At 63.8% G+C, this 81821-nt stretch carries 74 protein-coding genes (1 of these 74 cut by a window edge); 41 read left to right on the forward strand and 33 right to left on the reverse strand.

Translation table 11 applies throughout. The features are described from left to right. Both rlmN and KZX42_RS11245 read right to left on the reverse strand, forming a co-directional pair. On the reverse strand, positions 1–1108 hold the 5' portion of the coding sequence (rlmN, locus tag KZX42_RS11240; RefSeq protein WP_248119430.1) for a 23S rRNA (adenine(2503)-C(2))-methyltransferase RlmN. It extends 65 nt beyond the left edge of the window; only the first 1108 of its 1173 coding nucleotides appear in the window; its start codon is at positions 1106–1108; its stop codon lies beyond the left edge, outside the window. 81 nt (positions 1109–1189) lie between these two features. Continuing rightward, positions 1190–1489, reverse strand: coding sequence for a DUF6356 family protein (locus KZX42_RS11245; RefSeq protein WP_248119431.1), 300 nt, complete (start codon positions 1487–1489; stop codon positions 1190–1192). Positions 1490–1624: 135 nt separating this feature from the next. Between KZX42_RS11245 and KZX42_RS11250 the strand changes: the two genes are divergently transcribed. Together KZX42_RS11250 and KZX42_RS11255 are read left to right on the forward strand one after the other, a co-directional pair. Beyond that, positions 1625–2980 carry a trypsin-like peptidase domain-containing protein gene (locus KZX42_RS11250; protein WP_248119432.1) on the forward strand — a complete coding sequence of 452 codons (1356 nt, stop codon included), beginning with the start codon at positions 1625–1627 and terminating at the stop codon, positions 2978–2980. A gap of 329 nt (positions 2981–3309) precedes the next feature. After that, positions 3310–3645 carry a DUF2794 domain-containing protein gene (locus tag KZX42_RS11255; protein ID WP_248119433.1) on the forward strand — a complete coding sequence of 112 codons (336 nt, stop codon included), beginning with the start codon at positions 3310–3312 and terminating at the stop codon, positions 3643–3645. A 1-nt stretch (position 3646) separates the two neighbouring features. Here the strand turns inward: KZX42_RS11255 and KZX42_RS11260 are convergent, their stop codons facing one another. Continuing rightward, positions 3647–4450, reverse strand: coding sequence for a hypothetical protein (locus tag KZX42_RS11260; protein WP_248119434.1), 804 nt, complete (start codon positions 4448–4450; stop codon positions 3647–3649). A gap of 118 nt (positions 4451–4568) precedes the next feature. Further along, entirely contained in the window at positions 4569–5318 is a 750-nt protein-coding gene (locus KZX42_RS11265) for a Bax inhibitor-1/YccA family protein (RefSeq protein ID WP_248119435.1), read from the reverse strand. 130 nt (positions 5319–5448) lie between these two features. Between KZX42_RS11265 and thpR the strand changes: the two genes are divergently transcribed. From thpR to mmcB, 4 genes are read left to right on the forward strand one after another with little or no spacing between them, the layout of a single operon-like run. Next, entirely contained in the window at positions 5449–5988 is a 540-nt protein-coding gene (gene thpR / locus KZX42_RS11270) for an RNA 2',3'-cyclic phosphodiesterase (RefSeq protein WP_248119436.1), read from the forward strand. Then, on the forward strand, positions 5985–6566 hold the full coding sequence (locus tag KZX42_RS11275) for a GNAT family N-acetyltransferase (protein WP_248119437.1): 582 nt from the start codon (positions 5985–5987) through the stop codon (positions 6564–6566). Before thpR ends, KZX42_RS11275 begins: the two co-directional genes overlap by 4 nt. Positions 6567–6619: 53 nt before the next feature. Beyond that, positions 6620–7144 (forward strand): lipocalin family protein, encoded by a 525-nt coding sequence (locus KZX42_RS11280; RefSeq protein WP_248119438.1) that lies wholly within the window; start codon positions 6620–6622, stop codon positions 7142–7144. A gap of 46 nt (positions 7145–7190) precedes the next feature. Then, positions 7191–7634 carry an MmcB family DNA repair protein gene (mmcB, locus tag KZX42_RS11285; protein ID WP_248119439.1) on the forward strand — a complete coding sequence of 148 codons (444 nt, stop codon included), beginning with the start codon at positions 7191–7193 and terminating at the stop codon, positions 7632–7634. Here mmcB and KZX42_RS11290 read toward each other — a convergent pair. Continuing rightward, complete coding sequence (locus KZX42_RS11290; RefSeq protein ID WP_248119440.1) at positions 7631–8416, reverse strand: NlpC/P60 family protein; 786 nt, start codon at positions 8414–8416, stop codon at positions 7631–7633. The two genes, mmcB and KZX42_RS11290, sit on opposite strands and share 4 nt — an antisense overlap. Before the next feature lie 179 nt (positions 8417–8595). Between KZX42_RS11290 and KZX42_RS11295 the strand changes: the two genes are divergently transcribed. Continuing rightward, the gene (locus KZX42_RS11295) at positions 8596–9069 is read left to right on the forward strand and encodes a hypothetical protein (protein ID WP_248119441.1); all 474 of its coding nucleotides are present in this window, start codon (positions 8596–8598) and stop codon (positions 9067–9069) included. Between the two features lie 110 nt (positions 9070–9179). Here KZX42_RS11295 and KZX42_RS11300 read toward each other — a convergent pair whose 3' ends face one another. Further along, on the reverse strand, positions 9180–10574 hold the full coding sequence (locus KZX42_RS11300; protein ID WP_248119442.1) for a leucyl aminopeptidase family protein: 1395 nt from the start codon (positions 10572–10574) through the stop codon (positions 9180–9182). A gap of 90 nt (positions 10575–10664) precedes the next feature. On the opposite strand from KZX42_RS11300, the gene KZX42_RS11305 reads away from it, so the two are divergent. The 6 genes from KZX42_RS11305 to KZX42_RS11330 all read left to right on the forward strand — a co-directional run bounded on the left by KZX42_RS11305 (position 10665) and on the right by KZX42_RS11330 (position 16477). Further along, positions 10665–11519 (forward strand): tetratricopeptide repeat protein, encoded by an 855-nt coding sequence (locus KZX42_RS11305; protein WP_248119443.1) that lies wholly within the window; start codon positions 10665–10667, stop codon positions 11517–11519. A gap of 42 nt (positions 11520–11561) precedes the next feature. Then, positions 11562–12221 (forward strand): HAD-IA family hydrolase, encoded by a 660-nt coding sequence (locus tag KZX42_RS11310; RefSeq protein WP_248119444.1) that lies wholly within the window; start codon positions 11562–11564, stop codon positions 12219–12221. 72 nt (positions 12222–12293) lie between these two features. Next, positions 12294–12749, forward strand: a complete 456-nt coding sequence (locus tag KZX42_RS11315; RefSeq protein ID WP_248119445.1) for an iron-sulfur cluster assembly scaffold protein — start codon at positions 12294–12296, stop codon at positions 12747–12749. 79 nt (positions 12750–12828) lie between these two features. Beyond that, positions 12829–13059 (forward strand): membrane protein insertion efficiency factor YidD, encoded by a 231-nt coding sequence (gene yidD, locus KZX42_RS11320; protein ID WP_248119446.1) that lies wholly within the window; start codon positions 12829–12831, stop codon positions 13057–13059. 3 nt (positions 13060–13062) lie between these two features. Beyond that, positions 13063–14991, forward strand: coding sequence for a threonine--tRNA ligase (thrS, locus tag KZX42_RS11325; RefSeq protein ID WP_248119447.1), 1929 nt, complete (start codon positions 13063–13065; stop codon positions 14989–14991). A 148-nt stretch (positions 14992–15139) separates the two neighbouring features. Then, positions 15140–16477 (forward strand): ATP-binding protein, encoded by a 1338-nt coding sequence (locus KZX42_RS11330; protein ID WP_248119448.1) that lies wholly within the window; start codon positions 15140–15142, stop codon positions 16475–16477. Positions 16478–16539: 62 nt separating this feature from the next. On the opposite strand, the gene dapD is transcribed toward KZX42_RS11330, so the two are convergent. From dapD to argB, 3 genes are read right to left on the reverse strand one after another with little or no spacing between them, the layout of a single operon-like run. Further along, entirely contained in the window at positions 16540–17409 is an 870-nt protein-coding gene (gene dapD / locus KZX42_RS11335) for a 2,3,4,5-tetrahydropyridine-2,6-dicarboxylate N-succinyltransferase (protein WP_248119449.1), read from the reverse strand. After that, positions 17406–18080: a pyrimidine 5'-nucleotidase gene (locus KZX42_RS11340; protein ID WP_248119450.1), complete on the reverse strand. Its 675-nt coding sequence runs from the start codon at positions 18078–18080 to the stop codon at positions 17406–17408. Before KZX42_RS11340 ends, dapD begins: the two co-directional genes overlap by 4 nt. Then, the gene (gene argB / locus KZX42_RS11345) at positions 18077–19006 is read right to left on the reverse strand and encodes an acetylglutamate kinase (RefSeq protein ID WP_045810017.1); all 930 of its coding nucleotides are present in this window, start codon (positions 19004–19006) and stop codon (positions 18077–18079) included. The genes KZX42_RS11340 and argB overlap by 4 nt, the downstream gene beginning before the upstream one ends. A gap of 142 nt (positions 19007–19148) precedes the next feature. Between argB and KZX42_RS11350 the strand changes: the two genes are divergently transcribed. From KZX42_RS11350 to KZX42_RS11370, 5 genes are all read left to right on the forward strand, one after another. After that, positions 19149–20441 carry a glycosyltransferase family 1 protein gene (locus tag KZX42_RS11350; protein WP_248119451.1) on the forward strand — a complete coding sequence of 431 codons (1293 nt, stop codon included), beginning with the start codon at positions 19149–19151 and terminating at the stop codon, positions 20439–20441. Between the two features lie 105 nt (positions 20442–20546). Further along, positions 20547–21398 carry an FkbM family methyltransferase gene (locus KZX42_RS11355; protein WP_197070979.1) on the forward strand — a complete coding sequence of 284 codons (852 nt, stop codon included), beginning with the start codon at positions 20547–20549 and terminating at the stop codon, positions 21396–21398. Between the two features lie 137 nt (positions 21399–21535). Then, positions 21536–22618: a hypothetical protein gene (locus tag KZX42_RS11360; RefSeq protein WP_248119452.1), complete on the forward strand. Its 1083-nt coding sequence runs from the start codon at positions 21536–21538 to the stop codon at positions 22616–22618. Continuing rightward, on the forward strand, positions 22618–24156 hold the full coding sequence (locus KZX42_RS11365; RefSeq protein ID WP_248119453.1) for a glycosyltransferase: 1539 nt from the start codon (positions 22618–22620) through the stop codon (positions 24154–24156). Before KZX42_RS11360 ends, KZX42_RS11365 begins: the two co-directional genes overlap by 1 nt. Beyond that, the gene (locus tag KZX42_RS11370; RefSeq protein ID WP_248119454.1) at positions 24153–26057 is read left to right on the forward strand and encodes a tetratricopeptide repeat protein; all 1905 of its coding nucleotides are present in this window, start codon (positions 24153–24155) and stop codon (positions 26055–26057) included. Before KZX42_RS11365 ends, KZX42_RS11370 begins: the two co-directional genes overlap by 4 nt. Positions 26058–26083: 26 nt before the next feature. On the opposite strand, the gene KZX42_RS11375 is transcribed toward KZX42_RS11370, so the two are convergent. From KZX42_RS11375 to KZX42_RS11390, 4 genes are read right to left on the reverse strand one after another with little or no spacing between them, the layout of a single operon-like run. After that, the gene (locus tag KZX42_RS11375; protein ID WP_248119455.1) at positions 26084–26899 is read right to left on the reverse strand and encodes a hypothetical protein; all 816 of its coding nucleotides are present in this window, start codon (positions 26897–26899) and stop codon (positions 26084–26086) included. A 6-nt stretch (positions 26900–26905) separates the two neighbouring features. Beyond that, positions 26906–27583 (reverse strand): ABC transporter ATP-binding protein, encoded by a 678-nt coding sequence (locus tag KZX42_RS11380; protein ID WP_082064354.1) that lies wholly within the window; start codon positions 27581–27583, stop codon positions 26906–26908. After that, positions 27583–28746, reverse strand: coding sequence for a chain-length determining protein (locus tag KZX42_RS11385; RefSeq protein WP_248119456.1), 1164 nt, complete (start codon positions 28744–28746; stop codon positions 27583–27585). Before KZX42_RS11385 ends, KZX42_RS11380 begins: the two co-directional genes overlap by 1 nt. Positions 28747–28769: 23 nt before the next feature. Beyond that, positions 28770–29612: an ABC transporter permease gene (locus tag KZX42_RS11390; protein ID WP_197070980.1), complete on the reverse strand. Its 843-nt coding sequence runs from the start codon at positions 29610–29612 to the stop codon at positions 28770–28772. Positions 29613–29762: 150 nt separating this feature from the next. Between KZX42_RS11390 and gmd the strand changes: the two genes are divergently transcribed. The 4 genes from gmd (at position 29763) to KZX42_RS11410 (ending at position 34150) form a co-directional block, all read left to right on the forward strand. Then, complete coding sequence (gene gmd, locus KZX42_RS11395; RefSeq protein WP_045810050.1) at positions 29763–30836, forward strand: GDP-mannose 4,6-dehydratase; 1074 nt, start codon at positions 29763–29765, stop codon at positions 30834–30836. Continuing rightward, the gene (locus tag KZX42_RS11400) at positions 30826–31776 is read left to right on the forward strand and encodes a GDP-L-fucose synthase (RefSeq protein WP_082064355.1); all 951 of its coding nucleotides are present in this window, start codon (positions 30826–30828) and stop codon (positions 31774–31776) included. Before gmd ends, KZX42_RS11400 begins: the two co-directional genes overlap by 11 nt. A 99-nt stretch (positions 31777–31875) precedes the next feature. Next, complete coding sequence (locus KZX42_RS11405; protein ID WP_248119457.1) at positions 31876–33414, forward strand: hypothetical protein; 1539 nt, start codon at positions 31876–31878, stop codon at positions 33412–33414. Position 33415: 1 nt separating this feature from the next. Beyond that, positions 33416–34150 (forward strand): hypothetical protein, encoded by a 735-nt coding sequence (locus KZX42_RS11410; protein WP_248119458.1) that lies wholly within the window; start codon positions 33416–33418, stop codon positions 34148–34150. Here KZX42_RS11410 and putA read toward each other — a convergent pair. Continuing rightward, positions 34147–37278, reverse strand: coding sequence for a bifunctional proline dehydrogenase/L-glutamate gamma-semialdehyde dehydrogenase PutA (putA, locus tag KZX42_RS11415; RefSeq protein ID WP_045810021.1), 3132 nt, complete (start codon positions 37276–37278; stop codon positions 34147–34149). The two genes, KZX42_RS11410 and putA, sit on opposite strands and share 4 nt — an antisense overlap. Positions 37279–37387: 109 nt before the next feature. On the opposite strand from putA, the gene KZX42_RS11420 reads away from it, so the two are divergent. Beyond that, positions 37388–37849, forward strand: coding sequence for an Lrp/AsnC ligand binding domain-containing protein (locus tag KZX42_RS11420; protein ID WP_045810022.1), 462 nt, complete (start codon positions 37388–37390; stop codon positions 37847–37849). 155 nt (positions 37850–38004) lie between these two features. Further along, a complete protein-coding gene (locus KZX42_RS11425; protein ID WP_248119497.1) occupies positions 38005–40197 on the forward strand; it encodes an AGE family epimerase/isomerase in 2193 nt (730 codons plus the stop codon). Between the two features lie 489 nt (positions 40198–40686). Here KZX42_RS11425 and KZX42_RS11430 read toward each other — a convergent pair whose 3' ends face one another. Continuing rightward, a complete protein-coding gene (locus KZX42_RS11430; protein ID WP_248119459.1) occupies positions 40687–41550 on the reverse strand; it encodes an FkbM family methyltransferase in 864 nt (287 codons plus the stop codon). 175 nt (positions 41551–41725) lie between these two features. On the opposite strand from KZX42_RS11430, the gene KZX42_RS11435 reads away from it, so the two are divergent. The 5 genes from KZX42_RS11435 (at position 41726) to KZX42_RS11455 (ending at position 46170) form a co-directional block, all read left to right on the forward strand. Further along, a complete protein-coding gene (locus tag KZX42_RS11435; RefSeq protein ID WP_045810024.1) occupies positions 41726–42811 on the forward strand; it encodes a glycosyltransferase family 1 protein in 1086 nt (361 codons plus the stop codon). Positions 42812–42876: 65 nt separating this feature from the next. Beyond that, entirely contained in the window at positions 42877–44376 is a 1500-nt protein-coding gene (locus KZX42_RS11440; protein ID WP_045810025.1) for a phosphomannomutase/phosphoglucomutase, read from the forward strand. Between the two features lie 69 nt (positions 44377–44445). Then, entirely contained in the window at positions 44446–44706 is a 261-nt protein-coding gene (locus KZX42_RS11445) for a hypothetical protein (RefSeq protein ID WP_161639777.1), read from the forward strand. Continuing rightward, a complete protein-coding gene (locus KZX42_RS11450) occupies positions 44706–45449 on the forward strand; it encodes a Crp/Fnr family transcriptional regulator (protein WP_248119460.1) in 744 nt (247 codons plus the stop codon). The genes KZX42_RS11445 and KZX42_RS11450 overlap by 1 nt, the downstream gene beginning before the upstream one ends. 52 nt (positions 45450–45501) lie before the next feature. Next, positions 45502–46170 carry a helix-turn-helix domain-containing protein gene (locus KZX42_RS11455; protein WP_082064358.1) on the forward strand — a complete coding sequence of 223 codons (669 nt, stop codon included), beginning with the start codon at positions 45502–45504 and terminating at the stop codon, positions 46168–46170. On the opposite strand, the gene glmS is transcribed toward KZX42_RS11455, so the two are convergent. Next, positions 46131–47945, reverse strand: coding sequence for a glutamine--fructose-6-phosphate transaminase (isomerizing) (gene glmS / locus KZX42_RS11460; RefSeq protein WP_248119461.1), 1815 nt, complete (start codon positions 47943–47945; stop codon positions 46131–46133). The genes KZX42_RS11455 and glmS overlap by 40 nt on opposite strands. A 161-nt stretch (positions 47946–48106) precedes the next feature. Between glmS and glmM the strand changes: the two genes are divergently transcribed. Next, a complete protein-coding gene (gene glmM / locus KZX42_RS11465; RefSeq protein WP_248119462.1) occupies positions 48107–49453 on the forward strand; it encodes a phosphoglucosamine mutase in 1347 nt (448 codons plus the stop codon). Here the strand turns inward: glmM and KZX42_RS11470 are convergent. Together KZX42_RS11470 and rph are read right to left on the reverse strand one after the other, a co-directional pair. After that, entirely contained in the window at positions 49450–49911 is a 462-nt protein-coding gene (locus tag KZX42_RS11470; RefSeq protein ID WP_248119463.1) for a hypothetical protein, read from the reverse strand. The genes glmM and KZX42_RS11470 overlap by 4 nt on opposite strands. Positions 49912–49975: 64 nt before the next feature. After that, positions 49976–50701: a ribonuclease PH gene (gene rph / locus KZX42_RS11475; protein WP_248119464.1), complete on the reverse strand. Its 726-nt coding sequence runs from the start codon at positions 50699–50701 to the stop codon at positions 49976–49978. A 67-nt stretch (positions 50702–50768) separates the two neighbouring features. On the opposite strand from rph, the gene hrcA reads away from it, so the two are divergent. Next, positions 50769–51863, forward strand: coding sequence for a heat-inducible transcriptional repressor HrcA (hrcA, locus tag KZX42_RS11480; RefSeq protein WP_248119498.1), 1095 nt, complete (start codon positions 50769–50771; stop codon positions 51861–51863). Then, on the forward strand, positions 51860–52495 hold the full coding sequence (gene grpE / locus KZX42_RS11485; protein ID WP_248119465.1) for a nucleotide exchange factor GrpE: 636 nt from the start codon (positions 51860–51862) through the stop codon (positions 52493–52495). The genes hrcA and grpE overlap by 4 nt, the downstream gene beginning before the upstream one ends. Positions 52496–52519: 24 nt before the next feature. On the opposite strand, the gene KZX42_RS11490 is transcribed toward grpE, so the two are convergent. From KZX42_RS11490 to KZX42_RS11530, 9 genes are all read right to left on the reverse strand, one after another. After that, positions 52520–53026, reverse strand: coding sequence for a hypothetical protein (locus KZX42_RS11490; protein WP_248119466.1), 507 nt, complete (start codon positions 53024–53026; stop codon positions 52520–52522). Positions 53027–53086: 60 nt separating this feature from the next. Continuing rightward, the gene (locus tag KZX42_RS11495) at positions 53087–54601 is read right to left on the reverse strand and encodes a S8 family peptidase (RefSeq protein WP_248119467.1); all 1515 of its coding nucleotides are present in this window, start codon (positions 54599–54601) and stop codon (positions 53087–53089) included. Positions 54602–54829: 228 nt separating this feature from the next. Beyond that, complete coding sequence (locus KZX42_RS11500; RefSeq protein ID WP_248119468.1) at positions 54830–55729, reverse strand: dienelactone hydrolase family protein; 900 nt, start codon at positions 55727–55729, stop codon at positions 54830–54832. A 134-nt stretch (positions 55730–55863) separates the two neighbouring features. Beyond that, positions 55864–57468 carry a bifunctional phosphoribosylaminoimidazolecarboxamide formyltransferase/IMP cyclohydrolase gene (gene purH, locus KZX42_RS11505; protein WP_248119469.1) on the reverse strand — a complete coding sequence of 535 codons (1605 nt, stop codon included), beginning with the start codon at positions 57466–57468 and terminating at the stop codon, positions 55864–55866. Positions 57469–57548: 80 nt separating this feature from the next. Further along, positions 57549–57827 (reverse strand): hypothetical protein, encoded by a 279-nt coding sequence (locus tag KZX42_RS11510; RefSeq protein ID WP_248119470.1) that lies wholly within the window; start codon positions 57825–57827, stop codon positions 57549–57551. Between the two features lie 44 nt (positions 57828–57871). Next, positions 57872–59689, reverse strand: a complete 1818-nt coding sequence (locus tag KZX42_RS11515; RefSeq protein ID WP_248119471.1) for a heparinase II/III family protein — start codon at positions 59687–59689, stop codon at positions 57872–57874. Further along, positions 59686–60351, reverse strand: coding sequence for a ribulose-phosphate 3-epimerase (gene rpe, locus KZX42_RS11520; protein ID WP_248119472.1), 666 nt, complete (start codon positions 60349–60351; stop codon positions 59686–59688). The genes KZX42_RS11515 and rpe overlap by 4 nt, the downstream gene beginning before the upstream one ends. Before the next feature lie 47 nt (positions 60352–60398). After that, positions 60399–61736, reverse strand: coding sequence for an RsmB/NOP family class I SAM-dependent RNA methyltransferase (locus KZX42_RS11525; protein ID WP_248119473.1), 1338 nt, complete (start codon positions 61734–61736; stop codon positions 60399–60401). 35 nt (positions 61737–61771) lie between these two features. Then, on the reverse strand, positions 61772–63748 hold the full coding sequence (locus tag KZX42_RS11530) for a potassium transporter Kup (protein WP_248119474.1): 1977 nt from the start codon (positions 63746–63748) through the stop codon (positions 61772–61774). Between the two features lie 167 nt (positions 63749–63915). On the opposite strand from KZX42_RS11530, the gene KZX42_RS11535 reads away from it, so the two are divergent. Continuing rightward, positions 63916–64386: an Rrf2 family transcriptional regulator gene (locus KZX42_RS11535; RefSeq protein WP_248119475.1), complete on the forward strand. Its 471-nt coding sequence runs from the start codon at positions 63916–63918 to the stop codon at positions 64384–64386. Between the two features lie 7 nt (positions 64387–64393). Further along, positions 64394–65191 (forward strand): SDR family oxidoreductase, encoded by a 798-nt coding sequence (locus KZX42_RS11540; protein WP_248119476.1) that lies wholly within the window; start codon positions 64394–64396, stop codon positions 65189–65191. Here the strand turns inward: KZX42_RS11540 and lpdA are convergent, their stop codons facing one another. The 4 genes from lpdA to KZX42_RS11560 all read right to left on the reverse strand — a co-directional run bounded on the left by lpdA (position 65192) and on the right by KZX42_RS11560 (position 71100). Then, complete coding sequence (gene lpdA / locus KZX42_RS11545) at positions 65192–66589, reverse strand: dihydrolipoyl dehydrogenase (RefSeq protein ID WP_248119477.1); 1398 nt, start codon at positions 66587–66589, stop codon at positions 65192–65194. It lies immediately after the preceding gene. 467 nt (positions 66590–67056) lie between these two features. Further along, positions 67057–68724 (reverse strand): 2-oxo acid dehydrogenase subunit E2, encoded by a 1668-nt coding sequence (locus tag KZX42_RS11550; protein WP_248119478.1) that lies wholly within the window; start codon positions 68722–68724, stop codon positions 67057–67059. A 1-nt stretch (position 68725) separates the two neighbouring features. Next, positions 68726–69793: an alpha-ketoacid dehydrogenase subunit beta gene (locus KZX42_RS11555; protein ID WP_348983628.1), complete on the reverse strand. Its 1068-nt coding sequence runs from the start codon at positions 69791–69793 to the stop codon at positions 68726–68728. A 59-nt stretch (positions 69794–69852) separates the two neighbouring features. Continuing rightward, positions 69853–71100 (reverse strand): 3-methyl-2-oxobutanoate dehydrogenase (2-methylpropanoyl-transferring) subunit alpha, encoded by a 1248-nt coding sequence (locus KZX42_RS11560; protein ID WP_248119480.1) that lies wholly within the window; start codon positions 71098–71100, stop codon positions 69853–69855. 149 nt (positions 71101–71249) lie between these two features. On the opposite strand from KZX42_RS11560, the gene KZX42_RS11565 reads away from it, so the two are divergent. The 6 genes from KZX42_RS11565 to KZX42_RS11590 all read left to right on the forward strand — a co-directional run bounded on the left by KZX42_RS11565 (position 71250) and on the right by KZX42_RS11590 (position 78484). Continuing rightward, complete coding sequence (locus tag KZX42_RS11565) at positions 71250–71738, forward strand: Lrp/AsnC family transcriptional regulator (protein ID WP_248119481.1); 489 nt, start codon at positions 71250–71252, stop codon at positions 71736–71738. 39 nt (positions 71739–71777) lie between these two features. Beyond that, entirely contained in the window at positions 71778–72716 is a 939-nt protein-coding gene (locus tag KZX42_RS11570) for a pirin family protein (RefSeq protein WP_248119482.1), read from the forward strand. Between the two features lie 90 nt (positions 72717–72806). Further along, positions 72807–73772, forward strand: coding sequence for a WD40 repeat domain-containing protein (locus tag KZX42_RS11575; RefSeq protein ID WP_248119483.1), 966 nt, complete (start codon positions 72807–72809; stop codon positions 73770–73772). Continuing rightward, the gene (mtgA, locus tag KZX42_RS11580) at positions 73772–74470 is read left to right on the forward strand and encodes a monofunctional biosynthetic peptidoglycan transglycosylase (protein WP_248119484.1); all 699 of its coding nucleotides are present in this window, start codon (positions 73772–73774) and stop codon (positions 74468–74470) included. Before KZX42_RS11575 ends, mtgA begins: the two co-directional genes overlap by 1 nt. A 64-nt stretch (positions 74471–74534) precedes the next feature. Continuing rightward, positions 74535–76433: a M2 family metallopeptidase gene (locus KZX42_RS11585; RefSeq protein WP_248119485.1), complete on the forward strand. Its 1899-nt coding sequence runs from the start codon at positions 74535–74537 to the stop codon at positions 76431–76433. 107 nt (positions 76434–76540) lie between these two features. Beyond that, positions 76541–78484: a TadE/TadG family type IV pilus assembly protein gene (locus KZX42_RS11590; protein WP_248119486.1), complete on the forward strand. Its 1944-nt coding sequence runs from the start codon at positions 76541–76543 to the stop codon at positions 78482–78484. 4 nt (positions 78485–78488) lie between these two features. Here the strand turns inward: KZX42_RS11590 and KZX42_RS11595 are convergent, their stop codons facing one another. Then, on the reverse strand, positions 78489–79400 hold the full coding sequence (locus KZX42_RS11595) for a 2-oxoglutarate and iron-dependent oxygenase domain-containing protein (protein WP_248119499.1): 912 nt from the start codon (positions 79398–79400) through the stop codon (positions 78489–78491). Between the two features lie 224 nt (positions 79401–79624). On the opposite strand from KZX42_RS11595, the gene KZX42_RS11600 reads away from it, so the two are divergent. Next, positions 79625–80299: an OmpA family protein gene (locus tag KZX42_RS11600; RefSeq protein ID WP_248119487.1), complete on the forward strand. Its 675-nt coding sequence runs from the start codon at positions 79625–79627 to the stop codon at positions 80297–80299. 418 nt (positions 80300–80717) lie between these two features. On the opposite strand, the gene KZX42_RS11605 is transcribed toward KZX42_RS11600, so the two are convergent. Next, positions 80718–81821 (reverse strand): OmpA family protein (locus KZX42_RS11605; RefSeq protein WP_248119488.1); only part of this gene is annotated, 1104 nt, incomplete at its 5' end.

Raw genomic sequence — 81821 nt, forward strand, 5'->3', positions numbered from 1 at the left:
TTTCGGACTTCAGCTGGCCGCAGGCGGCCAGGATGTCGCGGCCGCGGGGGGTGCGGATAGGGCTGGCGTAGCCGGCCTTGTTCAGGATGGCGGCGAAGCGCTCGATGGTCTTCCAGTCCGAGCATTCGTATTCAACGCCGGGCCAAGGGTTGAACGGGATCAGATTGATCTTGGCCGGGATGCCCTCGATCAGCTTCAACAGGGCGCGCGCCTCCTCGGGGCTGTCGTTGACGCCCTTCAGCATGACGTATTCGAACGTCACCCGCCGCGCATTGGACAGGCCCGGATAGGCCCGGATCGCCGCCATCAACTGTTCCAGCGGATATTTCTTGTTCAGCGGCACCAGCACGTCGCGCAACGGGTCGTTGGTCGCGTGCAGGCTGATGGCCAGCATGGCCGCCGTGCGGTCGCCCAGCGCCTGCAGCTGCGGCACCACCCCCGAGGTCGAGACCGTGATCCGGCGGCGCGACAGGGCGATGCCCTCATTGTCCGAGATGATGTCGATCGCGTCGGAAACGTTGTCCAGATTGTAGAGCGGCTCGCCCATGCCCATGAAGACGATGTTCGACAGCCGGCGGTCTTCCTTGGGCGACGGCCATTCGCCCAGGTCGTCGCGCGCCACCTGAACCTGGGCCACGATCTCGGCGGCGGTCAGATTGCGAACCAGCTTCTGGGTGCCGGTGTGGCAGAAGGTGCAGTTCAGGGTGCAGCCCACCTGGCTGGACACGCACAGGGCGCCGGCGCGGCCCACGTCGGGGATATAGACCGTCTCGATCTCGATGCCCGGAGCGGTGCGGATCAGCCATTTGCGCGTGCCGTCCTTGGACACCTGGCGCTCGACCACCTCGGGGCGGGCCAGGGTGAAATGCTCGGCCAGCTTGGCCTGCATGTCCTTGGCGACGTTCGACATGGCGGCGAAGTCGATCACGCCATAGTGGTGTATCCAGCTCCAGACCTGGCTGGCCCGCATCTTGGCCTTTTCGGGCGGGCAGACGCCGGCGTCGATCAGGGCCTGGCGCAGGCCCGCGCGCGTCAGGCCGCTGAGGTTGACGGGCGCCTTGACGGCGGGCGCGGTAGAGACGCGCGAAAGATCGAGCGTGATGCTCAAGGCGGCGATCCTGCGTGAGGTTGAGCCGGCCTATATAGCACGGATCCCGGCGATTGCATGGCCGGGGCGGATTCGGCCGCCCTAGAGGCCCACGTCCCAGACGCCGGCGTCGCGCATCCGGGTCTCCTTCGCCTCTTCGGCCCGGCCGCCCATGTCGCGCGCCATGCCGCGAATGGCGGTCGAGACGGTGGCCTTGTGCACCCCTGGAACCACGGCGTGGATGAAGGCGGCGCCGGCCAGGCCCATCAGTTTGAAACCGAAGCGGGCGGAGGCGGCCATATGCTCGAAATAGGTTTCGCCCACCTCGCGCGGATGGTCGCGGAACAGCCGGGCGAACGGGGTCGCGGCGGGTCGGCTGCGGTCCATCGTCGTCTGGCTCATGGGGGGTTCCTGGTTCGGCGTCGGCCGCATGGTCACGCCGGACGGCTGCAAAAGCAAGTCCCGCCCACCCCCAACGAACCCATCGTCAGGGGCGAAAACTCCGTCTAGGGTCGGGGTTCGATCAAGGGAATGCTCATGCCGATCCGCTCCAAGGCCGTCTCCTCCGTCGCCCTCGCCCTGGCCCTGGCGGCCGCCGCGACGCCCGTCCTGGCGCGGCCCGTGGCTCAGGCCGACACGCGCGCGGCCGCCGCCGGCCTGCCCTATGACGCGCGGCGCGGGGTGTTCAGCTTCTCCTCGGGGCTGGAGGGCTCGCTTCCGGCGGTGGTGCAGGTCACCACGCTGGGCCAGTCGCGCGGCCCCAGCTCGGATTCGACCGACCCCAAACCCTACGCCTCCGGCTCGGGCGTCATCGTCGATGCGGCCGAGGGGCTGGTCATCACCAACAACCATGTGGTCGAGGGCGGTCGAAAGTTCACCGTGGACCTGACCGACGGCCGCCTGTTCGACGCGGTTCTGGTCGGGGCGGACAAGGCCACCGACATCGCCGTGCTGCGCATCACTCCCGACGGCCGTCCGCTGAACCTGAAACAGGTCCAGACGGTGGATTCCGACACCCTGCGCACCGGCGACCTGGCCTTCGCGGTCGGCTATCCGTTGGGTCTGGACCAGACCCTGACCATGGGCGTCATCTCGGGCCTGAACCGCTCGGGCCTGGGCGACGCGGTCGAGGACTATATCCAGACGGACGCGGCCGTGAACTCGGGCAATTCGGGCGGACCGCTGCTGGACAGCCGGGGCCGGTTGATCGGCATCAACACCTCGATCCTGTCAGGCGGCCTGGGCGGCGGCAACGACGGCATCGCCTTCGCCGTGCCGACGCGCATCATGCTGTATGTCGCCGACCAGCTGAAGAAGAACGGCGAGGTCAAGCGCGGGCAGACCGGCGCCATCTTCGGCTCCTTGAACGCCGAACGGGCGCGCGAACTGCATCTGGGCATCGTGCGCGGCGCGGTCGTCGCCGATGTGGGCCCCGGTTCCCCGGCCGAGCGCGCGGGCCTGCGCCACAACGACGTCATCACCCGCCTGCAGGGCCGGCCGGTCGCCAACGCCGGATCGGTCAACGCCACCGTGGGCATCGCCGCGCCCGGCTCGGACCTCAGCGTCTCCTATCTGCGCGACGGCCGCGACGCCACGACCTCGCTCAGGGTCGAGACCCCGTCCGACCAGGCGGTGACGATCGGCGCCCGGTCGGTCCTGGCCTATGGGGCGACCTTGCGAAATCAGGACGGCGGGGCCCAGGTCGTCAGCGTCCAGGCCGGCTCTGCGACAGCTCAGGCCGATCTGACGGCCGGCGACCTCATCACCGCCGTAAACGGCGCCCCGGTCGCCGACGCCCGCGCCGTCGCCACGGCTCTGCAGTCCGCAAGCGGCGCTGCAGTCTTGACGGTGTCGCGAGGGGGAGAGACCCAGACCGTAACGCTGAACCCGTAAGGGTCGACGTTCCGTCGGGCTCCAGACAGCGAAACGCCCGCCTTGCCAGGGAGGGGGAGGGGAAAGGCAGGGCGGGCGCTCGCTTGGAGGAAGCATCGGCCGCCGGAGCCCGTAAACTGGAAACATCCAGGGGGGCTGGGGGGGCTGTTCAGGATCCGGGACGCTTCCGAACTCCGACGAGCCGATGATCGATATTTCGTCGGCCATACAGGCGGGCGAAGGACCGAAACGGGGCCATTTCGTGTCTGCACCGGTTTTCTTCAGAGCGCGGTCCGACCGCGGCCTCCCAGGCTCTGGCGTCGCCCACGGCGCGGCCTAAGTTGAAGGACATGAGCATGACCCCTCTCGACGCGACGCCCGCCGCCGGCCCCGTCTTCTTCGACCGTCGCGAACTGGACCCGATCCTGCGGGTCTATGGCCGGATGGTCGCCCAGGGCGAATGGCGCGACTACGCCATGGTCGGCCACAAGGACTTCGCCGAGTTCGCCGTCTTCCGCCGCACCGGCGACGCCCCCGCCTACCGCATCGAGAAACGCCCCGCCCTCCAGACCCGCCAGGGCCAGTGGGCCGTCATCGGCGAAGGCGGCCAGATCCTGCGCCGCGGTCGCGACCTGGCCCAGGTGCTGCGGGTGTTCGATGGACGTAAATTTCAGGTAGTGGACTAGGTCAACGTCGCGCGGGCGGCGTCACGTCGCGGATCCGCGCGCCCTGCACCTCCCACAGTTTGTCACCCGCCATGGTGTAGATCGGCAGTTGGTTAAGCAGCGACAGGAAGACGTGGACCTCCAGCGGCTGAGACGCGACCACGACACTCGTCACAAGGCCCACCGTCTGCCCGCCCCGCTGAGCCTGACTGCGATCCATGTCGAGGCAGCCGCCGGACAGTTGCTCGCGCTTCTCGACCGTTTGGCCGTCCGCGCTGATGTGAAATCGGTAGTGGCCGCCCATCGGAACGACATTCGGCTGCGTGGTCGACGCCAACAACCACACCAGCCATCCCGGCCGTTCGGGATCCTTCAGCATCACCGCATTGTAGCGCGCCGAGCAGCGCAGCGGACCGATGGCCTGGGCGGCGGTATTACGCGCCGCGAACTGCGCGACGTCATCCGCTGACAGCACAGGGTTTGCGGCGTCGATGACAGGACCCGCCTTTAGCTGGGAATCGACCACCACGTCCTTGAAAGCCTGTGGCGCTGCGGGTTCGCCCGACAGGAATCTGACGCGCTGACCACTGCCGTCTGGCGTCACGATCCAACCGATCACGCCCTGCGGCGGCTGGCCGCCCGACGCCGCAAGAAGAGCGTCCGTCGCGCGGGCGGCGGCTACGTCCTGACGCCATATGGCCGTGCCAAGACGCCCCGTTTCTGAGATCGAGAAAGCTTCCACCGGTACGGGACGGTCCTGCGCCAGAACCGGCGCGGCGCAAAAGGCCGACACGGCGAACAACAAGCCGAATGCGCGATGCATCATTCCGCAACCCCCTCCCATCCTTTCGCGAGAATTGCACACAACCCTCGCGCCGCATAACCCTAAGCCAAAAAAAAGGGCCCCGCGAGGGGCCCTTTCCGCATCGGTCTTTCCAAGACGCCTAGTTCCGGTTGCCGCCCATGAAGCGCAGCAGGAAGAGGAACAGGTTCACGAAGTTGATGAACAGGCTCAGCGCGCCGTAGCTGGTGGCGACGCCAAGGGCGTTCCGGTCGCCTTCGATCGCATAGTAGCTCATCTTCAGGCGCTGGGTGTCGAAGGCGATCAGACCCGAGAACAGCAGCACGCCGGCGGCGCTGATGATCCAGTAGAGGACGCCGTTCGGCCAGAACATGTTGACCAAAGAGGCGATGATCAGGCCGATCACGCCCATGATCAGGAAGGTGCCCATCGGCGAGAGATCGCGCTTGGTGGTGTAGCCGTACAGGCTGAGACCGCCGAAGGCCGCCGCCGTGACCAGGAAGGTCGAGGCCACGCTGGCGCCGGTGTAGATCAGGAAGACCCAGCCCAGCGAAGCGCCCATGGTGGCGACGACCAGCCAGTACAGCACATTGGTCGCGCCGGCCGTCGGATTCTTCATGAAGAACATCGAGCCGAAGATCAGCACCAGCGGGGCGAATTGGATCGCCATGCCCAGGATCGTCATGCCCATCCGCCCGTCGGGGCCGACGGTGTAGAGCAGTTGTTGAACGGCGGGCACGTTGCCAGTCGTGTAGGCCAGCGCCGCGGCGACCACCAGGCCCAGCGCCAGCTTGTTATAGACGCCCAGCATGAAGCTGCGCAGGCCGGCGTCGACCGACATGTCAGCCGTTTGCGGCATGGGACGGGCGTAGCCGTTGTTGAAATCGCTCATGGCGACGAACTTTCTCCGATTGGCCGGAGAGGCGTCTCCGGTCACAAGCCTCGAATATCGTGAGCCGAGGCCTTCACTGCAAGGAAAACCAGGCTTGGAGGCTTGTGTTCCCGCCGCTACCTTCCGTCGCATGGTTCGTCTGTTCGCCGCCCTGACCCTGCCGCCCGATGTCGCCGACACGCTGACGCGCCGCCAGTCGGGCCTGCCCGGCGCGCGGTGGCGGCCGCTGGAGGCGCTGCACGTGACCCTGGCGTTCTATGGAGAGATGGACGAACGGCGCGCCGACGACCTGACCTCGGAACTGGCGCGCGTGGCCGGCGCCCCCTTCGAGATCGCATTGAAAGGCGTCGGCGCCTTTGGCGACGACCACCGCAGCCACACCCTGTGGGCCGGGGTGGAGACGCCCAATGAACGGCTGTCGGTCTTAGCCGGGCGCTGCAAGGCGGCGGGCCAGCGCGCGGGCGTGGCGATGGAGGCGCGCGACTATCGTCCCCATGTCACCCTGGCCTATCTGAAGCCCCAGACCAATCCCGACCGCATCGGCGCCTGGATGGCCGGGCACAATCTGCTGCATTCGCCGCCGATCCGCATCGACCGCTTCGGCCTGTATTCCAGCGTCCTGACCGAAGGCGCCAGCCATTACGAACTGGAACGGGAGTATCCCTTGTGAACGACGCCTACGCCGTTCCACCCCATGTGATCCTGGGCCCCACGCTGGAAACCGAGCGGCTGATCCTGCGTCCGCCAGGGATTGAGGACTTTCCGCGCTGGGCCGACTTCATGGCCGACGCCGAAACCACCCGCTTCATCGGCGGCGTCCAGCCCGCGCCGCAGGTCTGGCGTCTGATTTGCACCGTCGCCGGCATGTGGGCCCTGACCGGCGAGGCGATGTTCTCCATCCTGGAGAAGTCGACCGGCCGATGGATCGGCCGGATCGGCCCGCTGCACCCCTATGGCTGGCCCGGCCGCGAGGTGGGCTGGAGCCTGCACCGCGACGCCACGGGCAAGGGTTATGCGGTCGAAGCCGCCGCCGCGACCCTGGACTACGCCTTCGACGTGCTGGGCTGGGAGGATGTGATCCATTGCGTCGCGCCCGACAACGCGGCCTCGGCGGCGGTCGCCGCGCGGTTGGGATCGCGCAATCGCGGCCCCGGCGTCCTGCCCGAGCCGCTGCAGGACGACGTCGTGGACCTGTGGGGCCAGACGCGCGCGGAATGGGCGATCAACCGACAGGCTTTGGGGCGCTGACAACCGATCACGGCTGCAATCCGTATTCCCTTCATACCGAACGAGGATCGCCCGTGTTCCGCGCCAGCCTGATCGCCGCCTCCGCCGCCCTCGCCTTCCTGCCCGCGACGACCTTGGCCCAGGCGTCCAGCGTCGATCTGGATCGGTTCGACGGCCGCTGGTTCGAGATCGAACGCAATCACAACACCATCCAGAAAGACTGCAGCCGCGCGCAGATCGACTTCGCCCCGCTGGGCGCCGCCGACCGCTACGCCATCGCAGTGGCCTGCACCCGTCTCGCCGACGGCAGGGTGGAGGTGTTGCGCGCCAACGCCCGCGTCACCGACACCACGACCAACGCTAAGTTCCGGTTCAGCCTGACCGGCCTGCTCAGTTTCGGCGGCTTGGCGGGTCAGAACTACTGGGTCTACGACCATGCGCCGGACTACAGCTGGGCCATCATGGGCCTGCCGGACAAGTCGAACTGGTGGATCTGGCACCGCAATCAGAACGCTTCCCAGGTCGAGCGCGACCGCATCCTGGTCCGCGTCCGCGCCCTGGGCTTTCCCACTGGGCGACTGGTCCACACCGGTCTGTAAAGGCGACGCTTGCGATGGGAACGTAGGCGGAACATAAGCTTGCGGCATGTCCGCCGCCGTCCATCTCGAACTTGTCTTCAGCCGCCCGGAGACGACCCTGTCGGTGACGCGGGGCGCTGCGCGTCTACTGATGGACATGGGCTATGCGCCGCTGTTGGAGGTGTGCCTGCCCAACGGCCGGCGGGCCGACGTTATGGGGATCGGGCGCAAGGGCGACATCGCGATCTGCGAGGTCAAGTCCGGCGTCGACGACTATCGCGTCGATCGCAAATGGCAGGAGTACGGCCCCTTCTGCGACGCCTTCTACTTCGCCGTGGCGCCCGAGTTTCCGCAGACCATCCTGCCGGGCGAACCGGGTCTGATCGTCGCCGACGGCTTCGGCGGGGCGGTGGTGCGCCCGGCGGGCGTCACGCCGCTGGCGCCGGCGCGCCGCAAGGCCCTGACCCTGGCCTTCGCCCGGCTGGGCGCCATGCGGACGATGCGGGACTAAAGCCGGCGGAACAGGGCGGTTTCGAATCCTTCGGCGATCAGCCGCGCCTCGACCTCGGCGAGTGGTTCGATGACCACTCCCTTGCCGCCCGTGGCGTGGATGATCCGCTCGCCGTCCAGCATCAAGGCCGAATGACCGGTCCAGTCTTGATCGCCTTTAGGCGCCCGCCAGACGACGATGTCGTTGCGCCGGGCGTCGCCGGCGGCGATCGCCCGTCCGAGCAGCGCCTGGGCGTCCGACCGGCGCGGGCCGGCCAGGCCGCAGGCCAGCAGCGCCTGCTGCACCAGGCCCGAACAGTCGGTGGAGATCGAGGATCGCGCGCCCAGGACATGCGGTCTCCCCAGCAGTCGCTCGGCCACCGCGACCAGATCGGTCTCGAAGAGGCCGACAGGGCTGAGATCGCCCGCATCCAGCCCCTCGCGCCCCTCGATCACCAAGGCGTTCAGCGGCAGGGCCGCGTCCACGGCCGCCACCCGATGCGTCGCCAGAGGCGCACCGGCCGACAGACTGTCGGCCACCACCCAACCGACCACGCCATCGCGCCGCGCCCGGCCCCAGGCCCGGCCGTTCGACCGTTCCAGAACGTCGAAAATTTCGCCATGCAGCAGCTGATCGATCCGCACTTCGGCGTCCGACAGCACGTCCGCCACCGCCACGCGGCAATGCATCGCCTCGGTCGCGCGATAGGCCTCGGCGCGCACCAGACCCTCCAACGCCTGTTCGGCGAGGTCGGGACGGGCGAGGCGGTCGCCGGGCGGAACAAGATCGAGGACGTCGGTCAACGTGAACTCGCGTGATTGAGCCCACAGCCTTATCCCCCGATGGCTTAGGGGCCGTTAACGCGCATCGCTTTTTCGAAGGAAATCAACAGAACTGCGTTCTTCGGCTGCCCGCCCATCTTGAAGCGTCGCCGCAAGCGCCCACGTCGGAAAGCATTGCGAATGCGGGGGTGGAGCGTATCGTGCTGGTGTTTCTCTTGTTGTCGATCCTGTTCGGGCTGACCGCCTTTGATCGCAGCGCGGCGGGCGAGGCGCTGCGTCGCGCCCTGGTCCAGGCGCCCGCGCGTATGCTGGGGCGGGTGGCGCGCGGCCAGATCATCGGCCTTTTGCTGGTCGCCGTAATGATAGTTGTCGCGACCCTTGTGTTCGAGGCCGAGGGATTGAAGCTGGCGGCGATGGCGGCGCCCGACCTGATCGGCTGGGTGTTGATGTTCGACGTTACGGTCCTGTTCGACCTGATTATGTCGGCCATCAGCCTGAAAGCCTTGGCCGGCTGGCGCGGCCTGTCCCATGTCGCGACCGCCCTGCGAAGAAGAACCCTGCAAAGGATTGAGCGTCTGGGCGCTCGCCAAGTCCGACGCCCTCGCAAGCCACGCCGCTCGCGTCCGCCACGCCCCGGATCGGATGAGGCCGAACCGGGTCTGGTCTTCGCCTAGGACCAATCGACATTCAGTCGGTCGAAATCTTAGATCGTCATTCCGGGGCGGAGCGAAGCGAAGAACCCGGAATGACAGTATCGGGGCTGAATGTGGATCAAGCCTAGCGCTTACCCCGGATAGCGCTGCTTCAGCATGGCGTAGCACGCGCGCAAGGCCTGGGCCTCGCCGCCTTCGGGCCAGCCGGGCCGCGCGCGCGGGTTCCAGGCGAAGATGTCCATGTGCGCCCAGGCGCCGGTCGCCGGGGCGAACTTCTGCAGGAACAGGGCGGCCGTGACCGATCCGGCCTGGGCCCAGCCGGCCGGGTCGTTCCTGAGGTCCGCGATCTCCGCGTCCAGCGCCGCGCGATAGCCGGACCACAGGGGCATTCGCCACAGCGGATCGCGCACCTCGGCCGCCGCCGCCAGCAACTGACCGGCCAGCGTCTCGTCATCAGTATAGAGCGGCGGCAGCTCCGGCCCCAGGGCGATCCGCGCCGCGCCGGTCAGGGTGGCGAAGTCCAGCGTCAGGTCCGGCTCGTGCTCGCCCGCCCGCGTCAGGGCGTCGGCCAGAATCAGCCGGCCCTCGGCGTCCGTATTGCCGACTTCGATGGTCAGCCCTTTTCGGCTGTTCAGGATGTCGCCGGGGCGGAAGGCGTCGCCGGACACCGAATTCTCCACCGCCGCCACGATCACCACCAGACGCACCGGCAGGTCCGCCTGCATCAGCAGTCGCCCCAGAGCCAGGGCATGGGCTGACCCGCCCATATCCTTCTTCATGTTGCGCATGCCGGCGGCGGGCTTCAGATCCAGCCCGCCGGTGTCGAACACCACCCCCTTGCCCACCAGGGCCACCAGCGGCAGGTCGGTCCGGTCCAGCTTCCAGCCGATCTCGATCAGCCGCGGCGCGCGGTGCGGGGCGGCGGCGCGGCCGACGGCATGGATAGCCGGGTAGTTTTCGTCCAGCAGGGCGTCGCCCTTCGTCACCGCGATGTTCGCCCCGGCGCTCTCTGCGATCTCACGCGCGATGGTCTCGATCTGCAGCGGTCCCATGTCGGCGGCGGGGGTATCGACCATCTCGCGCGCCAGGGCGCAGGCGGCGGCGATGCGCGAGGCCTCGGCCGCGTCCAGCCCTTCGGGCGCGACCAGCCTGACCGGCGCCCGATCCGGCCGCGCCTTGTAGCGGTCGAACACATAGGTCCCGAGCAGGAAGGCCAGGGTTGCCTGATGGGCCGCGTCCGCCGCCTCGATCTCCAGCCGATACAGGCCGCCCGGCAGGCGCGCCGACAGGCCCCGCGCCGTCATCGGATCGAACACTTGGCCCGCGCCCATCAGCACCTCGGCCGGCGCGCCGTCGGCGCCGGCGACGACCAGCAGCTGTCCCGCCTTGCCCTCGAACCCGTTCAGCGCCGCCCAGCGGCCCGCAGCGCCGTCCAGGGCCTGACCTGCCGATACGATGCGGATCGGCACGGCGTCCGCGCCGTCGGCGGCGGCGGCGGCGACCAGAAGGGGATGCAGGGCGGACATGGGCGGCCTCGAAACGCGGTTAACCATTGGTTGACGCAGAGCGGCGACCCTGAGCGCGCTAAAGACCCAAGGACCGTTCGGACCTTTCCCATGTCGCCCATGCCTGTCCTGATCGCAACCGTCGCCCTGACGGGTCTGACGACGACCCTGACCGTCGCGCCCGCCATGGCCGCCGATCCCGCGCCGGTCGCGGCCCAGCAGCAGCGCGCGTCCTCGTCGGCCGAGGTGCGGGCCACCTATGATCGGATGGATGCGTTGTCGCGTTCGGTCTTCTGGGCTTCGGAGCAGCAGGCCGATCCAACCAATGCGGTCGCGGGCGTCAAACTGGCTCAGGCCCTGCGCGAACTGGGCCGCTACGACCAGGCTGCCGAGGCGGCCCAAGCCACGCTGAACATGAAGCCGACCGACCTGGACGCCCTGCTGGAGCTGGGTCGCGCCCATATTGCGCGCGGCCAGGCGTTTTACGGCGTCGCCCCGCTGGAGAAGGCGCGCGACCTGGCGCCGCGCGACTGGCGGGCCTATTCGCTGCTGGGCGTGGCCTATGAGCAGGTGCGGCGCTTCGACGACGCGCGCGCCGCCTGGAACCAGGCGCTGGTCCTGTCGCCCAACAACCCCGACGTCCTGGCCAACGCCGCCACCGCCGCCCTGACGCAAGGGGATGCGCCGGGCGCCGAGACCCTGCTGCGTCGCGCCGCCGCCCAGCCGACCGCCTCGGCCAAGGTGCGCCAGAACCTGGCCCTGGCGCTGGGTCTGCAGGGCAAGATGGGCGAGGCGGAGCAGATCCTGCGCCGCGAACTGCCGCCGGAACAGGCCGAACAGAACCTGCGCTGGCTGCGCGCCCGCGCCGCGCCGGGCGCGACGCCGACCACCGCGTCGGCTCAGGCCCCCGCCCCGACTGCGACGACCGACACGGCCCGGACTTGGAATTCGCTGCAAGGCGGGTGATCCGACCGTTGCGGCGGCCGCCCGCGCATGGTGGATGAGGCCATGACTTTCCTCCCCGCGTCCCGCGCCTATCAGGCCTTCCTGTTCGACATGGACGGCACGTTGATCACCTCGACCGCCGCCGCCGAAAGGGTCTGGACCCGCTGGGCGGAGCGGCACGGTCTGGACGCGGCGGCTTTGCTGTCCGTCATGCACGGCGTGCGGGCCGTCGACACCATCCGGCGCCAGAACCTGCCCGACATCGACCTGAACGCCGAGGTCGCCTGGGTGGAGCGCGGCGAGATCGAGGATGTCGAGGGCGTGGCGCCCATTCCCGGCGCCATCGATTTCATCGCACGCCTGCCGCCCGACCGCTGGGCCGTGGTGACATCCGCCTCGGTCCCGCTCGCCCGCGCCCGGCTGAAGGCCGCCGGCGTCACGCCGCCCGCCGTCCTGATCACCGCCGAGGACGTCGAACGCGGCAAGCCCGACCCCGCCGGCTATCTGAAGGCCGCCGTCACCCTGGGCTTCGACATCGCCGACTGCCTGGTGTTCGAGGACGCCGAGGCGGGCGTCCAGGCCGGCGAAGCGGCTGGCGCCGACGTGGTCGTCGTCACCGCCGCCTGGACCCACCCGCTGGAGACGGATCACCCGAAGCTGGTCGACTATGCGGACGTGACGCTCGAGGTCGGCGCGGACGGCGCCCTGACTGTAAAAATCTAGGCGGCCATTCTCTCTCCATGCATCCGGGAGGGAGAGGTTTCGCAGCGGCGGCGAACAGCCTATCTTCGCCCCATGATCGACGATCTCTACAGCGCCCGTATCCTGACGTTGGCGGCGAACCTGCCGCACGCCGGCCGGCTGCCTCAGCCGGACGGCACCGGTGAACGGACAGCCAAGCTGTGCGGGTCGCGGGCGACGGTGGATGTGACGCTGGACGATCAGGCCCGCGTCGCCGGCTTCGCCCAGGACGTGAAGGCCTGCGCCCTGGGTCAGGCCGCCGCCGGGGTGCTGGGCCAGCACGTCATGGGCGCAGCCGTCCAAGACATCCGGGATGCGCGCGACGCCATGGTCGCCATGCTGAAGTCTGGCGGCGACGGCCCCGTCGGTCGGTTCGAGGATCTGCGCCTGCTGAAACAGGTCGCCGACTATCCCGCCCGCCACGCCTCGACCCTGGTGTCGCTGGAGGCGACGCTGGAGGCCATGAACGCGGCGCTGGCCGCCCGAACTCGCCTCGCCGGCGCGGCCTGACGGGCACGACCGGTTGATCCCCCTTCTGTGACAGGGGATAAGCGCGGTGAACCCTCATCAGCCCCCGGCGAAGGGACGAATGTCTCTCTATGAACGCGGCGTGCGCGCGGCCCATCGGGGCTACAAGCTGACGCTGTCCCCCCTGATCGGCCAGCAGTGCCGGTTTCTGCCGACCTGTTCGGACTATGGGCGCGACGCCCTTATCCGGCATGGACCGGTGCGGGGGGGATGGCTCACCGTGCGCCGCCTCTGTAAATGCCATCCCTTCGGGGGATCGGGATACGACCCGGTCCCGCCAGTTAAAGACTGACACATGATCGACCTGAAATTCCCCGACGGCGCGGTGCGCCAATACCCGGCCGGCTCCACGGCGCGCGACGTCGCGACCTCCATCTCTCCGTCGCTGGCCAAGAAGGCCGTGCTGGCAGAGCTAAACGGCGAACAGCGCGACATCTGCCGGGTGCTGGAGACGGGCGGCGACTTCCGCCTGATCATGCGCGACGACCCCGCCGCGCTTTACACCATCCGGCATGATGCGGCCCACGTCCTGGCCGAAGCGGTCCAGACCCTGTTCCCCGGAACTCAGGTCACGATCGGCCCGGCGATCGAGGACGGCTTCTACTACGACTTCTACCGCGAAGAGCCCTTCTCGACCGACGACTTCGCCGCCATCGAAAAGCAAATGGCGAAGATTGTCGACCGCGACGCCCAGTTCGAGCGCGAAGTCTGGGAGCGCGACGAGGCCATCAAATTCTTCGAGGCGCGCGGCGAGAAGTTCAAGGCCGAGCTGATCCGCGACCTGCCGGGAACCGAGACCATCACCCTGTACAAACAGGGCGACTGGATCGACCTGTGCCGGGGTCCGCACTTCCCGTCGACGCGCCACGTCGGCAAGGCGTTCAAGCTGACCAAGCTGGCCGGCGCCTATTGGCGCGGCGATTCGAAGCGCGAGCAGCTTCAGCGCATCTACGGCACCGCCTGGGCGACCAAGGAGGATCTGGACGCCCACCTGCAGCGGCTGGAAGAGGCCGAAAAGCGCGACCACCGCAAGGTCGGCAAGGCGATGGAGCTCTTCCATATGCAGGAAGAGGGCCGAGGCATGGTCTTCTGGCACCCCAAGGGCTGGGTCCTGTGGCGCGTGCTGGAAGCCTATATGCGCCGCCGCCTGGACGCCGCCGGCTATGTCGAGGTCAAGACGCCCCAAGTGCTGGATCGCAAGTTCTGGGAACAGAGCGGCCACTGGGACAAGTATCGTCCGAACATGTTCGTCTGCGAGACGGTCGAGGGCGAGGAGCTGTCGCTCAAGCCGATGAACTGCCCAGGCCACGTCCAGATCTTCGATCAGGGCCAGCGGTCTTACCGCGAACTGCCGCTGCGCATGGCCGAGTTCGGCGCCTGCCACCGCTATGAACCGTCGGGATCGCTGCACGGCCTGATGCGCGTGCGCGGCTTCACCCAGGACGACGCCCACATCTTCTGCCGCGAGGACCAGATCGTCGAAGAGACGGCCGAGTTCATCAAGCTGGCCCGCAGCGTCCACGCCGACCTGGGCATGGAGACCGCCTACATCAGCCTGGGCACCCGCCCCGAAAACCGCGCCGGCACGGACGAGTTCTGGGACAAGGCCGAGACCCTGATGGCCGAGGCCGCCCGCGCCGCCGGCACCGAGCCGGTCGTCACCGAGGGCGACGGCGCCTTCTACGCGCCCAAGCTGGACTTCATCGTCAAGGACGCCATCGGCCGCGAGTGGACCTGCGGCACGATCCAGCTGGACTACGTCCTGCCCGAACGCCTGAACGCCACCTACATCGCCGAGGACGGTCAGAAGCACCGGCCAGTCATGCTGCACCGGGCGATCCTGGGCTCGTTCGAGCGGTTCATCGGCATCATGATCGAGAACTACGCCGGCGCCTTCCCGCTGTGGCTCGCGCCCGTGCAGGCCGTGGTGGCCACCATCACCTCGGACGCCGACGATTACGCCCGCGACGTGATGGCCCGCTTCAAGGCCGCCGGCCTGCGCACCGAGATCGACCTGCGCAACGAAAAGGTCGGCTATAAGGTCCGCGAACACTCGGTCGGCAAGGTGCCGGTCATCGCCGTCGTCGGCCGCAAGGAGGCGGAAGACGGCATGGTCGCCATCCGCCGCCTGGGATCCCAGGCTCAGACCCTGGTCTCGGTCGAAGAGGCCATTCGCATCCTGACCGACGAAGCGACCCCGCCCGATCTGAAGCGCGCCGGTTGATGAGTTGAAGGCGGCTGACGGCCGCCTCCAACACCCCGGACACGGACCTTGTGTTCGACACCGAACACATCGATGAAGAAAATCCAACGTTCATCGTATCTTAGCTGAGACGGTGCAAGGCTGCGTCCTAGCCTTGCGAGATCCGACGATGACGACGCACCAGACGCACCCTGGCCGCTCATTGCTGCAGCATCTGATCGCACACGGTCATATGCGGTATCTGATCATCGCCAGTTGGGCGATCGCCTTGTTCACCGTCACTAACCTGGCGACCGCAGTGTTGTGGTTTGCAATCGCGACCGCCTCGGGCCTGCTGCGAACCTTCACCGAACGGGTGTTGGTGATGCGGGATCAGGGGCTGCATGGCCGCATCAAGCTGACGGCTGCCACCATTTCCTGCATCGCCTGGTCGGCGGCCCCTCTGCTCGCCTTCCTCTACGGCGGGGCCTATGGCGTGCCGCTGGGCGTCGCCCTTCTCATGGCGGGCTATGTTCTGGTCTTCACCCAGATGCGCGCCGCGCCGCGCGAGGCCCTGATCGCATCGGCCCCTTATTCGCTGGTCGTGGTGCTGCTGCTTGCGAGACTTTGTGGCACGCCAGGCTTCTGGGTGGTGCTCAGCATGATCCCGGTTCTGGCGCTGGCCTTGGTGATCAAGGTGGCGATCACCCAGATGAAGGACAGCGATCTGGAGGCCGTAAACCGGCGCCAGGCCGAGTTGATCGCCGAACTCGAAATCGCCCGCGACAATGCGACCGCCGCCAGCGCCGCCAAGTCCAACTTCTTGGGCGTCATCTCGCATGAACTGCGCACGCCGATGAACGGGGTGCTGGGCGCCGCGCAACTGTTGCAGATGTCCGAGCTCAGCGACCGCCAGAAAGAATTCGTCGGGGTCATCCGCGACTCCGGCGAAGGGCTTATGGTGCTGCTGAACGACATCCTCGACATCACCAAGATCGAGTCCGGCAAGATGGAACTGGACTTCATCGATGTCGAAGCCGAGACCCTCGCCGCCCGGCTGACGGGTCCGTTCAAGGCCCAGGCCGAAGCGCGCGGCCTGACCTTCACGACCGAACTCCGCGGTACGCTGCCGCCGCTGCTGCGAATGGATCCCCTGCGTCTGGCCCAGGTGACGCACAATCTGCTGGCCAACGCCATCAAGTTCACGCCGCAGGGCGAGGTTCGCCTGACGATCGACTGCGAGCCTGCAGGCGAGGGCCGCACGACCTTGCGGCTTGGTGTGGCCGACTCGGGCATCGGCATCGCCGCCGACGATCTGACGCGCCTGTTCCAGCCCTTCTCTCAGGTGGATGGGTCGTCCACCCGCAAGTTCGGCGGCACCGGCCTGGGTCTCAGCATCTGCCAGCGTCTGGCCGCCCTGATGGACGGCGAGATCACGGTGACGTCGACCCCCGGCGAAGGATCGACCTTCACCCTTCACGCGACCTTCGACACGCCCCGGGTTGAGGCGGTGCGCGTCGCAGCCTGACTGGAGCCTGATTCACGGCCTCAGCGGAATCGCGCAGCGTTTCCTCCTCAACCGATCAAGGCCTAGTCGCGCAGCAGTTCGTTGACGCCCGTCTTGACCCGCGTCTGGGCGTCCACCCGCTTGACGATGACGGCGCAGTACAACGACGGGCCGCCGTTCGCATCCGGCAGCGAACCCGGCACCACGACCGAATAGGCCGGCACTTCGCCGCGGAAGACTTCGCCCGTGGCGCGGTCAACAATCTTGGTCGAGCCGGACAGATAGACGCCCATGGCCAGGACCGCGCCTTCGCGCACGATCACGCCCTCGGCGACCTCGGCGCGGGCGCCGATGAAACAGCCATCCTCGATGATGGTCGGATTGGCCTGCAACGGCTCAAGCACGCCGCCGATGCCGGCGCCGCCCGACAGGTGCACATTCTTGCCGATCTGGGCGCAGGAGCCGACCGTGGCCCAGGCATCCACCATTGAGCCCTCGTCGACAAAGGCGCCGATGTTCACGAACGACGGCATCAGCACCACGTTCCTGGCGATATGCGCCCCGTGCCGGACGATGGCGCCGGGCACCGAGCGGAAGCCGGCCGACTGATAATCCGATGCGGTCCAGTCGCCGAACTTGTTGGGCACCTTGTCCCAGAAGGGACCGACGGCGACGGGATGATCCACCGACAGCGGCATGACGGATGGCGCGCCCGCCCGCATGATCTGGTTGTCGTTCAGGCGGAAGGACAGCAGCACCGCTTTCTTCAACCATTGATGCGTGGTCCAGACGCCGTCCTCGCCGCGCGAGGCGACGCGGGCCTGGCCGGAGTCCAACAGGGCCAGGGCGGTTTCCACCGCGTCGCGCACCTCTCCGTGCGTGGCGGCGGACACCTCGGCGCGCTGTTCCCAGGCGGCCTCGACGACGGATTCGAGATGCGACAGGTCGGTCATGCGGCGTCCTTGAAAGTCAGGTCGGAGAAGAAGTCGAGAAGGTCGGGCGCCACATGGTCGATATGCGGCCCGATCGGTTTGCCATGACCGTCCCCGATCAGGACCGTCGCCATGCCCATCGCCTTGGCCGGCTCCAGGTTCTTTGGCGTGTCCTCAAAGAAGGCGGACCGGTGCGGGTCGATGCTGAACCGTTCCAGCATCCGCCGGAAGGTCGCGGGATTGGGCTTGGGCGTCAGGTCGCCGTCCTCGATGGCGAAGACGCCGGCGAAACAGTCGGAGATCCCGATCCGGTCCAGCACCCGGTGCGCATAATCGCGTGCGCCGTTGGTGAAAACGAAACACTGACCCGGCAGAGCCCGCAACCGTTCGGCCAGGCGCGGGTTCGGCTCCACCGAATCCAGCGGCACATCATGCACCTCGCGCAGGAAGCGGTCGGTATCCACCGCATAGTTGGTCATCAGTCCGGCCAAGGTCGTGCCGTGTTCGTCCAGAAACTGGCGCTGCATCACCGCCGCCTCGTCCGGGGCCAGCCCGACCGCCTCGACCACGAAGGCGTTGATCCGCGCCTGCACCAACCGCATCAGCCCCTGCTCGCGCGGATACAGGGTGTCGTCCATGTCGAACACCCAGGCGCGCACATGCCCAAGGGATGTGGAATGGGGGTCGATCAAGACGCCTTCACCAGGGTGCCCGCGCCGAACTCGGTGAACAACTCCACCAGCATGGCGTGCGGGCGACGGCCGTCCAGAATGACCACCGCCTCGACGCCGGCGCGAACGGCGGCCATGGCGGTCTCCAGCTTGGGGATCATGCCGCCGGTGGCGACGCCCGTGTCGATCAGGTTTTGCGCTTCTTCCAGCGTCATCTGACGGATGATGTCGCCGTCCGCGCCCTTGACCCCCGGCACGTCCGTCAGCAGCAGCATCCGCTTGGCGTTCAGCGAGCCCGCCACGGCGCCCGCCACCGTGTCGGCGTTGACGTTGTAGGTTTGTCCGTCCTCGGCCACGCCGATCGGGGCGATAACCGGCACCCAGTCTTCGGTCTCTGACGCGATGAGGCCGGCGATCAGCTTGGGATCCACCTTGGTCGGCTCGCCGACATAGCCCAGGTCGACCTCGTGCTCGATCATGCTGTCGGGGTCGCGCTTGGTGCGGCGCGTCTTCTCGACGGTCAGCAAACCGGCGTCCTTGCCCGACAAGCCGACGCCGCGCACGTCCGCCTCCTTGCCGGCCATGGTGATCCAGTGCGCGATCTCCTTGTTCACTGCGCCCGACAGCACCATCTCGGCGACTTCCATCGTCGCCGGATCGGTAACCCGCAGCCCATCGACGAAGCTGGACTTCACCCCGGCCTTGTCCAGCATGGCGCTGATCTGCGGCCCGCCCCCGTGGACCACGACCGGGTTGACCCCCATCAGCTTCAGCAGCACGACGTCGGCCGCGAACTGACGCGCCACGGCACTCTCGCCCATAGCGTGGCCGCCATACTTGATGACCACGGTCTCGCGGTCATACACCTGAATATACGGCAAGGCCTCGGCGAGCGTCTTCGCCGTCTCCCAGCTGCGTTCTTCCGACTGGCGCTCTGTTTCGTTCATCACGCGCGCGAGATAGCGGGGGATGGGGGCGGTGTCACGCCATCATTGCCAATCTCTCTTGGCATCTGCTTCCTCAATTCCGACTGTAGAATTATGTGACACTCCATTCTAATGGGTTTCGAAAGGCGCTAGGTCATTCGACATGAGAACAGTTTGCATCGACGGCCATAACTTAGCCCTGCCCAATGGCACAGGTATCGCCACATATGGCAGGAATCTCCTGACATCATTGAGTTCGCTCGGAATCAACGGACAAGTCCTGTATGGACCGCCAAATACCATCAGCACAGACAACGTGCTTAACGAAGTCGTGCTTGCAGATTCGTTGAATACATCTGCGAAAGTTCGCAAAAGTCGCCGATACATCGATACGATCTCGACGCGGTTCGGACGCAAAGCAATCCCTGTCTTGCCAAGCGGAGAGGTCATTTGGCCCAGCCGATCAGGCGGTCGCCCAGATGCCAAAACTTTCTGGGCGGCTCAAAACTTGTTCCATTATGCTCAGCGTGGTTTACAAGTCTACGGCACCGCAACGCCCGTCACGTTTGACGGCGCACCCAAACCAGACATCATGCATTGGACGGCCACCTTGCCACTCCACGCCACCAATGCTCTGAACGTTTACACAATACACGACCTGATACCACTACGGTTACCCCACAGCACGACCGAGAACAAGTCCGTCTACCGCAGGCTTTGCAACTATATAGCCAAGAAGGCAGATCATATCGTTGTTGTTTCCGAGACTACGCGTCAAGATGTCATCCGGTTGTTAGGTGTGCCAGAAGAAAGGGTGACCAACACCTATCAGGCAGTGACTATTCCTCTAGCGCTGCGCAGTCGTGCTGAAACGGAGGTAGCACTGGAGCTTGAAGGAGTATTCGGCCTTGGATGGAAAGATTATTTCCTCTATTTTGGCGCCATTGAGCCAAAGAAAAACGTCGGGCGTATCATTGAAGCCTATCTTTCTTCTGGTGTTAAAAAGCCACTCATTATAGTTGGCGGTCGCGCTTGGCTAGCGGAGGGCGAGACCGCCCTACTAGAACAAGTTAAACGAGACGGTGGACCAAGCGCTGATCGTATTCGACGTTATGAATACATGTCATACTCAATGCTTTTAAGTTTGATACGCGGAGCACGCGCCACTATATTTCCGTCCCTTTATGAGGGATTCGGACTACCTGTTCTTGAATCAATGCTCTTGAATACAGCCGTGCTGACATCGACGGCCGGGTCACTTCCTGAAATTGCCGGCGGAGCAGCGCTGACCGTCGATCCATACGACGTGGGCGCCATAACCAAGGGTATTCAGTCATTAGATATCGACGACGGTCTAGCTGAAAGCTTGGTAGCTAGGGGCAAAATTCAAGCCGGCAAATTCTCGGCTGAAGAATACGAAGAACGACTTCGCCTATTATATGATAATCTACAATAATATTGGATTTGTAACTGTATAGCACTTGTTGTCGTACATTATTGAGGCCTAGCACCACCTCAATTACAGAATATGATCAACTTAACATTTATGTGTGATGTTCCCATGCGCCTACACCCTTGCGGCAATTTCTTTCTATCTTTTCCTGACGATCATAAACTCCCTGAAATACACAGAAGCCATGCACTGTACGATCGATCATATTCGTGGATAATAAAATCACTATCTGATTGGAAACCTAACGCAGCAATTATAGATATTGGAGCCAACGTAGGGGACACAGCAGCGTACATTCGGACACACGCAGCAAATCCTATTGTCTGTGTAGAAGGTGGACAAAATTTCCTAGATCATCTTCACCACAACGCAAAAATTATTGATAGCGATCATATTCATATTGTAGACAGATTTGTTTCCCCCAATAATAGTACTTCGCTTTCAGCGTCATTTATCGAAGACCGGGGCACAGGACGCTTAGTTTTTGACGATGGGCAGGAGCTTCAATCAATAACCACCTCAAATCTTCTGCGCTACGCAAGGAATATAGGTGATGGCGATATCGCGCTTGTAAAGACAGATACGGACGGGATGGACGCGCTGATTGTGCGCGATCTTTTGGACAGCGGCCCTGATTTCGCTATTCACTTCGAATGCGACTATATTTTGACCCGGTCCCTAGGAAGGCCGGACTTGTGGACGTCTATATTGCAAGATCTGAAGGATCGCGACTGGTCCTCCATTGTATTTGATAACTATGGACTACCAATGATGTTTATGGACAAAACGCAGCCGGAAATTCTCGAAAACGTTCAAGCTTGGATCCACTTGCAGCATCAGGTCGGCATGGTGCGAACCCACTACGTGGATATATTCTCGTTTCCGCCAGACGCTTCTCACGTTTACAATCAAGCAAAGAACTCGATAAGTAGCACCCTGCTCTTCCCCTACAGATACTAGAGGCAAAAATGGCAAGAAAACGCCCCCCTCCCCAAAGCCGGCGTCCTAGAGTCTTTGTTTGCGACCCGATGTGCGTACTGCCCTTCGGCCACAACGTGCCAGCAATGGGATATTTTCGCGATTTTTTCAGATCGGATATGTCTGATGTTGTCGCCCTATGCTGCAGGGAGCTTCCTAGCAAAATCGCAGAGGCGAATGAGTTTACGCCTTTTTTCCATTTTTACTACGAAGATTATTTTCCCCGCATACGCAACAGTAGTAACGAGCCAGCTTCTCACGCAGGTTGGTTTATTGACGACGCAGAGAGATTAGCGACAATCGATGCTAGCGCCTTGCTCAATGAATTCGCTATCGGGCCCCGCGATACAATTTTCCACCCGCATCTCGACTTTTACGGGTGCATCGGCCTTCTGAATGCATTGAGGGCATGGCCTAAAGAGCGTCGTCCACGCCTTCTATTGCGGTTCATTGGCGTCATGGAAAACGCTTCTCACTCATACAGAGACCCATTGGAGGAGCTGGTTGGCCGTCTTCGCCTTGCGATCAACGACGGCGTTGAAATGTCTTTCAGCGCCGAGACCCCGCTCTACGCTGACAGACTGGCCGAGAAGCTAGGGTCAATCGTAACCGTCACAGCTTACCCTGAAATGTCAAAGCCCATCCCAATGCGTGAGGACGGCCCGTTTACCTTCTACTGCGCCGGCTCAGCACGTCATGACAAGGGCTTCATGCACTTGCCAGAGATTTTCTCTGCCGTCCGGCGGCGCGATCCGGAGATGACAATCCGTTTCATCACTCAAATTTTGCCTGCGGCAGACCTTAAGCACCACATGACCGCAGCGCGATCGCTTTACGCTTTGCCTGGTGTTGAAGTGCAAGCATCCTCCATTTCATCTTACGAAATGCTTCGAACGTATGAACGCAGTCATGCAGTTCTGCTGCCTTATGATGCGGTCACGTACCGCTACCGCGGCTCTGCCGTCTTGATGGAATCAGTTTTCCACGGACGACCAGCTATCACCTTGGAAGGTACGGCATTTGCTGGAATCGCGCGTCACTATAACCTAGGCATTGTTGTGGATAACATTCCCGCCATGGTGGATGCCATATTTGAGATGGCGTCCACCAAACGTTCCGTGCTTGCCGGTCGCGCAGCGCAGGCTCGACATCGATTTCACCTGGATAACAGCGCGGCATTTCAGAGCTGGTTGAGAATTTGATGAAAACCTTACTGTTCGTGGACCATGCGTTCCATACTTCGACGGCATCTAGTCAATTTTTTATTGATTTGTTGAAGCGACGTTTTGATGTAACAATAGTACATATAAACCCTCCATCTAACATAGCCGAAGAAACGATTCTACGCGCTAGAAGCGCAGACGTCGTTGTGATTTGGCAGATGGACTATATTGCGCCAGTATTCTTAGCAATAGGCGTTCCGACAATAGTAATTCCGATGTATGACGGATCTGCGGCAATGCCAGATCTACATTGGATTTGGTCCTCCAAGGCGCATTATGTGAACTTCAGTTTCACGTTGCATCACCGAATCGCAGGATTGGGGAATCAGTCATTTCTTGCGCGTTACTTCACACCTGTCGTTGCACAAAACGAACGCGCGACTTTCGAATCCGGACTTAAAGCATTTCTTTGGCAGCGGCGACCTGAACACGGCATCAACGCGCCTGCCGTCATGAAACTGTTAGACGGACAGATAAAATCTCTCCATGTTCATAACGCGCCCGATGATCCTGACCTAGATACAAGACCGTACAAGGTGCCTTCCAACTCGTCTTGTGCTGTCACCCAGACAAGCTGGTTCCCGAAGGCAGCAGATTATCACGCTGCCTTATCGCAGGCGAACGTCTTCATCGCACCACGTCGCGCGGAAGGCATAGGTATGGCCTTGCTAGAGGCTATGAGCCGCGGGATGCTAGTCGTGGCGTGTGATGAACCAACGCACAATGAGTATATTGCAAATTGGCAAAATGGTATTCTCTATAATCCGGATAGCTCTCAATCTGTCAACGTCTCACTCGACGAAGCACGATCTCTCGGTCGATTAGCATACGAGACAGCGGTGATTGGCAGGCAAAATTGGGAACTGCAAGCTCTCGAAATCCTTGAGATTGTAGACAATTGTGAAGCGCCAGAAGAAGTCAATCTGCCAAGTATATCTGACTTTTCGCGCGCACTTTCGACATCTTATTACAGCGGCATTACAGCATATACAGCGTTTATGCTGAACCACGCCGACCTCATCGCCACTATGTCGGGACATAGGATAAAAGATTACCTTCCTTTTGGAAGTAGCCACGCAACGGCTCACGAGATAGCAGGTCAGGAGCTGCATGATGCCCCTTGGCTTGAAACCTCGCGAGTACCGGTTGCAGGTGGGCGCATCAAGCCATATGTGGCCACTGGCCGACTAGAGTATGCCGGAGGAACCGCATGGATAACGGGGCATAGCTGTGAGCTTCGGTTTCGGACGGACCCTCTTGCGAACTCGATCAGCAGCCTGAAGCTTGGTGTTGTAGTTCCGGCCGAAATCAATAATCAGTCGCTTATCGTGACACTGAACGGCTGGACCCTGGGTATTAAGGATATACCGTCAGGATCTTCGGAGGTCTGGTTTGACCTACCACTGCATGTTCAACGAGGCTCCAACCTACTTCGGCTTCAGGCGACGATAGTCTGTCAAGGCGTCGCCGACGACCATTTGGTTTCTTTGGGGCTCGACGAGATTTTGCTTTCATGAAACGACTTATTGCTAGACTTTATCGACGCGCTCAGAAAGCTCTTCTTCCTTCAGTCGTTACGCCTCGCGAACATGCACGTCGCGGCGATCTAGCACGTGACCAGGGGGACTGGGCACGAGCGCGTGAGCACTACCTGACGGCCGTGGCCCTTGATCCATCTTTGGCGGCGATTTGGGTTCAGTTGGGTCACGCTCACAAGATCGAATTGCGAACAATCGAAGCCGAGAGCGCTTATAGACAGGCACTTTTATTGGATGATTCGAACGCTGATACTTGGCTTCAATTGGGTCACATTCTAAAGATTCAAGGCAGATTTGACGAGGCGCGGGAGAGTTACGAACATTCGGCTGCCCTTTCCCCAAACAGCTCCTACGCCTTTGATGAAGCCGTAAGTTTGGGTTCGAGCGTCACGGCGTTGGAGCAAGCTAGACGCGAGTTTGCGCGTGCGCGAAAAATGCCCCGCTATAAAGATCGAGCCATAGGGCCCGGAAAGCTTCTGCTAGATTTGACTGGCGCTCTCGATTACGGTCAAGAAGTCGCGCTGGCCATCACGGCTTCGTTAAAGTCGCAACATGAACTCGTCGATGTCGTTCTCTGGCGCGATGGCCTCTGGTACGACCTTAGTGGTCTCGCATTTGAATTCCCGGAAAGCTACGGTGCCATAATCGTAGCAGGCCCCGGGTCCTTTCATCGACCGGATCATATGGAAGCCGCGCTTCATGAAGCAAGGTCGAGAGACATTCCGATCCTCGCTGGTTTAGTGGATTTGCCGCATACCGCTACTAAGAACAGTCGATCCGCCGGGGCTGACGACGCATCGGCGCACTACTTCTACTTTATGAACGAAGTGGCGTCCGGTGCGATCACATTTCTAGGTTTGGCGGATTATGACGCTCGGGACACCATGCGATCAATTCCAGATCAAGTCGTTTCCATTCCTATGGCTCCGTTTAGCCAAAGGTCTGTCGATTCGGATGGGCCGATACTAGTTTTCGGGCCTGCAGATTCGCAAGCGATGACAAACGTGAACGCGGCTCTCGCATTGTTGAGCCCGGAAATGAGGTCACTATTTGCTTTCTCGACGACGCTCACCGATTTAGGCGAAGAGCTTCGAGTGGCTGGCGTATTGCTGACCGGATCAGATCCTGAAACAAGGCTATGTGGCTTACTCGTTGCGAGCCAAGGGTTGCCACTCGCATTGTCCGCCCGACAGGGTTTAGGGGGAATAGCATTCCGTGCCGACATGCGATTGGCGACGAACGACATACCAGAAATCGCCCGTCAACTTAGTAGGTTTGCCGCTCTCTGTGAGAGTCGCAAGTTTAAGCGTAGTTCTGTACCGATCGTCAATCGCAACGGTAGTATCGATATTTTGCAGAAGTGGAAGGTGCGAACCCATGATGGGACAGCCGAACACCGCTTATGTCTATTTGAAGGACATGATTTCCGCTTCATCCATGACATCGACGCCAGGATATCTATAGATCCCAGAAGCCTAGGATTTTTGAAGAAGGACGGTCTGTCACTGACGAATACACCTATTAAATTAGGCATTATCTCAGGACAAGAAGACATCATCGCGAGGTTGCTAATTGTCGCACCGTGTGCAACGGACAAAGTCTTCGTCCGTGTGGGTAGTAATCCCACATTAGTTGAGCGATCTTTGCGAAATGGTAGCTTGAGCTGGCTGCAGGTAAATATAGTCAGGGGGCAGCGCTCTCAGCAGATTACTGTTTGTGGCGAGCAAGAAACAGAAGAAAAGGCATCTAAACTCTTAGCAATCTATCTACATCCAGCAAGCCGTGCAGATGAGTGGAATTACTTCTTGGATCAAATCTCAAGAGGACAACACCCAAAAATTAGGTCCGTTGCACGGCAACTCGCTGAGCTAACAGCCTGACGATTCACCTTCAATTCACCAAACGATTACGCCGATCTTTGGAGTATGATGTCAAAAACCTCCATTTCACCACCGAGGCTGCTGTTCGCCAGAATAAACCTCAGCTCAATTTGCGCGGCAACTGCTAGAGTCGCATTGATCGAGATGCTGTATTTTCCTTCGCCTGAAAGGCAGAAGCTGTGGCTGACAAAATCATTCACCAAGCCCCACTCAATACGAAAATGTTGAGTGGCAGCCTCGCGATCTACCGAGAATATAATTGTTGCCGTCCATGTCCCTCGCGGCAGCCAGTGATAGGCCCCATAAATCAAGTATCTAGCGCGCCCTGCTAGGCCGACTCGTCCAAGCGATTTTTCACGATCAGAATGGCGCGCATCTATAGCGAACATTTCCAGTGGAAGATGTATTGAATCGGCCACCTTTGCTGGTCCGCTAGCGAGAAAATCGAGAAGCGGATGGTCAGGTCGCGGGCGCTCCGACAGCACTGTCTGTAACAGATCCGCCACGCCCAACGGACAGTCGGGCACCGTATCCGTTTGCGTAGGCGAGAGGCCGTCGCAAGCCACGGAGAGAATACGTGAAAGCTCGTTCAGATCAGAATCACACAAGACGCCAAGCGAGGGATTTACGATAACATAGGATGCTGGCGATCTAGGCACTCCTGCCTCAGCAGATCCCACTACGATTACGTCCGCTGATCGGTTGTCTTCGTACTCCGGGAAACAGAGTTTCACATCGTTTTCGAGCGCCATTGCAAGCAGCGCCGCCCTGCCAACGTCGCCCTCGAGGGCAAGACCTGGAACCACAACACATACAGGCCTTTTATTGACAGACACCGTCAAGTAACCCTACTCAGCCCGTAACCACTTATAAACGTCCACGCCTTCATCGATGTCTTCAAACAGTCTTGTTTTGCCACTTTCAATGACGAGTGCTTTTTCACAAAGACTGCTGATTAGATTCATATCATGTGATGCCATTATGAATGCCCGTTTACCGCGCTTGACAAATAGCTCATCCTGACATTTCTGTTGAAATCGAGCGTCCCCGACAGCTACCAACTCATCTATTAAATAACAGTCGAACTCGATTGCCAGTGAAAGACCAAATGCGAGCCTCGCTCTCATACCGGACGAATAATGTTTAACGGGTTGACGTAGCGCTCTACCCAGTTCCGCGAAGTCGTCGACCCGAGCCAGAACATTGGCAAAGTTCCTCCTGTATATACGAGAAATGAATCTAATATTGTCTAGGCCGGATAAACTGCCTTGAAAGCCTCCACCAAACCCAATCGGCCAAGAACTAGACATTGACCAAGTCAATTTGCCAGATGTAGGCGGCAGAATCCCGCCCAACATCTTAATCAGTGTAGACTTACCCTGTCCGTTTCGCCCCAGGATAGCAATACGTTCCTCATGCGCCAACACAAAGCTGAGATCAGAAAACACCTGTTTCGATCCGCTGGGATAGACTTTTGATAGTTGTTCGACTTTGAGACCAATTTTTTGACATGCCTCAACTGTCATTACTGGCGATGCTCCTTAACACCAGTCCATATAAGCCACGCTACCCCATAAATTAATAGCAGAGTGCCAAAGACCGTCAGAACGGCCAGCAGTCGCTTCGGCTCTGTAGGCTTATCGGCTAGGCTGGGACTGACAACACGCTCTAGGTAAAGTTGCTGCCGTCGGGCATCTTGTCGCGCGCTGTTAAGCGTGGCTGTGGCGGAGGCTAGGTTTCGCGCAGCCAACTCTCGCCTACCAACAAGAAGCTCATAGTCACCCACCTGGGGCGCTAAAGAATTGGTGGTCCCTGCGATCCGCTGGCGCTGCGCTTCGATTTGCCCTTCAATAGCCCGGAGTCGGGCATTCAGCGAAGCGAGCTGCGGACTTTGGGGGGCTTGGGACTCGAGCTGCTGCTTTTCCGCCGAAAGCTCCGCTTGATTTAGAAGGAGCCCGCCCAGCACCTCGGAGGTCTCGGTGGCGACGTTCGCTGGATCGATGAATCGTTGGTTAGTGCGAAAGCGCGTTAGCTCAGCCTGAACTTGAACGACATCTTCCTGAGCGTCCTTGACGGCCGCTTCAGCCTCTACGACGGCCGTTTCCGTAGCACGTCGGTTCAATCGGTTTACAAGATTTTCCCCTCCGTCCAACAAACCGTTAGCGATGGTCGTGGCGTCTTGCGGGCTAAACGCTTCGACGCGCAGTGTGCTCATGCCATTCGTCGAGTCATGGCCGACTACAACAAACCGCTGAAACCCCTTGTAGAGGGCTTCACGGCTATTTCCCTCCCATGGGCGTCGAACACCAGAAAACGGATCGACTCCTGTTTGGCTCAACATGGCGCGAATATCATATCTGCGCTGAAGGTCTTTCAGCGCGTCGCGTGACTTAATGTACTCATGCACAGCAAAGGCGTCGGTCTGGGCGGTTCCAAGACCGACGCCCTGCAGAGCAACACCTAAAGGCGACGGCGTTTGCTGTGTTTGAGCGCGAACAATAAACCGAGCCTCCGACACGTAACGTGGTGTCGCCAAGGAGGCATAATAAATTGCTGCCGCAAAGGTAGGCACAACGACGACAAACATGAATGGCCATGAAATGCGTTCACGCCAACTCTTTCGCTTTTGGCCAAGCGCTTGACCCGAAACAGGTCCCAGGAAAGTTAATTTTGCTTCAGACATTGTCATCAAGGGGAATAAATTTCCCGCTCCTATTCCACGTCAACGTACTTTAGGGCAGTCGCAAGCACGAGGAGACCGGCGAAAAGAAGAATCGTCCCGCAGAGGGCCGGGTAAAAGGGATGGTAGTACGCTTCAAAAAATTCTCCGAAAAATCCGGCGCGCACCATTTCCACCGCATTAGGCATGGGCACAAGTAAGAACGCTTCTCGATATGCTGGCGGGACGATCGACACAGTAAAAAATGCTCCTGATAGCGGTATGAGCATATAGGTAAATAACTGCGTCACTCGCTCGACAACTTCGAATCTCACAGCAAGGGCGCTGAGCAAAATGGCTAAGCCAAACGAAAGCCAAGCTAACGACAACCATCCCCAGTATAGAAGAAGAGGCATTTTAGGCAACGAAACCTGTCCCATCGCAAACAAAATGATGAAAACAGCCAGGAAGGCTGCTGTCGTTCCCATGAATTCCACCATAGCTCTTGCAGCATACACATGTATGATTCTCACCTGTCGATGATGGAGAAGACCGACATTTGCCTGAATGGCCCCCAAGCTGTGCTGTATAAAATGCCGCAGAAGTAGCAGGCACATATACCCCGTCATGACGAAAGCCCCCACCCTTACGCCGTGCTCATAGGGCGGCTTGAGCACACTCCACATGGCGATCACACCGAGACAGAAAAGCAGAGGTTCACCAATGACCCACAGAAAACCCAAGCCCTCTCGCCCATACCGGGTGACCATCTCGCGCATCATGAGCGCCCTGGTAATTCGCACCTGCCCGGCGATCCTGCCGCCGAGTTCGCGGATTGATATGATCACGCGCGCCAAAAGCTTGCCTTGAGATGGTTTCCTGCGATGCGCCTGCATACACCATATGCCCGGTCATAAAACACTTGTTGAGCGAAGTTGGACTGATTGCCCAGGCAAGGCGAAAAACAGCCTCGCGTCGAGTAGGAAGGCCAGCTATCTAGCAGCGTAAGCGCGTCCCTTGCGGCGCACAGCATGTTCGAGAACAAAATGGTTCAACTGAATGGTAAGGTCGCTCTCATCACGGGCGTTACGGGGCAAGACGGCGCATACCTGTCGGAGCTGCTTCTAGCAAAAGGCTATATCGTCCACGGCTTGAAGCGGCGATCGTCATCATTCAACACAGGCCGGATCGAGCATCTCTACCAAGATCCTCACGAGAAGGATCCGCGTTTCGTCCTGCATTACGGTGACCTGACGGACTCCACCAACCTCATTCGTATTGTCCAGGAAACCCAGCCCGACGAGATTTATAATCTCGCCGCTATGAGCCACGTCCAGGTTTCTTTCGAAGCGCCCGAGTACACCGCCAATGCTGACGGTATTGGCACCCTGCGAATTTTAGAAGCGATCCGCATTCTCGGCCTCGAGAAAAAGACGAAGTTCTACCAAGCCTCAACGTCAGAGCTTTATGGTTTGGTCCAGGAAGTCCCCCAGTCAGAGACAACGCCCTTCTACCCTCGCAGCCCGTACGCCGTGGCCAAGATGTACGCCTATTGGATCGTGGTGAATTACCGAGAGGCCTATGGCATGCACGCGTCGAACGGCATCCTATTCAACCACGAGAGCCCGCTTCGCGGCGAGACCTTCGTGACGCGCAAGATCACGCGCGCGGTCGCCGCCATCAAGCACGGCTTACAGGACACCCTGTACCTCGGCAACATCGACGCCAAGCGCGACTGGGGCCATGCACGCGAGTATGTGCGTGGCATGTGGTTGATGCTGCAGCAGGACAAGCCGGACGACTATGTCTTGGCCACCGGTGAGACCACGGTCATCCGCGACTTCGTCACTCACGCATTCAGCCAGATTGATGTGGTGTTGCGCTGGGAAGGCGAGGGTGTGAACGAGAAGGGTATCTGTAGCAACACTGGCCGTGTCTATGTCGAGATCGATCCGCGCTACTTCCGCCCAACTGAAGTTGATCTGCTGATCGGCAACCCTGCCAAAGCCAAGGCCAAGCTGGGCTGGACCCACGAAACCGAGTGGGAAGCCTTGTGCGCCGAGATGGTCGCCGCCGATCTGATCGTCGTGGCGCGGGAGCAGCGCGGCAATGGCGAGTGAGATCATCTTTCCGCTCGCCGGCAAGCGGGTCTGGGTCGCCGGCCATCGCGGCATGGTCGGCTCAGCCATCGTGCGCCGTCTGGCAAGCGAGAACTGCGAGATCATCACGGCGACTCGCGCCGAGGTGGATCTGAAGAACCCGGCCGAGGTCAATGTGTTCGTGGCAGACAAGAAGCCGGACGCCATCTTCATGGCGGCGGCCAAGGTCGGTGGCATCCTGGCCAACGACACCTATCCGGCCGACTTCCTCTACGACAACGTGATGATCGCGGCGAACGTCACCGAAGCGGCGTACCGGAACAACGTTGGCAAGCTGCTGTTCCTAGGCTCCAGCTGCATCTATCCGAAACTGGCTCCCCAGCCGATCCCCGAAAATGCCCTGCTGACTGGCCCGTTGGAACAGACCAATGAATGGTATGCGATTGCCAAGATCGCCGGCGTCAAACTGGCCCAAGCCTATCGCAAACAGCATGGTTGCGACTTCATCAGCGCCATGCCCACGAATCTGTATGGGCCTGGCGACAACTTCGACCTGAACACCAGCCATGTGCTGCCGGCACTGATTCGAAAGGCGCATGAGGCAAAGGCGGCAGGCGAGGATCACATCACGATATGGGGTACGGGCACGCCGCGTCGAGAGTTTCTGCACGCCGACGACTGCGCAGACGCTTGCGTATTTTTAATGCGGCAATACTCGGATTTCGAGCACGTCAACGTCGGATCAGGAGAAGATATCGCGATCATCGACCTCGCACGGTTAGTCTGCAAGGTCGTCGGCTTCACCGGAGAAATCCACACGGATAAGACCAAGCCAGACGGTACGATGCGAAAACTTATGAGCGGGGACAAGCTTAGGCAAGCCGGGTGGACTCCGAGCGTAACTTTGGAAGCGGGTATCACAGCCGTGTACGAGAAATTCGCCTCGACCGACGAACTCTAGCACTCGCACCCTCTCATCAAGAAAGGGACTCGAACTGCCGTGGAGAGCCCAGCAAGACAACGCTTTTTGGCAATCAACAAGGAAATCTCAGACCTATACATGGAGCGCCGGGAAAAGCGATTTGTGTATGTTGACTTGATGCACAATAACCTAGGCTACCTTCTTAGGTCTCTATACATTGGACGAGCAGCCGCAATCATTACCGGCTGCGACCTAGTTGGTATTGGCGGTAATCCAGGCGTTGTAAAGCGATCAGCATATTTGGATCCGGCAGAGCTCGATATAGAACTAGCGGCGTCTTTTGGTGTTACGCGTGTTATCTTTGCGCCTACTTACGATCTTGTAGACACAAGGGAAGGTGCATGCTTGGCCGATCATCATGCAGCCCCAGACTATCTTTCCGCCAGAATGCTCAGCGATAAAATCGAAGAAATTCAGCAAATATCTGACAATGATGGATTCCAGCTTGGAAGAATAGTGCAAGATACTTTCATGCGCTCTCATCTATTGCCCACCCTTTTGAGATGTCCAGCCTTACACTCGACGTTCGAGGAAGTAGAATTATTAGGTGCGTGGTTCAGAGAGCTTTTTGAAAACAATCCGCCGGAGGCCTTCGTATCGGGCCATATAGACTATTCACCTTGGGGCTTAGCTATGCAGCGCTGTATGGCAGCGGGCGGAAAATCTATTTACTATAGATGCGATGTCAGAACACCTATATATGTCTTGGGTGAAATGGATCGAAACGAGACATTAAATGGATTACTACGAAAGGCCGATAAAAAGGCTTACTATGATTATAGACATAGATTTTCATTGCCTCGGAAAAGTTTGGACATACGACATTCCCTGAATAACTCTGTTTCAAAAAACTGGCGCTGGGTCGAACATCCGAGCGACCATCACAGTTTTGAATGGCCTTTTAATAACGGCCTACCTACCGCGTGCTTGTTTACCCACACATTCACCGACCAACCCAGTGCTGATAAGTCGGCATTTGTCGATCATCTGCATTGGCTCGAACAGACACTCGATCACGCAAGAAAACGGTCTGACTACAATCTTTTTGTAAAAATTCATCCTTTAGACGGATTCTTTGATCTCACTGCGGCTATAGATCGATTGTCAGATAAATACCAAGATTCAAAAAATATTGTTTTCGTTCGCTCGCCTGTTCCTGCCGAGTTGATCGTAAGGGAGTGCAAGCTCGGAATAACTGTTAGAGGCACCCCGGCTCTTGAGTTCTCTGCACTTGGTCTGAGAATGCTTCTGGCGGGAAGAGCTTATTTTGATCACGTCGGCTCCATCACTTATTCACAATCTCCGGAAGAATATTTCTCCTACCTAGAAGATTTTCTTTTCAATCCGCAGCCAATGATCGACTCGTATGAGGCAAAAAGTTATGTTTCGTTTGACAGGTATTGGGCAGCCCCCCACTCGTCCTTGCTAGGATCATTTGATCCCCATCAGACAGCTCATGACATCTGGGCCAACGCGCTGCATCATTGCGCATCGACAGCATTCGAAATCGACGACATTACACAGTCCCTGGCAGAAGCATTCGACACTTGCGACCGACAAGGATTTGCACGCGCATTCCAGCGACGTAGTATTTCTTTTGATAGGGGCCATAATTGAAATGAAAAACTCTATCGATTGCTATATCCCGGCAAGGTTAGGCAGCTTAAGAGTGCCAGCAAAGAATCTCCGAATTCTAGGTGATCGCCCTTTAATAGCGCATACGATACGAACCCTTAAGCAGGTCAAAAACATATCGTCTTTCTGCGTTAACACAGAAAGTGCCATTATAGCAGATGTGGCCACGCGTTACGAGTCCAACGTCTATATAAGAGACCCAAATCTCGCCAGTTCGGACACCTCTACAGACGATATAATATATAATTATGCCATTAATTCTATGGCAGATAATATTCTGATAGTAAATCCGACAGCTCCATTTTTAAAAAGCTCTTCCATAGACGCCGCAGCACAGCACTTTATAAAGACAAGACGGAGTTTATTTTCGTCTAACCAAATTCGAAGGCATGCCCTGTTCAGGGGCGCGCCTTTAAATTTTTCCTCGCATAGAAAAAGCCCAAGAACCCAAGAACTTGAACCCATAGCGCTCATAAACTTTATATTTATTTTTCTAAATAAAGCCGAAGTTATAGCTGCGTATGAGAGACAGGGCTACTGTCTCTACTCTTCGGACATGCAGCTCTGGCCTTTGGATGGGTTGGAGGCCTGGGACATTGATGACGAGTTTGATTTCCAACTCGCGCAGTGGGCGATTAGCAAGCATGGACATCAGGAACCTGAGTACGCGCCTGAGGTGGCAGCAATGATAAAATTAGGTGCGCGTTTTGAAAGCTAAAGGCTCAGCAACGCCGGATCTCCGCCCTGCGCGGCGATGTTCACGCTGATCGCCTTTTCGGCCGCGTATCGGATCAGGCTGTTAGGTCCCCCCGCCTTGGGGCCCGTGCCTGACAGCCCTTCGCCGCCGAACGGCTGCACGCCGACGACCGCGCCGGTGATCGAGCGGTTGACGTAGACGTTGCCGGCGGGAACCAGGTCGACGACTTCGGCGGCGAAGGCTTCGATGCGGCTGTGGACGCCCAGGGTCAGGCCGTAGCCGCGCGCGGCGAGCTTGCCGGCGACCGACTTCAGGTCGGACGGGGCGTAGCGGTAGATGTGCAGGATGGGGCCGAAGACCTCACGCTCCAGGAAGTCGGGCGTGGGGATTTCGGCGATGGTAGGGGCGAACAGGTCGCCCTTTTCGGCGCCCATCGGCAGGGCGGCGCGGGCGATGACTTTGGCTTCCTTCGACAGGCGCTCGACGTGGGCTTCGAGGGCCCGGCGGGATTCGGGGTCGATAACGGGGCCGATGTCGGTCTTGGGGTCGCCGGGGTCGGCGACGGTCTGGACCGCCAGAGCGCCCTTCAGGCCCTCGATCAAGGCGTCGGCCGAATCCTTGGGCACATAGAGGACGCGTAGGGCCGAGCAGCGCTGACCAGCGGAGCCAAAGGCCGACTGGATCACGTCGTCGATGACCTGCTCCTTCAGCGCCGTCGTGTCGATGAACATGCCGTTCAGTCCGCCCGTCTCCGCGATGAAGGGGATAATGGCGCCCGGCCGGGCGGCGATGGAGCGATTGATGGCGGCGGCCGTGTCGGTGCCGCCGGTGAAGGCGACGCCATCGATGCCCGGATGGGTGACCAGGGCCGCGCCGACCGTCTCGCCACGCCCAGGGACCAGGGCCAACAGGTCAGGGTTCAGGCCGGCCTTGTGGTAGAGGCGGACGGCCTCGGCGGCGATCAGCGGCGTCTGTTCGGCAGGCTTGGCCAGAACTGCGTTGCCGGCGGCCAGAGCCGCAGCGATCTGACCGGTGAAGATGGCCAGGGGGAAGTTCCACGGCGAGATGCAGGCGAAGACGCCCCGTCCGTGCAGGAACAGCTGGTTGGTCTCGCCGGTCGGGCCCTTCAGCGTTTCCGGGGCGGTGAAGTCGCGCTCGGCCAGTAGGGCGTAATAGCGGCAGAAGTCGGCGGCCTCGCGCACCTCGGCGACGCCATCGTTCAGGGTCTTGCCCGCCTCGCGGCTGAGCAGGGCGACCAACCGATCCAGATCGGCCTCCAGCGCATCGGCCATGGCGCGCAGGACGATGGCGCGCTTGGCGCCGCCTTGGCGGTCCCATTTGACCTGAGCCTCGGCGGCGGCTTGGGCGGCGGCGTCGATGTCAGCCGCCTCGGCTTCCGAGACATGGCCCAGCACCTGTGATCGATCGAAGGGATTGGTCACGTCCTGAGCGTTGAGGCCGGCGCGCAGCTTGCCGCTGATGATCGGCCCGCTGGTCAACTTCTCGCGGTCGACCCCTTCCAGCGCTTTGGCGTGGGCTTCACGGTCGGCGGCCTGAGAATAATCGCGGCCGAGGGAGTTCTGACGATCGCCGTACATGTCTTTCGGAACCGGAATCTTGGGGTGACGGTCGGGCGCCTGCTCGACCAGGGAAATGGGATCGGCCGCGACGGCCGCGGCAGGCACGCGCTCGTCCAGCAGGGCGTGGACGAAGGAGGAGTTGGCGCCGTTTTCAAGCAGACGCCGCACCAGATAGGGCAGCAACTCTTCGTGCCCGCCAACGGGGGCATAGGCGCGGACGATGACGGTTTCGTCGGCCCAGGCTTCGTGAGCGGCGTCGTACAGCGCCTCGCCCATGCCGTGCAGCCGCTGGTGCTCGACCGTGACGCCGTGATCACGCGCCATACGCCGCACGGCCGCCAGCGTATGGGCGTTGTGACTGGCGAACTGGGAATAGATGGCCGGCGCGGCCTCGATCATGGCCTTGGCGCAGACGAGGTAGTTCAGATCGGTCGCCGCCTTGGTCGTATAGACGGGATAGTCGGTGCGGCCGAACACTTGGGCGCGCTTGATCTCGGTGTCCCAATAGGCGCCCTTGACCAGGCGCACCATCAGACGACGGCCGGAGCGCCGGGCGAGGTCGGCGACCCGCTCGATCGTCTCCCGACCGCGCTTCTGATAGGCCTGAACCGCAAGACCGAGCCCCGTCCAGCCGCCCAGCGACGGTTCGTGCGCCAGCCGGTCCAGCAGTTTCAGCGACAGGGCCAGACGGTCCGCCTCCTCGGCGTCCATCGTATAGTTGATGTCGTATTTCGCCGCGATCTGGGCCAGACGCAGGATGCGGGGATACAGGGTCGCCCAGACGTCATCCTCATGCGTCGCCTCATAGCGGGGCGACAGGGCCGACAGTTTCACCGACACGCCGTGGCCGTGCTCCGGTCCCTGGCCCTTGGATGTCTTGCCCACCGCCTCGATGGCGTCGGCATAGATCTTCTCATAGCGGTCGGCGTCGGCCATGGTCCGGGCGCCTTCGCCCAGCATGTCGAAGCTGCACAGCCAGCCTTCCTTGTTCGATCGCTTCAGCGCGCTCTGGATGGTGCGGCCGACGACGAACTGCTCGCCCATGATCTTGACGGCGGTGGCCACGGCCTGGCGGATGACCGGCTCGCCCAGTCGGCCGGCGATCCGCTTCAGGAAGCCGGGCAGGTCGCTGCGCGCCTCGTCATCCACATCGACCAGCTTGCCGGTCAGCATCAGACCCCAGGTCGAGGCGTTGACGAACAGGCTGTCGGACTGACCCAAGTGGGCGGCCCAGTCGGCCGAGCCGATCTTCTCGGCGATCAGGCGATCGCGGGTGTCCTCGTCCGGCACGCGCAGCAGGGCCTCGGCCAGACACATCAGGGCCAGACCCTCGCGGGTCCCCAGCGAGAATTGCTTCAGGAAGCTTTCGACGACCCCCTGCTTCTTCTGGCTGCGGCGGGCGTGTTCGACAAGGGCCGTCGCCTCGGCGACCACATCGGCCCGTTCGACCGCATCCAGCGGCATGCGCGCCAGATTGGCGGCGACGGCCTCACGTTCGTCACGGAACTTGTGCGTATCCAGACCGTCCCAGGCGGCCAGGCTCGAAGGCAGGAAGGCGGGCGTGGTCATAGGCGACAAATCCTGTGGATTTCAGCCGTATAGGCCGGAGTTCGTTGAAGGTGCTTCGTATGATATCAAGTCAGGCCGAAGATTATTCGGCTTTGAGGCCTGATTTTCGATGATTGATATCGACGCCGTCGACCGTCGCATCCTGCGGGTTTTGCAGGCGGACGGCCGCCTTTCCAACGCCGAGCTGGCTCGCCAGTGCAACCTGTCGCCCGCCGCCTGTTTCGAACGGGTCAAACGGCTGCGCGAAAAGAAGATCATCACCGGCTACGCCGCCATGATCGACCCAACCCAGGTCGGTCGCGATCTGCTGATCTTCGTCGAGGTCCTGCTGGACCGCACCACTGGCGACGTCTTCGAGGCCTTCGCCGCCGCCGTGCGCAGCCAGCCCGAGGTGCTGGAGTGCCACATGGTCGCCGGCGGCTTCGACTATCTGATCAAGGCCCGCGTCGCCGACATGGACGCCTATCGGGCCTTTCTGGGCGATGTCCTGGTGCGCATGCCAGGCGTCCGCGAAACGCGGACCTATGCGGTGCTGGAAGAGGTGAAGTCGACGACGGTGCTACCGCTTTGATGGGCCCCATCACCTCGACTTTGAGTGGCGCAGCGTCTCATCGAAACTGCTTTGGCATCCCAAAGATGGTGACGGCACCGCTTGCTTCCCCTAATAGGGCACATCAATCTTCAAGATCGCAGTGTTAACATATGACCACTATCTATCCCGTCATTATGTGCGGCGGTTCGGGAACGCGTTTGTGGCCTGCCTCCCGGCCCTCGTTGCCGAAGCAGTTTATACCTCTCGCTGGAAATCGATCTTTGTTCCAAGAGACGGCCACCCGGGTGGCCGTGCTGGCGGGCGAGGACGGTGAGTTAATTGTTGTTGGAGGCATCGCTCACAAGCGCGCCATAATCGAACAGCTTGATGAGATCGGCGTAACCGCTGTCATACTACTCGAACCCGAGGGTCGAGACTCGTCCGCAGCTATGGCAGCCGCTGCTCTTTGGACGACAGGCCGAGCACCGGACGCGGTCAATCTTTTCGTCGCTTCGGACCATCATATTCCTGACGCCGACGCATTTCGGATGTCTGTTATGGAAGGCGTCGCGAGTGCTGAACGGGGCCGGATCGTCACGTTGGGGGTTGTGCCCACCGAGGCCTCATCAGCCTATGGATACATCGCTCCGTCCGGACCGATGCTGTCGGATGTGGCCGCCTTCGTTGAAAAGCCGGACCAAGCAACGGCCCATCGTTACATTTCCGAGGGCTACCTTTGGAACAGCGGAAACTTTATTGTTCGCGCTGATGTCCTAGGAAAGGAAATCGCCGATCAAGCGCCTGCAGTTGGAGCGGCGGTTCAGGTCGCGCTCTCCCAAGCGGAAGTAGAACACCGGTGCATAACCTTGGGCTCAGCCTTCAAGACAGCGCCCAAAATCTCAATCGACTATGCTGTGATGGAAAAAACGACGCGTGCGTCGGTTCTCCCTGTTCGCTTCGAGTGGTCGGACCTCGGTGCCTGGGACGCGGTGCAAGCCTCGGGCGAAGGCGATGTTGGTCTTCATATCCTAGAGGAGTCGGAAGGTTGCCTCGTTCGTGCGTGCGACGGCGTAATGGTCGCGGCCATCGGTCTCAAGGATGTTGGCATCATCGTGGAACGCGATGCGGTGCTGGTCACCGACCTTAAAAAGAGTCAGGATGTCAAGAAGGTTGTCGAGCGACTGCGCAAGCTGGCCCCTCAACATCTCGACTTCCCGTCGGCCAAGCCTCTGGAAACTCTGGAAGCAGGAGCCACTCGCCTGACGACATGGCTGAGACAGGCCGCACTCCCGGCCTGGTCCAGCCTGGGTCAAGACGAAACCGGCGCATTCGAAGAGGTCTTGGCGCTTGACGGGCGACACATCACTTCATCGCGTAGGGCGCGTGTCCAAGCGCGTCAGCTGCAAGTCTACGCTGAGGCGGGCCGCCAAGGATGGCGCGGGCCATGGAAGGCCGTTGTTCAGAGCGGTCTAGATTGCCTCAAATGGACTTATCTGCGCCCGGATGGCCAGATGCGAACCTTGCTGGCGGCAGACAAATCTGCGCTGGACGAGACGGCGATGGTCTACGATCAAGCCTTCTTCATTTTTGCGCTTGCCTGCATCTCAGCCGCAATTCCGGGCTCTGCGCTTGAAGATGAAGCCGCTATGATCCGCGATCTGCTTGTCCAACGGTCGGATGAGAAGGGCGGGATAAAGGAAGCTGGAAGCCATCCCTATCAATCCAACGCCCACATGCACCTTCTTGAAGCGGCCTTAGCATGGGAAGAGGTCGGCGGGGGCGATGAATGGAATGCGCTCTCCGACCAAATCGTTCACCTAGCCCGCACTCAATTTATTGACGCCGAAAGTGGCAATCTGCGCGAGCATTTTGACTCGGATTGGCTGCCGGCCGCAGGCGACGACGGCCGCCTGGTCGAACCTGGTCATCAGTTTGAATGGGCATGGCTGATGGCGCGGTACGGTCGCAGCCGAAAGGATCAGGGAGCAATCGCAGACGCGTGGAGACTGTATGAAGCAGGCTTGGTAGGCATCGACCAGAAACGCAGCGTCGCCATCGACGCTATAGATGTCGACGGCAGTCCACGTAGCGCACGCTCTCGTCTATGGCCCCAAACCGAATGGCTCAAAGCTTCCCTCATACTTGCAACACTAAATGATGATGGGCGTCGCGCCCGATGTCTCGACCAGGCGGCGCGTGCGCAGCGAGCGCTTTGGCGCTATTTGACAGCAGAAGGACTGTGGCATGATAAGATGTTAGAGAACGAGAGCTTTATCGACGAACCTGCGCCCGCGAGTTCATTCTATCACATCATGGCCGCGTATGTTCAGACGCGTCAAACACTCTTGGATCTGAGCCCTAGCTTAAGCGCCGATTTATCGCTCTAGCTCCATACCCAATCAGTTTGCATTTAGCGCTCAAAGAGATTGCAAAGTTTCGGACGTGATCCGGATCGGGCGCCGGCGAGGCGGTGCAGCGGGACGCGGGCCGTGGGTGAGTCTTAGACAAGTCGCCCAACGAGCCTCTCGCAGCGGACGGACAACGAGTACCAACGTGGTTTCTATAGTAGCGACCCCGCCCGGACGCAGGTTCCGCCTCTAAACAATGCAGCTGGCTGAGCGGGCGAAAATGCGAACCGCATCACTCATTGAACCCGACGCCCCAGCATTCCCGCAGTTACGATCTCGTGGCCTGCCTCAACGATAAAGCCATCAATTTGATATTTGGCCGAATTGAAATTTCTTGACGTGTTGCGCCGCGGCGGCAAGCGCCCCGACGACTTCTCATCCGTCGGTGGACTCTGTACACCATCACTTAATGAACGGTGGTTGTGTACAGAGCCCAGCATGACAACCAGCTTGCAGCCCGAATGAAGGCTATCGCATGCCTACTCTGCTGAACGGATCAGACCGAGCTACGATTAGATCGCACGAAGCTAGGTCTCCAAGGTCATCCGCCTTGACGGGCAGCAGCTCGGCCTTGGTGGTGATGCGCCAGAATCTAAATCCCATCAGCCCAAGCCGAGCGGCCACTTCTTGAGGGTCTGCGCGGGAGCGCATCTGCACTACATCCCACTCCATACACAGTATTATATCAGGCTGTTGCAGAAGGGCATGAGCTCCAGATAGGATCAATGGCTCGGACCCTTCCGCATCAATCCGAAGCAACCTTACTTTAGGCAAGTTGAGGTCATCCAAGCGGATTGCTTCGACCTCAAGCACCTGAGTGTCGACGCCTAGCGCATTATCTCCAACGTAGACGTGACCGCCGCCGCCGTACTGTCTGGAAATCGAGAATTTCAGCGTGCCAACCGTGTCGCTTACAACCTTTTGGACTATTTGAACCCAAGGAGCATACCCATTTATGCGGACTGACTTCGCGGCAAGTGCGGCAAGTCTTGGATTTGCCTCAAAGGACAGAACACTTCCACGAGGCCCCACACTATGAGCCATTGCGATAGTATAAAATCCGACGTGACCGCCAACTTCCACCACACGGTCACCAGGCGCAAGCAGACTCAGCACCACCTTAGCGATCCAAGGTTCCCAAGTTCCATGGGCGATTAGGTGAGCGCAGACACTTTCCTCCAACGGATCGACATAGATAAAATGACCGCTATTAAGCCTCGTAAGGGCCAAGCCGTCGCCTAGATAGAAATAAGGTCGCGCAAGCAGATTTTTACCCGAAGCGCTCCTTTTCGGCCTCCAAAACTTGGAAACCGATTTCGACCAGTTTTTCATGACGCTTTCCGAGTTTATGACGGCTAATGCCGCTGCAGAGCCAATGCTCGCCAGCCAGGGTAGATCGCCGCTTATCCTATTGGTATTGACCAAACAACTGCTACCGTCTCGCCTTCGTCGTTCGAACCGTCTAGAAGTTCGCCCCTTACCAACGGCTCAGGGTCCGCCCGCCTCAATGCGCATCGTTCTGGCCACCGACGCCTGGGAACCTCAGGTCAATGGCGTCGTCCGCACCTTGACGCGCACAGTCGCGGAATGCCGCGGCATGGGCCATGAAGTCGAGGTCATCGAACCCAGTCTGTTCAAGACCATCCCCTGCCCTACCTATCCCGAGATCCGGCTGGCGCTGGGTGCGGAAGAAGAGATCCGAGAGATGCTGCGCGCCTTCGAACCCGAGGCCGTTCACATCGCCACCGAAGGCCCGATCGGCATCGCCACGCGGCGGATTTGCGTGGAATGGAAACTACCGTTCACGACCAGCTATCACACCAAATTTCCCGAATATGTTTCGGCGCGTTTCCCGATCCCGGTTCAGGTCGGCTATGCCTACATGAAATGGTTCCACAAGCCGTCGGGCCGGCTGATGGTGGCGACCCCGACCCTGCGTGACGAACTGGTCGAGCATGGATTCAAGAACGTCTCCCCCTGGTCGCGGGGCGTGGACACGGACGTTTTCAATCCCGACTTGGAGCGCATCTACGACGAGCTTGGCGGCAAGGACTGGCCGCGCCCCTTCTTCCTGAACGTCGGGCGTGTGGCGGTCGAGAAGAACATCGAGGCTTTCCTGCAACTCGACCTGCCCGGGACCAAGATCGTTGTGGGCGATGGCCCGGCGCGCGCCGATTTGGAAGAGAAGTATCCCGAGGCCAAGTTCCTGGGCGCCAAGTTCGGCGACGATCTGGCCCGCTGTTTCCGCGACGCTGATGTCTTCGTCTTCCCCAGCTGGACCGACACCTTCGGCCTGGTTATCCTCGAGGCCATGGCAGCTGGCACGCCGGTCGCGGCCTATCCGGCCCACGGCCCGATCGACATCATTCCGGGATCGAACGCAGGCGCAATCGACAAGAATCTCAAGGCCGCCTGCCTGAAATGCCTCGAGCTCGATCGCAAGGCGGTGCGCGCCTATGCTGAGAAGTTCAGCTGGCGCGCCTCAGCCGAGCAGTTTGTCGAGAACCTGCAACCCTATCCCGAACCCGAGCGCGGCCGCTTCTGGCGTCGCCTTCGGCGCATCGCCCGAATTCGCAAACGCGCCGCTGCCTAACCTAAACCATCAATCAACGCGTTCTGCGACGCGTTTGGCCGAAACATCGACCGACAGGACACCCAATGCTCAAGCCTCGTCAGGATATGACGCCCAACACGGCAGCGTACGAGACGCAAGCCCTCGTGAAACCGACAGGCTTTCGCGAATATGATGCGCGCTGGATCCTGGAAAAGGAAATCAACCTTCTCGGCATTCAGGCTCTGGGCCTTGGCCTAGCCACCTATGTCCATGAGATCGGCGTGACGCCGAAGATCGTCACCGGCCATGACTTCCGCGGGTATAGCCTCAGCGTCAAACAGGCGTTGATCCTCGGGCTGCTGGAAGGCGGGATGGAGGTTCTGGACGTAGGCCTGGCCTTGTCGCCCATGGCCTATTTCGGTCAGTTCGAACTGGATGCGCCGTGCGTCGCCATGGTCACCGCGAGCCACAATGAGAACGGCTGGACGGGCGTCAAGATGGGGGCGAACAAGCCCCTCACTTTCGGTCCCGATGAAATGGGGCGGCTGAAAGAGATCGTACTGAATGGTGAAGGCGTGGCCCGGCCGGGCGGCAAGCTGGTGCGGGTTGAAGACTTCCGCGAAACCTATGTCGCCGAAGTGGCCTCAAAGGTTCAAATCAAGAGACCGCTAAAGGTCGTCTGCGCCTGCGGCAACGGCACGGCCGGCGCCTTCGCCCCCGACGCCCTGCGCCGCATGGGCGTCGAGGTGATCGAGATGGACACGGACCTCGACTACACCTTCCCCAAGTACAACCCGAACCCCGAAGATCATGCCATGCTTGTCCAGATGGCGGAGCGCGTGCGCGAGACGGGCGCCGATCTGGCCTTGGGCTTCGACGGCGACGGCGACCGTTGCGGCGTGGTGGACGACACGGGCGAAGAAATCTTCGCCGACAAGATCGGCCTGATGCTGGCCCGCGACTTGTCCAAGGTCTATCCGGACAGCACTTTCGTCGTCGATGTGAAATCGACCGGCCTATACAAGACCGATGAGGTGCTGAAGGCGAATGGCGCCGAGGTCGTGTACTGGAAAACGGGCCACTCCTACATCAAGCGCAAGACCGCCGAGCTGGGCGCCCTGGCCGGGTTCGAGAAGTCGGGCCACTTCTTCATGGCCGGCGACCTGGGTCACGGCTACGACGACGGCCTGGTCGCGGCCGGCGCCGTCTTGGCCATGCTGGACCGCAATCCAGACAAAAAGCTCAGCGAACTGAAGACCGCCCTGCCGGACGCCTGGACCAGCCTGACCATGTCGCCGCATTGCGACGACGAGCTGAAGTACGGCGTGCTGGAGCGGATCGTGAAGGAGTATTCCGATCTGGCCGCAGCCGGCGGCGAAATCCTGGGTCGCAAGATCGTCGAGGCGATCACCGTCAACGGCGTTCGCGTGCACTTGGAAGACGGCTCTTGGGTCCTGGTCCGCGCTTCGTCCAACAAGCCGGAGCTGGTCGTGGTGGTCGAAAGCATGCGGTCCGAAGACGACATGCGCGACCTGTTCCGCAAGGAGATCAAACCGCGCCTCGCCGCTTATCCTGAAATCGGCGCCTTTAATCAGGAAATCTGAAAGATCACCGAGGACTGAACCAATCGCGCCCCTGACCGCTTCCCTCTCGGCTGCTGCCAGGAGGGAAGATTGCCGCGCTACTTTTTCCATACCCAGAACGGCGATTGCATCCGCGACGATCAGGGCGAGGAATTGAGAAGCGTGGACGCGGCGCGCGAGGAGGCTGTCGCCGTACTGGGCGAAATCCTGCGGTATCGGGGCGCATCGTTCTGGACGACCCGCGCCTTCAGCGTCATCGTCACGGATGACGAGGGGCAAACGGTGGTCAGCGTCACGGCATCCGCGTCCGATCAGGCGCCCGAGGGCTGGACATTGGCGGGGGACGCGTGATGACCAAGGCTGGCAGCGTCTCAAAAATCACCACCTTGGTCGACAAGTTGTCGCTTCGGGACAGGCTCAATCCCGAAGAAATCGATGCGTTGAGCGCTGTGCTCGATGCACCTAAAACCGTCTCCGCCGGATCCGATATCGTGCGCGAGCACACCCGCCCGCTGCACAGCACCCTTCTGATCTCCGGCTTTTCCGCGCGGTATTCCACGCTGGAGGACGGGTCGCGTCAGATCACGGAAATCAATGTGTCCGGCGACTTCATCGACCTGCACAGCCTGTTGATGAAACAGATGGATCACGGCGTCGTCGCCCTGACGGAATGCGTCGTCGCCGAGGCTGCGCATAGCGGATTGATCGACATCACCGAACGCTATCCGCATCTGACGCGCCTGCTCTGGCTGGACACCATCATCGACGCCGCCATCCACCGACAATGGCTGGTCGCCATGGGCCGGCGCAGCGGTCTGGGCCATCTGGCGCATCTGGTGTGCGAGCTTTACCTGCGTCTCCAAGCCGTCGGCCAGACCGGCGAAATGACCTTCGATCTGCCCTTGACCCAGGCGGTCCTGGGCGATGCCTTGGGGCTGTCGACGGTGCATGTCAGTCGTCTGGTTTCGGAACTGCGCAGCGAAGGCGTGATCAACTGGGCGGGCGGTCGGATCGATATTCTGGACTGGCGGCGGCTGGCGGAAATCGCCGAGTTCGACCCCACCTATCTCAGACTCCAAAGCGATCCCGTTTGATCACTTAACGCATGTTATCGCACACAACGACGAGGGGTCGTTTAGACGATACATGTCCAAGCCTCCTCTCGCGCGGCTTTTATTGTCCGCCTTCGCCGCCCAATGTGTAGATGAAGGGGACGCGCATGAAGCCACGGCGGGCGAAAACATCTCGGCCCTGCAAGGGGGCGAGCCGGCGGTCACCTTGATCCTGTCCGGCGTTGCGGCGCGGCGGGGTTCTGACGGACTGCTTTCGCGGGGTCTGGCCTCAGAAGACGATGCGATCAACTTTGACGCCGTCATGGGCGAAGCCGAAAGGGAGACCGCTGTCTGGCTGACGCCAGGCCGTTTCCTGTCCGTATCCGCCCGCAAACTGGCGCAGAAGATGGATCGTGATACCTTGGTCCAGGCGGCTTTGACAGATCTGCGTCGCCGCAACGCCGCGCTTCAGGTTGAACTTTCCCGCCACGCCACACTGAAGGTCGCCCAGCGATTGGCCGCGCTGATGCTGGACGTCAGGGCGCGCAATGGCGGCGACCTTCTCGCCTTGCGCCAAACCGAGCTGTCAGACCTGATGGCGGTGCGCCGCGCCAGCATATCGACCGCCTGCACGGAATTGTGCGCCGCCGGCGCCGTGCGGCTCCGACGCGGCGCGATCCAGATCATTGATGCGGGCGCGCTTCGCCGCTTGGCGGGCGAGCCTCACTCGACCGTGACGGACTTGGCCAGGTTGCGGGGCTGATCGACGTCAGTGCCCTTCTGAACGGCTGTGTAGTAGGCCAGAAGCTGCACCGGCACGGCATAGACCAGAGGCGCGATCAGCGGGTGGCAGTCGGGGGCATGGATGCGGCGAATGCCGGCGCCGTGCGGATCGGGCGCCTTTTCCGGCGCGATCATGATGACCGGGCCGCCCCGGGCAGCGACCTCCTGCAGGTTGGACGCGGTCTTTTCGAACACGTCGTCCAGCGGAGCCAGGGCGATGGTCGGGGTCTCTTCATCGATCAGGGCGATGGGGCCGTGCTTCAGCTCGCCGGCGGCATAGCCCTCGGCATGGATATAGCTGATCTCCTTTAGCTTCAGCGCGCCTTCCATCGCCAGCGGGAACATGGCGCCCCGGCCCAGGAAAAGGACATCGTCGGCCTTTGACAGATCGTGAGTCACGGCGCGGATGCTCTCGCCCATCGTCAGGGCCTCGGCGATCAGGCGCGGGCTCTCGAACAGGGCCTTGACCAGCTCGGCCTCGGTCGCAGCATCGATCCGGCCGCGCGCCACGCCAGCCGCCACGGCCAGGGCCAGCAGGGCCGCAACCTGGGCGGTGAAGGCCTTGGTCGAGGCGACGCCGATCTCGGGCCCGGCATGGGTGGGCCACAGGACGGCGGCTTCGCGCGCCATGGAGGACGAGTGAACATTGACGACGGCGGCGGTCTGCAACCCTTGCGCCTTGCACCAGGTCAGGCTGGCCAAGGTGTCGGCGGTCTCGCCCGACTGGCTGACGGCGACGGCCAAGGTGGATTTCGAGACAGCCGGCGAGCGATAGCGGAACTCCGACGCGATCTCGACGTCGCAGGGCAGGCCGGCCAGCTTCTCGAAGGCGTAACGGCCGATCTGGCCGGCGTAGAAGGCGGTGCCGCAGGCGACGATCTGGATGCGGTCTATGGCGGCGAAATCGACGGGATTGGTCTTGGCCTTGCCGGTCACCAGGTCGAGATATTCCGACAGGGTGTGCTGGACGCTGTCGGGCTGTTCATGGATCTCCTTTTCCATGAAGTGGCGATATTCGCCCTTCTCGACCATGGCCGAGGAGGCCGAGACCTGGACGATGGCGCGCTCGACGGGATTGCCCGCCACGTCGAACATCTGGGCGCCGGCCTTGGTCACGGCGACGTAGTCGCCCTCTTCCAGATAGGAAATCTTCTGCGTGAACGGACCGACCGCGAGCGCGTCCGAGCCCAGATACATCTCGTCCTCGCCCCAGCCGACCACCAACGGGCTGCCACGCCGGGCGCCCAGGATCAGGTCGTCTGTCCCGTCGATCAGCACCGCCAGCGCATAGGCGCCGGTCAAGCGGTCGAGCGTCGCCTTGAACGCCTCTAACGGCGCACGACCCGTATTCAGCTCGACGTCCAGCAGGTGGGCGATGACCTCGGTGTCGGTCTGGCTCTCGAAGACATGGCCCTCGGCGGCCAGCTCGGCCTTCAGCTCGGCGAAGTTCTCGATGATGCCGTTGTGGACCAGGGTGACACGACCGGCCTTGTGCGGGTGGGCGTTCTCGGTCGTCGGCGCGCCGTGTGTGGCCCAGCGGGTGTGGCCGATGCCGACCGTCGCCGTCATCGGATCTTCAACCAGGACGGCCTCCAGATTGCGGATCTTGCCCTTGGCGCGGCGGCGCTCGACCGAGCCGTCCACGACTGCGGCGACGCCAGCGGAATCATAGCCGCGGTACTCCAGTCGTTTCAGGCTGTCGATCAGCCGGGGAACGACAGGACCATTGCCGGTGACGCCGATGATGCCGCACATGAGCGAAGGCTCCGAGAAGTCAGGAAAAGGGCGCCGCTTTGCACTGGCGGCGATCCGGGGCTAAGCCACACATCAAGCCCCACCGGCCGTCTATGCAATCTTAAGGCGGGCCGCATCAAAAAAGGGGTTTCGGAACGTTACCCGAACCAAAGGACCTTGCCTTGGGCGACAGAAAATATTTCGGCACCGACGGCATTCGCGGGCGCGCCAACACCTATCCGATGACGGCCGAGGTCGCGTTGCGCGTGGGTCTGGCCGCCGGGAAACTGTTCCGCACCGACGACGACCGCCGCCATCTGGTGGTGATCGGCAAGGATACGCGCCTGTCGGGCTATACGATCGAGCCGGCCCTGGTCGCCGGCTTCGCCTCTGTGGGCATGGATGTGCGCACCTTCGGCCCGGTGCCGACGCCGGGGGTCGCCATGCTGACCCGGTCGATGCGCGCCGACCTGGGGGTGATGATCTCGGCCTCGCACAACGACTATGCCGACAACGGGATCAAGCTGTTCGGGCCGGACGGCTACAAGCTGTCGGACGAGATCGAACTGAAGATCGAGGCCATGATGGACCAGAGCCTGGATCAGGGCCTGGCGCCGTCGAACAAGCTGGGCCGGGTCAAACGCATCGACGACGCTCAGGCGCGTTATATCGAGATCGCCAAACAGGCCTTCCCCAAGCGGCTCAGCCTGAAGGGGCTGCGCATCGCCGTCGATTGCGCCAATGGCGCGGGCTACAAGGTCGCGCCCACCACCCTGTTCGAACTGGGCGCCGAGGTCTTCCCCGTGGGCGTGGAGCCGAACGGGACCAACATCAACGCCGAATGCGGCTCGACCCACCCTGAGACCCTGTCGGCGGCGGTCAAACGTTACCGCGCCGACATCGGCATCGCCTTGGACGGCGATGCCGACCGACTGATCATCTGCGACGAGACGGGTCGGGTCGTGGACGGCGATCAGATCATGGCCCTGGTCGGCCTGGACTGGGCCAGGCGCGGCCTCCTGACCGGCGGCGGCGTGGTCGCCACCGTCATGTCCAACCTGGGGCTGGAGCGGAAGCTGAAGTCCGAAGGTCTGACGCTGGAGCGCACCAAGGTCGGCGACCGCTATGTCATGGAACGGATGCGCGAGGGCGGTTTCAACATCGGCGGCGAGCAGTCGGGCCACATCATCCTGCACGACCACGCCACCACCGGCGACGGCCTGATGGCGGCGCTGCAGGTGTTGGCCGTCCTGGTCGAGGCGGGCAAGCCGATGAGCGAATTGGCCCGTCAGTTCGATCCCGTGCCGCAAAAGCTGGAGAACGTCCGCTTCACCGCCGACAAGCCGCTGGAGACCGATAGGGTCAAGGCCGCCATCGCCGAGGCCGAAGCCGCCCTGAACGGTCAGGGCCGCCTGCTGGTGCGGCCGTCGGGCACCGAAAAACTGATCCGCGTCATGGCCGAAGGCGACGACGAGACGCTGGTGAAGCGGGTGGTGGCCGATGTGGCGGGAGCGGTGCGCGCCGCCTAAGGCTTGCAGGCCGCCGGGGGATTACCGTCGCGTTCCCACAGTTTGCAGGAGCGGTCGATCTCGCCCTGGATCAGATCGCAAGGGTTGGCGGCGTTGCAGGGCGGGCGCGTCGCCGGGCTGACCTGGATGCAGCGCTCGACCAAGCGGGCCGAAGCGGCGGCCCCGATGGCTTCACGGCATGGCGTCTCACTCATGGGGACGGGCTGAGGAGCTATTTCCGGTCCCTCGGGGATGCTGGCCTGAGGGTCTTCCGCCGGCGGGCTCGCTTCCTTCTCAGCAACCACCGGCTTGGAGGGCGCGGCAGGCGGCGGAGCGTCAGGCGCCAGCGGAACCGCGTCGATGACGTCGCCGCTTGCCGCCGTGTCCCTGAGCGCGGGCGAATGGGCTGGATCAGCGCGCTGACATCCGGCCATCAACACAACGCAGGCGGCCATCGAAAGCCATTGGGATCGACGCATCGACTTGTCTCCGGTCAGGACTGACCGGGCGAGGATGCCCGGCCGTCCTCTCCGGCGAAAGCCCCTATCGCTTCACCGCCGCCAGCGCCGCCTTCTGCAGGGCGAACAGTTCGGTGCAGCCGATCTCGGCCAGCGAGAACAGACGGTCGAACTCGGCGCGCGAGAAGCCGCGCTTCTCGCCGGTGGCCTGAACCTCGACGATCTGACCCGATCCGGTCAGGACGAAGTTGGAATCCGCCTCGGCCTCCGAATCCTCTTCATAGTCCAGGTCCAGCACCGGCACGCCGTCGCAAACGCCGCACGACACCGCCGCCACCTGGTCGGTGATCGGATCGGCCTTCAGCACGCCCTCGTCGCGCAGATAGTTGAGCGCCAGGCTCATGGCGACCCAAGCGCCGGTGATCGACGCCGTGCGGGTGCCGCCGTCGGCCTGGATCACGTCGCAGTCGATCAGCACCTGACGTTCGCCCAGGGCCTTCAGATCGACCACGGCGCGCAGTGAGCGCCCGATCAGGCGCTGGATTTCCTGGGTGCGGCCCGATTGCTTGCCCGCTGCGGCCTCGCGGCGTCCGCGCGTGTGGGTGGCGCGTGGCAGCATGCCGTATTCGGCCGTCACCCAGCCCTGGCCCGAGTTGCGCATCCAGCCCGGAACCTTGTCCTCTATCGAGGCGGTCACCAGCACCTTGGTGTTGCCGAAGGTGATCAGGCACGAGCCCTCGGCGTAGCGGTTGACGCCGGTCTCGATGGTCACGGGACGCAGTTGGTCGTCGGTGCGTTGCGAATGGCGCATGGGAGCGGTCCTTGGGAAGTCTGGTCTTGGAAGCCGTGGCGGCGCTGCTTATCCTGAAACCGTGAGCCTGTATGCCCCGAAAAGCCCGCCATTCGACGCGGGCCAGTCCCTTGCCGGGCTGGCCGGGTTGGATGCGCGCGCCCGCGACATATTTCGCCGCATCGTCGAATCCTATTTGGAGACGGGCGAGCCGGTCGGGTCCAAGACCCTGTCCTTGGGCGGGGTGGCTCTGTCGCCCGCCTCGATCCGCAACACCATGCAGGACCTGACGCTGGCGGGTCTGCTGGCCGCGCCTCATACCTCGGCTGGACGCATCCCCACCCATGCGGGCCTGCGCCTGTTCGTCGACGGCCTTTTGGAAGTCGGGGACCTGACGGCGGAAGAGCGGCGCGAGATCGACGGCCGGCTTGCGGGACGCGGCCGCAACTTCGAATCCGCCCTGGACGAGGCGTCGAACCTGTTGTCCGGCCTGGCCGGCGGGGCGGGCGTCGTCTCCAGCCCCGTGCGCGACGCCGGGGTCAAACATGTCGAGTTCGTGGCTCTGGGCGGCGATCAGGCGCTGGCGGTCATCGTCGCCGACGACGGCACTGTGGAGAACCGGATCATGACCCTGTCGGCGGGCGTCACGCCGTCGACCCTGACCGAGGCGTCCAACTTCCTGAACGCCCGCCTGCGCGGCCGGCCCTTCGCCGACGCCAAGCGCGAGATGACGCAGGAGCTTCAGGTCGCGCGCCGCGAACTGGACCAGACCGCCGCCCGCCTGGTCGAGGACGGCCTGGCCGCCTGGTCCGGGGGACCGGACCGCGAACGCGCCCTGATCGTGCGCGGCCGCGCCAACCTGCTGCAAGACCGCGACGGGCTGGCGGACCTGGAGCGGGTGCGCGTCCTGTTCGACGATCTGGAGCAGAAGGAGCAGTTGATCGGCCTGCTGGACGGGGTGGATGCGGCCCAAGGCGTGCGCATCTTCATCGGGGCCGAAACACGCTTGTTTTCACTTTCGGGTTCCGCCGTGATCGCGGCGCCCTATATGAGCGGCCGACAGCGGGTCCTGGGCGCCATCGGCGTCATCGGCCCCGCGCGACTGAACTACGCCCGTGTCATCCCGTTGGTGGACTATACCGCCCGGGTGCTGGGCCGGATGCTGGACGGGAACGAGACGTGAGCGACAAGCCCCTAAACGACGACATCAACGCTCTGGACGCCGAGGCGGCCGAGGCCAACGCCGAACACGGGCTAGACGCCCATCCGGCGGACGACCTGGCCCCGCTGGACGCCGTGATCGCCGAACGCGACGAATGGAAAGACCGCGCCCTGCGCGTCGCCGCCGATATGGAGAATCTGAAGCGTCGCGCGGAAACGCAGCAGAACGACGCCCGCGCCTTCGCCATTCAGCGCTTCGCCAAGGACCTTTTGGGCGTGTCCGACAATCTGGAACGCGCCCTGACGGCCGCACCCAAGGACGCCGAAGGCGCCACCGCCGGTCTGGTCACGGGGCTGGAGCTGACCCAGAAGGCCTTGCTGCAGGCGTTCGAAGCCAACGGCCTGAAGCGCGTGGCGCCGGGACCGGGCGAGGCCTTCAATCCGCATCTGCACCAGGCCATGATGGAACAGCCGTCGGACGCCGTGCCCGGCGGCACGGTGATCCAGACCATGCAGTCCGGCTTCGAACTGTTCGGTCGCACCGTGCGCCCCGCCATGGTGATTGTCGCCGCCAAGGGATCTGGCGGCCAAGGCCCCAACCCTTACGGCGCCGCACACGCGGCGGACGGCCAGACCTTCGACGGCAAGGCCTGATCCAGGCGCGACAGGCGGCGTCGGTCAGAACCGGCGCCGCCATCCTCCGATCAGGGCGAACTCCGGCGCGGCGTCGGCGACGTGGCGCGGCTCGCGGCTGGCGACAGCCTGAAGCGTCACGCTGGAGCCGCCCCACAGATAGCGTTCCCCGCCTAAGATGAAGTCGATCTGGCGGCCGCTGGGCGCCGCCGAGAAGCTGCGTCGCGAATAGGTCAGCGGATCGAAATAATCCGCCGGCACATCGGCGAGATAGGCCGAGAAGCGGCCGTTTTCGATCCTGAGCGGTTGGGCCAGGGTGAAGCTGATCCGGTCGCACAGGGCCGAACAGCCGGTCAGCAGCCCCAACCGCCAGTTCGAACTGATCGCCGCCCGGTCCATCGACAGGAACCGCCCCTCGATCCGGGTCGAGCCAAGCCCGGCCTCTCCGATCAGGCGCAGGCCCGACGTCAGGGTCCAGTCGCCGCCTAGCGCATAGAAGGCCGTGCGCGACGGCAGGGCGAAGTCCGATCCGCCTGGCAGGAAGGCGCCCAAGGGCCCTAACCGTTCGTCCAGGGCGCCGACGCTGAACGACAGGCCGCCATCCGCGCCACGCTAGCCGACGGAGACCCGATTATAGGTCGAGGCGTCCTGCTCGACCCGGCGCAACGGCATTCGTCGATCCCCGCCTCCGCTTTCGGCGGAAAAGGTCAGCGACCCGAACCGCATCGCCCCGCGCATGGCGTGGTCGGCCTGGGCCAGGGCGGCGAAGCCGTCGCCCGCCGTCCCGCCAAATGGCGAAACCGCCCCGCCCCGGCCCTGCCAGGCGGAGAAGTTCAGACGCCCGGTTTCCAGGTTCAGCATCGCCTCCTGCCGCACCTCGTCGCCCATCCACGGCGCGTTATAGAGGTCGTGGCGGGGGGCGACGAGCTCGGGCGCGGGGGCGGGCTGGGCCGCGATCAGGTTCAACCGGCCGCCGCCCGGCAAGGCCAGGCCGATGGTCGCCGTCTGGCTTTGTTCGAACGGCGCCGGCTGATAGGAGCGGCTGGGCGCCGTGGGATAGGCCCCGCCAAGCTGGACGGCGAACATCCGGTCATAGGCGTCGAACACCACGGTGTTCAGCGCATCTTGTCGGCTGAAGGCGTCGCCGAACGCGCCGCCGATGAAGCTGCCGGGTTCGGTGGATGTGTTGACGGCCCCGCCGTTCGCCATGGGGGTTGAGGTCGTTCCCACCGGTCGGAAGGCGCCGGCGAGATCCAGCAGGCCGCGCCCATAGACGATGTCGGTTCCCGGATCGCCGGCGTCCCGCGCCGTATCGAACAGGATGGCCAGCGCCTGACGCGCCGTTAGGTTGGGAAAGGCCTGCATCAGCAGGGCCAGAGCGCCCGACACGTGGGGGGCCGAAAACGACGTCCCATTGATCCGCCAGCACGACGAGCCGTCGCATCCCGTTATGACATCCTCGCCCGGCGCCGAAAGATAAGCGGTCGCGGTGTCCCCGGCGCGGTTGGAGAAGCTGGACATCACATCAGCGGCGTTGTGAGAACCCACCGCGACGACCGCGCCCGCGAAACGGGGATCGACCGCGTATCGCGCCGGCCAGCCGGGGTTGGATTCGGCCTCATTGCCCGACGAGGCCACGATCACGGCCCCCGAGTTGACGGCCCGCAACAGGGCCGCCTCGAAGGTCGAGCCGAGCCGCCCGTCGCCGCCCAACGACATGTTGATGATCTTGACGCGCTGGGAGACCGCATAGTCCAGCGCCTTCGCCAGATCGGAACTGGTGAAGCAGAAGTCCTCGTCCAAATCCTGGCAATCCGAAATATCGGCGCGGATCGACAGGATCGTCGACTGGTAGGCCACCCCGATCGTGCCCATGCCGTTGAAGTTCGAAGCGATCACCCCCGCAACCAGGGTGCCGTGCCGGTCCTCGCCTCGCGGCGTATTGCGCATGCCGACGATGTCGGCCGACAGCGAGGAGATACGCTCCTGCAAATCGGGCTGTTCATGCTGAATGCCCGTGTCCACCACCGCGACGGTGATCCCTGCGCCCGTGGCGCCGGCCTGCCAGGCCGCCTGGGCCCTGACATTGGCCAGACTGTAGCTGCGGAGATATTCGCTGGATGACACCGATGGCGGCGGTGGAGGAGGCGGGGGCGGTGGGGGTGGCGGAGGAGGTGGCGGGGTGATCGTGCCCCCGCCTCCGCTCCCTCCGCCGCCACCACCGCCGCCGCCGCAGGCGGCCAGCGGCAGGACCATCAGGCCCACGCTCAAGATCATCGCCGCTCCGCGTCGCAATCCGACCATCGCACGCCGCTCCCCAAGGCCGCCCTCCGCAGCCCGTCGTTCACTAACGCCCTAATTCTTTAACGCCTTATCGAAGATCGCCAGCAGTTTGGACCAGCCGTCGCGCGCGTCCGCCTCGGCGTAGCTGGCGCGATAGTCGGCGTGGAAGCCGTGAGGCGCGTCGGGATAGACCACGATCCGGCTGCCTGTCTCGCCGGCGCGCGCCAGGGCTTGGCGCATCCGCTCCACGCTGTCCAAGGGGATGCCCTGATCCTGACCGCCATAAAGGCCCAGCACCGGCGCCTTCAGGTCGTCGGCCAGATCAACCGGCCACGGCTGGCCCGCCGAGACCTGGGCCGGGGTCGCGTCCGGCGCAGGCGCCAGCCGTCCGTACCAGGCCACGCCCGCGCCGATGGCGCTGAACCGGGCCGCCGCCTGCCACACCACCTTGCCGCCCCAGCAGAAGCCGGTGACGCCCACCTTGCCGTCCCTGGCCCAGCCCTGGCGGCTGGCCCATTCCAGCGTCTCCGACAGGTCGCCCATCACCTGCTCGTAACCGGCCGCCCCCACGATCTGCATGATCCGCTGCATGTCCGACAGCGGCGCCGGATCCTCGACCCGGTTGAAGAAGGCGGGCGCGATGGCGGCGTAGCCCTGCTTGGCCAGCCGGCGGCAGATGTCGCGGATGTAGTCGTGAACGCCGAAGATCTCCGACACCACAACGACCACCGGGAACGGCCCGTCGCCTTGCGGCCGCGCGACATAGGCGGGCAGATCGAATCCGTCCGGCGCGCCATAGGTCACGGTTTCGGTGGTCAGGCCCGCCGCATCGGTCGTGATCGGCTTGGCCTCCCTGGCTAGGGCCGCCACAGCGTAGCCGGAGAACAGCAAGCCCCCCAGCGCCCCAAGGCTTCGTCGGCTGAGCTTCAGATCGTCGACGGTCTGGCCCTCGGGACGGATCAGGGTGGTCATCGCACGCTCCGGAAAGGGGGAGCGGTCAGAGCATCACGCCCCTTCGTCGGCGTCCAGTCACGAACGCGAGGCTGCCGGTCGTGCGAAGAAGGGCGCTCAAGCCGCGAGCGACAGCGCCCTTTCCCGCCCAGAAGTCAGTGCCTGAAGACCCGCACGCCGGTGAAGGCCATGGCAACGCCCTTTTCGTCGGCGGCGGCGATCACCTCGGCGTCACGCATCGAGCCGCCCGGCTGGATCACCGCCGTGGCGCCCGCCGCGACCGCTTCCAGCAGGCCGTCGGCGAACGGGAAGAAGGCTTCGGACGCGCAGGCCGAGCCTTCGGCCAGCGAATGGGCCAGCCCCTTGGCCTCGCCCGCTTCCTTGGCGCGAATGGCGGCGATACGCGCGCTGTCGCGACGGTTCATCTGGCCGGCGCCGATGCCCGCCGTCTGGCCGTCCTTGGCGTAGACGATGGCGTTGGACTTGACGTGTTTGGCCACGGTGAAGGCGAACAGCATGTCCTGAATCTCGGTCGGCGTCGGCTGGCGGCGCGTGACGATCTTCAGGTCCGACGGCTTGATCAGGCTGCGGTCGCGCGACTGGACCAGGAAGCCCCCGGCGACCGAGCGGAACACCTCGCCCGGGCCGTGCGGGTCGGGCAGGCCGTCGGTGATCAGAAGGCGCAGGTTCTTCTTGGCCGCGAAGACGGCCTTGGCCGCGTCGTCGGCGCCGGGGGCGATGACGACCTCGGTGAAGACGCTCGTTATGGCCTCAGCATCTGCGCCGTTCAGCGGGCGGTTGACCGCGATCACCCCGCCAAAGGCCGAAACCGCATCGCATTCCAGCGCACGGGCGTAGGCCTCGGACAGGTCCTTGCCGACCGCCACGCCGCAGGGGTTGGCGTGTTTGACGATAACGACCGCGGGCTGTTCGAACTCGGCGACCAGTTCATAGGCGGCGTCGGCGTCGGCGATGTTGTTGTAGCCCAGCTCCTTGCCCTGCACCTGTTCGGCGTAGGCCACGCCCGGACGGCGCTCGCCCGTGCGATAGAAGGCGCCGGTCTGGTGCGGGTTCTCGCCATAGCGCAGCGTTTGGGCCAGCGAACCGGCGATGGACTTGCGGGCCGGGGCGGCGTCCTCGATCTGACCGGCGAACCAGCCGGAGACGGCGGCGTCATAGGCGGCGGTGCGGGCGAAGGCGCGCGCGGCCAGACGTTTGCGCAGGGCCAGGTCGGTCGAGCCCTCGACCTTCAGCGCCTCCAGGATCAGGGCGATGCTTTCGCCGTCCACCGCCACCGCGACATGGCCGTGGTTCTTGGAGCCCGAGCGGATCATGGCCGGGCCGCCGATGTCGATGTTCTCGATCGCCGCCTCGAAGCCGCCGCCCTGTTCCACCGTCTTCTCGAACGGATAGAGGTCGATCCAGACGATATCGATGGCGCCGATGCCGTGGGTCGTCATGGCCTCGGCGTGGGTCGGGGCGTTTCTAACGCCCAGCAGGCCGCCGTGAACGACGGGGTGCAGAGTCTTGACCCGGCCGTCCATCATCTCGGGGAAGCCGGTCAGATCGGCCACGTCCTTGACCGGCAGGCCCAGCTTCTCGATGGCGGCCTTGGTGCCGCCGGTCGAGACCAGTTCGACGCCCAGATCGTGCAGGGCGCGGGCCGCATCCTCCAGCCCGGCCTTGTCGGACAGGGAGATCAGGGCGCGTTGCGGCTTCACCTGATCGGGCGCGGGCGGAAAGTCGGGAGCGGCGGGCATGGGGCGGCGTCCGTGGAAGGCTGGGGAGGATGGCGCGCCCTCTAGCACCGCTGGCCCCATGCGTCATCCAGGACCTCACATCAGAACGGATCGACGACTTCGGGCCGCTTGGGATTGTGCAGATAGTTCAGTCTTCCGTCGGCCCCGAAGTTGGCTCCGATCACATAGCGGGTGATAGCCAAGCCTCGCAGCCGCTGATACTCCCATCGAACGACCCTCAGACCGTCCGGCCGCAGATAGTCGAAACTCGGCTCGCCGAGGGCGGCGATGGCTTCCGCGGGCGTCGTCTGGCCAATGACGAACTTCTCGCTGCGGTCGCGGTCGAAAACCTGACCACGTGTGGCGCAAGACGAGATCATTATCGACGCCGCCAAAAGCACGCCGATCCTGATCCCGGCGCGTGTCACGCCGGATCGCCGCTCGCGCCGGCGGGACTCAGTTTCCAGCGGATCTTGGTTTCGCTGTCGGTGCGAGCCGAGCCACGCACCACGATCTGCAGGCTGCGTCGCGTCAGTCCGGCGTCGATGTGGACGCTGGGTTCGATGGCCACGTCGGGGCCGTCGGTCCTGAACCACCAGCCCCGGCCCGAGGCGCCGCGCAGCAGGATCGAGCGGCGGTCGCGCGCCAGCGAGGCCTGCACCCCCGGCTCCAGATGGAAGCGGATGGCGTAGGGGGCCGCGATCTGGCGCACCATCTCCTTGCGGCCCGGCGTCGGGAACAGCCGCTCCTCGGCGCGCAGTTCGTCGAGCCGCTGGTCCAGATAAAGCCGACGCTGATGATTGAGGCCGAACAGCTCGGTCCAACCGTCGTGCTCCATCTCCAGCCAGACGGCGCCGTCGCCTTCGCGACGGTCGGCCGTGACGTGGATCGGCGGGCCGACAAGCCGGGGACCCAACAGGTCGCCCTTCCATCCGCCCAGCGGCTCGTTCAACGACCGCTCGCCCAGGGTCAGGGTCGAATGGGCCGGGGTCAGGCGCAGGGCCTGGCGGTCGGTGGCGGCCGGGGTCCAGCCCGAGCCGGTGAACAACCGATCTCTGCCGCAGGCGATCTCCAGCGCCAAAGGTTGGGCGCAGGCCGCTGCGCCCCAGGCGCCATGCGCCGGCGCAGCCGTGTCGGCGACCACCGTCAACAGCGGGCTGGCGATGCGTGTCAGGCCGGCGACCTTTCCGACGGACAGGGCCTCGGCATCCTCGTCATGGGCGCGAGCGGCGGCGACCCGTTCGGCGTTGGAGGCGCCCCCGCCCTGGAAGCTGGCCAGCCGGCCGTCGGGCAGGGTCAGGACGCGCAATCCCTTAGTCAGGCGGGCGATGGCGGCGGAAACGCCTTCGGGCGTCGGCTCGGATAGCTGCGACAGGGCGTCGTCCAGCGTCAGCAGGTCCAGCAACAGCTCCAACCCGGCCTCGGGGCTGCGCGAGGCATGGCCGCCGTCGTCCTGGACCGTGGTCCTGAGCGCGCCGTCCAACGACGCCAGGGCGCGACGACGCAAGCCCTGCCCCGCCGGCCCGGCCAAGACGCAGCCGCCTATGGCCGCCGCCGTCAGCCGCTCCGCCCGGCTGGCCAGTCCGCCCGGCGGACGCAGCAGTTGTCGGGTCTGGCGCGCCAGACTGTCAGCCAGGGCCAGCCGTTCCGTCTCGGTCGCGACCGCCCCCATCCGCCGCGCCGCGCAGGCCAGATTGACGACCCGGCGCGCCAGGATTTCCGGCCCCCAGGCGAAGGGCGACCAGCGAGCGAAAGCGTTGGCCCAGGCCAGGGTCAGGCGCAGGGCCTCGCGCGCGCCGCGATCCCCTTGGGCCATCAGGGCCGGCAGCCAGGCGAAGGCGTGCAGTTCGACCGCGAACGGCCGGGACGGGCTGGGCCGATTCCACGGATCGCCCGACGCCTCCACCTCCATGGCGGCGCCAGCCAGCATGAACCGCCCGGCCAGCACATTGCGGCCCGGCGCGGGGTCGTGCGGGCGGAAGTCGCGCGGCGTGGCGGCGAAGGCGCTGACCTTGCGCCCCCTCAGCGTCAGCCCATAGCCCGGCAGGCCGTAAAGCTCGATCCACAGTTGGCGCGTCGCCAACCGCCCGGCGATGGCGGGCCACAGGCCGGGGCCGGCCGTCGTGTCGCCGGCGCGCACCGGCGTCCTGACGGGCGCGCCGGGCAGACCCGGAATCTGGCCGGACGCCACATCCAGACCGGCGTCCTGACCGCGCGGGGCGAAGGGACCGAGCGGGCTCATGCGCGTTCCGGCGCGGCCTTCAGGGCGGCGATATTGGCCGCATAGTCGCCCTTGAACACGAATGAGCCTGCGACCAGGGCGTCGGCCCCGGCGGCGACACAGGCCCCTGCGTTGGCCGAGGTGACGCCCCCGTCCACCTGCAGATGCGCCGACGATCCGGCCCGATCCAGAATGGCGCGCGCCCCGGCGATCTTGCGCAGCGAACTGTCGATGAATTTCTGTCCGCCGAAGCCCGGATTGACCGACATGATCAGCACCAGATCGACCAGATCAACCACCTCTTCCAAGATCGACAGCGGCGTCGCCGGATTGAACACCACCCCGGCCTTGGCCCCCAACTGACGGATGCGGCCCAGGGTGCGGTGCAGATGCGGCCCGCTTTCGGGGTGAACCGTCAGGATATCGGCCCCGGCGTCGCGAAACGCCTCCAGCCATGGATCGACCGGCGCGACCATCAGGTGCACGTCGAACGGCAGGCTCGTATGCGGCCGGATCGCCTTCACGATGTCCGGCCCCAGGGTGATGTTGGGCACGAAATGCCCGTCCATCACATCCACATGAATCCAGTCGGCGCCCGCCGCCTCCAGCGCACGGACTTCTTCGCCCAACCGCGAAAAGTCGCTGGCGAGGATGGACGGACAGATCAGGGGGGTAACGGCCATGGCCCTCGGGATAGGACGGGTTGCGGGCGGGAGCAAGGCGTCGCCGCTCAGGAAACCCGCTCGAGCCTGGCCGCAAAGAAGCCGTCAAGGCCGCCCTTTTCCGCCCACATGGAAGGCAGGATGCGAAGCCAGCCTTCGGGGGTCAGGGCCTCGGGCGGGGCGCCGAGGGCGGCGGGGTCCGCAGGTGTGGTGCGGAAGGCGGGGTTGCGGCGCAGGAAGGCGATGATCTGGGTCTCGCCCTCCTCGCGCTCCAGCGAGCAGGTGCAATAGACCAGTCGACCGCCCGGCTTGACCCGCGCGGCGGCTGCGTCGAGCAGGCGGTGCTGGACGTCGGCCAGTTTGGCGATCTCGGCCGGACGGGTGGCGCGCAGGACTTCGGGGTTGCGACGGAAGGTGCCGGTGGCGGTGCAGGGGGCATCCAGCAGAACCGCGTCGAAGGTGCGGACGTCCGCCCAGTCCTCGGCCGGGACGGCGACGACCTCAGCGGTCAGGCCGGTGCGCTCCAGGTTTTGCTTCAGGCGCTTCAGGCGGGCGGCCGAGCGGTCAAGCGCCACGACCGAGGCGCCGGCGGCGGCCAGTTGCAGGGTCTTGCCGCCCGGCGCGGCGCACATGTCCAGCGCGGTTTCGCCCGCCTTCACGTCCAGCAGGCGGGCGGGCGCCGCCGCGGCGGCGTCCTGAACCCACCAGTCGCCGTCGTCGAAGCCGGGCCAGGTCGCCACATCGCCGCGACGGCCGGTGCGGACCGTGCCGCCGGCCAGGGCTTCGCCGTCCACTGCGGCGGCGACAGCGGCGGGATCGACGCCGGGTTTCAGGCTGAGGTCGGTCGCCGGCTCCTCGCGGGCGGCCAGCGCCAGCCCGACCAGGGCCGTCTCCCCATAGGCCGCCTTCCAGCGCGCCGCGATCCAGTCGGGCAGATTGCTCTCGGCGGTCGTCAGGCCGGGGCCGTCGCGGCCGACGCCGCGCAGCACCGCATTGACCAGATTCTTGTAGGGCCGAGTCTTCGGATCGCGTTCGGCCAGTTTCACGGCCGTCGAGACGGCGGCGAAGGCGGGGGTCTCCAGCACCAGGGTCTGGGCCAGGGCGATGCGCATCAGGGTGCGCACCGCCTCGGGCGGCGACTTCTGCAAACGGCGATCCAGGATCTGGTCGATCTCGCCCAGGCGGCGCAGGGCGGCCATGGCCACGGCGCGGGCGAAGGCGCGGTCCACCGGCGCCAGGGCGCGGGCGGGCGGCTGGGACAGGGCCTCGTCCAGGCCGTTGCGTTTCTCCAGCGCCGCGTTCAGCAGGATGCCGGCGACGACGCGGGCCTCGACGCCGATGTCGTCCTGCGACGGCGCGGCGGCGTCCGCCGTCGAGGCGAGGCGGGGCTTGCCCTTTGTCGCCATGCGACGTCCGCGCGCTTCTGAATTCTGGCCCGGCCTCATACCGCCACCTGCGCGCCCAGTTCGACCACGCGGCCGGGCGGTATGTGGAAGAAGTCGGTCGGATTGGCGGCGTTGCGCATCAGGAAGATGAACAGCCGATCCTGCCACAACGGCATGCCCTGACGCGCCGAGGGGATCAGCGAGCGCCGACCCAGGAAGAAGCTGGTCGACATGATATCGAACTTCAGCCCCTTCTTGCGGCACAGACCCAGGGCGCGCGGCACATTGGGCGTCTCCATGAAGCCATAGGTCACGGTGACCTTCTTGAAGTCGTCGTTGATCGGCTCCATCCGCACACGGTCGGCCTCCTTGACGCGCGGTCGTTCGGAGGTGCGCACCGTCAGGATCACGTTCTTCTCGTGCAGCACCTTGTTGTGCTTGAGATTGTGCATCAGCGCGACGGGAGCGACGTCCGGGTCCGAGGTCAGGAAGATGGCCATGCCGGGCGCACGATGCGGGGGGCGGGCCTGCAGCATCTCGATCAGGTCGGTCAGGGGCAGGCTGTCCTTGCGCGTCTTGGCCGTCAGAATCTGGGTGCCGCGGACCCAGGTCCACATGACCACGACCAGAAGGGCGCCCAGCACCAGCGGCATCCAGGCGCCGTCGGGGATCTTCAGCAGGTTGGAGGTCAGGAAGACGCTGTCGATGAAGGCGAACGGGATCAGGGTTCCGGCCACCGCCCACATCGGCCACTTCCAGCCCTTGCGGATGACGGAATAGGCCATCAGCGTATTGACCAGCATGGTGCCGGTCACCGCGACGCCATAGGCGGCCGTCAGATTATGCGAGCTCTGGAACACCACCAGCAGCACCAGAACCCCGACCATCAGGAAGGTGTTGACCGCCGGCACGAAGATCTGGCCGGCCTGGGTCTCGGAGGTGTTCTTGATGTCGATGCGGGGCAGAAGACCCAGCTGCACCGCCTGTTGCGTCACCGAGAAGGCGCCGGTGATGACGGCCTGGGACGCGATGACCGTGGCGGCGGTCGCCAGGATCAGCATGGGCCAATAGGCGACCTGGGGCACCATGTTCCAGAACGGATTCTGAGCGGCGGCGGGATTGTCCAGAATCAGGGCCCCCTGGCCCAGATAGTTCAGCGTCAGGCAGGGCAGGACAAAGGCCAGCCAGCCCATGCGGATCGGCGCCTTTCCGAAGTGTCCCATGTCCGCATAAAGAGCCTCGGCCCCCGTCACCGCCAGAAAAACGCTGCCCAGAATGATGAAGCCCAGGAAGCCGTCATGCAGCAGCAGGCTGACGCCGTAATAGGGCGACAGGGCGCGCAGGATGGTGATGTCGTCGAAGATGTGGACCAGACCCAGGGCCCCAAGGCTGAGGAACCAGACCGCCGTGATCGGCCCGAAATATTTGGCCAGTCGGGCCGTGCCGCGCGACTGGACCAGGAACAGGGCGATCAGGATGCCGGCCGAGATCGGCACGATGAAGGGGTCCAGCTTGCCCGACAGGCCCGGCGCGTCCTGCAGCCCCTCGACCGCCGACAGCACCGAAATGGCCGGCGTGATGATGCCGTCGCCATAGAACAGCGCCGCGCCGCAGACGCCCAGGATGAAGATCCACGCGCTGCGCCGACCGACCGCGAACTGGGCCAGGGCCATCAGGGACAGGGTGCCGCCCTCGCCCTTGTTGTCCGCGCGCATCAGGAAGAAGACGTATTTGAACGTCACCACGACCATCAGCGCCCAGAACGCCAGCGACACGACGCCGACGATGGCCAGGTCGCCGCCGACGCCGCGCTGGGCGTGGCCGATGGCTTCACGAAGCGCGTAAAGCGGGCTCGTGCCGATGTCGCCGAACACCACGCCGATCGCGCCTAGCGTCAGCGCCCACATCCCGCCGTGCTTGGCGATTTGACCGCCCGGAACATGGGATTCCGGGCCCGTGGCGGGGGTGGACGTTTCCGGCGTGTGCGACGCGGGCGAGGGAGCGCTCGCGTCGTGGGGAGTATCCCCGGCCATTGGTATCCTCCGGGGCGCCGACGCCCTGTCGGTCCCTTCAAAGCGGCGAGCCTTTAGGCTCATTCCGCGCGGTCTTCAATCGCGCCCGGCAGGATTCGGTTTCGCCGTTCCGCGACCGATTTGTGATTCGAGGCGCGAGCGCCTATTTTCACCCCAGGAACAAAACCATGTCAGACAGCCAGCGCTTCCCCGTCGCCGCCCACGCCTTGGCCTATATGGCCCACAAGGGCGCCTATGGGCCTGCGCAGGCCGCCCCCAGCGGCGTGCTGGCCTCGTCCATTCCGACCAATCCCGTCGTGGTGCGCCGCGTGACCGCCCTGTTGGCCAAGGCCGGGCTGATCGCCACCCGGCCGGGCGCCACTGGCGGTTCCTGGCTGCTGCGCCAGCCCGAGGACATCCGCCTGGACGAGGTGCTGAAGGCGGTGAACGGCTGCGCCCACATCGGCTCGCCGCCCGCCGGGGCCAAGGGCTGCCCGATCAGCGAACACATCCCGCGCCAGGTGGCCAAGGCCCTGACCGCCGCCGACGAGGCCGCGACCGAGGCCCTGTCCAAGATCACCATCGCCGATCTGCTGGCCGAGAATCCTGCGTCGCTGGCGGCGTTTGCGCCCCACACGTCCTGCCCCGTCGCGGCCTGACCGTGCTGTGAGCGGCGCCGTTCTGATCACCGGCGCCTCGGCCGGCATCGGCGCGGCCCTGGCGCGGGTCTATGCGGCCGAAGGCTGGAACCTGATCCTGACCGCGCGTCGCGAGGCGCCGCTGCTGGCCCTGGCGGATGAACTGACCACCGCCCACGGCGTCGCCGCGACCGTGATCCCCGAAGACCTGTCCGATCCCGCAGCCCCAGAACGCCTCGTCGGGGCCATCGCCGCACTCGGCCTCACCGTCGACGGCCTGGTCAACAATGCGGGCTTCAGCCGCGTCACCGGCTTTATGGACACGGACCTAGGCGCCCACCGCGCCATGATCCAGGTCATGCTGGGCGCGCCGGTCGAACTGTCGCGCCTGCTGCTGCCCGCCATGATCCAACGCGGCTTCGGTCGGGTGCTGAACGTGGCCTCCCTGGCTGGCCAGATGCCGGCGACCGGCGGCGACACCCTGTATGGTCCGATCAAGAGCTTCCTGATCAAGGCGTCTCAGGGGCTTCATCTGGAAACGCGGGGGACCGGCGTCCACATCACGGTGCTGAACCCCGGTTACACCCTGACCGAGTTCCACGACGTCAACGGATCGCGCGAACAGGTCTCGACCGCCTATCCGCCCTGGATGTGGATGGACGCCGCCCGCGTCGCCCGCATCGGATATGACGCCTGCGAGGCCAACCGTCCCAGCGTCACTCCCGGCGTCATGAACAACGTCATGGCCGGACTGGCCCGCTTCCTGCCCGATGGCCTGGCGCTCCGCATGGTGGCGAACCACGCGAAGCGGCTGGACCGAATCTGATCAGATGTGGATGGCGTGCCCGAGGGCGCGCAGGCTGGCCTCGTGGAAGGCCTCGCCCAGCGTCGGGTGGACGTGAATCGTCCCGGCCACATCCTCCAGCACCGCGCCCATCTCCAGCATCTGGGCGAAGCTGTTGGACAGTTCCGACACGTGCTGACCCACCGCCTGGATGCCCAGAATGCGATGATCGCGCTTGTTGGCGATGACCCGGACGAACCCGCCGTCCTCGCCCGCCTCGATGGCCAGAGCGCGGCCGATGGCGGCGAACGGGAAGACGGACTGGATCACATCGTCGCGGCCCGCGACCTCGTTCGGCCCCAGACCGGCCGAGACGATTTCCGGCTCGGTGAAACAGACGGCGGCGATGGTGACGGGATCGAAGATGCGGTCGTGACCGGCGATGATTTCGGCGACCACCTCCCCCTGGGCCGAGCCCTTGTGCGCCAGCATGGGTTCGCCGGTCAGGTCGCCGACCGCCCAGACGTTCTTCATGCTGGTGGCGCAGCGCTGGTCGATCTTCACGAACGGACCGCTCATGGCCACGCCCATGTTCTCCAGCCCCCAACCCCGGGTGCGGGGCTTGCGGCCCACGGTGACCAGCACCTTGTCGGCGTCCATTTGCAGCGGTTCGCCGTCCTTGGTCGTGACGTTCAGCCTGCCATTGCCGAAGCCGCCTGCGCGGGCGCCGAGGTGGAGTTCGACGCCGTGGCTAGTCAGCCATTTGGAGACGGGATCGGTCAGGGCCTTGTCGTAGAGGGGAAGGATGCGGTCGGCCATTTCGACGATGGCCACCTGGGCGCCCAGCTTCCTAAAGGCGATGCCCAGCTCAAGCCCGATATAGCCGCCGCCGACCACGACCAGCTTCTTGGGAACCTCGGGCAGGCTCAGCGCCTCGGTCGAGGAGATGACGTCGCCGCCGAAGGGAAGGAAGGGCAGTTCGACCGGCTCTGAACCGGTGGCCAGGATGACGTGTTCGGCGGTGATCTTCACATCGCCGTCGTCGGTTTTAACCACGCAGGTCTTGGCGTCCTCGAAGTTCGCCCAGCCCTTGATGACCTTGACCTTGGCCTTCTTCAGCAGAGCCGCGACGCCGGCGTTCAGCTTACGGACGATCCCGTCCTTCCACTCGACCGTCTGTTTAAGGTCGATGGCGGGCGCCGCCGCCGTAATGCCCAGCGTCCCGCCGTCCGCCGCCTTGGCCACCGTCTCGAACTTGCCCGCCGCATGGATGATGGCCTTGGACGGAATACAGCCGACGTTCAGGCAGGTGCCACCCAATCCATCGCCTCCGTCGACCAGGACAGTGTCCAGACCCAACTGGCCGCAACGGATGCCCGCGACATAGCCGCCGGTGCCCGCGCCGATGATCAGGACTTTGGTTTTCAGGGTCTGGGTCATGATATCCGGTCAGTGTCGATCAGCGCGAGATCGCGCCAAACTGTAAATTTGACGCCCGCGAATGCTGTCCCTCCGCGCAACCTCAACAATTTCGATTCGCCACCAAGAATGCCGTCTAGCCACAACGATAACGGGCTGCTCAGGCAAAATTCGCGACGCGCCATCCAGCGAGTATGTCGGTTCTCGTCCGCAACTTGTCTCGTAGCGTGGAGACGTTCTTGCATAAAATGGCGCCCGACCACCTCGAACTGTGAGCTCTCCACGGATCGCGTAACGGTCTCTCGTAAGGCCGCCAGAACTCCACAATCTTCCGAAGTAGATCAGGTTTGCATCATCGATCATCGCATTGTCGCGCTCTTGCTGCAGTTGCGCCATGTCGCCGCTGGGCATCGCCACAATGGTGCAAGCGTAGGCTGGGCCCGCGACGAACACCGCTAAGAACGCCAGAGCGACGATACGCACCGGACTCACCCCATCCACAAGGTCGCCGGGTTTTCCAGCAGCCCCTTGATCCGCTGGACGAAGACCGCCGCATCATGCCCATCGACGATCCGGTGATCGAACGACGACGACAGATTCATCATCTTGCGAACGACCATCTGACCATCCTTGACCACGACCCGTTCGGCGATCTTGTTGGGGCCGACGATGGCGACTTCGGGGTGGTTGATGATCGGGGTGTGGACCACCCCGCCCAACGTGCCCAGAGAGGTGATGGTGATGGTCGAACCCGACAGCTCCTCGCGCTTGGCCGTGCCGTCCTTGGCCGCGCCCGACACACGCGCGATCTCCAGCGCCGTATCGTAGGGGTCGCGCGCCTCGGCGTGACGGACCACCGACACCATCAGGCCGTTCGGCGTCTGGGCGGCGATGCCCAGATGGACCGGGGCGTGCTGGGTCAGGACCCCGGCCTCGTCGTCATAGGTGGCGTTGATCTGGGGCTGGTCGCGCAGGGCGACCACGATGGCGCGGGCGATGAACGGCAGGACATTCAGCTTGGGCTGGTCCTTCTTCTTCGTCGCGTTCAGGTGGACGCGCAGCTCCTCCACCGCCGTCATGTCGATTTCCTCGACATAGGTGATGTGGGGAATGCGACGCACGCTCTCGGCCATCTTCTCCGCGATCTTGCGGCGCAGGCCGATGATGCGGACCTCGGTGGACCCTTCGGCCCGGGCGTAGGTCGAGCCGTTGGCGGCCGGGGTTGAGGCCGGGACCGATCCGCCCCCGGCGATGAAGCCGTCCAGATCCTCGTGGGTGATCCGTCCCGCCGGGCCGGAGCCGGGGACGAAGGTCAGGTCCACGCCCAGATCGCGCGCGCGGTTGCGCACGGCGGGCGAGGCGGACGGGCGTTCGCCGGGCGCGCGGCCGGTCAGGGCCGGGACAGGCTTGGCGGACGACGCTGTTGCCGCGCCCGCGACCTTGGCGACCGGTGCGGGAGCGGACGCGTCCGTCTTGGGTGCGGCGGGGGAGGTCGTGACGCTGGCGGGAGCAGAGGCGACATTGCCCCGGCCCTCGACGTTGAACGACACCAGCGGGCCGCCGACGGGCACCTGCTGACCCGCTTCGCCATGCAGGGCGGCGACGGTTCCGGCGACGGGCGAGGTGATCTCCACCGTCGCCTTGTCGGTCATGATGTCGGCGATGATCTGGTCTTCTTCGACCGCGTCGCCGACCTTGACGTGCCAGCCGACCAGCTCCGCCTCGGCCGTGCCTTCACCCACGTCCGGCAGTTTGAAGACGTAGTTGCCGCCAGCCGCCGAGACGGGCGGCGGAGCGACAGGCGCTGTCTTGGTTGCGGGCTGGGATGCAGGCTGGGGCGCAGGCTGGGGCGCAGCTTCGGCTGCGGGTTTCGGCGCAGGGGCTGCGGCGGGGACGTCGTCGGCATTGCCCGCCCCCTCGACCTCGAACTCGACCAGAGGGCCGCGCACGGGGATCATCTGGCCCGGCTCGCCGTGCAGGGCGATGACCTTGCCCGAGACCGGAGCGGTGATCTCGACGGTGGCCTTGTCGGTCATGACGTCGGCGACGATCTGGTCCTCGGCGACCGTATCGCCGACCTTGACGTGCCAGCCGACCAGTTCGGCCTCGGCGGTGCCTTCGCCCACGTCGGGCAGTTTGAAGACGAAACGACCCATCTCAGCGGCCTCCCGACATGACGGCTTTCAGGGCGTCGGCCACGCGCTGCGGGCCGGGGAAATATTCCCATTCGAAGGCGTGGGGATAGGGCGTGTCCCAGCCGGTGACGCGCGTGATCGGCGCCTCCAGGTGATAGAAGCAGCGCTCCTGCACCAGGGCCGACAGTTCGCCGCCGAAGCCCGAGGTCTTGGGCGCCTCGTGCACGATGACGCAGCGGCCAGTCTTCTTCACCGAGGCTTCGATGGTCTCGATGTCCAGCGGAACCAGGGTGCGCAGGTCGATGACCTCGGCGTCCACGCCCGCGTGTTCGGCGCCGGCCAGGGCGACCCAGACCATGGTGCCATAGGCCAGAATGGTGACGTCGGCGCCTTCGCGCATGATGCGGGCCTTGCCGATGGGCTCGACATGTTTTCCGGTCGGGACCTGGGCCAGGTCTTGCGTCTTCCAAGGCGAGACCGGCTTCTCGTGCCAGCCGTCGAACGGGCCGTTGTAGAGGCGCTTCGGCTCGAAGAAGACGACCGGATCGTCGTCCTCAATAGCCGCCGTCAGCAGGCCCTTGGCGTCGTAGGGGTTGGACGGAATGACGACCTTCAGCCCCGCGATATGGGTGAACAGGCTTTCCGGCGACTGGCTGTGGGTCTGGCCGCCGAAGATGCCGCCGCCATAGGGGCTGCGGATCGTGATCGGCGAGGTGAACTGACCGCCCGAGCGGTAGCGCATCTTGGCCGCCTCGGAGACGATCTGGTCATAGGCCGGATAGATGTAGTCGGCGAACTGGATCTCCACGACCGGACGCAACCCATAGGCGCCCATGCCGATGGCGGCGGCGACGATGCCGCATTCCGAGATCGGGGCGTCGAAGCTGCGGGTCAGGCCGTGCTTCTGCTGCAGCTTGTCGGTGACGCGGAAGACGCCGCCGAAATAGCCCGCGTCCTCGCCGAACGACAGGACATGGGCGTCCTCGGCCATCTTGACGTCGATGGCCGAATTCAGGGCCTGGATCATGTTCATCGGCTGGACGCCGGACCCTGTCGCCTGCGAGGCCGGGGATGCGTTCTGATCGACCATGTCGGGTTCGACGCCGTCGTTGCGGTCGGCCTCGGTGAAGGTGGTTTGCTCAGCCATGGTCAGACCCCCACCTCGCGGCGCTGTTCGATCAGCCGCCAGTCTTCGGTCGCATAGACCTCTTCGAACATCGTCTTCACGCTGGGACGCGACTGGCCCAGGGTGCCGATAGCCTCGGAGTCCTTGCCGGCGGCTCGGACCTGTTCGACGGCGTCTTTCAGGGCTTCGGCGTGTTGCGCGTCGTCCCACTCGCCGATGACGGTCAGGTGCTGGCGCAGACGCTCAAGCGGATCGCCCAACGGCCATTTCTCATGCTCGTCGCCGGGGCGATAGCGGCTGGGATCGTCAGAGGTCGAGTGTGGGGCGCCGCGATAGGTGAACAGCTCGATCACCGTCGCCCCCTGGTTGGTGCGGGCGCGCTCCTCGGCCCACTGGGTCGCGGCCCAGACGGCCAGGAAGTCGTTGCCGTCCACCCGCAGGGCCGGAAGACCATAGCCGATGGCCTTGGAGGCGAAGGTGGTCTCAAGACCGCCAGCGATGCCCATGAAGGACGAAATGGCCCACTGGTTATTGACCACGTTCAGGATGACCGGCGCGCGATAGACGGCGGCGAAGGTCAGAGCGTTGTGGAAGTCGCCTTCCGCCGTGGCGCCGTCGCCGATCCAGCTGATGGCGATCTTGTCGTCGCCCTTGTAGGCGCTGGCCATGGCCCAGCCGACCGCCTGCGGCACCTGGGTGCCCAGATTGCCCGAGATGGTGAAGAAGCCGTAGTCCTTGGCTGAATACATGATCGGCAGCTGGCGGCCTTTGATCGGGTCCGCCGCGTTCGAATAGATCTGGTTCATCATCTCGACCAGCGGATAGCCGCGCGCGATCAGAAGCCCCTGCTGGCGATAGGTGGGAAAGCCCATGTCCTCGCGGCTGAGCAGCATCCCCTGGGCCACCGCGATCGCCTCTTCGCCCGTGCACTTCATATAGAAGCTGGTCTTGCCCTGACGGTGGGCGCGGTGCATCCGGTCGTCGAAGGCGCGGGTCAGGATCATGGCCTTCAGGCCGCGACGCAGCGTCTCGGGGTCCAGGCGCGGGTTCCAGGCGCCGACGGCATTGCCCTCGTCGTCCAGCACCCGAATCAGGCGGAAGGCGAGATCGCGCATCTGATAGGGCGTCGAACCGACGTCGGGTCGATCCACCGCGCCGGCGGGGTCGATCTGCAGATGGCCGAAGTCGGGCGCATCGCCGGGACGGCCGGACGGTTCCGGCACGCGCAGCGACAGGGGCTGGCTGTTCTTTTGGTTCATTTTGTCGTTCATGCGGGCGTCCATGTCCGTTCGGGGGTCCGTCCGTGTTTCCTCTGGACGTTTGATAACACGGCCCCTAAGCAGGCGCTCGCTCAAATTGACCTTGCTAAATCCCGATTTCGGGTATTTTATTTCGCCATAATCATAATCGGAGAAACGCCTTGGCGGATGAACTCGATCCCATCGACGCCCGTATCCTGGATATCCTGCAACAAGACGCCGGGCTGTCGGTCGCCGAGGTCGCGGATCGCGTCGGATTGTCGGCCTCGCCCTGTTGGCGGCGGATCAAGCGGCTGGAGGATTCCGGCCTGATCACCAAGCGGGTCACCCTGCTGAACGCCAAGCTGCTGGGCCTTGACTTCGAGGTGTACGCCATCGTCAAGCTGATGCTGCCCTCGGCGGACAATCTGAACGTCTTCGAGGCGGCCGTGGCCAAATGGCCGGAGGTGGTGCAGTGCGCCACCATCACCGGGCGCGAGGACTATGTGCTGCGCATCATCACCTCGGACATGCACGCCTTCGACCTGTTCCTGCGCGAGAAGCTGCTGGCGCTCGGCATCGTGTCGGACTGCGAAAGCCACATCGTGACGCGCGGCGTGAAGAATGTGACCGCCCTGCCTCTTGGCATCATCACGCCTCACGTCGGATAACGTCGCTCAGGCGGCGCGGGTCGTCGTGGGAGCCGAGACATGATCGAACTGGTGATCGACGCGCGCCGCAAGGACCTGGGCGGGTTCGAGGTCGGGCGCGTCCTGCCCTTCCATTCGCGCCGGATGGTGGGGCCTTTCATCTTCCTGGACCAGATGGGACCGGCCGAGTTCGCAGCCGGCGCGACCGCCATCGACGTGCGGCCTCATCCTCATATCGGCCTGTCGACCCTGACCTATCTGTTCGAGGGTCAGATCATGCACCACGACAACCTCGGCTACGATCAGGCGATCCGGCCGGGCGAGGTGAACTGGATGACCGCCGGCAAGGGCATCGTCCATTCCGAACGCACCGATCCCCTGACCAAGAGCCGAGGCGGCCCGATGCACGGCATGCAGGCCTGGGTCGCCCTGCCCGCCGAGGCCGAGGAGATCGATCCGTCCTTCGTTCACCTGGGTGAGGACGCCCAGCCGACCTATGAGAACGGCGGCCTGTTCGCGCGGCTGGTGGCGGGCGAAGCCTATGGCGCCAAGGCCGAGGCGCCGGTCTCCTCGCCGCTGTTCTATATCCACTGGGAGCTTCAGCCCGGCGTGCGCACCGCGCCGCCCCCCGCAAAGGGCGCCGGCGGCATGAGCGAACGCGCCCTCTACGTCGCCAAGGGCGCGATCGAGGTCGGGGACCGCACCTTCCACGAGGGTCAAATGGTGGTGCTGGCGTCCAGCGCCGAGCCGACGGTCAAGGCCCTGACCCAGGCCACCGTCATGGTGCTGGGCGGCGAGCCGGTGGGCGAGCGGCTGATCTGGTGGAACTTCGTCGCCTCCAGCCAGGCCCGCATCGACCAGGCCAAGGCCGACTGGCAGGCCGGGCGGATGAAACTGCCCGACGCCGACGACCTGGAGTTCATTCCTCTGCCCGACGAGCCCGCCAAGGCGCAATCCGCCCCGGCGCCGGTGGAACCCAAGCCGACCGATCCGGTCTGAGGACCTACGTCCGTTGCGCGGGCAGGAAGAATGTCGGCGGACGCTTCGCCTCATTTGCCCCCGCCTTCGCAACCCGCTAACGCCTGCGCCATGAACTTCGATTTCGACGCCCAGGTCACCGCCGCCCTGTTCGACAACACCGGCGCCGTCTTCGCCCTCGGCGACGGTTCGGTCCGGTTCGAGGATCGGACACGGGTCGAGGCGCACGACGGCGCCGTTCTGTGCGCCTGCGTCCACCCGTCCGGCGACGGGATCGTCACCGGCGGCGATGACGGCAAGGTCGTCTGGACCCGCCGTGACGAGGACGCCATCGTCCTGGCCACGGCCAGGAACCAGTGGATCGACGCCATCGACGCCTCGCCCGCCTCGGGCCTGATCGCCTTTTCCTTCGGCCGCACCCTGTCGGTGATCGACCCCAACGAGGTGGGTTTCCGTCGCGACTTCCAGCACGAGCGCACCGTTTCCGGCGTCGCCTTCGAACCGAAGGGCCGCCGCATCGCCACCTCGACCTATGGCGGGGCGGCGCTGTGGTATGCGCGGATCGAAAAGCAGCAACCCGTGAAACTGGCCTGGGCCGGGTCGCACACCGGCGTCGCCTTTTCCCCCGACGGCGCCTTCGTCGTCACGACGATGCAGGACAACCAGTTGCACGGCTGGCGCATCAAGGACGCCAAGAACCTGCGGATGGGCGGCTATCCGGGCAAGGTGCGCTCGATGGCCTTCCTGGGCGATGGTCAACTGATGGCGACCTCGGGCGCGCAAGGGGCCGTGCTGTGGCCCTTCGTCGGGTCGAACGGGCCGATGGGGCGCGAGGCGACAGAGATCGGCTATGACGACACGACCCTGGTCAATCTGGTCTCTGCCCGCGCCGATCAGGGGTTGCTGGCCGCCGGACTGATGGACGGTCGGGTCTGGGTCGCCCATCCGGCGGCGCAAGGCCTGAACTTCGTCAAGGCCGAGAAGGGATCGGCCATCGTGGCCCTGTCGCTGAGCCCCGCCGTCGACAAGGTCGCCTGGGCCGACGAGGACGGCCAAGCGGGCGTGATCATCCTCTGATGGCCAAGGGGCGCAAGCGCGGGCGTCGGGTGCTGCTGATCGTGCTGGCGATCCTGGTGCTGTTCCCGATCGTCAGCGTGCTGGCGACGGCGGTCGTTCCGCCGCCGCCTACCATCCTGATGCTGCGCCAGGCCGTGCGGGGCGAGGGGCTGGATTATCAGTGGCAGGCGCTGAAGCGCATCTCGCCCAATCTGGTCAACGCCGCCATCGCCGCCGAGGACGCCCGTTTCTGCAGCCACCATGGCTTCGACATGGACGCGATCCAGAAGGCGCTGGACCATAACGCCGAGGGCGGTCGCATCCGGGGCGGATCGACCATCAGCCAGCAGACCGCCAAGAACGTCTTCCTGTGGCCCGGCCGGGACTGGGTCCGAAAAGGTCTGGAGGCAGGCTACACCGTGCTGATCGAGACGGTCTGGTCCAAGCGCCGGATCATGGAGGTCTATCTGAACGTGGTGGAATGGGCGCCCGGCGTCTATGGCGCCCAGGCCGCGTCGCGCCACTGGTTCGGCAAGGATGCGGCGGACCTCAGCCCGCGCGAGGCGGCGCGTTTGGCCGCCATCCTGCCCGCCCCCCGCCGCTACGAGGCGGCCGATCCCGGCCCCTATGTCCGCCGGCGGGCCGCGCGCGTCCAGGCGGCGATGGGGGCGGTGCGGAACCAGGGCCTGAACCTCTGCGTGGTGGGCCGAGGCGGCTGAACCGTCCCGCTTGACGGGCGCCGTCGCCTCCCCTCTCCTGCACGCGCTGTTCAGGAGATCTATGATGAAGCGTCAGATGATGACCGCCGTCGCGGTCTGCGCCCTCGCCTTCGCCGCCGGCTGCGCCAGCACACCCAAAACCAAAGCGCGCGCCTCGGGGCCCGAACAGACCGCCTCCACCACCACGCCGGCGCCGGCCGCCACGGGGATCAAGGCCGACTATCCCATCACCGCCGAGGGCGCGACCGCCTTCGTCGCCGACGCCGAAACCCAATGGGCCGCGACCAGCGAATATGTCGCCCGCATCCAATGGGCGCGCGCCACCAACATCACCTTCGACACCATGTGGCTGGAGTCCAAGGCCAACGCCGAGGCGACCGAGCTTCAGGTGCGGATGGCCAATCAGGCCGCCAGGTTCAACGCCGTCCAGGTCGATCCGGTCGTGCGGCGCAAGCTGGACCTGCTGCGGCTGGGGCTGGTGCTGCCGGCGCCGAACCGGCCGGGCGCGGCCGATGAGCTGGCGCAGCTGACCACGCGGCTGGACTCCACCTATTCGACCGGCAAGTTCGACTTCAAGGGCCGCAAGATCACCCTGGACGAGGCCTCGCTGATCCTGGCCGACAGCCGCGACCCGGAGGAGACCAAGGCCCTTTACGAAGGCTGGCGCACCATTTCGCCGGTCATGCGCGACGACTACGCCCGGATGGTCGAGATCGCCAACGAAGGCTCGCGCGAACTGGGCTTCGCCGACACCGGCGCCCTGTGGCGCTCGGGCTATGACATGCCCGCCGATGATTTCGCCGCCGAGACCGATCGGCTGTGGGCGCAGGTCAAGCCGTTCTACGAGAACCTGCACTGTTATGTGCGCGCCCGGCTGAACGCCAGATACGGCGATGCGGTCCAACCCGATCACGGCCCGATCCGCGCCGACCTGTTGGGAAATATGTGGTCCCAGCAGTGGGGCAACATCTATGATGTAGTCGCCCCGGCGTCGGGCGGCGCCTCCAGTTACGACCTGACCCAACTGCTGAAGGCGGCCGATTACGACGCGACCAAGATGGTCAGGACGGGTGAGGGCTTCTACGTGTCGCTGGGCCTCGATCCGCTGCCCCAGACGTTCTGGGAACGCAGCCAGATCACGCGGCCGCTTGACCGCGAGGTCGTCTGCCACGCCTCGGCCTGGGACCTGGACAACGCCGACGACATCCGCATCAAGATGTGCACCAACGTCAACGGCGACGACTTCTACACCGTTCACCACGAACTGGGTCACAACTACTACCAGCGGGCCTACAAGAACCAGCCGATGCTGTTCAGGAACGGCGCCAACGACGGCTTCCACGAGGCCATCGGCGACTTCGTCGGCCTGTCGGCCCTGACCCCCACCTATCTGAACCAGATCGGCCTTTTGAAGACCACGCCGGGCGCCGAGGAGGACATTCCCTTCCTGCTGAAGATGGCGCTGGACAAGATCGCCTTCCTGCCGTTCGGCCTGATGGTCGATCGCTGGCGCTGGGACGTGTTTTCGGGCCAGACGGCGCCGGCCGCCTACAACGCCGCCTGGACCGCCGACATGCTGCAATATCAGGGCCTTATCCCGCCCGGCCCGCGCCCGGCCAACGCCTTCGATCCGGGCGCCAAATATCATGTGCCCGGCAATACGCCCTATACCCGCTACTTCCTGGCGGCCATCTACCAGTTCCAGTTCCAGCGCGCCGCCTGCAAGCAGGCCGGATGGACCGGGCCGCTGCACCGCTGTTCGGTCTATGGGAACAAGGAGGTGGGCGCGCGTTTCAACGCCATGCTGCAGATGGGACAGTCGCGTCCTTGGCAGGAGGCGATGAAGGCCTTCACCGGCGACGACGGCAACGACGCCTCGGCCATCGCCGACTATTTCGCCCCGCTGAACGTCTGGCTTGAGCAGCAGAACCGCGGCCACCAATGCGGGTGGAGCGCCGCCTGAGTACAGACCAGGTTAACCCTTCCCCATGAGCCTTCCCTTAACCGCCCGGCGCCAGACTGCCGGCTAATCGGGCGGTCATGCGGCCGTAGGCGCCCACGGGGATGATCTTGGCGAACGCTTCCACACTGATCCGTCGAGCGCTGCGCGGCCTTTACTTCCTGGCGTCGCGCCTGGCCTCGGATCGCGGCGGCAATGTCGTGATGATCTTCGCCCTGGTCATGCCGGCCCTGCTCATGATCACCCTGGGCGGGATCGACCTGAACCGCATCACCACGGTCAAGGCGCGGGTGCAGGACGCCCTGGACGCGGCGACCCTGGCGGCCGCGCGGTCGTCCTACACGGACTCCGAAAACCTTCAGAAAGTGGCCCTGGTCGCCCTTAGGGCCAATCTGCGCGGTTCCTCTGTCGAACCTTTCGCCGACAGCGACATCAAGATCGTGCTGACCGAGAACCAGGTGGTCGTGGCGGACATGCGGGTGCAGGTGAAGACCCTGGTGGCCAATATCGTCCTGCCGCCCTACGGCAAGCTGATGGACGACACCCTGCCGGTCAGCGTCCACTCGGAGGTCAACCGCTCGTCCAAGGACATCGAGGTGTCCTTGGTGCTGGACATCACCGGCTCGATGGGCGGCAGCCGCATCCGCGATCTGAAGAACGCCGCCAACCAGCTGATCAAACTTGTGGTGCAACCGGCCGAAAAGCAGACGCCCTACTATTCGCGCATGGCCATCGTGCCCTACTCGATCGGCGTCAATCTGGGCTCCTGGGCTGACGGCGCGCGCGGCGCGGAGATCAGCGACACCGCCATCACGGGCGCCGCCTGGGCCGCCGCGCCAAGTCAATCGATCAGCAACATCACCCGCGCCTCACCCGGCGTCGTCACCGCGAATGGGCATAACCTAGCGTCCAATGACTATGTCTGGATCAGCGGCGTCAATGGCATGACCCAGATCAACGACCGAATCTACCGGATCGTCCGCGTCGACGCCAACCGCGTGTCGCTGCAATACCAGTCCAACGGCGCCTGGTACACGCTGAACACCACCAGCGGGAACGGTTTCAGCAGCTACAGCTACGGCGGACAGATCCGCAAATGCACGCGGTCCGACTGTTTCGTGACCGTCACCTCGCGCAACCACGGTCTGTCGGAGGGCGAGGGCGTGGCGATCTCCGATGTCCGCGGCATGACGGCGCTGAACACCACGAACGGCGGCCTCTATGAAGTGTATGAGCGACCGACCAACGACACCTTCGTCCTGCCCGTGGGCGGCGCGGCCTATGCCGACTATGCGAGCGACGGCGCGGTGCAATGCGGCCGCGACGGCTGCGCCAGCCGCGTGTTCCGCGACGCGCAGTACAATCGCCTGACCCGGTTCGACAACACCGCCTGCGTCAGTGAACGAACAGGTTCGGCGGCCTACTCCGACGCAGCGCCGGGCGCCGGAACCTATGTCGGACGCAACTATCCGGCGATGAAGAGGTCGTCGCCTCAATCGCAGGGCAACCCATGCCCGACAGCCACGATCCAGCCGCTGACGTCCAACATCAACACCCTGACCAACCTGGTGAACGGTCTGTCGGTCACGGGATCGACTGCGGGCCAGATCGGCCTGGCCTGGGGCTGGTATGCGGTTTCCGATCAGTTCAATCGGCTGTGGCCATCCAACACGGCCGCCGCCTATGCGCCGACCAAGGTGCTGAAGGCCGTGATCCTGATGACCGACGGCGAGTTCAACACCCCCTATTGCGGCGGCGTGGTCGCACGGGACGCCGGATCAGGTTCCGGCAACTATTACGACAAGATCGCCTGCGACGCGACCAACGGCGATCCGTTCGACCAGGCGGCCAGACTGTGCGACAGCATCAAGGCCAAGGGCGTGATCGTCTACACCGTCGGCTTCTCCATCACACAGGGCAGCGACGCGGCGCGGATCCTGAGCACCTGCGCCACAGACAAGGACAAGGCGTTCCTGCCGCAGTCGGGGGCGGACCTGTCCAGCAACTTCCAGGCCATCGGCCGCGACATCACCCGGCTCAGGATCTCGCGATGATCCGTCAGAGCAGGCGGATTTCCCGCAGCCGTTCGGTCAGATAGTCCTCTGCCAGGATGGTCTTGCCGGCATAACGATCGGGGTTGTCCGGCGTGATGGCGCTGGGCAGCGTCTTGATCGGAAAGTCCGGGTTGAAGTGCAGGAAGAAGGGCGTCGAGTAGCGCGCGAAACCGCGGCGTTCCGGCGCCGGATTGACTACGCGGTGCGTCGTCGACGGCAGGACGTGGTTGGTCAACCGCTGCAGCATGTCGCCGATGTTGACGACCAGGGCGCCGGGCGGCGGGGCGATGTCCAGCCAGCTTCCGTCCTTGTCCTTCAGCTGAAGCCCGGCTTCTTCGGCTCCCAACAGCAGGGTGATGACATTGATGTCCTCATGGGCGCCGGCCCGCACGCCGGGCGCATCGGCGGGCACCGGCGGGTAATGCAGCATCCGCAGGACGCTGTTGCCCATTTCCACCTTGTCGGCGAAAAAGTCGTCGCCCAGCTTCAGATAGCGGGCGATGGCGCGCAGGATCTTGGCGCCCAGCGCATCCAGATCCTCGAACATGCCGTACAGATGCTCGCGGAAACCCTCGACCTCGGTCGGCCAGACATTGTCTCGCATGTAGCGACGGTAGGGATGTCCCTCGGGCAGTTCGCGGCCGACGTGCCAGAATTCCTTGAGGTCGACCGTCTTGGCGTCCTTGGCCGCCTCGACCCCGAACGGCGTCAGGCCGCGCGCCCCGCCCGTGCCGGGCTGATGATACTGGCGCTTGATCTCTTCCGGCAGGGCGAAGAAGGCCTTGGCGTCGTCGATGGCGGCGGCGATGCGCCCCTCGTCCAGGCCGTGGTCGGCGATCACGGCGAAACCGTAGCGCGTGAAGGAGGCGCCCAGGGCGTCGCTGAACGCCTGGAAATCGGCGTCATGCTGTTTCATCGAGACCGGCGTGATGGCGCGGTCCTGCGGGCGGGTGTCTTGGGTCGCGCTCACGGGCGTCGTCCTTCGGTCTATGAGGTGTGCGGCCTCCCTTACGCCTAATCCCGGCGATTGTCAGTTCGCGGAACGGCGGAGCGACGACCGTTCATCCGGCATACAGGTTGGAACCTTCACAGTAAGCATACGTTTCCGCGCCAGATCGCAAACACGAAGAGGACCCGTCCATGCGCGCCAAATTCATCGTCGCCAGCGTCTCCATCGCCGCCCTGCTGGGCGCCGCCGCCTGCACCACGACCGACCCCTATCAATCCGGCCCCGTGCGCAACAACACCGGCACCGGCGCCATCGCCGGCGCGTTGGGCGGCGCGCTGCTCGGCTACCTGACCAACACTTCGAACGGCGAACAGGGCCGCAAGAACGCCCTCATCGGCGCCGGCGTCGGCGCTCTGGGCGGTGCGGCCGTCGGCCAGTATATGGATCGCCAGCAACGCGCCATGGAATCTCAGCTGTCGGGCTCCGGCGTCGGCGTCGCGCGTCAGGGCGACACCCTGGTCCTGCGCATGCCGTCAGACGTGACCTTCGCCACCAATCAGTCGTCCATCGACCCGCGCTTTCTGCCAGTGCTGCAGGACGTGGCCCGCGTGCTGCAACAGTATGACCAGTCGACCGTCGATGTGATCGGCAACACCGATTCCTCGGGTGGCGACGCGATCAACCAGCCCCTCTCGGAGCGTCGCGCCAGCAGCGTCGCCTCGGAACTGGTGCGCAACGGCGTTCTGGCCCAACGCCTCTATGTCGCCGGCAACAGTTCGCGCAACCCGGTGGCGTCCAACGCCACACCGGAAGGCAAGGCGATGAACCGCCGGGTGGAGATCCTGATCCGCCCGTTCACCGGCTGATCACCACGCGCCTTCACAACACGAGCAGGGCGACGTCGCACGACGTCGCCCTTTTTTGCATCCATATCCTCAGCTCGCGCTTGCACGATGTCGAACATCACGGTTAGGCCAGTCGCCATGTCCACAGGAGCGACGCCGTGACGCCGGACGACTGGGATTTCGGGCAAAGCCTGAAGCTGGCCGCCATCGCGGTGGTCTGCGCCCTTTTGACAGCGACCGTCGTGATCGCCATCGGCGAAGCTGTCCTCACCCGATAGTTGGCCAGCGCGACGACCATGCTGCTGTCCGTAAACGTCAGAGACTGACCCTTTTACGCAAACAGAAACGCCGCCTCCTTTCGGAGACGGCGTCAAAGTCATTCGACATCTGATCCACTGGAACGCCGGTCTGGATATCCAGACCGGCTTTCCGTTGGGTCTTAGAAGTTGATGTCGATGGTCGCGCGGCGGTTGAGCGGTTCACGCACGCCGTCGGCGGTGGGCTTGGCCAGGTTGGTTTCGCCCTTGCCGTCCAGGGCGATCACGCCGCCGTTGACGCCTTGAGCCACCAGGGCGTCCGCGACGGTGCGCGAACGACGGTTGGACAGACCCAGGTTATAGGCGGCCGAACCCGAGGTGTCGGTGTAGCCGACGACCAGAACGCGCGTCGGACGACCCGACTTGGCGTAGTTGGCGGCCTGCGTCACCACCGAACGGGCTTCCGCCGTCAGGTCCGAACGATCCCAGTCGAAGTAGACGACGAACTGGCGAGGCGTCGGGGTCTGAGCGACTGGCGGCGGGGGCGGCGGGGGCGGAGGCGGCGGGGGAGGCGGCGGGGGCGGGGGAGGCGGCGGCGGCGGCGCGTCTTCCGCACCGAAGCTGTAGCGCAGACCCAGGGTCACCGTGTGCGACTGATCGTAGTCGCCGTCCCAGGTGCCGAACTGCGTGGCGCCCACGCCCGTGCCGGCCGTGGTCGAATCCCACGAGGCGTCGCCCGTCAGATAGCGGTAGGTCAGGTCGATGTTGGCGCGGTCGCCGATCGCCCAGGCCAGACCGGCGATCGCCTGAGCGGCGAACTTGGTCGAGGTGTCGTCGATGGCGAAGGCGGCCGAACGGTTGGCGCGCAGAGCGCCGATGGTGTCGACGTTGACGCGGTTCACACCGGCGCCCAGACCCACGAACGGACGGATGCCCCAGGCTTCGTAGCCGAAGTCATAGATGACGTTGGCCATCAGGGTGGCGGACTCGATGTCGCCTTCCGGCGAGAAGCAGCCGCCCGTCGCCGGGGTCAGGTTGCACAGACCTTGCGTGCCGGAAACGGCGCGGATCTTGCCGATGTCGCCCGAGCGGTAACCGCCTTCGAGCTCGACACGCCAGTTGGGGTTGAAGCGATAGCCCAGGCGCGCAAAGGCGGCCCAGCCGTTGTTCACTTCATACTTCCAGCTTGCGCCGGTGGTGGACGACTCGGCCGTGATGTCGTCCATGGTGTGATAACCGGCGTCGATGGCGCCGTACCAACCATTGGGTTCCGCCGATGCGGCGCC

The sequence above is a fragment of the Brevundimonas sp. EYE_349 genome (assembly GCF_023147505.1).
Classification (GTDB): domain Bacteria; phylum Pseudomonadota; class Alphaproteobacteria; order Caulobacterales; family Caulobacteraceae; genus Brevundimonas.

Excerpts from the sequence above, each read along its gene's own strand:
- KZX42_RS11245 (WP_248119431.1), bottom strand. The coding sequence starts at position 1,489 with ATGAGCCAGACGACGATGGACCGCAGCCGACCCGCCGCGACCCCGTTC.
- KZX42_RS11250 (WP_248119432.1), top strand. The coding sequence starts at position 1,625 with ATGCCGATCCGCTCCAAGGCCGTCTCCTCCGTCGCCCTCGCCCTGGCC.
- KZX42_RS11255 (WP_248119433.1), top strand. The coding sequence starts at position 3,310 with ATGAGCATGACCCCTCTCGACGCGACGCCCGCCGCCGGCCCCGTCTTC.
- KZX42_RS11260 (WP_248119434.1), bottom strand. The coding sequence starts at position 4,450 with ATGATGCATCGCGCATTCGGCTTGTTGTTCGCCGTGTCGGCCTTTTGC.
- KZX42_RS11265 (WP_248119435.1), bottom strand. The coding sequence starts at position 5,318 with ATGAGCGATTTCAACAACGGCTACGCCCGTCCCATGCCGCAAACGGCT.
- thpR (WP_248119436.1), top strand. The coding sequence starts at position 5,449 with ATGGTTCGTCTGTTCGCCGCCCTGACCCTGCCGCCCGATGTCGCCGAC.
- mmcB (WP_248119439.1), top strand. The coding sequence starts at position 7,191 with ATGTCCGCCGCCGTCCATCTCGAACTTGTCTTCAGCCGCCCGGAGACG.
- KZX42_RS11300 (WP_248119442.1), bottom strand. The coding sequence starts at position 10,574 with ATGTCCGCCCTGCATCCCCTTCTGGTCGCCGCCGCCGCCGCCGACGGC.
- KZX42_RS11305 (WP_248119443.1), top strand. The coding sequence starts at position 10,665 with ATGTCGCCCATGCCTGTCCTGATCGCAACCGTCGCCCTGACGGGTCTG.
- KZX42_RS11310 (WP_248119444.1), top strand. The coding sequence starts at position 11,562 with ATGACTTTCCTCCCCGCGTCCCGCGCCTATCAGGCCTTCCTGTTCGAC.
- KZX42_RS11315 (WP_248119445.1), top strand. The coding sequence starts at position 12,294 with ATGATCGACGATCTCTACAGCGCCCGTATCCTGACGTTGGCGGCGAAC.
- yidD (WP_248119446.1), top strand. The coding sequence starts at position 12,829 with ATGTCTCTCTATGAACGCGGCGTGCGCGCGGCCCATCGGGGCTACAAG.
- thrS (WP_248119447.1), top strand. The coding sequence starts at position 13,063 with ATGATCGACCTGAAATTCCCCGACGGCGCGGTGCGCCAATACCCGGCC.
- KZX42_RS11330 (WP_248119448.1), top strand. The coding sequence starts at position 15,140 with ATGACGACGCACCAGACGCACCCTGGCCGCTCATTGCTGCAGCATCTG.
- dapD (WP_248119449.1), bottom strand. The coding sequence starts at position 17,409 with ATGACCGACCTGTCGCATCTCGAATCCGTCGTCGAGGCCGCCTGGGAA.
- argB (WP_045810017.1), bottom strand. The coding sequence starts at position 19,006 with ATGAACGAAACAGAGCGCCAGTCGGAAGAACGCAGCTGGGAGACGGCG.
- KZX42_RS11350 (WP_248119451.1), top strand. The coding sequence starts at position 19,149 with ATGAGAACAGTTTGCATCGACGGCCATAACTTAGCCCTGCCCAATGGC.
- KZX42_RS11355 (WP_197070979.1), top strand. The coding sequence starts at position 20,547 with ATGCGCCTACACCCTTGCGGCAATTTCTTTCTATCTTTTCCTGACGAT.
- KZX42_RS11360 (WP_248119452.1), top strand. The coding sequence starts at position 21,536 with ATGTCTGATGTTGTCGCCCTATGCTGCAGGGAGCTTCCTAGCAAAATC.
- KZX42_RS11365 (WP_248119453.1), top strand. The coding sequence starts at position 22,618 with ATGAAAACCTTACTGTTCGTGGACCATGCGTTCCATACTTCGACGGCA.
- KZX42_RS11370 (WP_248119454.1), top strand. The coding sequence starts at position 24,153 with ATGAAACGACTTATTGCTAGACTTTATCGACGCGCTCAGAAAGCTCTT.
- KZX42_RS11380 (WP_082064354.1), bottom strand. The coding sequence starts at position 27,583 with ATGACAGTTGAGGCATGTCAAAAAATTGGTCTCAAAGTCGAACAACTA.
- KZX42_RS11385 (WP_248119456.1), bottom strand. The coding sequence starts at position 28,746 with ATGACAATGTCTGAAGCAAAATTAACTTTCCTGGGACCTGTTTCGGGT.
- KZX42_RS11390 (WP_197070980.1), bottom strand. The coding sequence starts at position 29,612 with ATGCAGGCGCATCGCAGGAAACCATCTCAAGGCAAGCTTTTGGCGCGC.
- gmd (WP_045810050.1), top strand. The coding sequence starts at position 29,763 with ATGGTTCAACTGAATGGTAAGGTCGCTCTCATCACGGGCGTTACGGGG.
- KZX42_RS11400 (WP_082064355.1), top strand. The coding sequence starts at position 30,826 with ATGGCGAGTGAGATCATCTTTCCGCTCGCCGGCAAGCGGGTCTGGGTC.
- KZX42_RS11405 (WP_248119457.1), top strand. The coding sequence starts at position 31,876 with ATGGAGCGCCGGGAAAAGCGATTTGTGTATGTTGACTTGATGCACAAT.
- KZX42_RS11410 (WP_248119458.1), top strand. The coding sequence starts at position 33,416 with ATGAAAAACTCTATCGATTGCTATATCCCGGCAAGGTTAGGCAGCTTA.
- putA (WP_045810021.1), bottom strand. The coding sequence starts at position 37,278 with ATGACCACGCCCGCCTTCCTGCCTTCGAGCCTGGCCGCCTGGGACGGT.
- KZX42_RS11420 (WP_045810022.1), top strand. The coding sequence starts at position 37,388 with ATGATTGATATCGACGCCGTCGACCGTCGCATCCTGCGGGTTTTGCAG.
- KZX42_RS11425 (WP_248119497.1), top strand. The coding sequence starts at position 38,005 with ATGTGCGGCGGTTCGGGAACGCGTTTGTGGCCTGCCTCCCGGCCCTCG.
- KZX42_RS11430 (WP_248119459.1), bottom strand. The coding sequence starts at position 41,550 with ATGAAAAACTGGTCGAAATCGGTTTCCAAGTTTTGGAGGCCGAAAAGG.
- KZX42_RS11435 (WP_045810024.1), top strand. The coding sequence starts at position 41,726 with ATGCGCATCGTTCTGGCCACCGACGCCTGGGAACCTCAGGTCAATGGC.
- KZX42_RS11440 (WP_045810025.1), top strand. The coding sequence starts at position 42,877 with ATGCTCAAGCCTCGTCAGGATATGACGCCCAACACGGCAGCGTACGAG.
- KZX42_RS11450 (WP_248119460.1), top strand. The coding sequence starts at position 44,706 with ATGACCAAGGCTGGCAGCGTCTCAAAAATCACCACCTTGGTCGACAAG.
- KZX42_RS11455 (WP_082064358.1), top strand. The coding sequence starts at position 45,502 with ATGTCCAAGCCTCCTCTCGCGCGGCTTTTATTGTCCGCCTTCGCCGCC.
- glmS (WP_248119461.1), bottom strand. The coding sequence starts at position 47,945 with ATGTGCGGCATCATCGGCGTCACCGGCAATGGTCCTGTCGTTCCCCGG.
- KZX42_RS11470 (WP_248119463.1), bottom strand. The coding sequence starts at position 49,911 with ATGCGTCGATCCCAATGGCTTTCGATGGCCGCCTGCGTTGTGTTGATG.
- rph (WP_248119464.1), bottom strand. The coding sequence starts at position 50,701 with ATGCGCCATTCGCAACGCACCGACGACCAACTGCGTCCCGTGACCATC.
- KZX42_RS11500 (WP_248119468.1), bottom strand. The coding sequence starts at position 55,729 with ATGACCACCCTGATCCGTCCCGAGGGCCAGACCGTCGACGATCTGAAG.
- purH (WP_248119469.1), bottom strand. The coding sequence starts at position 57,468 with ATGCCCGCCGCTCCCGACTTTCCGCCCGCGCCCGATCAGGTGAAGCCG.
- KZX42_RS11510 (WP_248119470.1), bottom strand. The coding sequence starts at position 57,827 with ATGATCTCGTCTTGCGCCACACGTGGTCAGGTTTTCGACCGCGACCGC.
- KZX42_RS11515 (WP_248119471.1), bottom strand. The coding sequence starts at position 59,689 with ATGAGCCCGCTCGGTCCCTTCGCCCCGCGCGGTCAGGACGCCGGTCTG.
- rpe (WP_248119472.1), bottom strand. The coding sequence starts at position 60,351 with ATGGCCGTTACCCCCCTGATCTGTCCGTCCATCCTCGCCAGCGACTTT.
- KZX42_RS11525 (WP_248119473.1), bottom strand. The coding sequence starts at position 61,736 with ATGGCGACAAAGGGCAAGCCCCGCCTCGCCTCGACGGCGGACGCCGCC.
- KZX42_RS11530 (WP_248119474.1), bottom strand. The coding sequence starts at position 63,748 with ATGGCCGGGGATACTCCCCACGACGCGAGCGCTCCCTCGCCCGCGTCG.
- KZX42_RS11535 (WP_248119475.1), top strand. The coding sequence starts at position 63,916 with ATGTCAGACAGCCAGCGCTTCCCCGTCGCCGCCCACGCCTTGGCCTAT.
- lpdA (WP_248119477.1), bottom strand. The coding sequence starts at position 66,589 with ATGACCCAGACCCTGAAAACCAAAGTCCTGATCATCGGCGCGGGCACC.
- KZX42_RS11550 (WP_248119478.1), bottom strand. The coding sequence starts at position 68,724 with ATGGGTCGTTTCGTCTTCAAACTGCCCGACGTGGGCGAAGGCACCGCC.
- KZX42_RS11555 (WP_348983628.1), bottom strand. The coding sequence starts at position 69,793 with ATGGTCGATCAGAACGCATCCCCGGCCTCGCAGGCGACAGGGTCCGGC.
- KZX42_RS11560 (WP_248119480.1), bottom strand. The coding sequence starts at position 71,100 with ATGAACGACAAAATGAACCAAAAGAACAGCCAGCCCCTGTCGCTGCGC.
- KZX42_RS11570 (WP_248119482.1), top strand. The coding sequence starts at position 71,778 with ATGATCGAACTGGTGATCGACGCGCGCCGCAAGGACCTGGGCGGGTTC.
- KZX42_RS11575 (WP_248119483.1), top strand. The coding sequence starts at position 72,807 with ATGAACTTCGATTTCGACGCCCAGGTCACCGCCGCCCTGTTCGACAAC.
- mtgA (WP_248119484.1), top strand. The coding sequence starts at position 73,772 with ATGGCCAAGGGGCGCAAGCGCGGGCGTCGGGTGCTGCTGATCGTGCTG.
- KZX42_RS11585 (WP_248119485.1), top strand. The coding sequence starts at position 74,535 with ATGAAGCGTCAGATGATGACCGCCGTCGCGGTCTGCGCCCTCGCCTTC.
- KZX42_RS11595 (WP_248119499.1), bottom strand. The coding sequence starts at position 79,400 with ATGAAACAGCATGACGCCGATTTCCAGGCGTTCAGCGACGCCCTGGGC.
- KZX42_RS11600 (WP_248119487.1), top strand. The coding sequence starts at position 79,625 with ATGCGCGCCAAATTCATCGTCGCCAGCGTCTCCATCGCCGCCCTGCTG.